The sequence below is a fragment of the Mesorhizobium sp. AR07 genome, from assembly GCF_024746815.1.
Taxonomy (GTDB): domain Bacteria; phylum Pseudomonadota; class Alphaproteobacteria; order Rhizobiales; family Rhizobiaceae; genus Mesorhizobium.
Map to the genome: position 1 here is coordinate 163,898 of NZ_CP080525.1, position 111,862 is coordinate 275,759.

110 protein-coding genes (2 of these 110 cut by a window edge) are annotated in these 111,862 nt (G+C 63.5%); 66 read left to right on the top strand and 44 right to left on the bottom strand.

Going from position 1 to position 111,862, the window contains the following annotated elements; genetic code table 11:
- Positions 1-1,213: the 3' portion of an exopolyphosphatase gene (gene ppx / locus BPNPMPFG_RS00895; RefSeq protein ID WP_258592809.1), read on the top strand. 323 nt of this gene lie to the left of the window's left edge; 1,213 of the gene's 1,536 nt are visible here — the last part of the coding sequence; the start codon falls outside the window, past its left edge; the stop codon is at positions 1,211-1,213.
- A gap of 39 nt (positions 1,214-1,252) precedes the next feature.
- Here the strand turns inward: ppx and BPNPMPFG_RS00900 are convergent, their stop codons facing one another.
- The 5 genes from BPNPMPFG_RS00900 to BPNPMPFG_RS00920 all read right to left on the bottom strand — a co-directional run bounded on the left by BPNPMPFG_RS00900 (position 1,253) and on the right by BPNPMPFG_RS00920 (position 5,619).
- Positions 1,253-1,657, bottom strand: coding sequence for a DoxX family protein (locus BPNPMPFG_RS00900; RefSeq protein WP_258592810.1), 405 nt, complete (start codon positions 1,655-1,657; stop codon positions 1,253-1,255).
- A gap of 192 nt (positions 1,658-1,849) precedes the next feature.
- Positions 1,850-2,272, bottom strand: coding sequence for a DoxX family protein (locus BPNPMPFG_RS00905; protein WP_258592811.1), 423 nt, complete (start codon positions 2,270-2,272; stop codon positions 1,850-1,852).
- Between the two features lie 177 nt (positions 2,273-2,449).
- On the bottom strand, positions 2,450-3,847 hold the full coding sequence (gene fumC / locus BPNPMPFG_RS00910; protein ID WP_258592812.1) for a class II fumarate hydratase: 1,398 nt from the start codon (positions 3,845-3,847) through the stop codon (positions 2,450-2,452).
- A gap of 119 nt (positions 3,848-3,966) precedes the next feature.
- Positions 3,967-4,725, bottom strand: a complete 759-nt coding sequence (locus BPNPMPFG_RS00915; RefSeq protein WP_258592813.1) for an SDR family NAD(P)-dependent oxidoreductase — start codon at positions 4,723-4,725, stop codon at positions 3,967-3,969.
- Between the two features lie 111 nt (positions 4,726-4,836).
- A complete protein-coding gene (locus BPNPMPFG_RS00920; RefSeq protein ID WP_258592814.1) occupies positions 4,837-5,619 on the bottom strand; it encodes an NIPSNAP family protein in 783 nt (260 codons plus the stop codon).
- Between the two features lie 233 nt (positions 5,620-5,852).
- On the opposite strand from BPNPMPFG_RS00920, the gene BPNPMPFG_RS00925 reads away from it, so the two are divergent.
- From BPNPMPFG_RS00925 to BPNPMPFG_RS00980, 12 genes are all read left to right on the top strand, one after another.
- Complete coding sequence (locus tag BPNPMPFG_RS00925) at positions 5,853-6,527, top strand: TetR/AcrR family transcriptional regulator (protein WP_258592815.1); 675 nt, start codon at positions 5,853-5,855, stop codon at positions 6,525-6,527.
- Between the two features lie 51 nt (positions 6,528-6,578).
- The gene (locus BPNPMPFG_RS00930) at positions 6,579-7,712 is read left to right on the top strand and encodes a metallophosphoesterase (protein WP_258592816.1); all 1,134 of its coding nucleotides are present in this window, start codon (positions 6,579-6,581) and stop codon (positions 7,710-7,712) included.
- A gap of 188 nt (positions 7,713-7,900) precedes the next feature.
- Entirely contained in the window at positions 7,901-8,653 is a 753-nt protein-coding gene (locus BPNPMPFG_RS00935; protein WP_258592817.1) for an SDR family NAD(P)-dependent oxidoreductase, read from the top strand.
- Between the two features lie 68 nt (positions 8,654-8,721).
- On the top strand, positions 8,722-9,042 hold the full coding sequence (locus tag BPNPMPFG_RS00940) for an ArsR/SmtB family transcription factor (RefSeq protein ID WP_258592818.1): 321 nt from the start codon (positions 8,722-8,724) through the stop codon (positions 9,040-9,042).
- Positions 9,039-9,821, top strand: a complete 783-nt coding sequence (locus BPNPMPFG_RS00945) for an SRPBCC domain-containing protein (protein ID WP_258592819.1) — start codon at positions 9,039-9,041, stop codon at positions 9,819-9,821. The genes BPNPMPFG_RS00940 and BPNPMPFG_RS00945 overlap by 4 nt, the downstream gene beginning before the upstream one ends.
- Positions 9,822-10,124: 303 nt before the next feature.
- Complete coding sequence (locus BPNPMPFG_RS00950) at positions 10,125-10,334, top strand: cold-shock protein (protein WP_010915421.1); 210 nt, start codon at positions 10,125-10,127, stop codon at positions 10,332-10,334.
- Positions 10,335-10,692: 358 nt separating this feature from the next.
- Positions 10,693-10,920 carry a hypothetical protein gene (locus tag BPNPMPFG_RS00955; protein ID WP_258592820.1) on the top strand — a complete coding sequence of 76 codons (228 nt, stop codon included), beginning with the start codon at positions 10,693-10,695 and terminating at the stop codon, positions 10,918-10,920.
- Positions 10,920-11,327 carry a hypothetical protein gene (locus BPNPMPFG_RS00960; protein ID WP_258592821.1) on the top strand — a complete coding sequence of 136 codons (408 nt, stop codon included), beginning with the start codon at positions 10,920-10,922 and terminating at the stop codon, positions 11,325-11,327. The genes BPNPMPFG_RS00955 and BPNPMPFG_RS00960 overlap by 1 nt, the downstream gene beginning before the upstream one ends.
- Position 11,328: 1 nt before the next feature.
- The gene (locus tag BPNPMPFG_RS00965) at positions 11,329-11,496 is read left to right on the top strand and encodes a hypothetical protein (protein ID WP_258592822.1); all 168 of its coding nucleotides are present in this window, start codon (positions 11,329-11,331) and stop codon (positions 11,494-11,496) included.
- Between the two features lie 4 nt (positions 11,497-11,500).
- Positions 11,501-11,950 (top strand): YkgJ family cysteine cluster protein, encoded by a 450-nt coding sequence (locus tag BPNPMPFG_RS00970; RefSeq protein WP_258592823.1) that lies wholly within the window; start codon positions 11,501-11,503, stop codon positions 11,948-11,950.
- A 230-nt stretch (positions 11,951-12,180) separates the two neighbouring features.
- The gene (locus BPNPMPFG_RS00975) at positions 12,181-13,311 is read left to right on the top strand and encodes an IS481 family transposase (RefSeq protein ID WP_413776790.1); all 1,131 of its coding nucleotides are present in this window, start codon (positions 12,181-12,183) and stop codon (positions 13,309-13,311) included.
- Between the two features lie 226 nt (positions 13,312-13,537).
- Entirely contained in the window at positions 13,538-14,149 is a 612-nt protein-coding gene (locus tag BPNPMPFG_RS00980) for a LysE family translocator (protein WP_258592824.1), read from the top strand.
- A gap of 141 nt (positions 14,150-14,290) precedes the next feature.
- Here the strand turns inward: BPNPMPFG_RS00980 and groL are convergent, their stop codons facing one another.
- The 3 genes from groL to BPNPMPFG_RS00995 form a co-directional block, all read right to left on the bottom strand.
- A complete protein-coding gene (gene groL, locus BPNPMPFG_RS00985; RefSeq protein ID WP_027042159.1) occupies positions 14,291-15,946 on the bottom strand; it encodes a chaperonin GroEL in 1,656 nt (551 codons plus the stop codon).
- Positions 15,947-16,008: 62 nt separating this feature from the next.
- On the bottom strand, positions 16,009-16,305 hold the full coding sequence (gene groES, locus BPNPMPFG_RS00990) for a co-chaperone GroES (RefSeq protein WP_006203049.1): 297 nt from the start codon (positions 16,303-16,305) through the stop codon (positions 16,009-16,011).
- Positions 16,306-16,489: 184 nt separating this feature from the next.
- Positions 16,490-17,116, bottom strand: a complete 627-nt coding sequence (locus BPNPMPFG_RS00995) for a TetR/AcrR family transcriptional regulator (protein WP_258592825.1) — start codon at positions 17,114-17,116, stop codon at positions 16,490-16,492.
- 125 nt (positions 17,117-17,241) lie between these two features.
- Between BPNPMPFG_RS00995 and BPNPMPFG_RS01000 the strand changes: the two genes are divergently transcribed.
- The 4 genes from BPNPMPFG_RS01000 (at position 17,242) to BPNPMPFG_RS01015 (ending at position 21,439) form a co-directional block, all read left to right on the top strand.
- Complete coding sequence (locus tag BPNPMPFG_RS01000) at positions 17,242-18,426, top strand: MFS transporter (protein WP_258592826.1); 1,185 nt, start codon at positions 17,242-17,244, stop codon at positions 18,424-18,426.
- Positions 18,427-18,435: 9 nt separating this feature from the next.
- A complete protein-coding gene (locus tag BPNPMPFG_RS01005) occupies positions 18,436-19,716 on the top strand; it encodes a D-arabinono-1,4-lactone oxidase (protein ID WP_258592827.1) in 1,281 nt (426 codons plus the stop codon).
- The gene (locus BPNPMPFG_RS01010; protein ID WP_258592828.1) at positions 19,713-20,858 is read left to right on the top strand and encodes an alanine racemase; all 1,146 of its coding nucleotides are present in this window, start codon (positions 19,713-19,715) and stop codon (positions 20,856-20,858) included. Before BPNPMPFG_RS01005 ends, BPNPMPFG_RS01010 begins: the two co-directional genes overlap by 4 nt.
- Positions 20,859-21,124: 266 nt before the next feature.
- A complete protein-coding gene (locus BPNPMPFG_RS01015; RefSeq protein ID WP_258592829.1) occupies positions 21,125-21,439 on the top strand; it encodes an antibiotic biosynthesis monooxygenase family protein in 315 nt (104 codons plus the stop codon).
- 60 nt (positions 21,440-21,499) lie between these two features.
- Here the strand turns inward: BPNPMPFG_RS01015 and BPNPMPFG_RS01020 are convergent, their stop codons facing one another.
- Positions 21,500-22,333, bottom strand: coding sequence for an AraC family transcriptional regulator (locus BPNPMPFG_RS01020; protein ID WP_258592830.1), 834 nt, complete (start codon positions 22,331-22,333; stop codon positions 21,500-21,502).
- A 127-nt stretch (positions 22,334-22,460) separates the two neighbouring features.
- Complete coding sequence (locus BPNPMPFG_RS01025; RefSeq protein WP_258592831.1) at positions 22,461-23,540, bottom strand: aminopeptidase; 1,080 nt, start codon at positions 23,538-23,540, stop codon at positions 22,461-22,463.
- Between the two features lie 207 nt (positions 23,541-23,747).
- Here BPNPMPFG_RS01025 and BPNPMPFG_RS01030 point away from each other — a divergent pair, with 207 nt between their 5' ends.
- Positions 23,748-23,978 carry a hypothetical protein gene (locus BPNPMPFG_RS01030; protein ID WP_258592832.1) on the top strand — a complete coding sequence of 77 codons (231 nt, stop codon included), beginning with the start codon at positions 23,748-23,750 and terminating at the stop codon, positions 23,976-23,978.
- Between the two features lie 123 nt (positions 23,979-24,101).
- Here the strand turns inward: BPNPMPFG_RS01030 and BPNPMPFG_RS01035 are convergent, their stop codons facing one another.
- The 6 genes from BPNPMPFG_RS01035 to BPNPMPFG_RS01060 are packed head-to-tail and all read right to left on the bottom strand — an operon-like array spanning position 24,102 to position 29,900.
- A complete protein-coding gene (locus BPNPMPFG_RS01035; protein ID WP_258592833.1) occupies positions 24,102-25,037 on the bottom strand; it encodes a phosphatidate cytidylyltransferase in 936 nt (311 codons plus the stop codon).
- A complete protein-coding gene (locus tag BPNPMPFG_RS01040) occupies positions 25,037-25,699 on the bottom strand; it encodes a lysophospholipid acyltransferase family protein (RefSeq protein ID WP_258592834.1) in 663 nt (220 codons plus the stop codon). Before BPNPMPFG_RS01040 ends, BPNPMPFG_RS01035 begins: the two co-directional genes overlap by 1 nt.
- On the bottom strand, positions 25,696-26,139 hold the full coding sequence (locus tag BPNPMPFG_RS01045) for a hypothetical protein (protein ID WP_258592835.1): 444 nt from the start codon (positions 26,137-26,139) through the stop codon (positions 25,696-25,698). The genes BPNPMPFG_RS01040 and BPNPMPFG_RS01045 overlap by 4 nt, the downstream gene beginning before the upstream one ends.
- Entirely contained in the window at positions 26,136-27,461 is a 1,326-nt protein-coding gene (locus BPNPMPFG_RS01050) for a phosphatase PAP2/dual specificity phosphatase family protein (protein WP_258597029.1), read from the bottom strand. Before BPNPMPFG_RS01050 ends, BPNPMPFG_RS01045 begins: the two co-directional genes overlap by 4 nt.
- Before the next feature lie 5 nt (positions 27,462-27,466).
- Positions 27,467-29,251: a bifunctional alpha/beta hydrolase/class I SAM-dependent methyltransferase gene (locus BPNPMPFG_RS01055; RefSeq protein ID WP_413776894.1), complete on the bottom strand. Its 1,785-nt coding sequence runs from the start codon at positions 29,249-29,251 to the stop codon at positions 27,467-27,469.
- Between the two features lie 40 nt (positions 29,252-29,291).
- The gene (locus BPNPMPFG_RS01060) at positions 29,292-29,900 is read right to left on the bottom strand and encodes a CDP-alcohol phosphatidyltransferase family protein (RefSeq protein WP_258592837.1); all 609 of its coding nucleotides are present in this window, start codon (positions 29,898-29,900) and stop codon (positions 29,292-29,294) included.
- Between the two features lie 221 nt (positions 29,901-30,121).
- Between BPNPMPFG_RS01060 and BPNPMPFG_RS01065 the strand changes: the two genes are divergently transcribed.
- The 4 genes from BPNPMPFG_RS01065 (at position 30,122) to BPNPMPFG_RS01080 (ending at position 36,702) form a co-directional block, all read left to right on the top strand.
- Complete coding sequence (locus BPNPMPFG_RS01065; protein WP_258592838.1) at positions 30,122-30,601, top strand: MarR family winged helix-turn-helix transcriptional regulator; 480 nt, start codon at positions 30,122-30,124, stop codon at positions 30,599-30,601.
- The gene (locus BPNPMPFG_RS01070; RefSeq protein ID WP_258592839.1) at positions 30,598-31,779 is read left to right on the top strand and encodes an HlyD family secretion protein; all 1,182 of its coding nucleotides are present in this window, start codon (positions 30,598-30,600) and stop codon (positions 31,777-31,779) included. The genes BPNPMPFG_RS01065 and BPNPMPFG_RS01070 overlap by 4 nt, the downstream gene beginning before the upstream one ends.
- Before the next feature lie 310 nt (positions 31,780-32,089).
- On the top strand, positions 32,090-33,622 hold the full coding sequence (locus BPNPMPFG_RS01075) for a DHA2 family efflux MFS transporter permease subunit (RefSeq protein ID WP_258592840.1): 1,533 nt from the start codon (positions 32,090-32,092) through the stop codon (positions 33,620-33,622).
- Between the two features lie 173 nt (positions 33,623-33,795).
- Positions 33,796-36,702: an EAL domain-containing protein gene (locus BPNPMPFG_RS01080; protein WP_258592841.1), complete on the top strand. Its 2,907-nt coding sequence runs from the start codon at positions 33,796-33,798 to the stop codon at positions 36,700-36,702.
- A gap of 68 nt (positions 36,703-36,770) precedes the next feature.
- On the opposite strand, the gene BPNPMPFG_RS01085 is transcribed toward BPNPMPFG_RS01080, so the two are convergent.
- A complete protein-coding gene (locus BPNPMPFG_RS01085) occupies positions 36,771-37,286 on the bottom strand; it encodes a CAP domain-containing protein (protein WP_258592842.1) in 516 nt (171 codons plus the stop codon).
- Between the two features lie 153 nt (positions 37,287-37,439).
- Complete coding sequence (locus tag BPNPMPFG_RS01090; RefSeq protein WP_258592843.1) at positions 37,440-37,805, bottom strand: winged helix-turn-helix transcriptional regulator; 366 nt, start codon at positions 37,803-37,805, stop codon at positions 37,440-37,442.
- A 106-nt stretch (positions 37,806-37,911) separates the two neighbouring features.
- Here BPNPMPFG_RS01090 and BPNPMPFG_RS01095 point away from each other — a divergent pair, with 106 nt between their 5' ends.
- Positions 37,912-38,616: a glutathione S-transferase family protein gene (locus BPNPMPFG_RS01095; protein WP_258592844.1), complete on the top strand. Its 705-nt coding sequence runs from the start codon at positions 37,912-37,914 to the stop codon at positions 38,614-38,616.
- A 214-nt stretch (positions 38,617-38,830) separates the two neighbouring features.
- Positions 38,831-39,655: a DUF2189 domain-containing protein gene (locus tag BPNPMPFG_RS01100; protein ID WP_258592845.1), complete on the top strand. Its 825-nt coding sequence runs from the start codon at positions 38,831-38,833 to the stop codon at positions 39,653-39,655.
- A 10-nt stretch (positions 39,656-39,665) separates the two neighbouring features.
- Here the strand turns inward: BPNPMPFG_RS01100 and BPNPMPFG_RS01105 are convergent, their stop codons facing one another.
- Positions 39,666-40,298, bottom strand: coding sequence for a LysE family translocator (locus BPNPMPFG_RS01105; RefSeq protein WP_258592846.1), 633 nt, complete (start codon positions 40,296-40,298; stop codon positions 39,666-39,668).
- A 454-nt stretch (positions 40,299-40,752) separates the two neighbouring features.
- Between BPNPMPFG_RS01105 and BPNPMPFG_RS01110 the strand changes: the two genes are divergently transcribed.
- A complete protein-coding gene (locus BPNPMPFG_RS01110; protein ID WP_258592847.1) occupies positions 40,753-41,325 on the top strand; it encodes a hypothetical protein in 573 nt (190 codons plus the stop codon).
- A 53-nt stretch (positions 41,326-41,378) separates the two neighbouring features.
- Here the strand turns inward: BPNPMPFG_RS01110 and BPNPMPFG_RS01115 are convergent, their stop codons facing one another.
- Complete coding sequence (locus BPNPMPFG_RS01115; protein ID WP_258592848.1) at positions 41,379-43,364, bottom strand: TadE/TadG family type IV pilus assembly protein; 1,986 nt, start codon at positions 43,362-43,364, stop codon at positions 41,379-41,381.
- A gap of 319 nt (positions 43,365-43,683) precedes the next feature.
- Between BPNPMPFG_RS01115 and BPNPMPFG_RS01120 the strand changes: the two genes are divergently transcribed.
- Both BPNPMPFG_RS01120 and BPNPMPFG_RS01125 read left to right on the top strand, forming a co-directional pair.
- Positions 43,684-44,544 carry a TIGR01459 family HAD-type hydrolase gene (locus tag BPNPMPFG_RS01120; RefSeq protein ID WP_258592849.1) on the top strand — a complete coding sequence of 287 codons (861 nt, stop codon included), beginning with the start codon at positions 43,684-43,686 and terminating at the stop codon, positions 44,542-44,544.
- A gap of 6 nt (positions 44,545-44,550) precedes the next feature.
- Positions 44,551-45,531 (top strand): bifunctional riboflavin kinase/FAD synthetase, encoded by a 981-nt coding sequence (locus BPNPMPFG_RS01125; protein WP_258592850.1) that lies wholly within the window; start codon positions 44,551-44,553, stop codon positions 45,529-45,531.
- Positions 45,532-45,557: 26 nt separating this feature from the next.
- On the opposite strand, the gene BPNPMPFG_RS01130 is transcribed toward BPNPMPFG_RS01125, so the two are convergent.
- Positions 45,558-46,112, bottom strand: coding sequence for an HdeD family acid-resistance protein (locus tag BPNPMPFG_RS01130; protein WP_258592851.1), 555 nt, complete (start codon positions 46,110-46,112; stop codon positions 45,558-45,560).
- A 222-nt stretch (positions 46,113-46,334) separates the two neighbouring features.
- On the opposite strand from BPNPMPFG_RS01130, the gene BPNPMPFG_RS01135 reads away from it, so the two are divergent.
- From BPNPMPFG_RS01135 to BPNPMPFG_RS01145, 3 genes are all read left to right on the top strand, one after another.
- Entirely contained in the window at positions 46,335-47,114 is a 780-nt protein-coding gene (locus BPNPMPFG_RS01135; protein WP_258592852.1) for a MipA/OmpV family protein, read from the top strand.
- A 432-nt stretch (positions 47,115-47,546) separates the two neighbouring features.
- On the top strand, positions 47,547-50,519 hold the full coding sequence (ileS, locus tag BPNPMPFG_RS01140) for an isoleucine--tRNA ligase (protein ID WP_258592853.1): 2,973 nt from the start codon (positions 47,547-47,549) through the stop codon (positions 50,517-50,519).
- A 216-nt stretch (positions 50,520-50,735) separates the two neighbouring features.
- Positions 50,736-51,416: a hypothetical protein gene (locus BPNPMPFG_RS01145; RefSeq protein ID WP_258592854.1), complete on the top strand. Its 681-nt coding sequence runs from the start codon at positions 50,736-50,738 to the stop codon at positions 51,414-51,416.
- Positions 51,417-51,426: 10 nt separating this feature from the next.
- Here the strand turns inward: BPNPMPFG_RS01145 and BPNPMPFG_RS01150 are convergent, their stop codons facing one another.
- Positions 51,427-51,876: a nucleoside deaminase gene (locus BPNPMPFG_RS01150; protein WP_258592855.1), complete on the bottom strand. Its 450-nt coding sequence runs from the start codon at positions 51,874-51,876 to the stop codon at positions 51,427-51,429.
- A 279-nt stretch (positions 51,877-52,155) separates the two neighbouring features.
- On the opposite strand from BPNPMPFG_RS01150, the gene BPNPMPFG_RS01155 reads away from it, so the two are divergent.
- From BPNPMPFG_RS01155 to BPNPMPFG_RS01180, 6 genes are all read left to right on the top strand, one after another.
- Positions 52,156-54,342: a pseudouridine synthase gene (locus tag BPNPMPFG_RS01155; RefSeq protein WP_258592856.1), complete on the top strand. Its 2,187-nt coding sequence runs from the start codon at positions 52,156-52,158 to the stop codon at positions 54,340-54,342.
- Positions 54,339-54,893: a 16S rRNA (guanine(966)-N(2))-methyltransferase RsmD gene (rsmD, locus tag BPNPMPFG_RS01160; protein ID WP_258592857.1), complete on the top strand. Its 555-nt coding sequence runs from the start codon at positions 54,339-54,341 to the stop codon at positions 54,891-54,893. Before BPNPMPFG_RS01155 ends, rsmD begins: the two co-directional genes overlap by 4 nt.
- A gap of 120 nt (positions 54,894-55,013) precedes the next feature.
- Positions 55,014-56,402: a M16 family metallopeptidase gene (locus BPNPMPFG_RS01165; protein ID WP_258592858.1), complete on the top strand. Its 1,389-nt coding sequence runs from the start codon at positions 55,014-55,016 to the stop codon at positions 56,400-56,402.
- Between the two features lie 331 nt (positions 56,403-56,733).
- Positions 56,734-58,083, top strand: a complete 1,350-nt coding sequence (locus BPNPMPFG_RS01170; protein WP_258592859.1) for a M16 family metallopeptidase — start codon at positions 56,734-56,736, stop codon at positions 58,081-58,083.
- Between the two features lie 312 nt (positions 58,084-58,395).
- Positions 58,396-59,259 carry a patatin-like phospholipase family protein gene (locus BPNPMPFG_RS01175; protein ID WP_258592860.1) on the top strand — a complete coding sequence of 288 codons (864 nt, stop codon included), beginning with the start codon at positions 58,396-58,398 and terminating at the stop codon, positions 59,257-59,259.
- Positions 59,260-59,397: 138 nt separating this feature from the next.
- Positions 59,398-60,300, top strand: a complete 903-nt coding sequence (locus BPNPMPFG_RS01180; protein ID WP_258592861.1) for an HNH endonuclease — start codon at positions 59,398-59,400, stop codon at positions 60,298-60,300.
- Positions 60,301-60,389: 89 nt separating this feature from the next.
- Here the strand turns inward: BPNPMPFG_RS01180 and efp are convergent, their stop codons facing one another.
- A complete protein-coding gene (efp, locus tag BPNPMPFG_RS01185; protein WP_027038615.1) occupies positions 60,390-60,959 on the bottom strand; it encodes an elongation factor P in 570 nt (189 codons plus the stop codon).
- Positions 60,960-61,115: 156 nt separating this feature from the next.
- On the opposite strand from efp, the gene epmA reads away from it, so the two are divergent.
- Entirely contained in the window at positions 61,116-62,162 is a 1,047-nt protein-coding gene (gene epmA / locus BPNPMPFG_RS01190) for an EF-P lysine aminoacylase EpmA (RefSeq protein WP_258592862.1), read from the top strand.
- Between the two features lie 28 nt (positions 62,163-62,190).
- Here the strand turns inward: epmA and BPNPMPFG_RS01195 are convergent, their stop codons facing one another.
- Entirely contained in the window at positions 62,191-62,607 is a 417-nt protein-coding gene (locus tag BPNPMPFG_RS01195; RefSeq protein ID WP_258592863.1) for a VOC family protein, read from the bottom strand.
- A gap of 166 nt (positions 62,608-62,773) precedes the next feature.
- On the opposite strand from BPNPMPFG_RS01195, the gene BPNPMPFG_RS01200 reads away from it, so the two are divergent.
- The 6 genes from BPNPMPFG_RS01200 (at position 62,774) to lpxK (ending at position 68,378) form a co-directional block, all read left to right on the top strand.
- Positions 62,774-64,117 (top strand): TldD/PmbA family protein, encoded by a 1,344-nt coding sequence (locus BPNPMPFG_RS01200; RefSeq protein WP_258592864.1) that lies wholly within the window; start codon positions 62,774-62,776, stop codon positions 64,115-64,117.
- Entirely contained in the window at positions 64,104-64,919 is an 816-nt protein-coding gene (locus tag BPNPMPFG_RS01205) for a 3'(2'),5'-bisphosphate nucleotidase CysQ (RefSeq protein ID WP_258592865.1), read from the top strand. Before BPNPMPFG_RS01200 ends, BPNPMPFG_RS01205 begins: the two co-directional genes overlap by 14 nt.
- Positions 64,920-64,995: 76 nt before the next feature.
- Positions 64,996-65,241 carry a DUF4170 domain-containing protein gene (locus tag BPNPMPFG_RS01210; RefSeq protein ID WP_258592866.1) on the top strand — a complete coding sequence of 82 codons (246 nt, stop codon included), beginning with the start codon at positions 64,996-64,998 and terminating at the stop codon, positions 65,239-65,241.
- A gap of 5 nt (positions 65,242-65,246) precedes the next feature.
- Positions 65,247-66,038, top strand: coding sequence for a lysophospholipid acyltransferase family protein (locus BPNPMPFG_RS01215; protein ID WP_258592867.1), 792 nt, complete (start codon positions 65,247-65,249; stop codon positions 66,036-66,038).
- A complete protein-coding gene (gene waaA / locus BPNPMPFG_RS01220) occupies positions 66,035-67,351 on the top strand; it encodes a lipid IV(A) 3-deoxy-D-manno-octulosonic acid transferase (protein ID WP_258592868.1) in 1,317 nt (438 codons plus the stop codon). Before BPNPMPFG_RS01215 ends, waaA begins: the two co-directional genes overlap by 4 nt.
- A gap of 1 nt (position 67,352) precedes the next feature.
- Complete coding sequence (gene lpxK / locus BPNPMPFG_RS01225; RefSeq protein ID WP_258592869.1) at positions 67,353-68,378, top strand: tetraacyldisaccharide 4'-kinase; 1,026 nt, start codon at positions 67,353-67,355, stop codon at positions 68,376-68,378.
- Between the two features lie 98 nt (positions 68,379-68,476).
- Here the strand turns inward: lpxK and BPNPMPFG_RS01230 are convergent, their stop codons facing one another.
- Complete coding sequence (locus BPNPMPFG_RS01230) at positions 68,477-68,710, bottom strand: DUF2093 domain-containing protein (protein WP_258592870.1); 234 nt, start codon at positions 68,708-68,710, stop codon at positions 68,477-68,479.
- 124 nt (positions 68,711-68,834) lie between these two features.
- Between BPNPMPFG_RS01230 and BPNPMPFG_RS01235 the strand changes: the two genes are divergently transcribed.
- Positions 68,835-69,443, top strand: coding sequence for a hypothetical protein (locus tag BPNPMPFG_RS01235; protein WP_258592871.1), 609 nt, complete (start codon positions 68,835-68,837; stop codon positions 69,441-69,443).
- Here BPNPMPFG_RS01235 and BPNPMPFG_RS01240 read toward each other — a convergent pair.
- Positions 69,440-70,366 carry a LysR family transcriptional regulator gene (locus tag BPNPMPFG_RS01240; RefSeq protein WP_258592872.1) on the bottom strand — a complete coding sequence of 309 codons (927 nt, stop codon included), beginning with the start codon at positions 70,364-70,366 and terminating at the stop codon, positions 69,440-69,442. The genes BPNPMPFG_RS01235 and BPNPMPFG_RS01240 overlap by 4 nt on opposite strands.
- Positions 70,367-70,457: 91 nt before the next feature.
- On the opposite strand from BPNPMPFG_RS01240, the gene BPNPMPFG_RS01245 reads away from it, so the two are divergent.
- Positions 70,458-71,351: a DMT family transporter gene (locus BPNPMPFG_RS01245; RefSeq protein ID WP_258592873.1), complete on the top strand. Its 894-nt coding sequence runs from the start codon at positions 70,458-70,460 to the stop codon at positions 71,349-71,351.
- A 238-nt stretch (positions 71,352-71,589) separates the two neighbouring features.
- Here BPNPMPFG_RS01245 and mutL read toward each other — a convergent pair whose 3' ends face one another.
- The gene (gene mutL / locus BPNPMPFG_RS01250) at positions 71,590-73,458 is read right to left on the bottom strand and encodes a DNA mismatch repair endonuclease MutL (RefSeq protein ID WP_258592874.1); all 1,869 of its coding nucleotides are present in this window, start codon (positions 73,456-73,458) and stop codon (positions 71,590-71,592) included.
- A 59-nt stretch (positions 73,459-73,517) separates the two neighbouring features.
- The gene (locus tag BPNPMPFG_RS01255) at positions 73,518-74,480 is read right to left on the bottom strand and encodes a GlxA family transcriptional regulator (RefSeq protein ID WP_258592875.1); all 963 of its coding nucleotides are present in this window, start codon (positions 74,478-74,480) and stop codon (positions 73,518-73,520) included.
- Between the two features lie 108 nt (positions 74,481-74,588).
- Between BPNPMPFG_RS01255 and BPNPMPFG_RS01260 the strand changes: the two genes are divergently transcribed.
- Positions 74,589-74,897 carry a putative quinol monooxygenase gene (locus tag BPNPMPFG_RS01260; protein ID WP_258592876.1) on the top strand — a complete coding sequence of 103 codons (309 nt, stop codon included), beginning with the start codon at positions 74,589-74,591 and terminating at the stop codon, positions 74,895-74,897.
- Between the two features lie 45 nt (positions 74,898-74,942).
- On the opposite strand, the gene BPNPMPFG_RS01265 is transcribed toward BPNPMPFG_RS01260, so the two are convergent.
- A complete protein-coding gene (locus tag BPNPMPFG_RS01265; RefSeq protein WP_258592877.1) occupies positions 74,943-75,845 on the bottom strand; it encodes a LysR substrate-binding domain-containing protein in 903 nt (300 codons plus the stop codon).
- A 90-nt stretch (positions 75,846-75,935) separates the two neighbouring features.
- On the opposite strand from BPNPMPFG_RS01265, the gene BPNPMPFG_RS01270 reads away from it, so the two are divergent.
- The 4 genes from BPNPMPFG_RS01270 to BPNPMPFG_RS01285 all read left to right on the top strand — a co-directional run bounded on the left by BPNPMPFG_RS01270 (position 75,936) and on the right by BPNPMPFG_RS01285 (position 80,401).
- Entirely contained in the window at positions 75,936-77,504 is a 1,569-nt protein-coding gene (locus BPNPMPFG_RS01270) for a trimethylamine methyltransferase family protein (protein ID WP_258592878.1), read from the top strand.
- Positions 77,505-77,562: 58 nt separating this feature from the next.
- A complete protein-coding gene (locus BPNPMPFG_RS01275) occupies positions 77,563-79,212 on the top strand; it encodes an ABC transporter substrate-binding protein (protein WP_258592879.1) in 1,650 nt (549 codons plus the stop codon).
- 96 nt (positions 79,213-79,308) lie between these two features.
- Positions 79,309-79,782, top strand: coding sequence for a YbjP/YqhG family protein (locus BPNPMPFG_RS01280; RefSeq protein WP_258592880.1), 474 nt, complete (start codon positions 79,309-79,311; stop codon positions 79,780-79,782).
- 4 nt (positions 79,783-79,786) lie between these two features.
- The gene (locus tag BPNPMPFG_RS01285; protein WP_258592881.1) at positions 79,787-80,401 is read left to right on the top strand and encodes a hypothetical protein; all 615 of its coding nucleotides are present in this window, start codon (positions 79,787-79,789) and stop codon (positions 80,399-80,401) included.
- Between the two features lie 8 nt (positions 80,402-80,409).
- Here the strand turns inward: BPNPMPFG_RS01285 and queF are convergent, their stop codons facing one another.
- Positions 80,410-80,871: a preQ(1) synthase gene (gene queF, locus BPNPMPFG_RS01290; RefSeq protein ID WP_258592882.1), complete on the bottom strand. Its 462-nt coding sequence runs from the start codon at positions 80,869-80,871 to the stop codon at positions 80,410-80,412.
- Between the two features lie 58 nt (positions 80,872-80,929).
- Here queF and BPNPMPFG_RS01295 point away from each other — a divergent pair, with 58 nt between their 5' ends.
- Complete coding sequence (locus tag BPNPMPFG_RS01295; protein ID WP_258592883.1) at positions 80,930-82,975, top strand: NADH:flavin oxidoreductase; 2,046 nt, start codon at positions 80,930-80,932, stop codon at positions 82,973-82,975.
- 135 nt (positions 82,976-83,110) lie between these two features.
- Here BPNPMPFG_RS01295 and BPNPMPFG_RS01300 read toward each other — a convergent pair whose 3' ends face one another.
- Positions 83,111-83,515: a hypothetical protein gene (locus BPNPMPFG_RS01300; RefSeq protein WP_258592884.1), complete on the bottom strand. Its 405-nt coding sequence runs from the start codon at positions 83,513-83,515 to the stop codon at positions 83,111-83,113.
- A 121-nt stretch (positions 83,516-83,636) separates the two neighbouring features.
- Here BPNPMPFG_RS01300 and BPNPMPFG_RS01305 point away from each other — a divergent pair, with 121 nt between their 5' ends.
- Positions 83,637-84,065 (top strand): MarR family winged helix-turn-helix transcriptional regulator, encoded by a 429-nt coding sequence (locus BPNPMPFG_RS01305; protein WP_258592885.1) that lies wholly within the window; start codon positions 83,637-83,639, stop codon positions 84,063-84,065.
- Between the two features lie 19 nt (positions 84,066-84,084).
- Here BPNPMPFG_RS01305 and BPNPMPFG_RS01310 read toward each other — a convergent pair whose 3' ends face one another.
- Entirely contained in the window at positions 84,085-84,825 is a 741-nt protein-coding gene (locus tag BPNPMPFG_RS01310; protein ID WP_258592886.1) for a polysaccharide deacetylase family protein, read from the bottom strand.
- Positions 84,826-84,899: 74 nt separating this feature from the next.
- Complete coding sequence (locus tag BPNPMPFG_RS01315) at positions 84,900-86,969, bottom strand: putative bifunctional diguanylate cyclase/phosphodiesterase (RefSeq protein WP_258592887.1); 2,070 nt, start codon at positions 86,967-86,969, stop codon at positions 84,900-84,902.
- A 308-nt stretch (positions 86,970-87,277) separates the two neighbouring features.
- Here BPNPMPFG_RS01315 and BPNPMPFG_RS01320 point away from each other — a divergent pair, with 308 nt between their 5' ends.
- Both BPNPMPFG_RS01320 and tdh read left to right on the top strand, forming a co-directional pair.
- Positions 87,278-88,465, top strand: a complete 1,188-nt coding sequence (locus tag BPNPMPFG_RS01320; protein ID WP_258592888.1) for a glycine C-acetyltransferase — start codon at positions 87,278-87,280, stop codon at positions 88,463-88,465.
- Between the two features lie 162 nt (positions 88,466-88,627).
- The gene (gene tdh / locus BPNPMPFG_RS01325) at positions 88,628-89,662 is read left to right on the top strand and encodes an L-threonine 3-dehydrogenase (protein WP_258592889.1); all 1,035 of its coding nucleotides are present in this window, start codon (positions 88,628-88,630) and stop codon (positions 89,660-89,662) included.
- A 219-nt stretch (positions 89,663-89,881) separates the two neighbouring features.
- Here the strand turns inward: tdh and BPNPMPFG_RS01330 are convergent, their stop codons facing one another.
- Complete coding sequence (locus tag BPNPMPFG_RS01330) at positions 89,882-90,325, bottom strand: MarR family winged helix-turn-helix transcriptional regulator (protein ID WP_258592890.1); 444 nt, start codon at positions 90,323-90,325, stop codon at positions 89,882-89,884.
- Positions 90,326-90,426: 101 nt separating this feature from the next.
- On the opposite strand from BPNPMPFG_RS01330, the gene hmgA reads away from it, so the two are divergent.
- The 4 genes from hmgA to BPNPMPFG_RS01350 all read left to right on the top strand — a co-directional run bounded on the left by hmgA (position 90,427) and on the right by BPNPMPFG_RS01350 (position 94,024).
- Positions 90,427-91,740, top strand: coding sequence for a homogentisate 1,2-dioxygenase (hmgA, locus tag BPNPMPFG_RS01335; RefSeq protein ID WP_258592891.1), 1,314 nt, complete (start codon positions 90,427-90,429; stop codon positions 91,738-91,740).
- A gap of 11 nt (positions 91,741-91,751) precedes the next feature.
- A complete protein-coding gene (locus BPNPMPFG_RS01340) occupies positions 91,752-92,606 on the top strand; it encodes an MBL fold metallo-hydrolase (protein ID WP_258597030.1) in 855 nt (284 codons plus the stop codon).
- A 112-nt stretch (positions 92,607-92,718) separates the two neighbouring features.
- Complete coding sequence (locus BPNPMPFG_RS01345; protein ID WP_258592892.1) at positions 92,719-93,732, top strand: fumarylacetoacetate hydrolase family protein; 1,014 nt, start codon at positions 92,719-92,721, stop codon at positions 93,730-93,732.
- A 4-nt stretch (positions 93,733-93,736) separates the two neighbouring features.
- Positions 93,737-94,024: a hypothetical protein gene (locus tag BPNPMPFG_RS01350; RefSeq protein ID WP_258592893.1), complete on the top strand. Its 288-nt coding sequence runs from the start codon at positions 93,737-93,739 to the stop codon at positions 94,022-94,024.
- Between the two features lie 87 nt (positions 94,025-94,111).
- Here the strand turns inward: BPNPMPFG_RS01350 and BPNPMPFG_RS01355 are convergent, their stop codons facing one another.
- Together BPNPMPFG_RS01355 and hppD are read right to left on the bottom strand one after the other, a co-directional pair.
- Positions 94,112-94,297, bottom strand: coding sequence for a type II toxin-antitoxin system Phd/YefM family antitoxin (locus BPNPMPFG_RS01355; RefSeq protein WP_258592894.1), 186 nt, complete (start codon positions 94,295-94,297; stop codon positions 94,112-94,114).
- Between the two features lie 64 nt (positions 94,298-94,361).
- On the bottom strand, positions 94,362-95,516 hold the full coding sequence (hppD, locus tag BPNPMPFG_RS01360; RefSeq protein ID WP_258592895.1) for a 4-hydroxyphenylpyruvate dioxygenase: 1,155 nt from the start codon (positions 95,514-95,516) through the stop codon (positions 94,362-94,364).
- Between the two features lie 99 nt (positions 95,517-95,615).
- Here hppD and BPNPMPFG_RS01365 point away from each other — a divergent pair, with 99 nt between their 5' ends.
- Complete coding sequence (locus BPNPMPFG_RS01365) at positions 95,616-96,083, top strand: Lrp/AsnC family transcriptional regulator (RefSeq protein WP_258592896.1); 468 nt, start codon at positions 95,616-95,618, stop codon at positions 96,081-96,083.
- Between the two features lie 227 nt (positions 96,084-96,310).
- Here the strand turns inward: BPNPMPFG_RS01365 and BPNPMPFG_RS01370 are convergent, their stop codons facing one another.
- The 6 genes from BPNPMPFG_RS01370 to aztA all read right to left on the bottom strand — a co-directional run bounded on the left by BPNPMPFG_RS01370 (position 96,311) and on the right by aztA (position 100,384).
- Positions 96,311-96,649, bottom strand: a complete 339-nt coding sequence (locus BPNPMPFG_RS01370; RefSeq protein ID WP_258592897.1) for a protein tyrosine phosphatase family protein — start codon at positions 96,647-96,649, stop codon at positions 96,311-96,313.
- Between the two features lie 70 nt (positions 96,650-96,719).
- Positions 96,720-97,157, bottom strand: a complete 438-nt coding sequence (locus BPNPMPFG_RS01375) for a DUF6691 family protein (RefSeq protein WP_258592898.1) — start codon at positions 97,155-97,157, stop codon at positions 96,720-96,722.
- A gap of 4 nt (positions 97,158-97,161) precedes the next feature.
- Entirely contained in the window at positions 97,162-97,584 is a 423-nt protein-coding gene (locus BPNPMPFG_RS01380; RefSeq protein ID WP_258592899.1) for a YeeE/YedE family protein, read from the bottom strand.
- A gap of 121 nt (positions 97,585-97,705) precedes the next feature.
- Positions 97,706-98,647, bottom strand: a complete 942-nt coding sequence (gene aztC, locus BPNPMPFG_RS01385; RefSeq protein ID WP_258592900.1) for a zinc ABC transporter substrate-binding protein AztC — start codon at positions 98,645-98,647, stop codon at positions 97,706-97,708.
- 28 nt (positions 98,648-98,675) lie between these two features.
- Positions 98,676-99,551 carry a zinc ABC transporter permease AztB gene (aztB, locus tag BPNPMPFG_RS01390; protein ID WP_258592901.1) on the bottom strand — a complete coding sequence of 292 codons (876 nt, stop codon included), beginning with the start codon at positions 99,549-99,551 and terminating at the stop codon, positions 98,676-98,678.
- Positions 99,551-100,384: a zinc ABC transporter ATP-binding protein AztA gene (gene aztA, locus BPNPMPFG_RS01395; RefSeq protein WP_258592902.1), complete on the bottom strand. Its 834-nt coding sequence runs from the start codon at positions 100,382-100,384 to the stop codon at positions 99,551-99,553. Before aztA ends, aztB begins: the two co-directional genes overlap by 1 nt.
- Before the next feature lie 227 nt (positions 100,385-100,611).
- Between aztA and BPNPMPFG_RS01400 the strand changes: the two genes are divergently transcribed.
- Positions 100,612-100,956 (top strand): RidA family protein, encoded by a 345-nt coding sequence (locus tag BPNPMPFG_RS01400; RefSeq protein ID WP_258592903.1) that lies wholly within the window; start codon positions 100,612-100,614, stop codon positions 100,954-100,956.
- Positions 100,957-101,103: 147 nt separating this feature from the next.
- On the opposite strand, the gene hutC is transcribed toward BPNPMPFG_RS01400, so the two are convergent.
- Together hutC and BPNPMPFG_RS01410 are read right to left on the bottom strand one after the other, a co-directional pair.
- Entirely contained in the window at positions 101,104-101,850 is a 747-nt protein-coding gene (hutC, locus tag BPNPMPFG_RS01405; RefSeq protein WP_258592904.1) for a histidine utilization transcriptional repressor HutC, read from the bottom strand.
- Complete coding sequence (locus tag BPNPMPFG_RS01410; RefSeq protein ID WP_258592905.1) at positions 101,847-103,199, bottom strand: formimidoylglutamate deiminase; 1,353 nt, start codon at positions 103,197-103,199, stop codon at positions 101,847-101,849. The genes hutC and BPNPMPFG_RS01410 overlap by 4 nt, the downstream gene beginning before the upstream one ends.
- Before the next feature lie 98 nt (positions 103,200-103,297).
- On the opposite strand from BPNPMPFG_RS01410, the gene hutI reads away from it, so the two are divergent.
- The 6 genes from hutI to BPNPMPFG_RS01440 form a co-directional block, all read left to right on the top strand.
- Positions 103,298-104,527, top strand: coding sequence for an imidazolonepropionase (gene hutI, locus BPNPMPFG_RS01415; protein WP_258592906.1), 1,230 nt, complete (start codon positions 103,298-103,300; stop codon positions 104,525-104,527).
- Complete coding sequence (gene hutH, locus BPNPMPFG_RS01420; protein WP_258592907.1) at positions 104,524-106,059, top strand: histidine ammonia-lyase; 1,536 nt, start codon at positions 104,524-104,526, stop codon at positions 106,057-106,059. The genes hutI and hutH overlap by 4 nt, the downstream gene beginning before the upstream one ends.
- A 220-nt stretch (positions 106,060-106,279) precedes the next feature.
- Positions 106,280-107,098 carry an N-formylglutamate deformylase gene (gene hutG, locus BPNPMPFG_RS01425; RefSeq protein ID WP_258592908.1) on the top strand — a complete coding sequence of 273 codons (819 nt, stop codon included), beginning with the start codon at positions 106,280-106,282 and terminating at the stop codon, positions 107,096-107,098.
- Between the two features lie 27 nt (positions 107,099-107,125).
- Positions 107,126-108,796, top strand: a complete 1,671-nt coding sequence (gene hutU, locus BPNPMPFG_RS01430; RefSeq protein WP_258592909.1) for a urocanate hydratase — start codon at positions 107,126-107,128, stop codon at positions 108,794-108,796.
- Positions 108,797-108,808: 12 nt separating this feature from the next.
- Positions 108,809-109,396 (top strand): HutD/Ves family protein, encoded by a 588-nt coding sequence (locus BPNPMPFG_RS01435; protein ID WP_258592910.1) that lies wholly within the window; start codon positions 108,809-108,811, stop codon positions 109,394-109,396.
- 267 nt (positions 109,397-109,663) lie between these two features.
- On the top strand, positions 109,664-111,862 hold the beginning of the coding sequence (locus BPNPMPFG_RS01440; RefSeq protein WP_258592911.1) for a glycoside hydrolase family 94 protein. Its footprint extends 6,384 nt past the window's final position; only the first 2,199 of its 8,583 coding nucleotides appear in the window; the start codon lies at positions 109,664-109,666; its stop codon lies beyond the right edge, outside the window.

Below are 111,862 nucleotides of genomic sequence, written 5' to 3' on the forward strand. Positions count from 1 at the left end.
GGACGTGCTCAAGACCGAGATCCGTGTGATCAGCGGGCGTCAGGAAGCCCATTATTCGGCGCTCGGCGTCATTTCCGGCTTCCATCCGGCCAATGGCATCGCCGGTGATCTGGGCGGCGGCAGCCTCGAACTGGTCGACGTCAATGGCGAGGCGATCGGCGACGGCATAACGCTGCCGCTGGGCGGCCTGCGCCTGCAGGACATGGCGAAGAACTCGCTGACCCAGGCGGCCAAGATCACGCGCGATGAACTGGCCAGGGCCAAGTTGTTGAAAGGCGGGCAGGACAGGCCCTTCTACGCCGTCGGCGGCACCTGGCGAAATCTTGCCCGGCTGCACATGGAGATGACGAACTATCCGCTTGGCGTGATGCACCATTACGAAATCGGTATCGAAAGCGCCGCCAACTTCCTCCGGCAAGTGGCGAAGGGCGAGATCGAGAAGGTCAAGGGCATCGAAGGCGTCTCGAAGAACCGCCGCTCGCTGCTGCCCTATGGCGCCATCGTGCTGCAGGAGATCATGGCGGCGATGCAGCCGTCGAAGATCATCGTCTCGGCGCTCGGCGTGCGCGAAGGCTTTCTCTATTCGCTGCTCGACGAGGCCGAGCAGAAGGCCGATCCGCTGATTTCGGCTTCGGAGGAGCTCGCGCGGCTGCGCTCCCGCTCCGTCACCCATGCGCATGAGCTGGTCGACTGGACCGCCAGGACCTTTGCCGCCTTCGGCATCGACGAGACCGAGGACGAGGCGCGCTACCGCCACGCCGCCGCATTGCTGGCCGATATCGGCTGGCGCGCGCATCCCGAATATCGCGGCAAGCAATCGCTCAACATCATCGCGCACGCGTCCTTCTTCGGCGTCGACCATCCCGGCCGCGCCTTCCTGGCGCTGGCCAACGCCTACCGTCATGACGGTATCTTCAACGAATCCATCGCACCCGAAATCAAGGCGCTGGCGACGCCGCGTTATCTGGAGCGAGCGCGGGTGCTGGCGGCGATGATGCGTGTCGTCTATCTGCTGACGGCCTCGATGCCCGGCATCATGCCCAGGCTGAAATGGGAACAGCGCGCCAACGGCGTGCTGGCGCTGGTCTTGCCCGCGTCGCTGGCCGATCTCTACGGCGAACGGCCGGCCGGGCGCCTGGCGCAACTGGCAAGGATAACCAACCGCCGGCTGGTGCTGGCCGTCGAAGGCGGCCCAAGCGTTTCGGTGAAATAGGGCGTTTCGGTGAAATAGAGCGTTTCGGTGAAGTAGGCCTTACGCCGAACCGCGCCCGTCGATGGACCAGGCGCCAGCCCCGGCCATCGCCAGTGCCAGGAAACCGCCTGATATGGCGATGTCCTTCATCAGCATCTGCTGGTGCAAGAAGGTGAGCATCGCGTCGCCGCCGCCCTGGCCGTAATGGCCGGTGAAACCGGCGACAATGCAGAAGGCGGCGAGCAGCAGTGCGGAGATCCGGGTCTGGAAACCGACCAGGATCAGCAGCCCGGCGATCAGTTCGAAAAAGCCTGTGCCCCAGGCGGCGAGTGTCGGCAGCGGCAGGCCGAGCCCGGCGAAATAGCCTGACGTGCCGGCAATGTCGGAAAGCGCTTGGAGACCGGAGGGCACGAACAGGACGGCAAGCAGCAGCCGGGAAAGCAGAAGCAGTGCGTTGCGGGGCATGCTTGTCACCTCCGGTGTCGATCGTCGGGCACAGCCGATCAGCCGGCCGCTCCCCCATGTCTCGATCCTACCAGCGATGCGGGCGCAAATCCCGGCCGGCGGATCGAGATGGATGGATCTGTGCACTGACAACGAAAAAGCGGCGCGGAAAATTCCGCGCCGCTTTTGTTTGCATGGCTTGGGAGGGAAGGTTCAGCCGCGCTTGGCGTCGACCGAGTAGGCGCCGGCGCCGAGCACCGCCAGCAGCAGGAAGCCGCCGGTGAGGCCGAGGTTCTTCTGCAGCATCAGCATCTGGATCTGGTCGGAGAAGTTGAGGTGCGCAATCGCGGTGGCGGCGAGCGTGAAGATAGCGAGCACGATCGCTACGATACGGGTCTGGAAACCGACCAGGATGGCGAGGCCGCCGAAGAATTCGAGCAGGCCCGAACCGACCGCAGCGACCGTCGGCAGCGGCAGGCCGATGCTGCCGAACCACTGCGCGGTGCCGGAAATCGCGGTCAGCTTGGCAAGGCCCGACAGGATAAACAGGATCGACAACAGGATGCGGCCGACGAGGATCGTGCCCGAGGCGTTGGACGTGGCGCCGGTGCCGGCGAATGAAGTGTTGGTGGACATGGCTGGTCTCCGAATAGGTTGAGTGACCAGTCAGATAGACGAAGCCGGCTGTTCACCAAAGCCATCGATCCGGCAACACATTGTTCACAGACGGTACATTCCCGTGAACGGGCGAAAGGCGCGAAATTCATGTCGGGGGATGCGGTTGCGGAGGAAATTCTCCCGCCGAACACGATCTTACCCCGGATGCGTCATGTCCTCCGGCCGCACCAGGCGCTCGTAGTCGGCCTCGCTGACCAGCCCGGTCGCCAGCGCTTCCTCGCGCAGCGTGGTGCCGTTCTTGTGCGCGGTCTTGGCGATCTTGGCGGCATTGTCGTAGCCGATGGTCGGCGCCAGCGCCGTCACCAGCATAAGCGAGCGGTCGAGCGCGGCTTTGATGTTGTCCTCCCGCGCCTCGATGCCGACGACACAATTGTCGGTGAAGGAGACTGAGGCATCGGAGAGCAGCTGCACCGACTGCAGGAAATTGTAGGCCATCAGCGGATTGTAGACGTTGAGCTCGAAATGGCCCTGGCTGCCGGCGAAGGTGAGGGCGGCATTGTTGCCGAACACCTGCACGCAGACCTGCGTCATCGCCTCGCATTGGGTCGGGTTGACCTTGCCAGGCATGATCGACGAGCCCGGTTCGTTTTCCGGCAGCGACAGTTCGCCGAGGCCCGAACGCGGGCCGGAACCGAGGAAGCGGATGTCGTTGGCGATCTTGAACAGGGCGGCGGCGCAGGCGTTGATGGCGCCATGCGAAAACACCATGGAATCGTGGGCAGCGAGTGCCTCGAACTTGTTCGGCGCGGTGACGAAGGCGATGCCGGTGATGGCAGCGATGCGGTCCGCTACCCTTTCGGCGAAGCCGACGGGTGCATTGAGGCCGGTACCGACGGCAGTGCCGCCCTGCGCCAGCTCCTGCAGGCCGGGCAGCGTCAACTCGATGCGCTTGATCGACGAGGCGACCTGCGCGGCATAGCCCGAGAATTCCTGGCCAAGCGTCAGCGGCGTCGCGTCCTGCGTGTGGGTACGCCCGATCTTGATGATGTGGGCGAAGGCCCGGCTCTTGGCGTCCAGCGCCTTATGCAGATGCTTCAGCGCCGGCAGCAGGTCGTGCACGATGCGCTCGGCGCAGGCGATGTGCATCGCCGTCGGATAGGTGTCGTTCGACGACTGGCTCATATTGACGTGATCGTTGGGATGCACCGGCTTCTTCGAGCCCATGACACCGCCCAGCATTTCGATCGCCCGGTTGGAGATCACCTCGTTGGCGTTCATGTTGGACTGCGTGCCCGAGCCGGTCTGCCAGACCACCAGCGGGAAATGGTCGTTGAGCTTGCCGTCGATGACCTCTTGCGCCGCCTCGACGATGACCTTGCCGATGGCCGGGTCGAGCCGCTTCAGCTCCATGTTGGCTTCCGCCGCCGCCCGCTTGACGACGCCGAGCGCGCGCACGATCGACACCGGCTGCTTTTCCCAGCCGATCTTGAAATTGCCGAGCGAACGCTGCGCCTGCGCGCCCCAATAGCGGTCGGCGGCGACTTCGATGGGGCCGAACGTGTCGGTCTCGGTTCTGGTCTTTGGCGTGCTCACAGGGTCTCTCCTTGTCGAAGTCGGCAACGGCGTATCGCGTTGCACAAAGGGCTTCAAGCGGAGAATGCGGGCGGGACGGATGCAAATCGGTTGAAACCATTGAGAGGAGAGTTGAACGCTCACCCAGCCGTATAGCCGCCGTCGATCGCAAAAATGCCGCCGCTGGTCCAGACCGCCTCGTCGCTGGCGAGATACACCGCGATGCCGGCCAGATCGTCGGGGCGGCCGATGCGGCCCAGCGGATAGCTGCGCTCTACATAGGCGCTCAGCTCCGCCTTTGCCTCGACCGGAAGGTTGTCGACCGTCCTGCGCCGCATGGCGGTGTCGACAGTGCCAGGCGCGATGGCGTTGACGCGGATGCCGCGCGGACCGAGTTCGAAGGCCAGCGATTTGGTCAGCGAGTTCAACGCGCCCTTCGACAGGGAATAGAGACTCGACGGCCGCTTCGGGATCATCTTGTTGGCGAAATAGGAGGAGATGTTGATCACCGAAGCGCCGGCCGCGAGATGCGGCAGCAGGCCCTGGCTGAGGAAGAACACCGCCGTCACATTCAGCGCCAAGGATTGCTGAAACTGCGCCTCGCTGACGGTCTCGAACGGCACCAGGAAAGCCACCCCGGCATTGTTGACGAGGATGTCGAGCGGCCGGCCGGATTTCTCCACGTGCCCGACCACGGCGGCGATGCAGGCTGATGTAGCAAGGTCGGCCGACAGCGTCTCGACGCTGCCGCCGAGTTGCTTGGCTGCAGCATCGAGCTTTTTGGCGTCGCGGCCGACGATCAGGACGTCCGCACCTTCGCGCGAAAAGGCCTCGGCGATCGCAAGGCCGATGCCGTCCGACCCACCAGTAACCAGCGCGCGCTTGTTGTGAAGTCGCATTCGACGCTCCGAAGGATCCTTTGCCCTCGAGAGCACCGCATATTAGCGGCCGCGGTCAAGCCATCGGCCTATCCCATGGTATGAACTTCGACCTCGGTCTGTTCGCCTTGTTCACCGCCCAAGCCGCGAACGCGATGTCGGCGAGAGACGCAAGGTCTCGGATGGCCTGGTGAGATCCGGCCGCGCCGCCTGCCAAAACATTTGCCATGCCGGCGAGCCGGCGAGTGCGGCCTCATGCCGGGCGTGCGCTTCCGCGCTGTCAAATCCCATGACGCTGATAAAGACGTTTTCTCTGGCCCGCACAGGCAGGCGCGGAAAGCTGTTTTCGGCATGTTCCGTCACGAAAGCAGCGAGAAGGCGTGCGCCGGGTGCCGTCATCAGCGGCGCCATTTCTGTCTCGAAGCGATTTGTGAAATCGGTCTCGGCGCCAGGCCGCAAATGATGAATCTGGATGACTACAATGCTCGTCAGGGGCTTGTTCCGGCTCGGCTTTTGGTCAGTGGTCAAGCCTGCGCGCGGTGAGTCCGAGAGGTCGAAGCCGGCGGCTGGTCTTGCTGGCTTCAGCAGCAAGACATCGTCGGAATCGATCATTGTCGCATTGGCCGCATTGCTGTGCGCCGACCAGACCGGCCCGCCATAAAAGGCGGTCAGCGCATCCTTGCGCGCGTCCATGCCGTCGAAGCCGCGCATCCAGACGAACATGTCAGCACGGTCGAGATCCCGGAACTGGCCGATGATGGTCATTCCTGCCTCCTCCTGGCCCTCGATCAACCTGTTGTCGAAGATGTCGATGAGTGCATCGCGCTTGCCGGGCTTCAGTGTGTACTGCCGCAACTCGACGACAGGCGAGGCGGACACCGCCGGCTCCGTCGCGACATTCAGGGGCAGGTTCATCCGCGTTCTCCAAAACAGGTTGATCGTCCTGTTTATAAACAGACCGGTTGTCCTGTTTTGTCAATATGCTATCTTCCCCTGCCTTCTCCCTTGTGGAGAAGGTGGATTGGCGCGCGGCGCCAAGACGGATGAGGGGGCTGGACGGCGCGCCGTCTGTGCCAAGCTGGAGCACCTGATCCGCCTTCATTTCGTTCAGGCACCTTCTCCCGCAAGGAGAGAAGGGGAGATTCGCGATGGCACGGCTTGCCCGAAAACGCATCAACGACCCCGAAGGCATGCGCAACAAAGTGCTCGATGTCGCCGGAGAATCGTTTCAGGCGCGCGGCTATCACGCCTCCAGCCTCGGCGATCTGATGGCGGCTGCGGGTGTCAGCGGCGGCGCGCTGCATCACCATTTCCCGACCAAGAAGGCGCTGGCGCTGGCGGTGATCGAGGAGCGCGTGGCGGCAGCGGTCGAGGAGACATGGATCGCACCGGTGCTGGCGGCGGCGTCGGCGCGCGACGGCGTGCGAGCGGTGTTCGAGGCCGTCGCGGCCGGGCTGGAGCAGCAGGGTTTCGTGCGTGGCTGCCCGCTCAACAATCTGGCGCATGAACTGTCGCTTGCCGATCCGGATTTCCGGACTGCCCTTGCCGCAATCTTTGCGGCGTGGCGCCAGGCGATTGCCGACAAAGTCGAAGCCGATCAGCAGGCGGGCAGGGAGCAAGGCACCGACCCACGGCGCTTTGCCGCCCTTGCCGTGGCCACTTATTCCGGCGCTATGTCGATGGCCAAGACGGCGCAGGATGCCGGCCCGTTGCGCGATTGCCTGGCGGCGTTGGAGTGGGGCGCCTCCCAGCCTGCATCGCCCCAGGGCGAGCCGGTAGCGAGGCGGCGTCGCAGGGTGCTGCGACGATACGGAGCCCTTTGAGGCAGTCTGGAAACTGGACGGACGGGCGCCGCTTGTGTTGAAATTCACCTCATGATGAATCACCGCTCGCCTGGTTTGTTTTCCCGACGCGGCTTTCTGGCCCAGGCCGCGGGTTTTGCCGTGGCCGGTGCGTTGTCGCGCCCGGCTCTTGGCCAGACCGCGCAGAGCGTTCAGCCCATCGACGCCACCTTCCTGTTCATTGCCGATGTCCATGCCTGTCGCATGGCGAGCGGCTTGAGCCCCAACTGCCAGATGGAGGGCAAGACCGATGCCGCGCTGCTGCGCAACGTTGCCGCGCTGAACGGTCTCGGCGACAAGGAATGGCCGGCCGAGATCAACGGCATCGCCACCGGCCTGCGTTCGGCCGGCAGCCGCATAGGCACGCCGCTCGGCCTTGTCGTCGGCGGTGACATCACCGACGATGGTGGCGGTCAGATCACCCAGCCGAGCGAGGGCACGCAACTGCTCCAGTTCAGCCAGCGCTACCAGCAAGGCGTCGGCACCGATCGCGTGCACGTGCCGGTCTATGTCGGGCTCGGCAACCATGATCTCGACCAGAACGGCCCACCGCACCATGTCGACTGGTACCGGCGCGAAATGCGCGACTATGTCGAGGTCAATCACCGCGCCGGCGTCTTCTTCAAACCGCCGGTGCCGGCCACCGACTACGACGTCGAGACCGATTGCTATTCATGGGACTGGGGCGGCCTGCATCTCGTCCAGACGCACCGCTTCGCCGGCGACACCGGCCATGGCGCCGACAGCAGCCTGCCATGGCTGAAGCAGGATCTGGCAACCTACGCGGCGGACGGCCGCCCGGTCATCCTGTTCCAGCACTATGGCTGGGATACATTTTCGACGGAAAGGTGGGATGCCGCCAAGAAGACCTACGACGATGATGGCACCGGTGCCCCGCATTGGTGGGGCGAAGCCGACCGCCAGGCGTTGCTGGCTGCTCTGAAAGGCTACAATGTCGTCGCCATCTTCCATGGCCACCAGCACGAGACGTCGCTGATCTACCGCCGTGACGGGCTCGACCTCATCAAGCCGAAGGCTGCCTATATGGGTGGTTTCGCGCTCGCCAGGGTGACCAGTGACGGCATCGACGTGGCGCTGGGCGAGGTAACCGGCGACCATGGCGAGGTCGCCTTCACCAACGCTTTCAGCAAGGGCTGGAACATCTGAAGAAGGCGGCCTTGGCGGCCGCCTTCTTCCGATAGCCAAAGCCGTTCCTCGATGCGGGATCAGAACGCCTTCTTGACCTTGTCCTGACGTCGCCATAGGCCTTCTGCACCAAGGCTAGGTCCTCTTCCGCAACGGCTCGCGCGGCCTATCTAAAGACGACGGGTGAGGCTAGGTTTCTGGAGATTTCGATGACCGTTTCTTCCGCACTTTCCGGTAAGGTCGCTCTCATCACCGGCGCTTCGTCGGGTATCGGCGAAGCCACGGCTTCGGCGCTGGCCGCTGCCGGAGCAAAGGTGGCGATCGCTGCCCGCCGCGCCGATCGGCTCGAGACACTGGCCGCGCGCATTCAAAAGGTCGGCGGCACGGCGCTGCGCATCGAGGCCGACGTCACCAGCAATGACGACGTCATCGCCATGGTCGACAAGGTGGTGGCCGAATGGGGCCGGCTCGACATCCTCGTCAACAATGCCGGGGTGATGCTTCTGTCGCCGGCCGCGGAGGCGACACTCGACGATTGGCGCCATATGGTCGAACTCAACCTGCTGGCGCTGATGGGCGTTACCAAGGCGGCGCTGCCGCATCTCAAGGCCGGCAAGGGGCATATCGTCAATGTCGCTTCGGTCGCCGGCCGCGTCGCCAATCCGGGTGCCAGCGGCTACGCGGCGACGAAGTTCGGCGTCGTCGGCTTTTCCGAGTCGCTGCGCCGCGAAGTCTATGCCGACAAGGTCCGTGTCACCGTCATCGAGCCCGGGCTGGTGCGCACCGAACTCGGCGACCACATCACCAATGCCGCCTCGAAGGCCGGCCTCGACCAGCGCCTTGCCACCATGGAAGCGCTGACCGCCGAGGATGTTGCCGCCGCCATCTACTATGCGGTCAGTCAGCCGGCTCGAGTCAACGTCAACGAGATTGTCATCAGGCCGACCGACCAGGAGCGCTAGCACCACCTTGTGCCAGAGTTGACGAAAGCCAAGGATCGGCATAATACGTAACCAAATGGATACGTATTATGCCGCAGGCTGAGTCCGACCATTCTGTTTTCCGTGCCATCGCCGACCCGACGCGCCGCGCCATCCTCGACCGCTTGCGGCGAGGTCCGGCGCCGGTCAACGAACTCGCCTCGGCCTTTTCGCAGAGCCGGCCGGCAATCTCCAAGCATCTCAGGGTTCTGCGCGAGCTGCGCGTCGTCTCTGAACAGAAGCATGGCCGCGAGCGGCTTTACCGGCTGGAGCCGGCGGAATTGAAGGACGTGGCCGACTGGATCTTGCCCTATCGCGACTTCTGGCAGGCGAGTCTCGGCAATCTGAAAACCTATCTGGAGAACGAATGATGGCCAACAACGACAAACCGCGCGCCATCGCCGATGTCTCGACCGGTTCAATTCTCGCCACTGTGACGATCGCGGTGCCACCGGAGCGGGTGTTTCGCGCGTTGACGGCGGATGACCAGATACCGCTCTGGTGGGGGTCGGACGAACTTTACCGGACGACCAGGCATACCGCCGACGTGCGGCCAGGTGGCGCGTGGCGATCGGAGGGCATGGGCGCCGACGGCCGGGAGTTTCATGTCCAGGGCGAATATCTCAAGGTCGAGCCGCCGCATCTTCTGGTGCTGACATGGAAGGCGCCGTGGGACGGCGACAACGTCACCACCGTCACCTATACGCTCGAAGCGGTCGATGCCGGAACGCGGCTGACTCTACGCCACGATGGGTTCGGTGCCCGCCAGGATGCCTGCCGCGATCACGGCTTCGGCTGGGAGAGCGTGCTCGGTTGGCTGGCCACCTTCCTCGGTGATCAGGCGGGCGCCAAGCCAAAGGCGGTGTTCCACTGCCGACTGATCCCGCCTCGGTCCGACTTTGCCTTCACCATGACCGATCCAGAAAGGGCGTTGATGAAGCAGCATTCGGACTATCTGCGCAGCAAACTGGGCGAGGGGGGTGTCATTCTGTTTGGGCCGGTCGCCGATCCCGCCGGTCCCTGGGGGCTCGGCATCGTGCGTGCCGACGATGAGGCTAGCGTCAGGGCGCTGACGGAGGGGGATCCGATGATCCGTTCAGGGTTGGGCTTCCGCTACGAGATCCTGCCGATGATGAGTGCCGTGATGTAAGTTTGGCACCAAAGAAGGACGCCGTGTGCCCTTCCGCGCGCAGCAGGCTTTTTGCCATTGGCTCCCTCTTGATATTGGTCCCCCGGCCCCGGCTTTGCGCCGCTCCATTGGGTGCAAACCACACAAGATTTGACACGCTTGCAAAACAAGCGTAGAAGGAATTCGTCGATATTTGTTTGACCGACTTTTGTTATCCGCGCACGCATGCGCGCCTTTGACGAACTTCCCCATCAAAAATCGAGACAAAAATCGTTGTGCATTCGCACGGCGATTAACGAATATTTGCCATGGAAAGGGTTCGTCATGAGCACCGGCACAGTTAAATGGTTCAACGCCACCAAAGGTTTTGGTTTTATTCAGCCTGACGACGGCTCCGCCGACGTTTTTGTCCACATCTCGGCCGTAGAGCGCGCCGGCATGCGCGACATCGTCGAAGGCCAGAAGCTCGGCTACGAGATGGTCCGCGACAACAAGTCGGGCAAGATGTCCGCCGACCAGTTGAAGGCGGCCTGAAAACAGAATTCAGCTTTCCCGGTGACCACGGATGTACTGGCACCGGTGAATGGCGAATTCGGGCGCATGGCCGCGGAGACCTGAGTTTCCACGGCATGTCATGCGCATGAGAAGGGCGTTCTTTGTGCATCCATCCCTGTGCATCCTTCTGGATGTCGCTGGATGCGCGGCGCTCTCATGGGAGGTCAGGCGGTGCCTGGCCTTTTTCATTTTGCGCGTCTTGCCGCCGAAAGTGCGCTGCGCGTCGGCTTGAACGTGCTAAGGGACGCTCAAGCAATTTGAATCCGCTGCCTTATTGCCTCGTGCCTGGTCGTGACCGAAGCACTATCGGCACCAGGCTCCTGACAGGAGAAAGATTTTGACCGCCAATTCGAAGACAGCTCCTGATCAGCCCGTGTCCCTGTTCAGCAAGACGCAGACCCAGTCGATGTCGCTCAACCGCATCAATTCCGAGCGCGATGCCGTCAGCGAGGCGCGGGAAGCCAAGACCGCGCGCCTGCGCGAACAGCGCCTGGAAAAGGAAGCTGACGAGATGGCGGCGGCTGCCGCGCTCGCCGCTTTGCCGAAACGCGCTGGAAGACGCTGATGGCCACCAAGCGCGTGCCTCCGAAACTGATCCCCGCCGACTCGACGATCGCCGATGTGGTCGAAGGCCTCAACAAGCCGGTCGAATACGTCCGGCGCGTGCTTGAGAAGCTCGAGCGCTGCAAGCGCGCCCATGGCGATGCCCAGGTGCGGCTCGGCGTGCGCGGTCGCGCCGAATGCCCGAACTACCTGATCGAATATGTCCGCGAAGACGCCAAGACCCATGAGCGGGTGACCTATCAGGATGCCGCCTACAGCGGCAGCACGCATCGCGAGCTGGCGCCGCACCACATCGCGGAAGTCAGGAACTGGTCACCGGAAGAAATGAACATCACGGCGGTTTCGGCGCTGATCGGCCGCTTGCGCAATCCGCGCGCACCATCATCGCGTTTCGCCGACGAGGACTGACATGGCCATAAAATTCTCCGCCAAGGACCAGGCTGCTACGCCAGTTGCCGCTGCCAAGCCGGCCAAGCCGGTTGCGGCGCCGAAAGCCGGCGAACCGGCTGAAGCCGCGACCGATCTGTTCAAGTCGCCGGCCGAAGCGCCGTCGCGCAAGGCGGCCAAGAAGAAATAGCGCCTTGCCGCAAGACGCCGACCGCAATCCTGCCGGGCCGGGGCTGTTTGCCCTGGCTGCCACTGCCAGCGTGTCGTCGTCGCAACGCGGCAGCGCTCCTCTGTTCGACTGCCAGAGCTGCGGCGCCTGCTGTTCCTATTCGCCCGAGTGGCCGCGCTTTTCCACCGAGGATGACGCGCAGCTCGATCGCATCCCCGAAAAATATGTGGCGGCCGACCTGTCGGGCATGCGCTGCGAGGGGTCGCGCTGCTCGGCGCTCACCGGCGAGGTGGGCAAGTCGACCGCTTGCGGCATCTATGAAGTCCGCCCGGATGTCTGCCACGCCTGCATGCCTGGCGACGACGAGTGCCTGATGGCGCGCCGGGCGCACGGGTTGCCGGTGGAGCTGCCAATCTCCCCCACGAAGGCAGAGCAATCGCATATGGATTCTTGCGAAGAAGGACCCCCACCCTAACCAACCGGGCGAGCCACGGGTCTCGCCCGTCCTTCGGACCCCCACAAGGGGGAGGGAACGCTGCCGCGCACCTTTACTTCCTCTTTGGCGCCGGAAGGCGGGTAATTTGCCGAGTTCAGCGCCAACGGAAGTCTCCCTCCCCCTTGTGGGTGTTTGGACCGGAGACATCGCGAACAGGTGTGCGAAGACATCGCGAACAGTTTTGCGCGTTTTGCGCGAGGGGGTTCGGGATGCCATTCGGGGACAACAGCGCGATGAAACAGAAATTGGAATTCGTCAGGTTGGCGAGCGCGGCGGGTGCGAATGTGAGCGCGTTGTGTCGGCGCTTCGGAATCGGCCGGACGTTGGCCCACAAGCTGATCGCTCGCTATCGAGCGCAAGGCGATGCGGGGCTTTTGGAGCGTTCGCGGCAGCCCCATTTGAGCCCACGGCGCAGCGCCCCTGAGGTCGAAGCGGCAGCCCTTTGGGTGCGTGCGGCGCATCCGGCCTGGGGTGGGCGCAAGATCGCGCGTGTGCTCGCTCGCGAGGGTATCGGCACCCCTTCGCCCTCGACGGTGACCGGCATCCTGCGCCGCAACGGGATCGAGCTCGGATTGCAGGGCGGCGGGGCGCAGCCTTTCATCCGCTTCGAGCACGAAGCCCCCAACGATCTGTGGCAGATGGACTTCAAGGGCCATGTCGCCCTGCGCACCGGCCGGCTGCATCCGCTCACCGTGCTCGACGACCATTCGCGCTTCTCGATCGTGCTGTCGGCCTGCTCCGATCAGACCACCCAAACCGTGCAAACGCGCCTGATCGAGGCCTTCCGTCGCTATGGCCTGCCGTGGCGCATCGCCACCGACAATGGCCCGCCCTGGGGCGATGGCGGCCGCAACAACTTCACGCTGCTCACGGTCTGGTTGATCGAGGCCAGCGTCGCCGTCAGCCACTCCAGGCCTTGCCACCCGCAGACACTCGGCAAGGACGAGCGCTTCCACCGAACGCTCAAGGCCGAGGCGCTGCAGGGACCACCCTTCGCCGATCTCGCCAAGGCTCAGCACGCCTTCGACCAGTGGCGCCATGTCTACAACGCCCAGCGTCCCCACGACGCGCTGGACGGCGCCGTGCCGCTCGACCGCTACCGGGCCTCGCAGCGCCAGTATCGCGAAATTGTCGAGCCGTTCGAATACGCCAAGGACGATCTCATCCGCCGCGTTCAGCAGCATGGCTTCGTCTCTATTCTCGGCCGCAAAATGCGCCTCTGCAAAGCCTTCGCCGGAAAATCCGTTGCCTTCCGTCCGACCGCAACAGACGGCCTCTTCGACGCCTGGTTCAGGCACCAGAAAATAGAAACCATCGACCTCAATGCCATGGCTCGATAGCATGCAAAACTGTTCGCGATGTCCTCGCACACCTGTTCGCGATGTCTCCGGTCCAAACAGTGGGGAGGGGGCAGGGGTGGGGGTATATCGTAGAGTGGAAGCCTCGGGCTTTCTATCTACGATTGCCCTGCCCACGAGGAGGGAAATTACGCCAATCGCCCCAGCTTGTGCGCCGGCCCACAGCTCGTTACCTTCCTCGCAGGGCAGGGCGCCGGAGGAAACCATCGTGAGCATCGAATTTCTGTTGACGTCGCTGATCGTCGTGGCTTCGCCCGGCACCGGCGTTCTCTATACGCTGAGCGCCGGCCTTTCGCGCGGCGCGCGCGCTAGCATCATTGCCGCCTTCGGCTGCACGCTCGGCATCATCCCGCATATGGCGGCCGCCATCACCGGCCTCGCGGCGCTGCTGCACACCAGCGCGCTTGCCTTCGAGACGCTGAAATATCTGGGCGTCGCCTATCTGCTCTACATGGCCTGGAACACGCTGAAGGAGAAGGGTGGCCTGAGCGTCGAGCAGGATGTGACGCCGCGCTCGGCCGGCAAGGTGATTGCCACCGGCATCCTCGTCAACGTGCTCAATCCGAAACTGTCGATCTTCTTCTTCGCCTTCCTGCCGCAATTCGTCAGCACCACCGAACCCAATGCACTGTCGAAGATGCTGGAGCTGAGCTCCGTCTTCATGCTTTTGACCTTCGTGGTTTTCGTCGGCTACGGCGTCTTCGCCGCCTCGATCCGCAACCATGTCGTGTCGCGACCAAAAGTGCTGACCTGGATGCGCCGCACCTTCGCCGGCGCCTTTGTCATGCTCGGCGCAAAACTGGCGTTGGCGGACCGGTAGTTTTCCAACGAAAAAGGGCGGCATCTCTGCCGCCCTTTCCCTAAGCTTAGCCAGATTGGCTGGATTAGAAGTCCATGCCGCCTCTCAAGCCCGCTTGCGGGCTTGAGCAATGTCAGTTCATGGGCGTGCTTTATGGACTTCTTAGAAGTCCATGCCGCCCATGCCGCCCATGCCGCCGCCGCCCATGCCGCCAGGCATGCCGCCGCCAGCCGACTCCTTCTTCGGAGCCTCCGCGATCATGGCTTCGGTGGTGACGAGCAGGCCGGCGACCGAAGCCGCGTCCTGGAGAGCCGTACGAACGACCTTGACCGGATCGACGATACCCATGGCGATCATGTCGCCATATTCGCCGGTCTGGGCGTTGTAGCCGAAGGTCGCGCCCTTGTTCTCAAGGATCTTGCCGGCAACGATCGATGCTTCCGCACCGGCGTTGGCCGCGATCTGGCGGGCCGGAGCCTGCAGCGCACGACGAACGATGTTGATGCCAGCAGCCTGGTCGGCATTGGCGCCGGTGGCCTTGATGTTGGCCGAAGCGCGCAACAGGGCGACGCCGCCGCCTGCAACGATGCCTTCTTCGACGGCCGCGCGGGTCGCGTTGAGGGCGTCATCGACGCGGTCCTTCTTTTCCTTGACTTCGACTTCCGTCGCACCGCCGACGCGGATCACCGCAACGCCGCCGGCAAGCTTGGCCAGACGTTCCTGCAGCTTCTCCTTGTCGTAGTCCGAGGTGGTCTCCTCGATCTGCTGCTTGATCTGGGCGACGCGGCCCTGGATCTCGGCCTTCTTGCCGGCGCCGTCGACGATGGTGGTGTTCTCCTTGGAGATCGACACCTTCTTGGCGCGGCCGAGCATGTTGAGGCCGACGTTCTCGAGCTTGATGCCGAGGTCTTCCGAGATGACCTGGCCACCGGTGAGGATGGCGATGTCTTCCAGCATGGCCTTGCGGCGATCACCGAAGCCCGGCGCCTTGACAGCGGCGATCTTCAGGCCGCCACGCAGCTTGTTGACGACGAGCGTGGCCAGGGCCTCGCCTTCGACGTCTTCCGAGATGATCAGCAACGGCTTCGAGGTCTGCACGACGGCTTCGAGAACCGGCAGCATGGCCTGGAGGTTGGAGAGCTTCTTCTCGTGCAGGAGGATGTAGACGTCCTCGAGCTCGGCAACCATCTTGTCGGCGTTGGTGACGAAGTAGGGCGAGAGGTAGCCGCGGTCGAACTGCATGCCTTCGACGACTTCGAGTTCGGTCTCGGCGGTCTTGGCTTCCTCAACCGTGATGACGCCTTCGTTGCCGACCTTCTGCATCGCTTCCGCGATCATCTTGCCGACCGACTCGTCGCCATTGGCCGAGATCGTGCCGACCTGGGCAACTTCCTCGGAGGTCTTGATCTTCTTGGCAGCCTTGCCGAGCGCCGCGACGACTTCGGTCACGGCCAGATCGATGCCGCGCTTCAGGTCCATCGGGTTCATGCCGGCGGCAACCGCCTTGTGGCCTTCCTGGACGATCGACTGCGCCAGAACGGTCGCGGTCGTGGTGCCGTCGCCGGCGATGTCGTTGGTCTTCGAAGCAACTTCGCGGACCATCTGCGCGCCCATGTTCTCGAACTTGTCTTCAAGCTCGATTTCCTTGGCGACGGTGACGCCGTCCTTGGTGATGCGCGGGGCGCCGAACGACTTGTCGATGACGACGTTGCGGCCCTTGGGGCCGAGCGTGACCTTCACCGCGTCGGCGAGGATGTTGACGCCGCGCAGCATACGCTCGCGGGCATCACGGGAGAATTTTACGTCTTTGGCAGCCATTTTTAGCTCCTGGCAAGGGCTTCGATTGAGCCCGGGAATTCAGTTGACGGAAAGGCCTGATATCAGCCGATGATGCCCATGATGTCGGATTCCTTCATGATCAGAAGGTCTTCGCCATTGAGCTTGACTTCGGTGCCCGACCACTTGCCGAACAGGATACGGTCGCCAGCCTTGACGTCCAGCGGGACGAGCTTGCCGGCTTCGTCACGAGCGCCGGAGCCGACAGCGATGATCTCGCCTTCCTGCGGCTTTTCCTTTGCCGTATCCGGGATGATGATCCCGCCGGCGGTCTTGGATTCGGATTCGACCCGGCGAACGACCACGCGGTCATGAAGCGGGCGGAACTTCGACTTTGCCATTTTTTCTTCCTCGATGAGAACGGTGAGAACAGTTCCTCCGTCCGGCGGCGCCGGACATATGGTTAGCACTCACCGTTGGCGAGTGCTAACGTGGCGCTGAAATAGGCCGCCGACCGGCGAGAGTCAAGGCGCGACACGCCGCCGAAGCGCGCGAAATTCGCATTCGGCGATGTCGCCGCGACGGCTAGAGAAAGAGCCGCAGCTGGGTGTGGATGATCGACCGGTAATCCTCGATGGTCTGGCGACTTTCCGTTTTGCCCTCGGCAAGCGCCAGGCGCACCACACCACCGGCCAGCTGGAAGATCAGGACAACCATGCGTTCGAACTGCTCGCGCTTCTCGGGTTCGAGCAGGGGGCTGACATGGTCGCAGAACATCTTGGCCTGATGCCGGGTTTCGGCGATGTCGAGATTCTTGAGCGCCTTGTCGGCCTGGATGGCGTTCTGCAGATCCTGGATGGCCGGATCGCTGGCGACACGACTGTGATAGTCGTCAAGCAGCCGGTCGGCAGCCGTGATCACATCCTTGGCCTCGCTTATGTCGGTGATGATCGCTGTCAATCGTGCACGACTGACCTCGGAAAACCGCTCGTAGAGCATCGCCAGGATCGCCGATTTGTTGGGGAAGTAATGATAGACGGTGGCGATCGGCCCGCCCGCCAGCATGCCGACTTCCTTCATGGTGACGGCGTCGATGCCCTTTTCGCCGATCAGCCGCATGGTTGTCGACAGGATCGCGTCAATGCGCTCGCGGCTGCGCTCCTGCTTGGGCTTGCGCCTTAGCCTTGTCACCGTTCGTCTTGCTTCCGTCATGCACCGATCTTCCGCGACACCTCGGGCTCCATGGTTGACAAAGCAATATGATCAAGTATCAGTTTTGTAAATGCTGACAGGTTGTCAGCTTTTTTCGGTGTGGCAAGGGACGTTGGGAGGCAGCTTTGGCATCTGGTGACGTGCATACCGGAAGCGGCGACTGGCTGGTCGGCAATCCGACCGGCGGACAGCTTGCCTCGGCCCTGTGGGTCGGTTCGGTTGGTCTGCTCATCCTCGGCCTGCAGCCTGTGCTGCTCGGCGCCCTGTACACCGAGGGCCATGTCAGCGGCGATGAACTGGCGCTGGTCGCCACCGCCGAGATGATCGCCATTGCGATCGGTTCGGCTGTCGTGGCGATGCTGCTTTCGGCCCACAACATGCGCTGGAAAAGTGCTGTCCTCCTGCTCCTGCTGGCGCTGGCGAATGTGTGGACGGCCCATGCTTTGACCGCAAACACGCTGATCGCCGCCCGCGCCCTGGCCGGGCTCGCCGAGGGCGGCCTAGTGGCGGTCGCCACCGAACTCATCGCTCGCTCCCGACGCGCCGAGCGCATCGGCGGCTATTTCGTCACCATGCAGACGCTGGCGCAATGCGCGCTTGCCCTGCTGCTGGCGCTCTATGTCATCCCGGCCGCAGGGTCGGCAGGCGGCTTCATCGTTCTCGCCGTCGTCTGCTTTGTCTCGCTGGCGGTGGCCTTCATTGTCCCCGCTGACTACGCCGATCTGCCGAAGGAAGAGAATCTGGCCAATGTGCTGACGGTGCCGTCGATCACCGCGCTGCTGTCGGTCTTCTGCTACTTCATGTTCTTCGGCGCGGTCTGGGCCTTTCTGGAGCCGCTTGGCGCGCAATACGGCATCGATGGCCGCACCGTCGGCCTGATCGTCTCGGCCAGCCTCGCGGTTCAGGTCCTTGGCGCGATGACGGCGACAGTGTTCGAGGCGCGCATCGACTACCGCCTTGCCATCGCCGCGATCGGTGTGGTCGCGCTTGTCAGCTCCCTGGTCCTCGCCAGCGGACCGGGTCTCGCGACATTCTGGGCCGCCGCTCTGGTCATGGGCTTCATCCTGTTGTTCATCGTGCCCTACCAGATCCGCCTGGCGATCACCGCCGACGAGACGCGCACCGCCGTGCTGCTGGTGCCGGCGGCGCAGCTTTTTGGTCTGGCGATCGGGCCGATCGCGGCGTCGCTGCTCATCGACGGCAAGGATTTTCGTCCGGTGCCGGAATTCGCCGCCGCCAGCGCTGTTGCCAGCGTCGCGCTGCTCGGCCTGTTTGTCCTCGTGGCGCGGCGTCGCCGCGCCGTTGCCTGAGGAGGCAACATGTCGAACAGCTGGAGCAACTGGTCGGGCTTTGTCACGGCCGAACCGCGGCTGATTGCCAGTCCCACTGACGTCGGCGAACTCAGTGATCTCGTTCGTGGCGCACCCGGCCCGGTTCGCGTCGTCGGCGCCGGCCACTCCTTCACGCCGCTGGCGAAGTCCGAGGGTACGATCCTGTCCCTGGAGAGACTGGAAGGGCTGGTCTCGCACGACGCCGAAAGACATCAGGCACGTGTGCGGGCAGGGACCCGGCTCGGCTCTCTTATGCACATCCTGCAAGGCATCGGCCAGGGCCTGCCCAACATGGGCGACATCGACCGCCAGGCGATCGGCGGCGCGCTCGGCACCGCCACGCATGGCTCGGGACCGGCGCTGGGCGCCTACCACACGCAACTGGAAACGGTGCGGATTGTCGACGGGCTCGGCGAGATCCGCGACTTCACCAGGGCAGGGGACCAGGAGGCGATCCACGCCATCGGCGTCGCGCTCGGCGCCTTCGGCGTGATGACGGAGGTGACGCTGAACAACATTGCGACCTATCGGCTGCGCCGCCGCAAATGGGTGCTGCCGATCGCCGACATGCTGCGCGATTTCGAAACGATGATGGCCGCGCACCGCTCGGCCGAATTCTACTACATTCCGTTTTCCGGCTACGCGCAGTTCATCGCCAGCGACTTGAGCGACGCAGCGCCCACCGCACGACCGCCGGAGGAAGACGAGGCGGGGCTGAGAACGTTGCGCTGGTTGCGCACCGGGCTCGCCTGGCTGCCGTCGCTCCGCCGCCGGCTGATCCGCGACGCCGTCGCGAAAGTGCCGTCCGAGGACTATGTGCAGGATTGGCTCAACGTCTATGCCAGCGACCGGCAGACCAAGTTCAACGAGATGGAATATCATCTGCCGTTCGAGGAAGGGCCGAAGGCATTGGCCGAAATCATCGAACTGACCGAGAAGCGCTTTCCCGACGTCTATTTCCCGATGGAAGTGCGCTCGGTCGCAGCGGACCAGTTCTGGCTTTCGCCATTTTACAACAGGCCGACCTGCTCGATCGCCATCCACCACGATGCGGCGAGCGATCCGTTGCCGTTCATGCAAGCGGCCGAGCCGATCTTCCGTAGATATGGCGGCCGGCCGCATTGGGGCAAGATGCACAGCCTGAAGGCGGCGGAGCTGAAAAAGCTCTACCCGCGCTGGGACGACGCGATGGCGGTGCGCCGCGACATCGATCCGCAGAACCGCTTCATCTCGCCCTACATGGCCGGCCTGTTCGGCGTCGAACGATGAGCGCCTATTTCGGCACGCTTTCTGATGCGCTGAAGGACGCCGGCATCTTCCAGCCCTGCCTGCTGCTCGATCTTGACCGGCTGGACCGCAACATCGCGCTGGTGAAAGAGAGGCTTGATCCCGGCCTTGCCGTGCGGCTGGTCGATAAGTCGCTCGCCTGCCTGCCGCTGCTGTCGCACATCGGCAAAGCGCTGGGCACGATCAGCTTCATGACTTTTCATCCGCCGATCAGCGAGGCGGTGCTGAAAGCGTTTCCAGATGCCGATCTGCTGTACGGCAAGCCGATGCCTGTCGGTGCGGCAAGAGCTGCGCTTTCCGAACGCGAAGCGGCTTGGTCTCGCGTCTGCTGGCTGATCGATACCCAAGAGAGGCTGGCGGATTATGGCGCGCTCGCTGACGAACTCGGCATCGAGCTGCGCATCGCCTTTGAGATCGATGTCGGGCTGCATCGCGGCGGCTTTGCCAGCCCGGAGGCCTTGTCGAAAGCACTAAGTATTTTGCCGGCTCATAAACGGTTGCATTGCGAAGGCGTCATGGCCTACGAGGCGCATGCGCCGCACATTCCCAGCCTGTTCGGCGGGCCGGCCAAGGCACTAGTGAAAGCCTCGCAACAGGCCACCGCCTTCGTTGCCTGCCTCGGCCCCGACCAGCGCCGTATCCTCAATATCGGCGGCAGCAAGACAGCACTCCTTCATCATGGCAGCGCCGCCAACGAGGTGTCGATGAGCTCGGCCTTCGTGCTGCCCAGCGATTTCGATACGCCCGGCCTCGAAGGTTTCCAGCCGGCGGCCTTCATCGCGACGCCGATCCTGAAGGTGGTCGAGCCGATGCTGCCCGGCCCGCTGGCCGTCACCCGCCTGCTGCGGGCGCTCGGCCGGTTTCCGCGCAAGGGCTGCTATCTCTATGGCGGCAAATGGATGGCCGAGCCGGTCTTTCCCCAAGGCATGAAGACGAACGGCCTGCTCGGCCTGTCCTCGAACCAGCAATTCATGGGCCTGCCGGCCGATGCGACCGCAAAGCCCGGCGACTACGCCTTCCTGCGCCCGACACAGAGCGAGGCCGTGCTGCAGCAGTTCGGGTCGATCGCGGTGTTTTCCGGCGGAAAGATCGCCGATCGCTGGCCGGTGCTGCCGATGGCGTGACCGACGGTTCAGCCGCCGTTGGGCATCGGTGCGTGATGAACGGCGATTGTTGGCGATCCCGAGCAATGCTATGGAACGAAGGTCGAAAAGGACCTTGGAGCGGCAAACGGTAAGCCCGCTTCCTTCCACCGAGTGGAAGCTCCGTTCTCATCCAACATGGGAACCCACGGCAAGCCCGGGGCGTGCTTTACGCCCGGCTTGGCGTTCGGGGTTTTCGCTGATCGGCGTTCCTTCGTGCGCCAGGCGCTCACCGAAGGAGAAGAAAAATGCCCATCATTCGTGCTAACACCGGCGTCATCACCCAGATCAACGTCTTCACGGTGCCCGAGGGCGGCCAGCAGGCGTTGATCGACCTGCTACGGGAGGCGGCGATGAGTTGCCGTGGCATTCCCGGCTGGATGTCCGCCAGCCTGCACCGAAGTCTCGATGGCACGCGTGTCGCCAACTACGCGCAGGCGCAGGATCAGGCCGCCATGCGGCGTGTCTTTGAGCATCTGCAAGCGCACGACTTTCTTGAGCGGAACAAGACGCTAGGGCTGGCTCATCCCGGCCTCTATGAGGTCGCTCTCACCGTGGAGTAAGCCCCTGCGGTCGCACTCGGCGGGCTGGGCTCCCTTAGGGAGCTCAGCCCGTTTCCCAGCCTAGGCCTTCACCGGTATCCAGATCTCCAGCCCGCCATTGCCGCTGCGCGGATCGAACTCTGGGCCATAGCGCTCGAATTCGGGAGCATCCGCGATCTCGTGGCCGGAGGCCGGCAGCCATTTGTTCCAGATGGTGTTGACCGTGCGCCGGATGGTCGAGATGTGTTCGCGGTGGGCAAAGACCGCATATTTCTGCGCCGGCACGCGCACCCGGCTGAGCTCCTTTGGCAGGTCCGAAAAATCCGACACTTCGACGCCGGCGATGTAGTCGAAATTGCCGGAATCGTCACCGTTGACGCAGACGCCATAGGCGACGTCGCCCGTCTCGCCAGGGATGTTGCCGATATAGGGGCCAAAGCGTTGCCACTGCATCGGAATGGCGGCGCTGGTTTCGCAGCTGTAGCGTTCGCCGAGGCCGGCGATCAGGAATGGCCGGCTGGTCTCGAAGCGCGGCGGTTCGAGGCTGGCAAGAAGTGACTGGTCCATCAGGATCGGCTCCACGAGGTCGAGGTTTTTGAGCGTGCCTTGCGCGCGTACCAGCTCCGGTGTGGTGCCGAACTGGTCGCGGAAGGCACGGGTGAAAGCCTCATGCGAATTGTAGCCGGCGTCGAGCGCGAGCGAGAGGATGTCGGGTGCCCCCCCAGCCAGCTTGCGCGCCGCCTCGGTCAGCCGGCGTGAGCGCATGTAGCCCATCACCGAGCGGCCGGTGGCGGCGCCGAAGGCCCGTGTCACATGAAAGCGCGACACGCCACTGCTTTGGGCGACATCGTCGAGCGAGACCGCCTCCGGCAGATGGCTCTCGACGAACCACAGCGCTTTTTCGGTCGGGTTCATGGGGCTCCTTCCCGCATTGGCCGGCGCATCTTGCCGTTTCTGCACGCGGCGAGTTTGATCGAAATTGCGCCGAGCGCAAAATCGGAATGAAGGTTATTGGCGCGACCGGCTGTCCTGCTTGTCGAAGTCAATGACACGTAGCCGCGGTCTTCAGCGCCTGGGCACGGGAAGTCGCGGGCAAATCCCCGATCCGGCGAACGGAAGCATAGAACCTGGGATAATCGCCGGAACACAAATCGAACAAGCGAAGAAACGCCGGAACCTGTTCGCCGTAGACGGCAGTCGCGGCGAGCTTTGCGTTGTTGATCTGGCTACCGAACCAGGCGTCGTATCCGCGGTATCCGACCCATCGCTTGTCGCGCATTTGCCTGTAGCGCGTCCGCAGCCTGTCGATTGCGGCTGCCTTGGCGGCGGCCATCTGCTCCGCATTGCCCGAACTTTCATAGACCTGCCTCAACTCGTCCCGGGTTTTCGACACCAGTCCGAGAAAATCCGCCTTGCGCCTGCGATCGAGTTCGTAGCGGCGCAATCCGGCGCGATTGCCGGTGGCACGGAGCCATTTCCTCACGCCGCTGGTCTCGACCGCAACCGCGAAAGCCTCGTTGAATGCGGAGTCGCCATTCACGTAGATTTTCTGATGCGCCAGTTCGTGGAAAATAAGGCTGGCGAGATACGTGTCGTCCTGACGAAGCATGGTGCTCAGCAGCGGGTCGCTGAACCAGCCCAATGTGGAATATGCGGTGATGCCGGTGACATAAACATCCAGCCCCTGTCCATGAAGCTCGGCGGCAGTTTCAGTTGCGGATTTCCGGGAAAAGTAACCCCGGTAAGGAACGCAGCCGAAGACTGGAAAACACCATGTTCGTGGCGTCAGCGAGAATTGCGGCGCGGCAAACACAGCCCAGGTCACGTCGTCCCGACGGATGTCGACATAGCTTCGATAGCTGCTGTTATCGGGCAGTGCCAGTTCATCTGTCGCAAACCGGCGTATAGCGTTCGCCGACGTCAACCTGGCGCGCAATGCCTCGGGCGTCGAAGGATCGTGAATGAGTTTTCCAACATTTTCGCGCGCGGCCATGATCTGCACATGACCCTCCATCGATTGCGCGTAGTAAGAAATGCTCGTGCAGCCGGTCGCCAAGGCCGCCATGATCACCGCGGCAAACATGCGAAGAACGCGTTTCACGGTTTGCCCCCCCTTGCTCATTTGCTCATGCGGCAAATGTCCCGATCCCCGCTCTCAAACAGGCGCACCAATTTTCGTCAAGGTCTGCAGGGCAGCGGGCCGGACTTTCGACTTCGGCAGGGTCTGCAATGCGGCCATTCGCCTGCGACGGACGGAAATCCACCGCGCTATCGGCGGAGCCGCGAATCTGTGTTAAGCCGCCGGTCAACCAAGCAAAGGACGACACCTGTGAGCGAACCGACCGTGGCCGAGGCGACCGAAAGCATCTATGCCTCGCTGCGGGCGGACAATGCCGACATCGACGCGCATATCGCGACGCTCAAGGCGGCGCTGACACGAGAAGGGATGAAACAGGCGGTGTTCGATCCGACCAAGTTGGCGCAGAACAACCGCTCGGGCCGCAAGCTGATGCAGGCTTATTTTCGGCAGCGCGGCGTGAGCGTGAGGTTTTCGGACTAGTTGAGGCTGCAGAAGCTCCCACGGGCCGGATAGGACGTCGGCGTCGACGCTTCGGTCCGTGAGCATCGGAAGCGCAGAAAACGCCGCTAGATGGCCGCCGGAGTAGAGTTTCCAAACAGGCTCTCAGACCGTCCAGAAATAGCGCACGATGTGAAAGAACACCGGGGCGGCGAAGACCAGGCTGTCGGTGCGGTCCATCATGCCGCCATGGCCTTCGATCAGATGGCCCCAGTCCTTGACGCCCTGGTCGCGCTTGATGGCCGAGGCGACCAGCCCACCCAGAAAACCCATCGAGCAGGCGACGAAGGCCACGGCCGCCGCCTGCAGCGGCGAGAAGGGCGTCACGAACGACAGCAGCGCGCCGAGCAGGCTCGCCGACACCAGTCCGCCGATCAAGCCTTCCCAGGTTTTCGACGGCGAGACGTTCGGCGAAAAACGGTGTTTTCCAAACAGCTTGCCGAAGATGTATTGCAGCACGTCGCTGCCTTGCACGACGATGATCAGGAAGGCGATCAGCAACAGGGTGCGGCCCTCGAAGCCTGGCACGTTGAGTGTCAGCAGCGCCGGAACGTGACTGACGCAATAGACCGAGATCATCACCGCCCATTGCTGCGCGGCGATCCGCTCGAGAAAGCGCTCGGTGTCGCCATGCAGCGCGGTGATCGCCGGCATCAGCAGGAAGCAGTAGACCGGAATGAAGATGACGAAGAGCCCATACCAGGCGGTCCACACCAGCCAGTATTGAAACGGTATGATGATGCCGAACATGCCGAGCAGCACCCAATGGTCGCTGCGGCTTGTGTGCGTCAGGGTCACGAATTCGCGCAGCGCCGCGAAGGAAATCAGTGCGAACAGGATGGTCATGCCGTAGCGGCCGAAGAAGAAGGCGACCGTCATCAGCGCCACCATCACCCACCAGGCATTGATGCGCTGGGTGAGATTGACCAGCGTTGAGCTGAGCGGCTTCGGTGCCCGCGCGGAAAGGATGGCGGCGACGATGCTGGCGGTGGTCAGCACCGCCAGCAGGCCGATGATCAGAATGGAGATGTCGTGACGCATCAATCGTCTCGCTCGGGGCGCGGGTTGAGCGCCAGAAGCGTGGCGTGGGCGCGTTGGAGAAAGACGCGGCGATCTTCGCCAGGGGCCACCGCCACCGGCGCGCCAAAGACAACACGGCACAGCAGCGGCACCGGCAGGAATTGGCCCTTGGGCAACACGCGCGACATGTTCTCGATCCAGCACGGGATCAGCTCGACCTCCGGCCGCGCCATCGACAGATTGTAGAGCCCTGAGCGGAAGGCCAGCAGCGGCTCCTCGGTCATGTTGCGCGTGCCCTCGGGAAACAGGATCAGCGAATGGCCCTGGTCGAGAACCGACAGCATGATCTCGATCGGGTTTTCTTCAGGTTTCGTCCAGTGCCGGTTGATGAGCACCGACGACAGCATGTCCTCGGCGATGAAGCGGCGCAGCCGCGACTTTCCCCAATATTCGCCGGCCGCGACCGCGTGGGTGATCGCCCGCTCACTCTCGCTCAGGCAGGCCGACAGCAGGATGAAGTCGCCATGGCTGGTGTGATTGGCGAAATAGATGCGCTGCCGGTCGGACGGCAGGCTGCCATTCCAGATCGGACGCACCCCGGTCACCGCCCAGGCCAGCGCCGAGAGGCTGACGGAGGTTGCCGTTTGCAGCAAGGTGAAGGTCGTGAGCGAAAGTTTGTTCATCGCGGCGCCCAAAATCCAGCCGCCAGAAGTGCCGCGGCAAAGAGGGCCAGGGCGGCGCGCTGCTTGAAGAGTAAGCGATGGGTGCCGGCCATGCGGTCATCGAGCGGGCGTGTCGTTGGCTGGAGAGGCTTCAGGCTCATGCGCGCCAGTACCTCATCCACCGCGGCACCACCGGCAGCCTCGTCATCGTGGCTGGCCATCAGCCGGAACAACAGCGCGTCGAACACCAGAAGCGCCGACAGCGCCAGCACGGCAACCGCGCTCGCGGCGGCGACCGACAGGGCGACGGCCGCAGGCGAGGTCTCGAAGGCGCCGCGCGCTGAGGCAGCCAAGGGCGCTAGAATAGTGGCGGCCACCACAAAAGCGGCCGGCCATGTGGCCTGCCGCATCAGCATACGGGCGAAGCCCTCGGCGCGTTCCTGATAGGCATTGTCCGTCATGACGTCGCCCGCTCCGGGACCTCGTCAAGATGGATAGGCCGGCCGGTGGCCATCAGCATCTCGCGCGCAAGGGCCAGCGTCCTGGCTCTGCCAGTCGCCACCAGCCATTCGGCGACAACGCCAGCGCTGCGCTGGAAACCGAGCGCACAGCAGACCAGCACCGTGCCGTCGCGGCGCGCGCTCTCCAGCGCGCTCGCTGCCTGCTCAAGTAGCGTCACTGGCGGCGGCAACAGATCGATCATCGGAAAGCTGATCCAGCGGCAATCCGCTCCCGCCGGTCGTTCAAGTTCGGCGGCGAGGTCGATGACCGTGCCGACGCCGTTGGCCTCGCTTGCCGAGGGAAAGCGGCCGAGAAAAACGCCGTCACCGACGGCTACGAACGGCGGCAGCTTGTGCGTCCATATCGCGGCATTGACCCGGGCGCCCAGCCGGTAGGGACAAAGCAGGACGCGGCTTGCCAGCGACACATGGCCTTCCGCGCTCTTCTGGAACAGCTTTGCACCGGCCCCGGCATAGGCGAGGGCAACGATGGCCAGCGCCAGCGCCGGCCAGAGCAGGATAAGTGCTGTGGCGGACAACAAGGCGCCGGGCGCGGCACCGGCCAGCGCAAGGATGGCGCCCAGCGCATAGAACAGCGCCAGCCGGCGCGCTTTCGCATCGCTGGTCAGGCAGGCGCCTGAAAACGGCAACGCGCCAGTGCGCGGAAACAGCCACAGGGCGAAAAACCCGAGCAGCACGCCGGTCGGGATGTCGATGAAATGATGCTGCCAGGTCGTCAGCACCGAGGCGCCGATCAGGAAGCACCAGCCATGCCAGAGCGGCAGGAGAAGCCCACCAAGCCGGTGGCGCCAGTGGTCCCAGATGATCACCAAAAGGGCGATGTGCAGCGAGGGCGCCTGGTTGAACGGCTTGTCGAAACCGCCAAGCACGGCAAACAGGAAGCCCGGCAGGCCGGTCGTTGCAGGCCGCACGAATGTCGCGGTTAGCGGGAACAGGATGAAGCAGGCGACAGCGACGATCTGCGCGGTGAGATAACGCCCGGCCAGGCGGTCGACGCCTTGCATGCTGTCGTTGAGCAGCAGCGACAGTCCGTAGAACAGATTGATCGACCAGTAGGGCACGATGGTCCAGGCGAGGAAGGGGATGCTGTGTTCCCAGGAGAACACGATGCTGCCGACATCGCCATGACGCGAGGCCAGCCAGTTGGCGAAGCCGTAGCTGAGGTAGAAGAACGGCGCCAGGAAGGCCAGCCAAAGGGCTGCCCTGACGACCACCCGGCCATAGGGTTCCGCGCGCAGCGTGGATGCAGGCGATGACACCATCCTGGTCAGCAGCGCCTTGCGACCGAGACGGTGAAGATGCCCCATTGGTCGATGCGCTGATCCAGCTTCTCGAAACCGGCGGCTTCGACGAGCTGGTCCATCTCGCCTTGCGTGCGCCGGCGCATCACCCAGGCCTGGCCGCCGCGATGCGAGGTCAGGCTGCGGGCGATCATCTCGAGCTGCGGATGCCAGGGCTGGTTGGTGTAGAGCAACAGGCTGCCCGGCTGCATGGCGCGGGCCAATCCGCCGAGCGAGCGGGTGATCATCGCATTGTCGGAGAACAGTTCGTAGAGGCCGGAAACGATGGCGAGGTCGGGCGCCGGATCGGCGGCGGCGAGCATGTCGGCATCGAAAGCGTCCGCACGCTGGAACGAGACGCTCGCCGGCAGTTGCCGCTCGGCGATCAGCTTGCGGCCAAGCTGGAGGTTGAGGTCGGAATAATCCTGCAGGCGCACGCTCGCCGGCTGCTCGGGGCTTTTCACGATGGCATCGAGAACATAGCGGCCGTGGCCGGCGGCGATGTCGAGAATGTGCGCCGGCCGCCCAGTGGCGTTGAGCGTCGCCACGCAAGAGCCGATCAGCTCTTCGAGATGCAGCTTGCGCTGGCGGATGCCGCGCCACCCGATGGCTTCCAGGAAGAAGCGGTCGACGACGCGGCCAACAGGTGTAAGACCCCGCGCGTCGTTCTCGTAGACGTAATCCAGCGTCGAGCCTGAATCGAAGCCGGTGGTGATGCCGGCCTTCATGCCCGACGAGACCCAGGCGCCCATGCGGATGGAGGCACGGCTGAATGCCCAGTAAAGGCCCTTGGGCGACAGCAAATCGAGCGGCGAGGCAAGCCTGTCGGCCTCGTCGCGCGTGTAGCCGGCAATGTCCGCCTGCTTCAGGTCGACCGGCGCGTCCGGCGAGGCGAACTGCTTTGCCAGGAACGGCCGGATCAGGTCGAGGGCAATTGCCCGGTCGCGCTCGCCCAGCGTGTCATGGAAGAAACCCGGCAACACATGGCGTTCCTTGGCGCGGCTGCCGAGATTGACGAAGAATTCGTGCTGCGGGCCATGGCGCACCACCCAGTCGCTCCCCGAAAGCAGAAGCTGCGTCGGCACGGTGATGGCGCGGGCATCCGCAACGATGCGTGCCGCGTGCTGGTAGAGTTCGACCAGGATGTTGGAGGCGATTGGCCGCGTGATCAGCGGATCGCTCTCGAAGGAGGCGATGCGCACGGGATCATGGGTCAGGAATTTCGCCTTGACGTAGGAATTGACGAAGAAGCGCCCCTTGATCTTCTGCCAGAGCGCGATGCCTTCCTTCGCGAAGGGCACGTAGAGCTTGACCGAAAAGGCCGGTGAGGCCAGCACCATGGCACGCAGCTTCGGCGCATAGTCGTGCACCCAGGCGGCGGCGAGCACGGCGCCGAAGGATTGCGCGATCAGCGCGATATCCTGCGTGGCGAAGCCATCCCTGGCGGCGATCTCGCGCATGAAGCAGTCGATGTCGCGCACCAGGGCCGCGAAGGAAGGGGCATAGCCGCGCTCGCCGGACGAGCGGCCATTGCCGCGAGCGTCCCAGGCGTAGAAAGCGTGGTCCGGCATCTGCAGTTCGTCGACGAGATGGGCCATGCGGCCGCCATGTTCGTGGCCGCGGTGGAAGAGCACCACCGCACCCTTGGCAGCGGCGGAAGCCGCCGGCCAGAATCGGTAGAAGATCTCCGTCCCGTCATGGCTGCGGAAGACACGCTCTTGCGCTTGCCGCTCAAGGCTTTGCGCAGCCGCGGCGGCGATCGGTTCGTGCATCATGGTCTTTCCCTCTGGCGGCATTGGCGAGCCTCGATGCTTAGCTGGCGCTGCCAATAAGGCCGGCGCGTATCCGGTTTATGGCGGTCAACAGCGAAAGCGTTGCCATGGCCGGAAACACAAGCGGCGCGATGGATGTCGGCCACAGCCCGGTGGCGCACAGCACGGCGACCACGCCCAGCGCTAGCGCCCTGTCGCTCTTGCCGAACGGCCCGGCATAGTTTCGCCCGATCCTGGCGGCGATGCCGAGCACGCCGGCGAACTCGGTCAGCACGGCTGAGATGGCGAAGGCGACGACGCCCCATGGGCTGAATTCCGGAAAGGCGGCGAACGGCAGGATCAGCGCGAGGTCGGAAACGACGTCGCACAATTCGTTCAGATACATGCCGAGCGTCGAGGCCTGCCCGTGTTCCCGCGCCAGCATGCCGTCCACGGCATTCAGCGCCATGCGCACGAACATCACGACGGGAACGAGCAGCAGAAGCGAGCGCCATTCATGCGGGATGGCGATGGCCGCCCCGGCCGCGATCGACATCACGGCCGCCAGGATGGTTATGCTGTTTGCGGTAACGCCCATTGCCGCCAGCCGATTGACCAGCGGCCGCAGCCGTCCCTGGAAAGCCGGCTTGAGAGCGTAGAGCGTCGGCATTTCATCGATCCCCCGATCTTGATCAGCGGCTGTACATCAATATGTCACACACGACCAGCGTACAGACGCGGCGCACTCTCGGTGCGCGCATCGGACTGGCATAGCCAGTCGTTCACCAATCGCTAACCATGATTGCGCTGCATGGCTGTCATCCACATTTGCCGGCTTCTGCTGCAACGCGACATCTTGAATAGTAAGCACGCTTATTATATATATCGCTCATGGTTTCAGATGGTTTGGACAGATTGGGATTTTTGATCCACGATGTGCAGCGGCTGATGCGCAAGCGGTTCGAAACGCGTGCCAGCGGGCTGGGCCTCTCCTCGGCGCAATGGCGCCTGATGGTGCGTGTCGCCAAGGAGGAGGGCATCACTCAGGCACGGCTGGCCGAACTGCTCGAAATTGAGCCGATCAGCGTCTCGCGCCTTGTTGACCGGATGGAAGAGGGCGGCTGGATCGAACGCCGGTTTGATGCCACCGACCGTCGCGTGCGCATGATTTTTCCGACGGCCAAGGCAAGCGAAGCCTACGCCGAAGTCAAGAGCCTGGCTGGCGAAGTCTATGAGGAATCGCTGGTCGGCGTTTCGCCGGAGGACCGTCGCATCTTGATCAGGGCACTTGATGCGATGGCACAAAATCTCGCGGACGGCGACCCGTCGTCTGACGAAAAGATCAAGAATACAGAGGGTGCAGCAGCATGAACGCGGTAGCCAAGATAGACGAGAAGGTAACCGAGCTGGAAATGGAAGCGCCGGCGCAGCCGGCCGCAGCCCCGGTGGCGGTTGCTCCTCCTGTACAGCCGGCCCCGGCGCCGGTAAAGAAGAAGCGCCGGCTGGGTCGCTCTCTGCTGATGATTGCATTGCCTGCGGCCCTGGCTGTCGGCGGCGGTTACGTATGGGTCACCGGCGGCCGCTACCAGGAGACGGAAAACGCCAACCTGCAGCAGGCCAAGGTGTCGATCGCTTCCGACACGGCCGGCCGCATCGTCCAGGTCGACATTGCCGACAACCAGCTGGTCAAGCGGGGCGACGTGCTGTTTGCCATCGACCCCGAGCCCTACAGGATCGCATTGGCCCAGGCCGACGCGGCGGTTGCGGTTGCACGGGTCGGAATTGAGCAGCTGCGCGCAGCCTACAGCCAGGCGATGGCTCAACAGAAGTCCGACGCCAGCGAGGTCGCCTTCGCCCAGTCGCAATTCGACCGCGCCGCCGACCTCGCCCAGAAGGGCATCAACGCCAAGTCGTCGCTGGATCAGGCCAAGAACGATCTCGACAAGGCCAAGCAGCAGTTGGCCGTTGCCGAGCAAGGCATCATCAGCGCCAGGGCTGCACTTGCCGGCAACCCCGACATCGAGACCGACAAGCACCCGACCGTGATGGCCGCGCTCGCCGCGCGCGACAAGGCGGCCTACAATCTGGCGCAGACCACGGTCAAGGCGCCGGCCGACGGCGTCGTCAGCCAGGCCTCTTCGTTCAAGGTCGGTCAGTATGTCGGTTCCGGCACGCCGCTGTTTTCGCTGGTCGAGACCGGCGACACCTGGATCGAGGCCAATTTCAAGGAAACCCAGCTGACCCATATGACGCCGGGCCAGAAGGCCGAGATCGTGGTCGACACCTATCCGGGGCGCACCTTCGAGGCGACGGTCAAGGCGATCGGTGCCGGCACGGGTGCGGAGTTCTCCTTGCTGCCGGCGCAGAACGCCACCGGCAACTGGGTCAAGGTCACGCAGCGTATTCCGGTGCGCCTGGAGCTGATTGACGCCGACGCCAAGATGGCGCTGCGCACCGGCATGAGCGCGGCCGTCACCGTCGACACCGGCGTTGCCCGCGGGTTTCCCGCGATATTCGGTCACGCCACGGCTGGCGAGGCGGCGAAGTAATCGGCGGAAGCCCGCGGGGAACCAAGCGGGTGGAAGCAAGTAGCAGGGATTGGTCTGATGGGAGGAGTGAGAAGGATCAGCATCTAGGCCGAGCTACATCGCGGCTTGACCGAAATCTGAAATCTTCGACACGGAACCGTCGGTCCTCATGTTTCCGGGCGGCAGGCATCCGCTCATCAGAGACTTTCGGTCGATGTAACCCCCACATCGATAAATCGCGTCCCACCGCGATGAAGGTCTCTCAACGGAAGGCGTTGCCGCCCGGAAACCCGTTGTACACGTTTTCGTTACCTGCTGGAAGTTCTTTGCCATGAGCGCGCCTGAACCCTTCAAAGAAGTGCCGCATCGCGGCCTGATCACGGTCGCGCTCATGCTGGCGACGATCATGCAGGCGCTGGACACGACGATCGCCAACGTCGCGCTGCCGACCATGACCGGCGATCTCGGCGCCTCCCCTGACAACATCAACTGGGTGTTGACCTCCTACATCGTTGCCGCCGCCATCATGACGCCGGTCACCGGCTGGCTCGCCGACCGCTTCGGCCGCAAGGAACTGTTCCTGACGGCGGTGGTCGGCTTCACCGTGTTCTCGATGCTGTGCGGCATCGCCTGGAGCCTGGAGACCATGGTCTTCTTCCGGCTGATGCAAGGCGTGTTCGGCGCCGCGATCGTGCCGCTGTCGCAGACCTTCCTGCTCGACATCAACCCCAGGGAGCGCCACGGCCAGGCGATGGCCATCTGGGGCGCCGGCATCATGCTGGGTCCAATTCTAGGCCCGACCCTCGGCGGCTGGCTGACCGAGAACTTCAACTGGCGCTGGGTGTTCTTCATCAACCTGCCGGTCGGCATCATCGCCTTCCTCGGCATGGCCGCCTATTTGCCGGCCGTTGCCCGGCGCGTGCGCGGTTTCGATTTCTTCGGCTTCGCCATGATATCGCTCGGCGTCGGCGCGCTTCAGCTGCTGCTCGATCGCGGCGGCGAGGTCGACTGGTTTTCCTCGGTCGAGATCTGGGTCGAGCTTGGTCTTTCGCTAACCGGCTTCTGGGTGTTCATCATTCACACGATGACGGCGGAACATCCCTTCATCGACCCCAAGATCTTCCTCGACCGCAATTTCGTGACCGGGCTGGCGTTCATCTTCGTCATGGGTGTGCTCATCCTGGCAAGCATGTCGCTGCTGCCGCCAATGCTGTCGACCATCTTCGGCTATCCGACCGTCACCATCGGCATCGTCATGGGGCCACGCGGCGTCGGCACCATGATTTCGATGCTCGTCGTCGGGCGGCTCATGAGCAAGATCGACGCCAGGATCCTCGTCGTCATCGGCTTTCTCCTGACCGCGCAATCGCTCTACACCATGTCCAGCTTCACGCCGCAGATGGACAACTGGCTGATCATCAGCTCCGGCGTCATCCAGGGGCTGGGAATGGGAATGGTGTTCGTGCCGCTGTCGACCGTGGCCTTCGCCACGCTTGACGTGCGGTTCCGCACCGATGCCACGGCCTTGTTCAGCCTGGTGCGCAATCTTGGCTCGTCCATCGGTGTATCGGTCGTGACGGTTCTGCTGGTGCGCAACACGCAGGTCAATCACACCGAGCTTTCCGCCTTCATCAACCCGTTCAACCCCAATCTGTGGGCGGTCTCTCCGGCCGCCGCGAGCGGCGATCCAATGGCGCTTTCGCAGGTGGACCGCATGGTCAATCTCCAGGCGATGATGATCTCTTACGTCAATGACTTCAAAATTCTGATGGTTATGACGCTGCTTGCCATCCCGTTTGTTTTCCTGCTGCGCAAGCCAAAGCAGGCGCCGGTCGGCGGCGCACCAGCCGCGCATATGGACTAATACTTGTCGCCCTTGAGGTTGTAAGTCTCCATGGCAACCAGCCTGGAGATCATGATCATGCAGCCTGCATTCCCGGTGTTCGATCTCGGCGGTTCGAAACTCCGGCACCGAGGAGAAAAAGGCGCTCGGCGCCGAAGTTCAAGGCGACGACCAATTAGGGCTAGGCGCGGGTCATGTTGCGGCGGTTGTCGGCCGAATTCATCCTGGTATTGAAGAATACTGAGTCCGGAAGATCAAAAGAGGTTCGAGAACAGCCCTTGGCTTCAGGTATCCAGGCTCCATGGCGCCGATTTCGATCCGATTCATCTGTCATTAGTATCTCGGTAACACTATGGGCGGACTTTCCGTCTGCAAGCGATTGGTATTTTTTCCTAGACACCAAATCGGAGGAACTCTGTTTGGTCACGAAATCATCCAGGCTAGCTGCCGAGGAGCCCGAGTCGACCAGTCTGGCCGTACTGGCAAAACTGGCGACGGCTTCCTACGAAACCCTTGAGCACGAGCTTCGGGCTACGATCGTCGAACTCGAAGGGCAGGCGCTCCGATTCAAGACGTTGATAGACAATATCTCGCAAGGCATCTGCTTTTTCGACGCCGATGAACGGCTGATCCTGTCCAACCGCCGCTATGCGGAGATCTACCGCATCGCGCCCGAGCAATTGCAGCCGGGCCTGACACTGGGTGAAATCGTCGAACGCCGCGTCGCTGCCGGGACATCCGCCATGGCTGCCGACGCCTATCTCGCATTGGCCCGGTCGGTCAATTCGAGTACCACTTCAAGGGTCTGGACCGCCAACCTCGCCGACGGCCGGACAATTCAGGTCTGCCATCAACCTATGCCCGACGGCGGCTGGGTTTCCGCCCATGAGGACATTACAGAACTCACTGCGAATCGTCTGATTGCGGACGAGCGCATCTCGCTGCAAACGCTGATCGACTGGGTACCCGGCTATCTGTGGGTCAAGGACACCGAAAGCCGCTTCGTCGTGGTCAACAAGGCCCTTGCGTCCGACAGTGGCCGGGAGAAGACAAGCGACATGATCGGCTTGACCGATTTCGATCTCCATGCCCCCGAACTTGCGCAGAAATTTCGCCTCATCGAGCAAAATGTCCTCAACAGCGGACAACCGATGATCGACGAGGAAGAATTTGTTGTCGATGCTTCGGGCGTCGGCAAGTGGCTCTCGTCGACGAAGGTTCCGCTGCGCAATGTTCAAAATGAGATCTTCGGTCTGGTTGGCATCGCCCACGACATCACTGCCCGCAAGCAAGCCGACGTCCTCCGTAACGGGCAAGCGCAAATCTTGGAAATGATCGCTATGAGCGCTCCGCTCGAGGACGTGCTCGACCGCCTCATGCGCCTCGTGGAATCCCAGCTGACGGGCATATTCGGTTCCGTCTTGCTGCTCGACAAGGACGGCAGTCACTTGCGGCACGGCGCGGCGCCAAGCTTGGTGAAAGACTATACGAACGCCATCGACGGGATCGCCATCGGTCCCAAGGTGGGATCCTGCGGGACCGCCGTCTACAGGCGGGAGCCTGTCATTGTCGCCGACATCATGCGCGATCCGCTGTGGGAGGATTACCGCGAACTGGTGGCGGCCTATGGCTATCGCTCGTGCTGGTCGACCCCGATTCTGTCGCATCAGGGCGCGGTGATGGGTGTCTTTGCGATGTATTCGATGACGGTGCGCGAACCGGCCGAGGCCGAGACCCGGCTGATTGATTTCACGACCCGCATCGCCGGAATCGCAATTGAGCGCAAACTGGCTGAAGATCAGATCCACTTCATGGCCAACCATGATGTGCTTACCGGGCTTCCCAATCGCGCCTTGCTGGAGGACCGGCTTTCTCAAGCGATCTTGTACGCGCAGCGATACGATCGCTGGGTGACGGTGGTGTTCATCGATCTGGACAACTTCAAGCTCGTCAATGACACGCTCGGCCACAATGCCGGAGACGAACTCCTGAAGATTGTCGCCAGCCGTATGGTCGAATGCGTAAGGGCGACCGACACCGTCGTGCGACTTGGTGGCGATGAATTTGTCATCGTGCTGTTCGACCAGCCCACGAATGTCGATCTCATCTCAGAGACTTTGCAAAAGGTCCGCACAGCGATTGCCGAGCCGGTTCATCTTGGAGAGCATCGGCTGAGGGCGACAGCCAGCATCGGAATCGCAAACTATCCCAAGGATGGGGCGCGCCCGGATACGCTCCTGGCCAACGCCGATGCAGCCATGTATCGGGCGAAGGAATTCGGCCGCGACAATTTCCAGTTTTACGCTCCCGAATTCAACTCGAGGGCTCATGAGAAATTCGTGCTTCAGGAGGAATTGCGAAACGCCTTAGCCCGTTCGGAATTCACCCTTCTCTATCAACCGCAAGTCGATCTTCGGTCTGGGCAGGTCTTTGCGGTCGAAGCGTTGATACGCTGGAACCATCCGATACAGGGCGTGGTGGCGCCGATCACGTTCATTCCGACGGCCGAGGAGACAGGTCTGATCGTGCCGATCGGCGACTGGGTTCTGCATGAAGCCTGCCGACAGAACAAGGCCTGGCAGGATGCGGGTCTGCCGCCGATGACGGTCTGTGTGAATGTGTCGGCGCGGCAATTCAGGGAAAGGAACCTAGTCGGCCGTGTCGTCAACGCGCTTAGGGACAGCGGTCTGGAGGCCAGATATCTCGAACTGGAGGTGACCGAAAGCCTTATCATGCAGGATATCGAATTGGCGGTCGCAACGATGAACGAGTTGCAGGGCCTGGGCGTTCAGATCGCGATCGACGATTTCGGAACGGGCTATTCCAGCCTCAGTGCACTCAAGACCTTTCCAGTTGCGCGGCTAAAGATCGATAAGTCTTTCATCAACGACGTCGCCGACGACGAAAACGATCAGGCTGTTGCCAGCGCCGTGATTTCGTTGGGTCAAAAGCTGAATATGAGGGTTATTGCCGAGGGCGTCGAAACCGACGATCAGGTGGCCTTCCTGCTCAAAAACAATTGCGATGAAATGCAGGGCTATCATTTCAGCAAACCGGTCTCCGCGCGGGACATCGAGAATTTGCTCAACCACAAGGATTGACGGATCAGCCATCGGACTCCCGCGCAGCTTGACGAAGAAGACAGCGGCCGACGGCGACACGCCTGCTCTTATTTCCCGAGCACAAGGCTCCAATAGCGCAGAGCGCTGTCGCGGCCGTCGCGCACATAGGCAAGGCCAAAGCGGGTGAAGCGCGGGTCGAGCATGTTGCGGCGATGGCCGGGCGAATTGACCCATATGTCGAACAGTTTCTGCTGGTCGAAGCGGCCCTCGGCGATGTTCTCGGCGGCCGCACCGGCGATGCGATTGTCCTTGGCGCGCGAAGCAAAGTCCTTGCCCCAGCCGGTGGTGTGGCTCATGCGACGGCGCTGCGCCATGTAGCCGGCCTGCTGCAGGGCGGCCTGCTCGAGCTGCGGGTCGGGAGCCAGCGGTGGGAGCCCCGCCGAAGCGCGGATGCTGGCCAGCGTGCCGGTGGCAGATGAGGAGACGCCGGCGCCTTCGCCGGTCGGCAGCGAAACGGTGCCGCAGGCGGCGAGCCCGGCGAGGGCCGCGAGGCCGATCAGCAGCATACGCCTGTTCGGTGCCTGGCGCGGTTCGACGGAATGGGAATGGGTGGCAGGGGTCATTCCTGTCTGAATAGTCGCGATCATGGCTTTTGACGGGCAAGCGGTGAAAATTACGCGAGAGCCCAATTACGTTGGTTTTCGCGAAATGCATCGCGCAGTGTTGAAGCGCCTTGGGCGGAGCCGCACGGTTCGGGCTGCCTGCGCATTGCCTGGCTAAGCTGCGGTGCCGAGATTCGTTTCCAACGCAGATGGAACTCGGCCCGCCCGGTCGCCTTCGGTCCGTTCCCACCAGGAGCCCAGCGCGTCGATGAGCGGCACAAGCTTGCGGCCCGGCGCAGTCAGCTCATAGTCGACGTGCAAGGGATAGCCCGAGCGTGCCGTTCGCCGCACGATTCCGGCGTCCTCCAGCTTGCGCAATTCCAGCGCCAGAATGCGGTGCGACACGGTTGGGTTGTCGCGCCTCAGGTCGCTGAACCGCTTGGTGCCGTCCTTGAGGTAGTAGAGCAGCAAGGTGGGCCAGCGACCGCTGAGCACACGCATTGTCTCTTCGATCGGGCAGCGTGAGACGACGTCTTTCATCGGTGAATCCTGGTTACAGAATTGTGCGTAATTTACTTGGGGCGACAAGCGGTTAGGGTCAAGTTTCGCTGCGCGGCGTGATCCCTTAAATCATGGAAGAAAACAAATGGAACCTATCCTCCTTTATGGCTTCCCGGCGGGAAGCTCGATGGGGCTCGTCGCCGCCTTTGAACGCGTCGGGCAACCCTACCGCCTGTGTCGTGTCGACATGCTCGCCGACATGAAGAACGACGCTTATGCCAGCATCAATGGCCGTCAGGAAACACCGGTTTTGATCACTGACGAAGGCACAGTGCTCACCGAAACCATGGCCATCGCGGCATGGCTCGAAGCCCGCGACACGCAACGTCGGATCAGCTACGACCCCCGCTCGCCGCAAGCCGACCGCATGCATCAGTTGATGGCCTTCGTGAACACCGGTTTCACCGCCGCCTTCAGCCCGCTGTGGGTGGCATTTGAGATGGCTGAGGCTGAACCGGCGCTGAAGGCGACGTTGCGCGACTTTGGCCGCAAGGCCGTTACCGAACGCCACGGCCGCCTTGAAGCGATGATCGGCGATACGGACTTTCTGGTCGGCGATAGGCTGACGCTGGCGGATGCCACGCTGATTGGTGTGGCGCGCTGGGCGGAATTCCACCAGGCGATCGATGGAGCTGCCTATCCCAAGCTGTCCGGGTTGCGCCGCCGCATAGAAGCCGATCCGGCCGTGCGATACGCGCTGGCTGTCGAGGACGGCGAAAAGCCGGCGGGTTCGGGCGCGTGCCTTGGTCATGTCCCGCTGGCCGAGGTGATCGATCGCTTCGCTGCTTAGCTTCTGTCAAGTGATCAGCCGCGCGGCGCCAATGTACAGGTGCCGCCCGGCGCCAAAGTCTGTTTCCATCCGGTGTAAAATTCGTCCAGAGATCACCCGGTCCATGGACTTGGCGACAACCGGCCCTAAATCGACTAGGATAACGCCTGTACGAGAAGTGGCAGCTAGGGCGGCCATCCAGGCGGTGACCGCCCCGACACACGGGAGGAAGGTTATGGCCGGCTTTCATGTCATGGCGGACGCACGCGGGATGCATGTGCAGCCCACGGTGCGTAGCATCACCACGGCGGATCTCGGGGATGCGCTGCGCCTCGGTTTCGAGGATTTCTGGGCAAAACCGTCGCATTACGTGTTCCTGTGCCTGATTTACCCCGTTGTCGGCCTGATCCTGACGCGATGGACCTCTGGCGCCAACGCCATCCAGCTCATCTATCCCCTGATGTCGGGGTTCGCTCTGGTCGGCCCGTTTGCCGCCATCGGCCTTTACGAGATCAGCCGCCGGCGGGAGCTCGGCATGAACACCTCCTGGCGGCATGCCCTCGACGTGCGCCGCTCGCCGGCGATCCCGTCGATCGTGGTGATCGGCATCATGCTGGTGGCGCTGTTCCTGTTGTGGCTCTACACCGCGCAGTCGATCTACACGGGCCTGTTCGGCGACCAGCCGCCGGCATCGATCGGCAGCTTTGTCCGCGAGGTGCTGACGACCGGCAAGGGCTGGACGCTGATCCTCGCCGGCAATGCCGCCGGTCTCGTCTTCGCCGTGGTTGTGCTCGCCACCACCGTGGTTGCCTTCCCGCTGCTGCTCGACCGCGATGTCGGCGTCGTTTCGGCCATCGAGACCTCGACGCGCGCCGTGATGACAAACCCGCTGCAGATGGCACTGTGGGGTTTGCTGGTCGCCGTGCTGCTGGTGATCGGCTCGATCCCGCTGTTTGCTGGGCTCGCCGTGGTCATGCCGGTGCTCGGCCATGCCACCTGGCACCTCTACCGCAAGGTGGTCGAGCCGGAGCGGGCGCAGCAAATCCGGCGACCGATGTAAGGAACCACTCTCAGCGTTGCGCTTCGGTCGCCATCTTCAGCGCCAATGCCGTCAGCACGGTGCCCATCATCAAGCGCTGGATGACCAGCCATAGCGGCCGGCCGGCGAGGAAGGCGGCTATCGAGCCCGCCGTCACCGCGATGATGGCATTGACGCTGAGGCTGATCGATATCTGCGTCGCCCCGAGCACCAGAAGCTGCGACAGGACATGGCCTTTGCCCGGGCTGATGAATTGCGGCAGCAGCGACAGATAGAGCACGGCCACCTTCGGATTGAGCAGATTGGTCATCAAGCCCATGGCGAACAGCTTGCGCGGCCGGTCCTTGGGGAGCTCGCGCACCTGGAACGGCGAGTGTCCGCCCGGCTTCACCGCCTGCCACGCCAGCCACAAGAGATAGAGCACACCGGCAAAGCGCAGCGCGTCATAGGCGAAGGGTACGGCAAGCAGCAGCGCGGTGATGCCGAATGCCGCCGCCAGCACATAGAAGACAAAGCCGAGCGCGACGCCACCAAGCGAGATCAGCCCGGCTTTCGGCCCTTGCGACAGGGAACGCGAGATCAGATAGATCATGTTCGGGCCTGGCGTCAGCACCATGCCGAGGCAGACCAGCGCGAAAGCGAGATGATTGGCGGTTTCGGGCATCTGTTCGTTTCCCAGCGCGCCGCGGTGGATGTGCGGAACCGAGTCGCCAACATCTGCCCGCACCGGCAGGCGCGCGCAAGAGCATGGTGGCGCCAGCCGTTGCGCCAGAAAAGCTGTCTTGGCTAAGGCATATCGCCCAAAAGCGACCTTGGTTTTGAGAACAGAGAAGCGATTAGACCATACTTAACAGACGCTGCTAGCCGTGCAAATATCCTCCTACAAAAAGGCAGGTCTTTAGACCTCCCTCCTCTATTTTTCCGCTCGCGAATGACGTTACAGGTAGAAATACGATGGCTGATAGCCAAGCCAATAACAGTATCAAGAAAACCAGGACCGTAAGAGTTTCTATGTGGAACGTTTCCTTATCGGACGCTGAATTTTGGTTCTCAATTTCGAGCTGGGTGCTCGTGATCTCCGCAATTGGTGTGGGGTTGGCCACATACGGCGTCACGTGATGGGCACTGCCAAAGAATATTTCGCTAACGAACGCATTGCGGAAAACGAGGCTGTCGCAGCACGGGCAAATGAGGCGGCAGCAAACGCAAATGCGAGAGCACTTGAGGCACAACTAGCTCTTGAGAGGTTCAAAGCGCCGCGCGCTCTTTCTAGTGAGCAGCAGCGCGATATCGCAAATAGGATGTCGAAATGGGCGGTGCTCGAAAAGTCAGGAGAGAAGCAATCCATCGCCGTTTTTTCGGTGAGCGATAGTATGGAATCGAAATGGTTAGCGAACCAGCTGGCTGAAATTTTGGGCCCCGACGGTGCTAAGTGTTCGATAAATCGGAATTCCGTGATGTATGGCGCATCGTATAATGTTCGCGGTGTCGGATTATTGATTAGTTCAAGCCCGCGGGGCGCAGCAGTAGCGACAGATTTGCTTAATTCTCTCACCGAAAATGGTATTTCTGCGTTCATAGTCCCGCAAAGACGTAGCGGCTGCGCTGAGATGAAAGGGGAGGAGGACAAAGACGATACCAATCCGTGGTGCTCGTCCATTTCGTTGATGGTCGGTGAAAAACCCTCATAATCGCGAACAAAGATCTGAGGTGCGTCGCCTGAATCCGTTTCGGCGCCCCTGGATCAGCTGACGATGCGCAGGTTCGACAATTCGTTGCCGATTTCCTTGAAATCATTCGACAAGGTAGCGCCGGTCGCATTCCAGAACAGTTTGGCAGGCTTGCTCGCGTCCGTCGGGTCCTTGCGGAAGCGCGAGTCCGACGAGCAGGATTTCAGCGCATCGATCGCCTGCTTGTCGCTGGCATTGGTGGTGGACAGGTCGAGCGCCACCGTCATCACCAGGATGTTGGCTGCCTTGGCGTTGTTGCAAAGCGTTGCCATCTGCTCATTGAGCGCGTTGGTGTAGTTGCCGTTCGAATAGTTGAACTGACCAATGGCGCTCGACGTGCCCATAAACAGGCGGCCGACCGAAGTGCTGTTGTAGCCGGGGTTGAGATAGCCGTAGGACGCATAGGTCGACTTCGAATCGGCGGGGTCGGAAAAGCCCAGCGACGACGGTGTGTAGTAGGTGTTGGCGCCGTCGGTCAGCACGATCACGACCTTGTCGTTGCCTCTGTCTGTTTCCGCGCGTCCTTGCGTGAACGGCTCGCCGCTCGACACAACCCGCCAGCCCCAGGCCATGCCCTCGGGAACATTGGTGCCGCCATTCGGCTGCATCAGGTCGATTGCGGCCTTGATCGCGGTGAGGCCATCGGCGACGCTGACATCGGTCAGCGGCGTAATCGCGGTGGTGGTGCAGCTGTAGTTCGGGCCATTTCCGGCCGGAAGCGCCGGCGCATCGATCGGCCGCGGCTGGAAGTATTTGGTCATGTTGCGCAACTGGGATTGGCCGGTCGAGCTCGAAGGGTCGTCGTTCCACCAGCTGTTCACGGCACCGTAGGTCTTCGGCGCGGCTTCGTTGGGATCCTGTGTGATCTTCCAATGGTTGCCGGGTTCGTCCGGGGCAAACATCGGCACGAACATCGTCGCCGGATCGCCGACACCTATGCCGGTGTTCGCCGAGCCGCCGGACGGCGCAGCGTCGTTGATATTGTAGGGATAGGGCCGGGCCTCGACGCAGCCTTGCCAACTGGCGAACGGACCATAGGAATCGATATAGTCATATTCATCGTGGCTGCTCTTGCAGGTGCTGTTCGAGTTGTATTGGTCGCACACCACACGCTTGCTGCTGGTGACGCGCTCATGGTTGGTGACGACCTTCATGTCGCGGTAGAGCGAAAACCGGGTCAGCATCTGGCCTTCGTCGGCACCCCATCCGGAGCCGCGCTTGTACCAGATGCCATTGGTCTGCTGGGCGTACTTACCGGCCGTGTTCAGCGTCGACCAGTCGAAGTTCTCGTTCGATACCGGCGACAGGCCTTCGGTGTCCATCCACGACGCGTTGCCGTTGCCTGGGCCGACATTGACCGAGGCGGCGAATGGCACGAGACCGAATTGCACCGGCTTGTCGACCTGCTTGATCATTGCCGCCTGCTGGGCCAGCGTGTCGACCAGCTGTTTGGCCGCATTCTTGAGGAGATCGATGCGCTTTTGCCCGGAGCCCGTTCCCGGCGTGGTCATCGATCCGGAATTGTCGAGCACCAGGGCGACTTCCAGAGTGTTCTTCAGCCGCACTTCCGAGGTGACGTCGAAGCTGATCTTCTGGTTCGCGGCGGCTTCGGATTTACCGATGAGCTGGCCGAAGACAGGATAGAAATAGGGCTTGTAGTCCAGCCGCGCGCTCATCTTGAGCAAGCCGCCGCCGCTGGTGTTGCTTGGCAAGGTGACGCTAAGCGTCGCGTTGGCGGGATTGACGTCGTTGAGGTTGGCGTTGAAGAAGTTGAGCGCGTAGGCTCTCAGCTGGTCGTCGGTCGCGCCTTCCGTCAGTCGGCGCGCCGTGGCGAAGTTGGCGGCGTCGAGCGCATTCGCCACCGCTTGCTTTTCACGGTTCATCTCGGTGAAGTCGACCGCCATCGCCAGGCCGCCGATCAGCGGCACCATCGCAACGATTGTCATAAGAGCATAGTTGCCGCGCCTGTCGCGGCAGAACCGACGCCAAAGTTCATGCATGTCTTGCAGCGGCCCCCGCCGACGGATTCTCGATCGACGCCAGCTTTTCACAAAACGCTGAAGGAGGGGTTTGGGAAACCGCTCGATTGCCTGGTCATCGCTTCACCAACCGCTAACCAATCCGGCGACCTCATTCGTCAACCGGCGTAGCCCCCTCGGGCTGGTGCGCATCTCGTATTGGCAAAATGCCGATCGGCTGACGATACGCAGCCGCCCGGGCGAAAGCTGGTGACAGGCCGGAGCGGTTCGGTTAATCCCAACCGGCTGCGGCGAACCGTCGGTCGTGGCACTTGCAATGAACATGACTGAAGGAAACGGCATGGCGGATTCGCCTGAAATCATCGGCTCGCTGGAAGACGTGTCGAAGGCCTATTCGGCAATCCTGTGCGACGTCTGGGGCGTTGTGCACAATGGCGAACGGCATTTTCCTGTCGCGGCTTCGGCGCTGGCGAGGGCTCGAGCGGCAGAAATCCCCGTCGTCCTGATCACCAATTCGCCGCGCAGAAGTGCCGATGTCGTGGCGCAGATGAACGCGATCGGCGTTCCACCATCAGCCTACGACCGTGTCGTCACGTCGGGCGACGTGACCCGCGACCTGATCGCCGAGGGTCCTCGAAAAATCTTCCATATCGGCGCCGACCGCGATTTCACGCTCTATGACGGTCTCGACGTCGAGCTTGTCGAGGAATTCGAGGCGTCGGGCGTCGTCTGTACCGGTCTGTTCGATGATGAGGTCGAGAAGCCTGAGGATTACACAGAGCTTCTGCGGCGACTGCGGGCCAGGAACCTGCCCTTCATCTGTGCAAATCCCGATATCGTGGTCGAGCGCGGCGAACGCATCATCTGGTGTGCCGGCGCGCTGGCACGCGATTATGCCCAGCTCGGCGGTCGTACGCTGATCGCCGGAAAACCTTACGCGCCGATCTATAAGCTGGCGATGAAGGAGGTTGCGGAGATTCTTGGCCGGCCTGTCGAGCGCGGCGAAGTGCTGGCCATCGGCGACGGCATGATGACCGATGTGAAGGGCGCCGCCGACAATGGTTTCGACGTTCTCTATGTCTCCGGCGGTATTCATGCCCGCGACTATGGCGACGCATCGCAGCCGGATCCGGCAAGGCTGGCGACGTTCCTGGAGAAGCACGGCTATCGTCCGGTGGCCGTCATTCCGAAACTGCGGTAGGTGACGATGCCAGCCTTCCAGCACATTTTGGCAACCGCGCCACTGCCCGCGCAATTGCGTGGCGGCGTGGTGGCGATCGGCAATTTCGATGGTGTCCATCGCGGCCATCAGGCGGTGCTCGAGCGCGCATTGGCGGAAGCCCAGCGGCGCGGTGCGCCAGCCCTGGTGCTGACATTCGAACCGCACCCGCGAAAAATCTTCAGGCCTGACATGCCGTTGTTCGTGCTGACGCCGCCGCCCATGAAGGCGCGGCTCCTGTCGCGGCTGGGTTTTGCCGCGCTCGTCGAGCAGCCGTTCACCCGCGATTTCGCCTCGCTGTCGGCAGAAGCATTCGTGACCGACGTGCTGGAGAAAAACCTTGGCATTACCTATGCCGTGACCGGGTTCGATTTTCATTTCGGCAAGGATCGTCAGGGTGGCCCTGCCTATCTGATGGCGGCCGGCGAGCGTCATGGTTTCGGCGTCACGCTTGTCGATGCCTTTCGTGACGAGGGCGCCGAGGTGGTGTCGTCGAGCCGCATCCGCGGCTTGCTCGGCGATGGCGCGGTGGCGGAGGCCGCCGGACTGCTTGGCTATCGTTTCACCGTCGAAAGCGAGGTGGTGGGCGGCCAGCAGCTCGGCCGCACGCTTGGCTTTCCAACCGCGAATATGCGGCTTTCCGCTGAAGCCGCGCTGAAGGAGGGCATCTATGCCGTCCGCTTTCGTCGCGCCGACGGCACGCTTCATGACGGTGTCGCCAGCTTCGGCCGTCGCCCGACCGTCGACGACGATGGCGCGCCGCTTCTGGAAACCTTCGTCTTCGATTTCTCCGGCGATCTCTACGGCGAGGTCTGCCAGGTTTCTTTCTTCGGTTTCCTGCGCCCGGAGGTGAAGTTCGAAGGGCTCGATGCGCTGGTGGCGCAGATGAAGCGTGACGAAGCCGAAGCACGCGCGCTGCTTGCCGGCGTCAAGCCGCTCTCCGACCTCGACGCAGCCATGACCTTTTAAAGTCTGTTGGTTTCCTGCGCGCTGCTCTACTTTTTCAGCGCCAGGCCGACGGCGATGAAGGTCCAGCCCTGGAAGATCAGGTCGATCGCGAGAAACAATCCGAGCACCCACAGGCTGTTGACCGGCCAGCCCATGGCGATGATCAGGCCGGCAAGCGCGCTGATGACACCGGCCGCGACGATCCAGCCCCAGCCGCGTTCCGGCCGGTGGCTGTAGCCGACCCAGGCCCTGAGCGCACCGGAAGCGACGAGCGCGATGGCCAGCAGGAACGTCAATACCGCCGAGGCAAGCAGCGGATTGTAGAAGGCGAAAAAACCGGCGACGGCATAGAGAAGTCCGCTGAGCAGCCAGTAGAAGAAGCGGCCCCAGGCCTTGACGCCGAACGCATGCACGATCTCGATGACGCCGGCCATCAGCATCAGCCACCCCACGACATAGACCGAAGCCACCGTGGCGACGAACAGATTGCCGAAGGCTATGCCGCCGAAGATGAGCAGCAGCACGCCGAGCGCGACAAACCATCCCCATTTTGTCCGTGTCTGTTCGATCGCGGTTTTCAAGGCGTTGCCATGCAGGGTCATTGTCGCGGTCTCCATCAAAGGCTGCGGGGTACTGCCAGATGGAGGTTAGTCCCGGTGCCGGCCAACGTCCAGCCGATGACCGACGGCGCGATCACGGCAATCCGCGATCGGATGTCTCGGGTTTAAATCAAATTTTACCAAACGGCCGTCAAAGCTGTCATCGGTAATAGTGTGCGTTGTGTTAGTGGAGTGGCCATGAGTCCGGTCGGGAAAATCTCTGTGATGTTGGCCGCTGCGGTGCTGGGTAGCGCGGGCGCCGCCAATGCGGGCGAGGGCAGCTGGCTGTCCGGCGACTGGTATCTGACCGTCGGCGCCACGGGCATGGTCGCGCCGAACTTCGATGGCGGCAAGAAGTACCTGCTCAGTGCCTCGCCGATCGTCTCTCTGGGCAAGGCCGGACCGGCGGCCCGCTTCACCTCGCGCAACGACAACATCTCATTGGCGCTGGTCGACGATGGCAGCGTTCGTGCCGGCCTGACCGGCAAGTTCCTGTTTTCCCGTGACGATGGCAACGCCGATGAATTGAAGGGCCTCGATCCGGTTCGCTGGGGCGGCGAGGTCGGCGGCTTCTTCGAATTCTATCCGACCGATTGGCTGCGCGCCCGCGCCGAACTGCGCCACGGCATTCGCGCGCACAACGGCTTTGTCGCCGATATCGCCGCCGACGCCTTTTATGACGTCACGCCAACTGTCCGGATTTCGGGCGGGCCGCGTGTTTCATTTGCCTCGGCCAACTATTTCGACGCCTATTACGGCGTCGACGCGCAGGAGGCCGTCGCCTCGGGGCTCAGCGAATATCATCCCGGTGGCGGCCTGAAATCGACCGGCCTCGGCGGCGCCATAACCTGGAAGGTGACGGAGCCGATGACCGCCAGCCTGTTTGGCGAATATTCGCGCCTGATGGGGCCTGCGGCCGATTCCAGCCTGGTCAGGGAGCGCGGCGACCGCAACCAGTTCATGATCGGCGTCTCGACCACCTATCGCTTCAACTTCACGATGTAAGAGACTGTTTGGTAATTCTACTCCGGCGGCCATCTAGCGGCGTTTTCTGCGCTTCCGGTGCTCATGGACCCAATGTCCACTGCGCTAAGGTTCTCAAAACCACCACCATATGACTCGCCGGAGCGAATTTCGAACAGTCTCTAAGTGAATCGAACGAGGCGCTTTATTCCTGCGCCTATCTCGGCTAAAAGCCCACCGATGACGAGCTTTTCGCGCCTTCACGCGCTGGCGATACGAATTACCGGCCCGGTGTTCCGGGCGGCCTGAGCGCCGCCGGAGCCGCCTGGAATCTTGCGCGCGGCCTCTCGCGCTTTTTCCAGATCATCAACGCATATCGCCCAAAAGTGGCTTCGGTTTTGGGAAAGCGATAGGCGTCAAGGCAAAGACTTCAACGCCGCAGGCCGTCTGGCCGGGCACGCACATGGCAGACCAATGACCGACGAAACGCCCAACAGTTTAACGATCGACTATTCCAAGACGCTTTATCTGCCGCAGACGGATTTTCCGATGCGCGCCGGCTTGCCCGAAAAGGAGCCGCTGCTGGTCCAGCGCTGGCAGGATATGGACCTCTACCGCAAGCTGCGCGAAAGCGCTGCCGGCCGCACGAAATACGTGCTGCATGACGGCCCGCCCTACGCCAACGGCAACATCCATATCGGCCATGCCCTAAACAAGATCCTCAAGGACGTCATCACCCGCTCGTTCCAGATGCGCGGCTACGACTCGAACTACGTGCCTGGCTGGGACTGCCATGGCCTGCCGATCGAATGGAAGATCGAGGAGCAGTACCGCGCCAAGGGCAAGAACAAGGACGAGGTTCCGGTCAACGAGTTCCGCCAGGAATGCCGCGAGTTCGCCGCGCACTGGATCACCGTGCAGGGCGGCGAGTTCCAGCGGCTCGGCGTCGTCGGAGACTTCAAGAACCCCTACACGACGATGGCTTTCCATGCCGAGGCACGCATTGCTGGCGAACTGCTGAAGTTCGCCATGTCGGGCCAGCTCTATCGCGGCTCCAAGCCGGTGATGTGGAGCGTCGTCGAGCGTACCGCACTGGCCGAGGCCGAGGTCGAGTACCAGGACTATGAGTCCGACACGATTTGGGTGAAGTTTCCGGTCGTCAGCCTGGTCCGGCCCGTCGATGATGGCGAGACCAAACTGACGGAGGGAGCGCTCGATCTGCTGCAGGCGCACGTCGTCATCTGGACGACGACGCCCTGGACGATCCCTGGCAATCGCGCCGTCAACTACTCGCCACGCATCGGCTATGGCCTCTACGAGGTGACAGTGGCCGAGAACGCGTTCGGCCCGCAGCCGGGCGAAAAGCTGATCTTCGCCGACGCGCTGGCCGAGGAATCCTCTGTCAAGGCCAAGGTCACCTTGAACCGGCTTCGCGATGTTTCGGCGCAAGAGCTTGGAAGTCTTACGCTTTCGCATCCGTTCAAGGGCTTTGGCGGCGGCTACGAATTTCCCGTGCCAATGCTTGCCGGCGACCATGTCACCGACGATGCCGGCACCGGCTTCGTCCACACCGCGCCCGGCCACGGCCGCGAGGACTTTGACGCCTGGATGGACGCAGCAGTGGATCTGCGCGCCCGCGGCATCGACAGCGCCATCCCGTTCACCGTCGACGATGGCGGCTTCTTCACCAAGGACGCGCCGGGCTTCGGCCCGGACCGCGAGGGCGGGGCCGCACGCGTCATCGACGACAATGGCAAGAAGGGCAATGCCAACCAGGCGGTCATCGACGAACTGATCAAGCGCAATGCGCTGTTCGCGCGCGGCCGGCTGAAGCACAGCTACCCGCATTCCTGGCGGTCGAAGAAGCCAATCATCTTCCGCAACACGCCGCAGTGGTTCGTCTATATGGACAAGGACCTCGGCGACGGCTCGACGCTGCGCAGCCGCGCGCTGAAAGCGATCGACGATACCCGTTTCGTGCCCGCCGCCGGCCAGAACCGCATCCGCGCCATGATCGAGGAGCGCCCCGACTGGGTGCTGTCGCGCCAGCGCGCCTGGGGTGTGCCGATCGCCGTATTCGCCGACGCCGACGGCAATGTGCTGAAGGACGAGGCGGTCAACCAGCGCATCATGGACGCCTTCGAGAAGGAGGGTGCCGACGCCTGGTTCGCCGCCGGCGCCAAGGAGCGTTTCCTCGGCAATCACGATGCTTCGAAATGGAAGCAGGTGATGGACATCCTCGACGTCTGGTTCGATTCGGGCTCGACGCACGCCTTCACGCTGGAGGATCGCCCGGATCTGAAATGGCCGGCCGACGTCTATCTGGAAGGCTCCGACCAGCATCGCGGCTGGTTCCATTCCTCGCTGCTGGAAAGCTGTGGCACCAGGGGCAGGGCGCCTTACGACACTGTCGTCACCCATGGCTTCACCATGGACGAGGATGGGCGCAAGATGTCGAAGTCGCTCGGCAACACGGTCGTGCCGCAGGATGTCATCAAGCAGTCGGGCGCCGATATCCTGCGTCTGTGGGTGGTGACCACCGACTACTGGGAAGACCAGCGGCTCGGCAAGAACGTGCTGCAGACCAACATCGACGCCTACCGCAAGCTGCGCAACACCATCCGCTGGATGCTGGGCACGCTTGCCCACGACGATGGCGAAGAGGTGCCGCTGGACAAAATGCCGGAGCTGGAGCGGCTGATGCTGCACCGGCTGGCCGAGCTGGATGAAGTCGTGCGCTCGGGCTACGACGCCTTCGAGTTCAAGCGCATCACCCGCACGCTGCTCGACTTCATGGTTGTCGAACTGTCGGCCTTCTACTTCGACATCCGCAAGGACGCGCTCTACTGCGACGCACCGTCGAGCGTGAAACGCAAGGCCTCGGTACAGGTGGTGCGCCATCTCTTCGACTGTCTGGTGAAATGGCTGGCGCCGATGCTGCCCTTCACCATGGAAGAGGCCTGGCTCGACCGCCATCCGGACGCCGTCTCGGTGCATCTCGACCAGTTCCCGCAGATACCGGTGGACTGGAAGAACGAGGCGCTGGCGGAAAAGTGGCGCAAGGTGCGGCAGGTGCGCCGTGTCGTCACCGGCGCGCTGGAGATCGCGCGCGCCCAGAGGGTGATCGGTTCGTCGCTGGAAGCCGTGCCGGTCGTCACCATCGACGATGCGGCGCTCGAGGCGGCGATATCGGATGTCGACATGGCCGAGATGGCGATCACCAGCGAACTGGTAATCGTGCATGGGCAGGCGCCGGCAGGCGCCTTCACGCTCGACGACGTCAGGGGCGTCGCCGTGGTGGTCGAGAAGGCGCAGGACCGCGGCCTGGTGAAATGCGCACGGTCCTGGCGCTACACCGCCGATGTCGGGCAGGACGCTGCGTTTCCTGATGTTTCGGCGCGCGATGCGGCGGTGCTGCACGAGTTGAAGGCGCTTGGCCGGCTTTGATTGGCCGGCCGATCGGAAAGGCTCTATCGGTGCACAAATGCCACGCTGGGCGGGTGAAAACCGCCCACGCGTTGCCCTTAACGAGTGGTTGAGGTAAACACGCGAAACTCCGGAAGACAAATTGTCGCCGGATTTCCGTCGCAAGTGCTTGGACGATGGGGACCGGACATCAGGCCGGTGGCAATCGAGAGGCTGTCTAGAGTGGGACTTTTTGGCATGACCGAGAGATATAACGCGCGCCTTGCGCTGCTGGCGCCGCTTGTCGCATCGGGCCTGGCTCTGTCCGGCTGCATGGGCTCTCCGACCTACGGCACCGACAAGACCGCCGGCGCACAGCTGGCCGGCGATATTTCCAGCGCCTTTTCGTTTGCGCCGAAGCACAAGGACCAGATCGACTACAAGCCGCGTCCGACGCTGGTGAAGCCGGCGCCAGGCCAGAAGGACGCGCTGCCGGCGCCGCAGGACAGCATCGAGACGGCGAGCGCCGAATGGCCCGAATCGCCAGAGCAGCGCCGCGCCCGCCTGCGCGCCGACGCCACCGCCCATCAGAACGATCCGGCTTATCAGTCGGAGATCGTCAACGACGTCCAGACCGACCCCGAAGCGGTAAAAAAGATGCTGGCGGAGTCGGGTTCGGGCCATCCGCCGCGCTGGACTCCAGCCGATTCCGACAAGGGCCGCGCCGCCGAGATCCAGCGCCGCCTTGCCGAAAGCAAGCAGGGCGACCCGAACACCCGCAAATATCTGAGCGAACCGCCAGTGCAGTATCGTGTCGCGGCAAGCACCGCGCCGCAAGATCAGCTTGGCGAGGACGAGTACAAGAAGGAACGCCGCCTGAAGAAAGAGGCGGAAGGCAAGAAGGGCAGCGGCTGGTTCGACTGGCTGCCGTCGCTGTAAAACGCGCGGTTCAGCCGCGCCGCTCGCGGAAAAATTCCTTCAGCAGCAGGGCCGCTTCGGTCTCGCCCATGCCCGGGTAGATATCCGGCGTGTGGTGGCAGGTTGGCGAGGCGAAGAAGCGCACGCCGTTGACCACCGCGCCGCCCTTGTCGTCGGTCGCGCCGAAATAGAGCCGGCGCAGCCGGGCGAAGGAAATGGCGCCCGCGCACATGGCGCAAGGCTCCAGCGTTACATAGAGATCATGGCCGGTGAGCCGCTCGCTCGAGAGTTTGCGGCAGGCTTCGCGGATGACCAGCATCTCGGCATGCGCCGTCGGGTCGGCAAGCTCGCGTGTGCGGTTGCCGGCGCTGGCGACAATGCCATCGCCGCTGGCGATGACGGCGCCGACCGGCACTTCGCCGCGCTGCGCCGCAGCTTCCGCCTCTTTCAGCGCCAGCGCCATGAAATCCGGCTGCTTCACGCGATTTCCATTCCGATTGTCTCCTCGCCACTCTGGAGCAAGTCCGTTTCAGGATGAACCGCACTTGCTCCAGGCTTTTGGTTTTCGTTTGTCCTTTGGGAAAAACCGGTCTCCACTTTTCCCTGACAAACTCTGGTGATCCTGTTATTGAGCGCATGACCTCGAAAATCGGACTCGGCTTTCGAGAATGATCATGCGCCAAATCAAAAGTGCTACAGCGTTCGTTGCGCGCCCAAAAGGATGCGCCACGCTGTAGCAGCGCAAACGGGCAAAGGCCACATGGACGACAACGACAAGAAATTCCGACCCAAGAAGGGTCCGGTCAAAAGCGGCTCGAACGCCGCGGGACCGCGCAGCCGTGACGGCGCCGCCGGCAAAGGCGGCAAGCCGTCCTTTGGCGCCAAGAAACCCTACGCACCACGCGGCGACGGGCCGATGGCCGCCGAAGGCGAGCGGCCGAAGCGCGACTTCAAGGGCGGCGACAAGCCATTCAGCAAGGGGCCGCGTCCCGAAGGCAAGCCATTTGAAAAGCGCGAAGGGCCGCGTAAACCCTATGCGCCGCGCGGTGACCGCCCAATGGCGGCCGAAGGCGAGCGCAAGCCGTATGAAAAGCGCGAAGGACCGCGCAAACCCTATGCGCCGCGCGGTGACCGCCCAATGACGGCCGAAGGCGAGCGCAAGCCGTATGAAAAGCGTGAAGGACCGCGCAAGCCCTACGCGCCGCGTGGCGACCGTCCGGTGGCCGCCGAAGGCGAGCGCAAGCCGTATGAAAAGCGCGAAGGACCGCGCAAGCCTTATGCGCCGCGTGGGGATCGCCCGGTAGCGGCCGAAGGCGAGCGCAAGCCGTATGAAAAGCGCGAAGGACCGCGCAAGCCCTACGCACCGCGCGGCGACCGTCCGGTGGCGGCGGCAGCGGAGGGCGAAAAGCGTTTCGACCGTCCCAAGCGTGATTTTGGCGATCGTGCGCCGCGAGACGCCGGCGATCGTCCGAAGCGTGACTTCGCTGACCGCCCGAAGCGTGACTTCGGCGGCGACCGTCCCAAGCGCGACTTTGGCGATCGGCCGCAAGGGGCATCGGGCGCTGGTTTCAAGCCGCGTCCGCGTTCCCCGGACGTGCCGGAAGAGGCAGGCGAACGCATCGCCAAGCGGCTGGCGCGTGCCGGCCTCGCCTCACGCCGCGATGCCGAGGAGCTGATCGCTGCCGGCCGCGTCAAGGTCAATGGCCGCGCGCTGACCTCGCCGGCCTTCAATGTGATGCCCGACGACATCATCCATCTCGACGGCATGGAAATCCCGCCGATCGAACGCACGCGCCTGTTCCTGTTCCACAAGCCGGCCGGCGTCGTCACCACCAACCGCGATCCCGAGGGCCGCAAGACCGTCTTCGACGTGCTGCCGGCTGAATTGCCGCGGCTGATGACCATCGGCCGGCTCGACATCAACACCGAAGGCCTGCTGCTGCTCACCAATGATGGCGGCCTGTCGCGCGTGCTCGAACTGCCGGCCACCGGCTGGCTGCGCCGCTACCGGGTGCGCGTGCATGGCAAGGTCGAGGAAAGCGCGCTCGCCGGCCTGCGTGAAGGCATTGCCGTCGACGGCGTCTTCTACGGCGCCATCGAAGCGACGCTCGACCGCGAGCAGGGCACCAATGCCTGGCTGACGATCGGCCTGCGCGAGGGCAAGAACCGCGAAGTCAGGAACATCCTCGGTTCGCTCGGTCTCGATGTGACGCGGCTGATCCGCATCTCCTACGGGCCGTTCCAGCTCGACGACCTCGCCGAGGGCCATGTGCTGGAGATCAAGGGCAGGGTGCTGCGCGACCAGCTTGGCGAGCGCCTGGTCGAGGAATCCGGCGCCAATTTCGATGCCGAGATATCAAAGCCGTTTTCCAACAAGCCGGTGCGGCGCACCGAAATCCGCGAGCCGGAGCCGGAACGGCCGAAGTTCACCCGTGACGGCGAGCGCCGGCCGATCGGCGAGGGCGGACTGATCAAGAACCGCAAGCGCCGCGAAGGCAGCCGCGACGAAGCACTGGGCAAGCTGTCGACCAGTCCCGACAGGGGCTCCGCGCCGGAAAAGAGCTTTGGCGAGCGCGGCCCGCGGCCCGAACGCAGCTTCGGCGACAAGCCCCGTGGCGGCTTCGGCGACAAGCCGCGTGGCGGTTTTGGCGACAAGCCTCGTGGCGGTGGCAAGAAGTCCGAGCGCGAGCAGCGGCCGATCGAGCCGCCCGGCCAGCGCAAAGCCAATGTCTGGATGGCGCCCGGCGCGCGGCCGATCGGCAAGGGCAGGGCAGAAGCGGACGCCGCCAAGGCGGCCGAGGCCAAGGCGCGCAAGGCGTCGTTCAAGCCGTCTTATGGCAAACCGGCCGGCGCAAAGCCGTTCGGCAAGCCGCGTGGCGAGCGTCCGGGCGGCGCCGGTGGCGGTGAGCGGCCGCGCGGCGGCCCCAAAGGCCCCAGAACGAGATGAGAATTGTCGGTGGTGAGTTTCGCGGGCGTCCGCTGGCGACGCCCCGCACCAGCGCCATTCGTCCGACGACCGATCGCACACGCGAGGCCGTCTTCAACGTGCTGGCGCATCGCTTCGCGGAGCAACTGGACGGCGCGCGCGTGCTCGACCTGTTCGCCGGCACTGGTGCGCTCGGCCTCGAAGCCCTGTCGCGCGGTGCGTCTTACAGCGTCTTCATCGAGGAATCGGCGGAGGGCCGGGGCCTGATCCGCGACAACGTCGAGGCGTTCGGTCTGACCGGCCGCACCAAGATTTTTCGTCGCGATGCGACCGGCCTTGGCGAGGCCGGCACGCTGGCGCCGTTCGGCCTCGTCTTCGCCGACCCACCCTACGGCAAGGGCCTTGGCGAGCGCGCTCTGCAGTCCGCCAAGGCCGGCGGCTGGCTTCGCCCCGGCGCGCTGTGCGTGGTCGAGGAGGCGGCAGTGGCTCCCTTCGAGCCAGGCCCCGGCTTTTCCGTGCTTGACGAGCGCAACTATGGCGAGACGGTGATCCGCTTCATCGAGGCCGCCTGATACGCCTTGCACCCATGGCCGGCCTCTTTGCCGCCGCCTTTGCCGGCAACATGACCAACAATTCACTTTGCTTGTCGCCAGCACCATGCCTATCGTCCTGCCAGGAAATCGGAGCCATTGATGACAACTAAGGCTGAATGGCTGCGCGGACCGCTGCTGGCGACATCGCTGGCTTTCGCTATGACCGGCCCGGTGCTGGCCGACAGCCCCGTGTCGCCCAACACGAAGCCGGCCGCGTTCAAGGTGACGGATTTCCTGCTCGACAACGGCATGGAGGTCGTCGTCATCCCCGACCACCGCGCGCCGATCGTCACCCATATGGTGTGGTACAAGATCGGCAGCGCCGACGAGCCGCCGGGCAAGTCCGGCATCGCCCATTTCTTCGAACATCTGATGTTCAAGGCGACGACCCATCATGCGGCCGGCGAGTTCGACCGCGCCGTCTCCGACATAGGCGGCTCCAACAACGCCTTCACCTCCTACGACTACACCGCCTTCCACGAGACCGTGGCGCCATCGGCGCTCGAGCTGATGATGAGCTTCGAGGCCGACCGCATGCGCAACCTCATCCTCACCGACGATGTCATCAAGACCGAGCGCGACGTCATCCTCGAGGAGCGCCGCTCGCGCATCGACAACAATCCGCAAGCCGTGCTGGACGAGGAAGTCGACGCCACGCTGTGGCAGAATCAGCCCTACCGCATCCCAGTCATCGGCTGGATGCAGGAGATGCAGCAGCTGAACCGCACCGACGCCACCGCCTTCTATGACAAATACTATCGGCCCAACAACGCCGTGCTGATCGTCGCCGGCGATGTCGAGCCGGACAGGGTGAGGGCGCTGGCCGAAAAGACCTTCGGCAAGGTGCCGCGCGGTCCTGATCTGCCGCCGCGCATCCGCCCGGTCGAGCCGGAGCAGAACACCAAGCGCACGGTCACGCTCGCCGATGCCCGCGTCAGCGTGCCGAGCTTTTCCACGCAATGGGTGGTGCCGTCCTATCATTCCGGCAAGCCGGGCGAGGCCGAAGCGCTCGACCTGCTGGCGGAGATCCTTGGCGGCGGCAACCGCAGCCGGCTCTACCAGGCGCTCGTCGTCCAGCAAGGCATCGCGTCCAGCGCCGGCGCCTACTTCCAGGGCGCCATGCTCGACGACACCAATTTCACCGTCTATGGCTCCCCGCGCGGCGATGCCAAGCTCGCCGACGTCGAAGCGGCGGTCGATGCCGAGGTGGCGCGTATCGCCAAGGACGGCGTCACATCGGCGGAGCTGGAAAAGGCCAAGGACCGCTATGTGCGCTCGATGATCTTTGCCCGCGACAAGCAGGATTCCATGGCCAACATCTACGGCTCCACGCTTGCCACCGGCGGCAATGTGCAGGACGTCCAGCAATGGCCGGACCGCATCCGCAAGGTCACGACAGACGAGGTCAAGGCCGTCGCCGCGCGCTACCTGGTGCTCGCCCGGTCGACGACCGGCTATTTGCTGCCGCAGCAACAGGCGGGGAATTGATTTGACCGAGCATCTCACCCTCACGCGCGCAGGGCAGCCGGTTCGGCTGCCGGCTGCGTACCAGGCCCGTTCCGGGCACCATCCTTCGCTCATTACAGATGCCGGCTCCGCCCCTCACCTGCCTGCCGGCATCCTCTCCCCGTATAGCGGCGGGGAGAGGGGCGCCATCATCAATGGTTTCGCCAATCACCAAGGTTGGAAGAATGGGGCCGAGACCGCGGCCAGCCCCCTTCTCCCCGTCACTACACGGGGAGAAGGTGCCGGCAGGCGGATGAGGGGCGGCGGCGACTTCGACAATTGTTCGTCTCGAGTACAAGTTGGAAGCCATCATTTGCCTGAAGCTATTGCCCCAAAGCGTGCGGTTGCGCCGCTGATAACCTTACTCCTCTCCATCCTCTTCCTGATCCTGCCGGCGCTCACCGCACGCGCGATGGACATCCAGTCCGTCACCTCGCCAAAAGGCATCACCGCCTGGCTGGTGGAGGATTATTCGGTGCCGATCGTCGCCATCCGCTTCGTCTTCGACGGCGGCTCGACGCAGGATCCGGTCGGCAAGGAGGGCTTGGCCAATCTGATGACCGGCCTGTTCGACGAAGGCGCTGGCCCGCTCGACAGCGAAGCCTTCCAGATCAAGCTCGACGACGCCGGCGCCGAGATGAGCTTCGACGACAGCCGCGACGGCGTCTACGGCTCGATGCGCATGCTGGCCGAGCAGCGCGACGAGGCGTTCGACCTGTTGCGGCTGGCGGTCAACGAGCCGCGCTTCGACCAGGCGCCGATCGACCGCATCCGCGCCCAGATCCTGTCCGGCATCATCGCCGGCGAGAACGACCCCGATACGGTGGCGCAGAAGAAATGGGCGCGCGCACTCTATGGCGACCACCCCTATTCCCGCTCCGACCAGGGCACAAGGCAGAGCATCGCCACCATCACGCCGGATGATTTGAAAGCCTTTCACAAGGCGGTTTTCGCGCGCGGCGGCCTGCATGTCGCCGTGGTCGGCGCCATCGACCCCGAGACTTTGAAGAAGAAGCTCGACATGGTGTTCGGCGACCTGCCGCAAAACCAGGCGCTCGCCCCCGTGGCCGATATCGACCCGAAACTGGCGCAGCATGTCGAGGTCGACTACGACCTGCCGCAGACCTCGCTGCAGCTCGCCTATCCCGGCGTGAAGCGCAAGGCGCCGGATTTCTTTGCCGCCGTGGTGATGAACGAGATTCTGGGCGGCGGCACCTTCACCTCGCGCCTGTTCCAGGAGGTGCGTGAAAAACGCGGGCTGGCCTACAGCGTCAACTCCTCGCTGTTCAACCAGGACCACGCCAGCGCGCTGATCGTCAGCACCGGAACCCGCTCGGACCGGGCGGCCGAGACGCTGGGAATTGTTCGCAATGTTATCAAGCAATTGGCGCAGGACGGCCCGACCGAGGCAGAGCTGGCGGCGACCAAGAAATACATGATCGGCGCCTACGCCATCAACAATCTGGACTCTTCGAGTTCCATCGCCTCGACGCTGGTCGAGCTGCAGCTTGACGATCTCGGCATCGACTACATGCAGCGCCGCGCTGCCTACATCAACGCGGTGACGCTCGACCAGGTCAAGGCGGCAGCGAAAGAACTGCTGTCGGCCGAGCCGACCATCATGGTCATCGGCCCGAAACTGGCCGAGGCCGGCAAGGGATGAGAGCCGGTTTCTCTTTTCCGGGCGCCGGCGCTGCCCCTCATCGCCCTGCCGGCGTTCGTCATTCGAAAAGCCAAGCAATTGGCTTTTCGTCCGCTAGTGGACCATTCCTCAACTCCCCGTATAGGGACGGGGATGGCCGCAACCTCGGCGCCTGTCTTGCAACGCTGGTGATTGGCGAAATCGGCGATGCCAGCACCCCTCTCCCCGTCACTATACGGGGAGAGGATGCCGGCAGGCAGGTGAGGGGCGGCGCCGATTTCGGCAATTGGCGGTCCCCGCCTGGAAACCGACATTGGGCAGGAGCCACCCAAAATGGCGCCTAGCTTCGGCATCGCCTTTGGTGGCGGCGGCGCGCGCGGGTTGGCGCATATCCACGTCATCGAGGCGCTGGACGAGTTGGGCATCAAGCCGGTGGCGATTGCCGGCTCTTCGATCGGTGCCATCATGGGCGCCGGCATGGCCGCCGGCATGACCGGCAAGGACATCCACGACTATGCCCGCTCGATCCTCGGCCGCCGCGCCGAAGTGGCGAGCCGCATGTGGCGAGCCCGGCCGGGCACCATCGCCGAGGCCATGCAGAACGGCATCCGTGTCAGCCAGTTCAATGTCGAGCGCATCCTGAAAGCCTTTCTGCCAGAGGCCATTCCCGAAACCTTCGCCGAGCTGAAAATCCCTCTGAAGGTGACGGCGACGGATTATTTCGCCCACAAGCTGGCCGTGTTCGACGACGGTGACCTGCACTCGGCGCTGGCGGCCTCGGCGGCGATACCCGCCGTGTTCCGTCCGGTGATGCGCGACGGACGGCTGCTGATCGACGGCGGTATCTACAACCCCGTGCCGTTCGACTTGATCGAAAACGACGCCGACATCATCATCGGTGTCGACGTGGTCGGCGCACCGGAAGAGGCCGATCGCAAGCAGCCGACCTCCGTCGACCTGATGTTCGGCGCCACGCAGCTGATGATGCAGTCGATCATCGCCAACAAGCTGAACCAATGCCGCCCCGACATCCTGGTCCGCCCGGCAGTGTCGAGATACCGTGTGCTCGACTTCCTGAAGATCGACGCCCTGATGAACGAGACGGCCGATATCAAGGATGAGCTGAAGCGCGAGGTGGAGAGGGTGCTGGAGGCGCGAGGCGGGAAGAGCAAGCGCGGCAAGCGGGTGGCTGGGTGACATTCCCGATTAAACAGGTCTATTTCAATCGCCGATATGCGGGGAAGAGGTTCTTCGAACTGGACTAAGCTCTCAATGTCGGATTTCGGTATCGGACCAGAGGTACTTATCTCCAAACAAGCGTAACGTAGAAATATCATGGGATTTGGGGTCTTCATCCACCGCTCAGATTCGATCTACGATGACAGCCCAGCTGAGCAGTATCAGTTTCCGCGCCTATATCTGCGTCGTGTGGAAGCGTGTGTTGGCGATTGGATCATCTACTACGAACCTAGCAAGGTAGATGACACCCGTGGCTATTTCGCCCTAGCCAAAATCCAGCAGGTTATTCCTGACCCTGTGGCGCCTGGTATGTACCTCGCTTTGATTGAGCCCGGATCCTACCTCGATTTCGCCAATCATGTTCCGTTTAACGGGGCGGATGGCCTCGTTGAGCGGGGTCTGCTTAACGACCAAGGACGGATTTCTGGTCGTGCTCAATCGGCGGTCCGTCCACTCAGCCGAAGCGACTTCAACCGCATTGTCGATTTGGGCCTAGGCACGAGCGAGTCGTTGCTCCCGCGCGTCGATGAGATCGGTACATCGGTCGGCAGCTTCCAGGATGAGCAGGCTCCATTTCAGTTCGAGCAGAACCGCGATCGTGTGAGTTACATCGGATCGCGAATCGTGCGGGACCGCATTTTCCGTCGCATCATCTTACGCGCCTATGATGAGCGTTGCGCGATCACAGGATTAAAGTTGATAAATGGCGGCGGCCGGGCAGAGGTTTCTGCCGCGCACATTCGACCGGTCGAAATGAACGGACCTGATGTCGTCAATAATGGGATCGCATTGTCCGGTACGGCGCATTGGATGTTCGATCGCGGATTAATCAGCTTGTCCGATGATTTGGAAATCCTGATCTCACGACAGGTCAACGACCCCGACAGCGTGCATGGGTTCATAAACAAGTCTCGCCGCGCGCTTCCGCCTCGCCGACACTTCGAACGCCCGCATCCTCATTTCTTGCAATGGCACCGCGAGCACTGCTTCAAGCAATGATACGGTATCTGCGTTTTTCTGGAGCGCTGAGCGTCGGTACTTGAACCCAATCATCGACGACAGTTCAAAGGGGCTTAAGGCGCGTCCCCTCAGTCCTTCGCCCGCTCCACATACGCCCCGTCGGCCGTCATCACCACCACGCGGGTGCCCGGCGCGATGTGCGGCGGCACCAGTGTGCGCACGCCGTTGGAGAGCACGGCCGGCTTGTAGGACGACGAGGCCGTCTGTCCCTTGGTTGTCGGCTCGGTTTCCACCACTTCGAAGGTGGCGCGCTGCGGCAGCACCAGGGAAATGGCAATGCCATTGAACTGTGACACCTGCACGGCCATGCCTTCCAGAAGGTAAGGCGCCATGTCGCCGACCACGGCTTCCGACACCGCCACCTGGTCGTAGCTTTCCGGGTTCATGAAATGAAAACCTTCGCCGTCGCGATAGAGGAAGGTGTGCTCGCGCTCTTCCACATAGGCGCGCTCCACCTGTTCGGTGGTGCGGTAGCGCTCCGAAACCTTCACCCCGTCGCCGATGCGGCGCATGTCGAGCTGCGTCACCGGCGTGCCCTTGCCTGGGTGGATGTTTTCGGCAAAGAGGATCACATAAAGCTTGCCGTCCTTGTCGACGACATTGCCTTTGCGGAGCGAACTGGCGATGACTTTCACCACGGTTTTAAATCCTGCAAGAGTTGTTGACTGGCATTTGCCGGCTTGTGCGGCGCTGGATGGGGGCCTAGCGCATCTTGGCTTGAACCGCCAGCCCCCAATGCGAACGGACGCGGGGCGAACTGACGTGGGGCGAACTGACTCGCCTGCAATCCGGCCATGACCGCGGCCTCGCCCTGGTGGACGCCGCATGTCCACGCCGACCGCCGCCCGCGGCTGATGCTGCGCAACGCCATCGCCGCCAGCCTGCGCGACTGGTTCGCCCGGCGCGACTTCGTCGAGGTGGAGACCGCGGCCCTGCAGGTTTCGCCCGGCAACGAGGCGCATCTGGCGGCTTTCGCCGCGGAAGTGGTCGGGCCGGATGGTGCGCGGTCGCCGCTCTATCTCCACACATCGCCGGAATTCGCCTGCAAGAAGCTGCTTGCCGCCGGCGAGCAGCGCATTTTCAGCTTCGGTCCGGTCTACCGCAACCGCGAGCGCGGCCCCTTGCACCATCCCGAGTTCACCATGCTCGAATGGTACCGGGTGGGCGAGGCCTATGAGAGCCTGATGCAGGATTGCGCGGCCCTTCTGGCGCTGGCCGCGACAAGGACAGGGGTCACGCGCTTTTCCTTCCGTGGCCGCGACTGCGATCCGCTCGCCTCACCGGAACGGCTGACGGTGGCGGACGCCTTCAGCCACTATTCCGGCATCGATCTGCTGGCCACGGTCGCCGCCGATGGCGGCACCGACCGCGACGCGCTCTATGCTGCCCTGGTCCGGGCCGGCCTGCGCACCGCGCCCGATGACAGCTGGGCCGATTTGTTCAGCCGGGTGATGGTGGAAAAGGTCGAGCCGTTTCTCGGGCAGGGCCGGGCGACCATCCTGTGCGAATATCCGGTGGCCGAGGCGGCTTTGGCCCGGCCGAGCCCAAGGGATCCGCGTGTCGCCGAGCGCTTCGAGCTCTATTGCTGCGGCGTCGAGCTCGCCAACGGCTTTGGCGAACTGACCGATGCCGGCGAGCAGCGCCGGCGCTTCGTGATCGAGATGGACGAGAAACAGCGCATCTATGGCGAGCGCTATCCGCTGGATGAGGATTTTCTCGCCGCCCTTGCCATCATGCCGCAGGCCAGCGGCATCGCGCTCGGCTTCGACCGGCTGGTCATGCTGGCGACCGGCGCGCAGAAAATCGAGGATGTGATCTGGACGCCGGTGGCGACGTCTTGATTCACCGGCTCGTTGCCGGCCCGTCTGCTCAATGCGCGAAAACCTGCTCCAGTGAGCGAAAACCCTTGAATTCCAGCGCATTGCCCGAGGGGTCGCGGATGAACAAAGTCGCCTGTTCGCCGGGCCCGCCCTTGAAGCGGACCATCGGCCGTTCCAGCCAGTCGATGTCGTCGCGCGCCTCCAGCCGCGTCGCCAGACGCTGCCAGTCGTCCATCAGCAGCACGGCGCCGAAATGCGGGATCGGCACGACGATGCCGTCGACCTTGCCGTCACTGGCGGCTTGCGTGGCCTGCGGCCGCAGATGCGCCGACATCTGGTGTCCGAACAGATCGAAATCGACCCAGGTCGCCGATGAGCGGCCGATCGCGCAGCCCAGCACGTCGCCATAGAAAGTTCGGGTTTCATCGAGATCACGGACCGGGAAGGCGAGATGGAAGGGCGTCATCAAAATGCTCCGAACAGACAATAGGGGCGGGTTGCGATGCCTCGGTTCGCGATTGGAACCGAGGACCGGCGCATTTTGATTGAAGTCCATGCCATTGCACAAGCCGGACCGGAACAATAGATGGGTGGCAGCGGCCGAAGCTCGCCGCCCCAGCAGGATTTTACACATGACCGATACATCAGACGCAGCAAAATTGACCGACCGCGTCGCGGCTCTGGTCGAGGCTGCCAAAAAGGCCGGCGCCGATGCCGCCGACGCGGTGGCCGTGCGCGGCCGCTCGACGGGTGTGTCGGTGCGGCTCGGTAAGGTCGAAGGCACCGAATCGTCAGAGAGCGAGGACGTCGCGCTGCGCGTCTTCGTCGGCAAGCGGGTCGCAAGCGTTTCGGCGACGGCGGCCTCGGACCCGAAGGTGCTGGCCGAGCGCGCCGTTGCCATGGCGAGAGTTTCGCCCGAAGACCCCTATCAGGGCCTGGCCGACCCAGCGCTGCTTGCCAGACAGACGCGCGATCTCGACCTGTTCGATGCCACGGAAGTCTCCGCCGACCAGTTGAAGGAAGCAGCACTCGCGGCGGAAGCAGCGGCACTTGCCGTCAAGGGCGTGACCAATTCGGCGGGCGCCAGCGCCGGCGCTGGCCTGGGCGGCCTGGTGCTGGCCACGTCGCACGGTTTCCTCGGCCACTATGTCGGCTCGCGGTTCTCGCGTTCGGCCAGCGTCATTGCCGGCGAGGGCACCGGCATGGAACGCGACTATGAATTCTCCTCGCGCCAGCATTTTGCCGACCTCGATGCGCCCGAGGACATCGGCCGCAAGGCCGGCGAACGCGCCGTACGCCGCATCGGCGCGCGCAAGGCGGCAACCGGGCCGATCGACGTGGTGTTCGACCCGCGCGTCGCACGCGGCATCGCTGGCCATCTTGCCGGCGCCATCAATGGCGCCTCCGTCGCGCGCAAGACGTCGTTCCTGCGCGACATGATGGGCAAGCAGGTGGCCGCATCCGCGATCACCGTCACCGACGAGCCGCTCAGGCTGCGTGGCCAGGCTTCGCGTCCGTTCGACGGCGAGGGCATCGAGGGCGAAAGGCTGTTGATGGTCGAAAAGGGCGTGCTCAACCACTGGTTCCTGTCGACATCGGCCGCGCGGGAACTTGGGCTCGTCACCAATGGGCGTGGCGCGCGCGGCGGTTCTTCGGTTTCGCCGTCATCGACCAATCTCGCCATCGAGCCGGGCGAGCGCTCGCCGCAGGACCTGATCGCGTCGCTCAAGACCGGCTTCTACGTCACCGAAGTGTTCGGCCAGGGCGTCGACATGGTCACCGGCGAGTACAGCCGCGGCGCCTCCGGCTTCTGGATCGAGAATGGGGCGCTTGCCTATCCCGTCGCCGAGGTCACCATCGCCTCGAACCTGAAGACCATGTTCCTCAACATGGTGCCGGCTGATGACCTCGACCGCAATTTCGGCACCGCCGCCCCCACGCTCCTGATCGAAGGCATGACCCTTGCAGGAGCATGACCTGACCACTGCCGGTGCCGCTTCCGACGCCACTGGCGATCTGCCGCTGCTGCGCGATGCCGCCCGCGAGGCTGGGGCCATCGCCATGCGCTACTTCGGCAACAGCCCGCAAGTCTGGATGAAGGGCGGCACATCGCCGGTCAGCGAAGCCGATCACGCCGCCGACGCCTATCTGCGCGAGACGTTGCTGGCGGCACGACCGGATTATGGCTGGCTCTCGGAAGAAACAGTCGACGATCCGGTGCGGCTTTCGGCGCGCCGCACCTTTGTCGTCGATCCGATCGACGGCACGCGCGGCTTCCTGGAAGGCCAGCGCACTTGGTGCGTCAGCGTTGCCGTCGTCGAGCATGGCCGCACGCTTGCCGGCGTGCTGGAATGTCCGGCGATGAACGAGACCTATTGGGCGCTGCCCGGGCAGGGTGCCTTCCGCAACGGCAAGCGCATTGCGGTGCGCAAGCTGGCGGATACGGCCGAGATTTCCGGGCTGAAGCAGCTGACCGACCTGATGCCGGCCGACTGGCAGGCGCGGCTGAAGCGGGCGCCCTACAGCCCTTCGCTCGCCTATCGGCTGGCCATGATCGCCAGCGGTTCGCTCGACGCCACTTTCGTCAAGCCGAACGCGCATGACTGGGACATCGCCGCCGCCGATCTCATCTTGCGCGAGGCCGGCGGCCAGTTGCTCGACCAGCACGGCCGCGCGCCGCTCTATGCCGGCGAGGTGACCCGCCACGGCGCGCTCGCCGCCGGAAGCGGCGAACTGCTGGCCGTGCTCGCCGCCGTCATCGCCGGGTTGGATGCGTGAAAGCGTTTTCGAAGGTTCCAAAGTCGGCGGCTTTGGTCTAGACCTGTCACAAACTCACGATATGTGAAGGACCGACATGGCCGCGGAAGACGGAAAGAAACAGCTTTTGCATCTGGTGTTCGGCGGCGAACTGAAGACGCTTGGCGGCACCGAATTCCGCGATCTCGATGCGCTCGACATTGTCGGCATCTATCCGGACTATCAATCCGCGCACACAGCGTGGAAAGCCAAGGCGCAAGCCAGCGTGGACAATGCCCACATGCGGTATTTCGTCGTTCATCTGCACCGTCTGCTGGACCCCGACAGCAAGGCTGCCGGTTGACTTCGATGGAGCATGATCTGGCGAAAGAGCCAGCCGCCGAGGCCGCGCCCAAGAGCAGGGGCCGCAGCCGCACGACCAAAGCCTTCTGGCGCAAGATTCGCGAACCGCTGGCGCAGTCGCGATTCGTCAAGAACGCCATCGCCTACCTGTTCGCCCAGTTCGTGCGGTTCGTGCGCCTGACCAATCGCGTCGTCGAGGGGTCGGCGCGGTTTTCGGGCGGCGCCTATACCGAGTTCGAGCCCGGCATCATCGCCCTGTGGCACGGCCAGCATTTGTTGACGCCAGCCTACTATCCCAAGCGCAAGCCGCTGGTCGCCATGGTCTCGCGCAGCGCCGATGCCGAGCTCAACGCGCTGATGCTGGAGAAATTCGGCATCGAGGCGGTGCGTGGTTCGGGCGGGCGCGAAAATGCCAGGCATCTCGACAAGGGCGGCGCAAAAGCCCTTATCGCCCTTAAAAAGTCGCTCGCCGCCGGCAAGAACGTCGCCATGATCGCAGACATTCCCCACGGCACGCCGCGTGACGCGGGGCTTGGTATCGTTCTCCTGGCGCGCCTCTCCGGTCGGCCGCTGCTGCCTGTCGCCATCACCACCAGCCGCCGCAAGGTGCTGGAGAAGAGCTGGGACAAGACCACGATCAACCTGCCGTTCGGCCGCTCGTCGATCGTCATCGGCGCGCCGATCTTCGTGCCGCCCGGCGCCGATGAAGCCGAGATGGAGCGCAAGCGCCAGGAAGTCACGATCGCACTCAATGCCGCGACCGCCGAGGCCTACCGTCTCGTGGATGGTCCGCGATGAGCGGTCGCTGGGCGCGAGCCATGCTGTCGGCATACCGTTTCGCCGGTGCCGCTGCCTATCCGCTGGTCGGACCCTATGTCGCCTGGCGCACGTCACGCGGCAAGGAGGATCGCAGCCGCCGCCGCGAGCGCTATGGCGTCGCCGGCCGGCCGCGCCCCGAGGGGCCGATGATCTGGATCCATGCCGCGAGCGTCGGTGAGACCATAGCGGTCGTGCCGCTGGTCGAAAGCATTCTCGACTACGGCGTCAACATCGTGCTGACGACCGGCACGGTGACCTCGGCGCAGGTCGCCGACGAGCGGCTCGGCGATCGCATCATCCACCAATATGTGCCGCTCGACCTCAAGCCGGCGGTCAGCCGGTTCCTCGATCACTGGCAGCCGGATCTGGCGATCATCGCCGAATCCGAGATCTGGCCGATGACCATCCTCGAGCTTGGCGCGCGCCGCGTGCCGCAGGTGCTGGTCAATGGCAGGCTGTCCGACCGCTCGTTCACCTCCTGGAAGAAACGGGCCAACATCGCCGAGGCGCTGTTCGAGAATCTCGCCCATGTCGTTGCCCAATCGGATGTCGATGGCGAGCGCTTCCGCTCGCTCGGCGCCCGCCCGGTGACCGTGTCGGGCAACCTCAAGTCCGATACCTCACCGCCGCCTGTCGATGAGCGGGTGCTGGCGACGCTGCGGCGGCAGATCGGCGCGCGCCCGACCTGGGCGGCGATCTCGACCCACGACGGCGAGGAGGTGGTCGCCGCGGAAGTCCACGCGACGCTGCACAAACGCCACCATGGTCTTCTGACGATCGTCGTTCCGCGCCATCCCGATCGCGCCGGGGCGCTCGAGGCACAGATTTCCGGCATGGGCCTGAAGGTCGCGCGGCGCAGCAAGGGCGACAGGATCGCCGCCGATACCGACATCTTGCTTGGCGATACGATCGGCGAGATGGGGCTCTATCTCAGGCTGACCGAGATCGCCTTCGTCGGCCGCTCGCTGACCTCGGAGGGTGGCCAGAATCCGCTGGAGCCGGCGATGCTCGACACGGCGGTTCTCGCCGGCCGCAATGTGCAGAATTTTCGCGAGGCTTACCAGCGCTTGCTCGACAGCGGCGGCGCCAAGCTGGTGCGCGATCGCGACATGCTGGCCGGCGCCGTCAATTTCCTGCTGACCAACGAAGTGGCGCGTCACGAGATGATGGCGGCGGGCGTGGCGACCGTCGACGAGATGCGCGGTGCGCTGGCGCGCACGCTGAAATCGCTTGAGCCCTACATCCAGCCACTGGTCGTCAAGTCGCGCCTGAAGGGCGCGAACGGGCGCTGACGTGGCTTCCGAGGCACCACCATTCTGGTGGGAAGAGCCGGACTGGCGGGTCCTGGCGCTGTCGCCGCTGTCTGCCATCTATGCGCTCGCCGCCGGCCGCGGCATGCGGCGGGCCCGGCGCGAGAAGATCGAGGCGCCGGTCCTGTGCGTCGGCAATTTCACCGTTGGCGGCACCGGCAAGACGCCCGTGGCGATCGCCTTGGCCGAACAGGCCAAGCGCATGCATCTGAAACCCGGTTTCCTGTCGCGCGGCCATGGCGGCTCCTTCGCCGAGCCGCATGTCGTCGATATCGATCACGACAGCGCCAGGCATGTCGGCGACGAGCCGTTGCTGCTGGGCGAACATGCGCCGGTGGCGGTGACACCGAATCGCGCCGCCGGCGCCCGGCTGCTGCTGGAAAGACATGGTTGCGATTTCCTGATCATGGACGATGGCTTCCAGAGCGCGCGCATCCACATCGACTATGCGCTGGTCGTCGTCGATGCGCGCTACGGCATCGGCAATGGCCGCGTCATTCCGGGTGGCCCGCTCCGGGCCAGGATCGTCGACCAGCTGGTCTTCACCAGCGGGCTGTTGAAGATGGGCGAGGGCACCGCCGCCGATGCCGTGGTCCGCCAGGCCGCGCGCGCCGCCAGGCCGATCTTCGAGGCCCATACCGAACCGAGCATCAAGCAGGGGCTGGCCGGAAAGCGGTTCCTTGCTTTCGCCGGCATCGGCCATCCCGAGAAATTTTTCGACACGGTGCGCGAAGCCGGCGGCGAGCTGGTGTTGACGCGGCCGTTTCCGGACCATCATTTCTATGGTGAGGACGAGCTCGCCGAACTGGCGGCGACGGCGCGCACCGAAGGGCTCGGCCTCATCACCACGGCCAAGGACGCAGCCCGGCTGCGCCATGGCGCCCCGCAGGACTTTCTCGACCGGCTCGAGGTGCTCGAAATCGACACGGTTTTCGAACTCGACCACGTTCCCGAGCGCATCATCGACGAAACGCTCGATGCCTGGCGCCAGCGCAAGCTGAAGGGCTAAAGCGGTTCACCGTTTCACCGAAACGGCGAACCGCTCTATCTCTTTGTTTTGACGCAATTCCGGACGGAAAACCGTTTCACACTTTTCCTGGAATTGCTCTAGCTTCGCTTACGCATCTCGGGATGCACCTCGATCTCGCGGCGCAGCGATGCGGTGGCGCTGACGTAGGGCTCTTGCCTGGCGACGCTCCAGTATTTCAGCTCATCGAGCGGAATGCTTTCGCCGGTCACCGCGCAGCGCACGAATGCGCCGGGGCTGGTAACCTGGAAGTCGCCATCGAGATAGCGGATACGGGCTTCCTTGCCGCCAGGGCCTTCGAAACGGTTCATCATGCAATGGCGCCGAGGTTCATGAGGATTTCATCGCCATAAATTGCCGGCAAGGTCAAGCATGTGACAAGCCCGAGACAATGCTGAACCCCTATTGTCAGGCGGAAAACGCTGTTGATAGGGCACAATGGACATTCCTTCCGCCCGCCTTGCCGCCTTGCTCAGGGAAGCGATGACGCCGCAAGCCGTGCCGTCGGCAAAGGCCGATCCGGTCAAAACGGCACTGGTGAAGGCGCTGGTGGCGCCGCCGGCGCCGTCCGACGCGCTTGTCCGCCCGGCAGCGACACCGGCTTTGCCGATGCTGTTGCCGGCAACAGCCGCAAGAGCGCAGCAGACGGCCTCGACCGAAATAATGCAGGCCTATCTGGCGCTTGCGGAACCGGACAGCGAATCAGCCGGAGATCCAGCGTCGGCAGCGACGGCGGCGACTGCAACGAGGAGACCGGCGGAGGGTGACACTGCCCAACGTGGCTTGGCGCCGCCGCTGGCAAAGGTCGAGGAGGGTGCCGTCGTGAGGCCGGCAACCCTGCCATGGCTGACGCTTCTTTCGCCCGCGGTTTCGCCGCCGCGCCGCGCTTCCATCGCCAGTGCGACGACGGCGCGAGGGCAGGTTGCCGCCCGGCCGGGTGATCCGGCGCTACTCGAACACAGGCAGATGAGCGTTGGTCTGGTGTCTCTGGCCGCCGGATTCCTGGCCGCCGCGATCCTTGGTTTTGTGCTGCTGGTGCTCCGCTAACTCTCGGCTTCGATGAACGTCTCGATTCTTTCCGGCGCAAGCCCTGCCTGCACCGCGATGCGGCGTGCCAGTTCTGCCGCGGCGGCACGCGGCCGCCCCGTCGGCCGGTCGAGCCAGTACGAGACCGGGTTGAGCGCGGTGCGCTCATCGACGGCCGTAATGCGGCGCGACTTCAGCTGGTGCCCGGTCAGCGGCGGCCGCGCCAGCGCGATGCCGAGCCCATAGGCGGCGGCGTCGAGCACCAGATTGTAGTCCTCGAAACGGCGGTCCTGCGGGCGCGGGCGGTAGTCCATGCCTTGCGCCGCAAACCAGGCGCGCCAGGCCGAGGCGTCGGAATCATTGATCAGCGGAAATTTCAGCAACCGGGCCGGGTCGCCACGGCCGATCTCGCGGGCAAGCTCGGGCGACGCAACGGGAAAGACATATTCCTCGAAGAGCTGCACCGAGACACGGCCCGGAATGCCGCCGCGGCCGCATCGGATCGACAGGTCGATGCCCTCGTCGGCAAGGTCGGCCTGGCGGATGTCGACATCGAGCACAATGCGCAGCTTCGAGGGATTGTTCTCCAGCGCCGCCATGCGCGGCATCAGCCACAGCCCGCTGACCGAGGGGATGGAGGTCAGCCGCACCACGGCGGTGCCGCGCGGCTCGACCCAGCGGTCGGAATGGCTCGATATCAGCGCGAAGGCTTCCGCCGTGCGCAGATGCAGCCTGTTGCCTTCGATCGTCAGCGAGACACCGCGCGCGCCGCGATCGAACACTTTCAATCCGAGCCAGTCCTCGAGCTTGGCGATCTGCCGGCTGACGGCGCCGTGGGTGATGTTGAGCTTTTCCGCGGCCGCCGAAAAGCTGCCGGTCCGTGCCGCCGCGTCGAAGGCGCGCAGCGTTTCGAGCGGCACCATTGTGTCTGAGCTGTGATCCATAGTCACAGCTGATCCTCGATTTGGTCGTTTGTCAATCAGCTCGAGAAAGCGTTTTCTGCGTGTCAGGGCATGAGCACACGAGGATAGTGAGATGAGCGCGATGACCAGCACGTTGAATCCGACACAACGGATGGACAGCACCGCAGCCATCGCGGTGGCACTGACGGTGGTCGGTTGGGCGTCCGCCTTTCCGGCGATCCGCGCCGGTCTCGCCGCCTTCGGACCGCTGGAACTCGGCGCGCTGCGCTTTGCCATCGCCGCGGTACCGGCGGCGATCTTCCTCGCCGTCAAGCGACCGGCGCTGCCAAGGCTCGACGAGTTGTGGCGCCTGGCCTTTGGCGGTGCCATTTTCGTGGCGCTCTACACGGTCATGCTCAATTTCGGCGAACTGACCGTTTCGGCCGGCGCCGCCGGCTTCATCATCAATGTCAGCCCTATCTTCACCGCCATCATGGCCATGGCGCTGCTCGGCGAACGCTTCTCGGGCATGGCCTGGGTTGGCACCGCCATTTCCTTCGCCGGCATCGGCGTCATCGCGGTGGCCGACGGGCATGGCCTGCATTTCAACGCCGGCGCACTGCTGGTGCTGGGTTCGGCGCTCTGCTCGGCCGTCAACACCATCGTCCAGAAGCCACTCTTCGCCCGCCATCATCCGCTGACCATTTCGGCTTCGAACATGGTGCTCGGCGCGCTCTGCCTGTCGCCCTTCCTGCCGAGCGGCTTTGCCCAGGCGGCGGTCGCCAACACGGCCGGCCTCGGCGCCGTCATCTTTCTCGGCATCGTGCCCAGCCTCATCGCCTATGCCGCCTGGGCAACCGCGCTGTCGCGCCTGCCGGCCGCACGTGCCTCGAACTTCCTCTATCTGGTTTCGCCGATGTCCGCCCTCATCGGCTTCTTCTGGCTGGGCGAAGTGCCGACACTGCTCGGGATGCTTGGCGGGGCACTGGCGCTCGGCGGTGTGATCGTGGTGAATTTGAAGAGGTAAGTCAGAGGGTTATAAGGATTGCTTGAATCGAAAAGGGCCGCTGAAGAGCGGCCCTTTTCGGACCCCCACCCCGCTGCTACGCAGCGACTTGCCGGGGCGAGCCACGGGTCTCGCCCGTCCTTCGGACCCCCACAAGGGGGAGGGTAAGGCTCTGCGCGCTACCTCCCCCTTGTGGGGAGGTCGGACCGAAGGTCCGGGTGGGGGTGCTTGGCGCCAACCTTATTGAAACCGAAGGTCTTCACCGCCGCCCAAACAACCTCTCGATGTCCGCCAGCTTAAGCTCGATATAAGTCGGCCGCCCGTGATTGCAGGTGCCGGAACCTGGCGTCGCCTCCATCTGCCGCAGCAGCGCATTCATCTCCTCGGCCTTGAGCAGCCGGCCGGAGCGCACCGAGCCGTGACAGGCCATGGTTGCCGCGATCTTGTCCAGCCGCTCCTTCAGCGTGTCGACCGTGTCGTTGTCGGCGATCTCGTCGGCGAGGTCGCGCACCAGTTGCTGGACATTGGTCTCGCCCAGCATCGACGGCGTCTCGCGCACCGCGACCGCGCCTGGGCCGAAACGCTCGATGCCAAGGCCGAAGCGGGCCAGTGTCTCCGAATGCATCGCCAGCCGTTCGGCATCTTCTTCCGGCAGATCGACGATCTCCGGCAGCAACAGCATCTGTGACGGCACGGCGCGCGAATGCAGCGCGTTCTTCAGCGCCTCATAGACCAGCCGCTCATGCGCCGCATGCTGGTCGACGATGATGAGCGAATCCTTGGTTTGCGCGACGATGTAGTTTTCGTGCACCTGCGCGCGCGCCGCGCCCAGCACAGCGCCAAGCAGCGTCTCGGCCGCCTCGCTCTGCCCGGCGCGCGCATCGGCGCTGGCAAGCGGGCCGGTATCGAACGCCGCCTGCTCGTTTTCACGCAGGCCGCGTTGATCGAAGCTCTCAAAACCCATGTCGAGCGGCCGATGCGGCGAGCGCGCCGGGTCGAAGCCGGCTGGGCCGGAGGCATGATATGATGCCTCGTAGCTGCGGTGGCCATTGGCAGGCCCGCCGTGACCGTAGGACGCGGCACCAGGCCGGAACGCCGCCATCATGCCGGCGGCCCCCGTGGTGGCGGCACGGATGCCGGCATCGGCAAGTGCCTGTCGGATCGACCCGACGATCAGCCCGCGCACCAGTCCGGGATCGCGGAACCGCACATCGGCCTTGGCCGGATGGACATTGACGTCGACGATACCAGGATCGAGCGTCAGGAACAGCACCGTCACCGCATGGCGGTCGCGCGGCAGGACGTCGGCGAAGGCGCCGCGAATGGCGCCGGCAATCAACTTGTCGCGCACCGGGCGGCCGTTGACATAGGCATATTGCTGCAGCGCGTTGGCGCGGGTGAAGGACGGGATCGACACGTGACCGGTCAGATGCACGCCTTCGCGCATCGCCTCGATGGCAATCGAATTGTCCGGAAAGTCGGCGCCCATCACCTGGGCGACGCGACGCAGGCTGCCTTGCGTGCTGTCGTCCGTCGCCGGCAATTCCAGCGTCGAGCGGTCGGAGCCGGCCAGCGTGAAGCGCACGGCGGGGAAGGCGATGGCGATGCGCTTGACCACGTCGCTGGTCGCAGAGCTTTCGGCGCGCTCGCCCTTCATGAATTTGAGCCTGGCCGGCGTGGCGAAAAACAGGTCGCGCACCTCCACCGTGGTGCCGCGATTGGCCGCCGCCGGCTTGACGGGCAGGACGCGGCCGCCCTCGATGCCGATCTCGGCGGCACTGTCACTTGTTGCCGGGCGCGAGCGGATCGACAGCCGCGACACCGAGCCGATCGACGGCAGCGCTTCGCCACGGAAGCCGAGCGAGCGGATGTCGTTGATATCCTCGGTGAGCTTGGAGGTGCAGTGACGCGCGATCGCCAGCGCCAGCTCCGGCTCGGAAATGCCGGAGCCGTCATCGGTGACGCGGATCAGGTTCAGCCCGCCGCCGGCAGTGACGACCTCGACCCGCGAGGCGCCGGCATCGAGCGCATTCTCGACCAGTTCCTTGACCACGCTTGCCGGACGCTCGATGACTTCGCCGGCGGCGATCTGGTTGATCATCGTTTCGGAAAGCTGGCGAATGGGCATCGGAGCACTATAGGCGGATTCGGGGGGCGCGGGAGAGGCATTATCACGAGAGCGGTGGATCAGTTCGCGGCACGGATTTCACGCACGCCCTTGCGCAGCCGCCGGCGCAACAGATTGCGCAGCGTCACCCCGTCGCCATAGCCGACCTTCCCGGCGATCTCGTCGACGCTGTCGGATGTGGTCTTCAACAAATGCACAGCCTGTTCAACGCGCAGATCCTGAAAATAGGACAGCGGCGTCTTGCCAAGCACGTCGTTGACCCGCCGCGACAGCGTCCGCTTGCTGGCACCCAGGGCGGCGGCCGCCTCGTCGAGGTTGAAGCCGGCGGCGAGACGGCCGCGCGCCCAGCGCTCGAAACGCTCGACCAGCGGGTTCGAATGGGCGAGGTGGTCCGAGATCGCATAGGCCGATTGCAGTGGCCGGCTGTCGACGATCAGATATTTCGCGGTCAGCGCCGCAAGCTCCGGACTTGTCTGGCGGATAACCATCAGAGCGAGATCGATATGGCCGAGTGCCGCTCCGGCGGTTGCGAACTGCCCGTCGTTGATCAGCATGCGCGAGGCGTCGAGCCGCACTTGCGGGTAGAGTTGCCGGAACATCGGTGCCAGCCACCAGGTCGTGGTTGACGGCCGCCGGTCGAGCAGGCCGGTTTCCGCCAGGATGAAAGTGCCGATACAGGCGGCCCCGATGCGCACGCCGGTATCGGCGGCGGCGCGCAGCGCCCTGGTCGCTCTGGCAACGTCGCTTCGCTTCAGCGCATCGCCAAGCGGGCCTGGCATCTTTTGGCCGATCGCGGGGATCACCAACCAATCAGGAGCCGGCTCGCTGCCCATCGAGACGATCGGCACCTGCAGGCCTTGCGCGGTGTGGATCGTCTCGCTCACCCCGACAATGTTGGTCGCGAAACGGCCGGGTGGGGATGCCAGCATCCCAGCCAGTTCGTTGGCGGTGCCGAACACGTCGAGCATCGTGGCCAGTCCGGTGTCGAAGACGCCATCAAGCGCAAGGACGGAAATGTTCATGGCAATAATGATATCAAAGATGTCATTTTTGCCAATACGTTTTCCAGATCGATTCTGCGACTGTTGTTTGGACGGCCGCCTTGGCCGCACAACGACGAGGAGAAGACGATGATCAAACTTGCATTGTTCGCACGCTTCGAAGCCAAGCCCGGCAAGGAGAAGGACGTCGCCGCGTTCCTCAAGACCGGGCTACAACTGGCCAATCAGGAAGCCGGGACGCCGATCTGGTTCGCCTTGCAGCTTTCGCCAAGCGTCTTCGGCGTGTTCGATGCCTTTCACGACGAGGCAGGTCGGCAGGCGCATCTCACCGGCGAGATTGCCAAGGCGCTGATGGCCAATGCCGAGACGCTGTTCGCTGGCCCGCCGACCATCGACAAGATCGATGTGCTCGGCCTCAAGAATGACGGTTCGGTCTGATCCAGCATACGCAATCCGGTCACGCGCCGGATTGCGCTGGCGGGCCTACGCCTGCGCGGCCAGCCAGTCGCGCACCTTGCGGGCGTTGTCGCTGAGCTCGCGGTTCTTCGGCCAGACGACATAGAACGCCTTGCCGGTCTTCAGCACATGATCCGTCACCGGCACCAGCAGGCCGGATGCAATCAGGCGCTCGGCGAGGTGTCGCCAGCCGAGCGCGATGCCTTGCCCTTCCATGACGCCCTGGATCACCAGGCCGTAGTCGTTGATGCGCAGGCCGCGCGCGGTATCGTCGAGGCTGCCGCCGGCCGACTGGAACCATTCATCCCAACTTGCCGCCTCGCGGTAGGGTTCCTCCAGATGGATGAGGCGGTGAGTGGCCAGTTCATCGACGGTTCTGGGCATGCCGAATTTCGCCAGATAGCTGGTGCCGGCGACCGGGAAGATTTCCTCGTCGGCAAGCGCCAGCGAATGATAGTCCGGCCAGTCGCGTGGCTCGCCACCGCGCACGCCCAGCGGGATGCCCTCGGCGATGATGTCGAGGTCGCGATCGGCGGTCTGGATGCGCAGGTCGATGCCCGGCAGTTCGTCGCGGAACTGCTGCAGGCGCGGCATCATCCAGAAGGAACCGAAGGCCGTCGACGCCGCCAGCGTCACATGGCCGCCGGTCGCCTGCAGGCGCAGATCCTCCGCCGATTTGCGGATATGCGAAAGGCCGAGCGAAACGTCGGCGTGGAAGCGCTCGCCGGCCTCGGTCAGGACGACCTGGCGGTGGCGGCGCTGGAACAGCTGGGCTCCCAGCTGTTCTTCCAGCCCGCGCACCGCATAGGAGACGGCAGCCTGCGTCATGCCGAGTTCGCGCCCGGCGGCGGTGAAACTCGACAGCCGCCCGGCCGCCTCGAAGACGATCAGGCTGCCGGCGGAGGGCAGGAGGTGGCGCAGGCTTCGCATAAGCTGAGCTTATACAAGAGATCAGGATTTTCCAGCGTCACATCGGCATTTTGTCTGCGTAGATTGACTGCGGGAACAGATGGAGGCTCCATGAACGCACCGGCCGCCGAGACGATAGTCGAACCCGCCAAACGCCGTGAGCGCGGCGGTGGCCGCATCGCCCGGCGCGAATTGCGCTCGCATGGCTCGGAAGGGCTCAGCCGGCCTTACATCGTCCGCAACATCCCGACCTACGACATCCTGTCGGAAGAGAATTTGCTGCGCATCGAGGCGACCGCCGACCGCATCCTGGCCGAGATCGGCATAGAGTTCCGCGACGACCCGGTTGCTCTGGCGCATTGGAAGCGGGCGGGGGCTGATATCGATGGCGTGCTGGTCAAGTTCGAACCGGGCATGCTGCGCGAAATCCTCAAGACCGCGCCGGCAAGCTTCACCCAACACGCCCGCAATCCCGCCAACTCGGTCGAGATCGGCGGCAAAAGCGTCGTCTTTTCGCCAGCCTACGGTTCGCCCTTCGTCATGGATATCGACAAGGGCCGCCGCTACGGCACGATCGAGGATTTCCGTAACTTCGTGAAACTGGCGCAGTCGTCGCCATGGCTGCATCATTCCGGCGGCACCATCTGCGAGCCGGTCGACGTGCCGGTCAACAAGCGCCATCTCGACATGGTCTACAGCCATATCAAATATTCCGACCGCGGCTTCATGGGCTCGGTGACGGCAGAAAGCCGCGCCGAGGATTCGATCGACATGGCGCGCATCGTCTTCGGCCGTGATTTCGTCGACCAAAACTGCGTCATCCTCGGCAATGTCAACGTCAACTCGCCGCTGGTCTGGGACGCGACGATGACCACGGCGCTGCGCGCCTATGCCCGCGCCAACCAAGCGGCGGTCATCGTACCGTTCATCCTCGGTGGCGCCATGGGCCCGGTGACCAATGCCGGCGCCATCGCCCAGTCATTGGCCGAAACCATGGCCGGCTGCGCGCTGACACAACTCGAGCGGCCGGGCGCGCCGGTCATTTTCGGCAACTTTCTGTCGTCGATGTCGCTGCGCTCGGGTTCGCCCACCTTCGGCACGCCCGAGCCGGCGATCGGCTCGATGGTCATCGGCCAACTGGCGCGGCGGTTGAACCTGCCGCTGCGATGTTCCGGCAACTTCACCACGTCGAAACTGCCCGACGCGCATGCGATGAACGAAGGCACCATGTCGATGCTGGCGGCGGTGCATTGCGGCGCCAATTTCATCCTGCATTCGGCCGGGTTCCTCGACGGGCTATTGTCGATGTCCTACGAAAAATTCGTCATGGACGCCGATTTCTGCGGCGCGCTGCACACCTATCTCGATGGCGTCAAGATCGACGATAACCAGCTGGCGCTCGACGCCTTCAGGGAAGTCGGGCCGGGCAGCCATTTCTTCGGTTCGGCCCACACGCTGGCCAATTATGAGACGGCATTCTGGGATTCCGAGATCGCCGACAACGAGCCTTACGAGAAGTGGGAAGCGGCCGGATCGGAAGATGCCGCCATCCGCGCCAACCGGCGCTGGAAGAAGGCGCTGGCCGAATACCAGGCGCCGCCGCTCGATCCTGAAATAGACGAGGCACTGCAGGATTTCATGAGCCGTAAAAAGCTCGAAATGGCGGATGCCTGGTACTGAGCACGAGAGAAGGGCGATCAACGCCACGCGTCGGACAATGCTGAAAGGGAGGGAAAAAATGACACTGTTCAGAAGCAACGGCGATCGTGTCCCGGACGCGATCCTGGCGATGGCCAGGGAGGCACGCGAAGGCGGGATGGACCGTCGCGAGTTTCTGGCGCTGGCAAGCGCGTTCGGCGCCTCGACGGCCATGGCCTACGCCATGATCGGCCTCGCCGCGCCAGACCGGGCCCTGGCCGAGGAGCCGAAGAAAGGCGGAACGCTGCACATATCGATGTCGGTAAAGGCGCAGAAGGATCCGCGCACTTACGACTGGGTGGAACTGGCCAACATTTCGCGCTGCTGGCTGGAGCCGCTGGTCCGTTATACCAGACAGTTCACATTCGAGCCGGTCCTGCTCGAAAGCTGGGACATCAACGACGACGCCACCGAATATGTGCTGCATGTGCGCAAGGGCATCACCTGGAACAATGGCGATGCTTTCGGCGCCGATGACGTCGTCCACAATCTGGCACGCTGGTGCGAGAAGAATGTCGCCGGCAATTCCATGGCCGCACGCGTCGGTGCGCTGATCGACGAAAAGGCCGGCAAGGCCAGGGATGGCGCGATCACCAAGGTCGACGACAACACGGTCAAGCTGAAGCTGAACGAGCCCGACATCTCGCTCATTCCAAACTTCACCGATTATCCGGCCCTGGTGGTTCACCGCACATTCGACGCCGGCGGCGCCGACCCGGTCGCCAAGCCGATCGGCACCGGCCCTTTCGAACTGGTTTCCTATGCGGTCGGCCAGAAAGCGGTCGTCAAGCGCCGTGAAAACGGCAAGTGGTGGGGCGGTGAAGCGCCTCTCGAGAGTGTCGAGTTCATCGACTACGGAACCGACTTCAACGCCTCGGTGAATGCATTCGAGTCCGGCGAGATCGACCTCAATTTCGAGACCCCTGCCGACTTCATCGAGATACTCGACAAGATGGGCCTGGAAAAGTCCGAGGTGGCGACGGCGACCACGCTCGTTGCCCGCACCAACATCACCCACAAGCCCTATGACGACAAGCGGGTGCGCAATGCCCTGCAAATGGCCGTCGACAACAGCGCGGTTCTCGAGCTTGGCTATGCCGGCCGAGGCACCGTCGGTGAAAACCACCACGTCAGCCCGATCCATCCGGAATACTACCCGCTGCCCAAGAAGACGCGCGATGCAGCCGGCGCCAAGAAGCTGATGGCGGAAGCCGGACAGGCCGACTTCGAGCATGAACTGATCACCATCGAGGACGACTGGCAGAAGAACACCGGCGACGCGATTGCCGGCCAGCTGCGCGATGCCGGGATCAAGGTGAAGCGCACGGTACTGCCGGGTTCGACCTTCTGGAACGACTGGACGAAATATCCCTATTCCATGACGATCTGGTACATGCGCCCGCTCGGCGTTCAGGTTTTGGCGCTCGGCTATCGCAGCGGCGAGGCCTGGAATGAATCGGCGTATTCGAATCCCGATTTCGACGCCAAGCTCAAGCAGGCCCTCTCGCTCATCGACGCCGCCAAGCGGCGCGAGGTCATGAAGGATGTCGAACAGATCCTGCAGGATTCGGGCGTCATCATTCAACCTTACTGGCAGAAGCTCTACAGCCACATGAACAAGAAGGTGAAGAACTACGGCGTCCACCAGACCTTCGAGATGGATCTCCAGAATGTCTGGCTCAACGGCTGAAACAAGGCGCCGCGGGACTTCATGAGTCGCAAAAAAGCCGATATGCAGGATACGTGGTGTTGATCGCTTCAAGCCATCAAAAGCCGGAGATTCTGCATGAGACTGACAGTGCTCGTTGTCGCCCTTGCGGTAGCCGTGCCCACGGCCGCCTTCGCCGGACCGGCGTCCGACGAGGTGAAGTTCTTCTATGTGCCGGCGGTCAAGTTCGAGGCCGACGAACAATACCGGGATCGCTTCACCGAGCCGGTGACGAAACTGTTCGATCTGAACGACCAGGCGATCAAGAAAAACCCAGGCGAAGTCGCCTGCATCGACTTCGACCCTGGTCTCGACGCCCAGGATTTCGATCAGAAGACCGTCTCGAAAACGCTGAAACTGGTTGAGAAGTTGGATGGCGACAACGCCGAGGTTACAGCATCCTTCAGCCTTCTTTCCGAAGGCGATGATTCCAAACGTGACATGGTCTGGTCGCTCAAGAAGATCGACGGCAAGTGGAAGATATCGGACATCGCCTCGAAGACCAGCGACTGGAAGCTCAGCACGCTGGAATGCATGGCCGGCCAGGATTGATGCGATGGCCCGTCGCCCGTCCCTGGCACTGTCGACCGTGTGCCTGCTGGCGGTGGGGCTGAGCGCCGCGGCCGCGCAAGGACTGTTTGGCGCGCCGCCGGCAAATGCGCCGGCTGACACCGCGCCAGCCGACGGCGGGGCACCGCCGGCAAACGCACCCGGCGGAGCCGTGGAACCGGCAACGCCGCCGGTTGGATGGTCTCCGGCCGAAGCCGCGCCCGCCGCACCGATCCAACCGGGTTCGCCGACAGCCGTGGTGCGACCGTTTTACGATCAGGTCGGGCTGGAGATCGATCCGGCGCAGCGCAGCCATTTCATCGATCCGGCGAAAACCGTGCTCGACAAGAGCGATGCGCTGCGCAAATCGGGACAGGGCGAGTGTCTCGATCCCAACATGGCGCTGGACAATGCCGACTATGACAAGGCCGGGATCGACAAGAGCCTGAAGACGCTTGAAGCCATCAATGGCGACCAGGCCAAGGTCATCGTCGCTTTCGTCGTCGCGGGCAATCCGCACCGGCTGGAATGGAAGTTCAAGAAGGTCGACGCCGACTGGAAGATCACGGACCTGCTGTCGGTGACCGGCGAATGGGCGCTCAGCCAGTACCAGTGCGAATGAACGGGAAACTAGCCGCGCCCGCGATAGGGCGCGACCCCGGTGTCGGGCAGCCAGGCGCCTTCCGGCGGCGCGCCGGTCTGCCAGAACACGTCGATCGGAATGCCGCCGCGCGGAAACCAGTAGCCGCCGATGCGCAGCCACAGCGGCTTGGTCGCCGCCACGATGCGGCGGCCGATCATGACGGTGCATTCTTCATGGAAGGCGCCGTGGTTGCGAAACGAGGTCATGAACAATTTCAGCGACTTCGATTCCACCAGCAGCCCGTCGGGGGCGTAGTCGATGACGATATGGGCGAAATCCGGCTGGCCGGTGACCGGGCACAGCGAGGTGAATTCCGGGCAGGTGAAGCGCACGATCGCCGGCGGTCCGTCGCCGCGCGCGAACGGCACGGTTTCCAGGACCGCCTGATCGGGGCTTTCTGGCGTCTCGACCCTGGTGCCGAGCTGGGTAAGGTTCTTGGTTACGGTCATGGGCAGCATTTCCTTCGATTTGCCGCTCATTAGCACAATTTGAAACAGCAGGAAGACGATGACCAGCAACGATCCGCTTCTCCAGCCCTATCAGCTCAAGCACCTGACGCTGAAGAACCGGGTCATGTCGACCAGCCATGAGCCGGCCTATTCGGAAGACGGCATGCCGAAGGAGCGTTATCGCCTCTACCATGCCGAAAAGGCCAAGGGCGGCATGGCGCTGACCATGACCGCCGGCTCCGCCATCGTCTCGCGCGACAGCCCGGCTGCATTCGGCAATCTACATGTCTATGACGACAGGATCGTGCCGTGGCTGGCTGAGCTTGCGGACGCCTGCCACGAACACGACTGCAAGGTGATGATCCAGATCACCCATCTCGGTCGCCGCACCGGCTGGAACAAGGCCGATTGGCTGCCGGTGCTCTCGGCCTCGCCGGTGCGCGAGCCGGCGCATCGCGCTTTCCCCAAGACCATCGAGGACTGGGACATGGAGCGCATCGTCGCCGACTATGCCTCGGCCGCCCAGCGCTGCCACGCCGCCGGCCTCGACGGCATCGAATTCGAAGCCTACGGTCATCTGCTCGACGGCTTCTGGTCGCCGGCCACCAACCAGCGCGACGACGAGTTCGGCGGCTCGCTCGACAACCGCTTGCGCTTCACCGACATGGTGCTCGATGCCGTGCGCGCTGCGGTCGGCGAGAAATTCGTTGTCGGCATTCGCATGGTCGCTGACGAGGACTTCGACAAGGGCCTGTCGAAACAGGAGGGCGTCGAGATCGCCAGGCGGCTGGCCGGTTCCGGCAAGGTCGATTTCCTCAACATCATCCGCGGCTCGATCGAAAGTGACGCTGCGCTAACCAAGGTCATCCCTGTGACCGGCATGCGTTCCTCGCCGCATCTCGATTTCGCCGGCGAGGTGAGGGCGGCGACAAAGTTCCCGACCTTCCATGCGGCGCGGATTTCCGACGTTGCCACCGCGCGCCATGCCATCGCCACCGGCAAGCTCGACATGGTCGGCATGACCCGCGCCCACATCGCCGATCCGCACATCATCCGCAAGGTGATGGAAGGCCGTGAGCACGAGATCCGTCCTTGCGTGGGCGCCACCTATTGTCTCGACCGCATCTACGAAGGCGGCGAGGCGTTGTGCGTCCACAATGCCGCGACCGGCCGCGAGGCCGATATTCCGCACATCATCGCCAGGACCGAGGGGCCAAAGCAGAAAATCGTCGTCATCGGTGCCGGCGCCGGTGGGCTGGAGATTGCACGGGTCGCGGCCGAGAGAGGCCACAAGGTGACGGTGCTTGAAGCGTCGAGCCAGGCCGGCGGGCAAGTTCGGCTGGCGACGCAGAATCCGCGCCGCAAGGAATTGATCGGCATCATCGACTGGCGGCTGGCCGAGCTCGACCGGCTCGGCGTCGAGATCCGCTATGACACCTGGGCGGAAAAGGACGACGTTCTGGCGCTGTCGCCCGACGTGGTGGTGGTCGCCACCGGCGGCCTGCCACAGAACCCGCCGCTGACGGCGGGCGACAATCTCGTCACCTCGAGCTGGGACATCATGGCCGGCAGCGTCAAGCCGGCCGAAAACGTGCTGCTTTTCGACGACAATGGCGGCCATCAGGGCATGGGCGCGGCCGAACTGATCGCCAATGCCGGCTCGAAACTCGAACTTGTCTCGCCGGAGCGCTTCTTTGCCCCGGAAATGGGCGGCATGAACCACGTGCCCTACATGCGCGCCTTCCAGGAAAAAGGCGTCACCATCACCATCAACACGCGGCTGCGCTCGGTGCGGCGTGAGGGCAATCAACTGGTAGCCGAACTGGCTTCGGATTTCGCCGAGGGCTGGCGCGGCGAGCGCTGGGTCGACCAAATTGTGGTCGAGCACGGCACGCTGCCGCTCGACGATCTTTATTTGTCCCTGAAGCCGCTGTCGAAGAATGGCGGCGCGGTGGATTATGAGCGGCTGGTCAGCGGCGGCGACATCTTTCCCAAGCGCAACCCGCAAGGTGGCTTCGTGATGTTCCGCATCGGCGACGCCGTCGCCTCGCGCAACATCCATGCCGCCATCTATGACGGCATCAGGTTCGGTTTGCGGATCTGAAAGTCATCATCGCGGAATTGGTGGCGCGCGGCCGGACCTGCATACGAGAGCCCGTGTACGTCGATCGGACCGCGCGCCCGCACGTCATTGGCTCATCGCCAGACAACGTACGATTCTGTGAATTTGTGCCGCGTCTCAGACCATCCTCGCGATGGCCATGCACAGTACGGTGACGACCAGCAGCCATGCGGCGATGCGTTCGCCCGCCGCCATTCTGGCGCGCAGTTGCGTTTCGGTTTCCGCATTCGCGCCGGCAAGCCGTCTGCTGGGCGCTCCGACCATAGCGCCGAGAACGCCGGCGGCAGCGAAGGCGGTCAGGATGCCTAGCGCCAGCACCATTTCCATCGAGCCGAAAGAGGCGCCGTGGAAGAAGTACCAGAGCAGCGCCCCGGTCAGGAAAACCAAGCCGGCCGCGCCCATCTGCGGCTGGATGAAGCGCTCGGCCCGGATGTCGGGATCGCGCGCCAGGGTGATCGTGGTGCCGGCCGGCCCAGAAAACACCGGCCATGACGTGAAGACCGATAACGACGATGTAGACATATTGCATGATCGAGGCTCCTCTCGTCCGCCATCGCCATGTAGTTAGATATCTAACGATTAGATGTCAATGTATAAACTGCCACCAGTTCCATCGGCCTGTCCCTTGTTCTAGTGTCTTGTCATGACACCCTTCGAACGCCCGCCAGTCGGCATGAATCTCGGCCGCACCGCCAAGCTCGTCGCCCAGGCCTTCGACGCCGCTTTGGTCGAGGCGGGCGGCACTTTGCCGGTCTGGCTTACCTTGCTGTCGGTCAAGTCGAGCAAGCTTGCCAACCAGCGCGAACTTGCCGGCATGATCGGCATCCAGGGTGCGACATTGACCCACCATCTCAACGCGATGGAGGCGCAGGGCCTGCTGACGCGGCGCCGCGATCCCGTCAACCGCCGGGTTCATCTGGTCGAATTGACCGCGGCCGGAGAAGCGATGTTCGAGACATTGCGCAAGGCAGCCCTTGGCTTCGACAAGCGGCTGCGGGTGGGGTTGTCCGACGAGCGCCTGGCGGAGTTCGCGCAGGTGCTGGCGGCGTTGCGGGCCAATGTGGAAAGCTAGGGCAGGGCTGATGATTGCCTCAGTCGTCGTAGCCCTGGATTGTTCCAAAAGCGTAGTGGCGCAATTTTAGCGCGGTGATCAGGTTGGTCAGCTTCGTCTTGCCATCAAACCGGTCCTGAAACATCTCGTCATGCATCAGCAGGATCAGTTTGCGCGGCTTGACGAAGCGGCCATAGCCGAACAGGTGATCGATCTCGCTGACCAGATGGTCGACGCTTTGCACCGGCTCGCCGCTGTCCTTGTGCACCCATTCGTGGTCCCAGCCGTAGAGATAGAAGCCCGAGGCCGCGACAAACTCGTAATCGGGCTCCTCGCGGCCCTCCTGGGCCAGGCCAAGGGAGGTGTCGTTTTTCGACATTGAGGGCAGCCGGAACACGTCGCGCCCCGGCAGCCGGGCGTGCACCATTGGCTTCAGGCCGAGCACCGCGTTGGCCCGCATCATGTCGGCGACGACGCCTTCGGTGTCGGCGTAGTAATGCTGGTAGCGGTTGTTGGCATGGCTGTAGCTATGGTTGCCGAGCGTCACCTGCGGAAGTCGCTTGGCGCGCTGGACGAGCGCCTTGTTGGCAGCACTTGCCTGCGCATGCATGCCGACCATGAACATCGTCGCCAGAACCTGCTCGGCTTCCAGCACGTCGAGGATGTTGCTGGTGCCGTTCAGCGGACCATCGTCGAAGGTGAGATAGATGGTGCGATCCGCCGCATGGGCGGGGGATGCGAAAACCAGCAGTGCCGCCAGGACAAACCGAAACGGTGTCATTATCAGCACTATCCGGTTGCGATCACGACAGGCGGCCATGTCCATGACGGCTTGTCAAGGTATCTCGGCAAGGCCTAGGCCAGGCTTCCCTGCAGCACCGTCAGCCTGGCTTTCTTCGGCATGCGGGCCGTCAGCCATTCCAGGGCCTTGTCCCGCGGCATCGGGAAGGCGATGGAATAGCCCTGCACCTGGTCGCAGCCGATCGCCATCAGCGAATCGAGTTCGGCTTCGGTTTCCGCACCCTCGGCAACGATCGAGATGCCGAGGCCACGCGCCAGCTCGGTGATGGCGCGCACGATCTTCGAGTTGTCGCCATTCTCATGGATGTTCTGGACGAAGCGGCGATCGATCTTCAGCCGGTCGATCTCGTTTGGATTGACATGGCTGAGCGAGGCATAGCCGGTGCCGAAATCATCGAGTTCGAGATGCACGCCGGCTGCCCTGATGTGGCGCAGCTTGGCGGCGATGCCGGTCTTCTCGTCGTCGAGAATGACGGATTCGACGATTTCCAGTGACAGTTTCTGCGGCGGCAGCCCGGCCTTCTCCAGCGTCTCGAACAGAAACGCATCGAAATCATGCTCGCGCAATTCGGTCCCGGAAACATTGACGGCAAGCCGCCCGAAGGCAATGCCGTTGCGGTTCCATTCGGCCGCTTCGTTGATCGCCTTGCTGATGACGATGCGGCCGATCTCGGGCATGAAGCCGCATTTCTCGGCGACCGGAATGAATTCGCCAGGTGGGATCATGCCGCGCTCGGCATGGTTCCAGCGCACCAGCGCTTCAATGCCGCTGATCGTGCCGTCGGTCAGCGAAACTTGCGGCTGGAAATAGACCTGGAACGCCCGCTCCGAAATGGCGACCTTCATGTCGTGCTCGAGCTGCTTGCGGTAGTCGAGTTCGCGGCGCAACTCCTCGGAGAAGAACGAGAAGTTGCCGCCCCCCAGTTTCTTGGCGGAATAGAGCGCCAGATCGGCGTGGACCAGCAGATCCTGCGCATTGTCGGCGTCGATCGGATAGACGGCGATGCCGGCGCTGGCGCCAGGAAGAATGGTCGTACCCTGGAACACGATCGGCTCGTTGATGTGCGCCAGGATGCGCCGCGCCAGCATGTTGATGTCTTCGGTGCCGCCGGCGCCGGCAAGGATCATGACGAACTCGTCGCCGCCCAGGCGCACGCACAGATCCGACGCCCGACAGGAATCGCGCATGCGCTGCGCCGTGACAACAAGCACATAGTCGCCGGCGGCGTGGCCGAGCGTATCGTTGATCTGCTTGAACCGGTCGAGGTCGAGCTGGACGACGGCGAGGCGCTCGCGACGCCGATGCGTGCCCTTGATCAGCGTATCGAAATGATCGGTCAGGAACGTCCGGTTGTGTAGGCCGGTGAGGCCGTCATGCACCGCGATGAAGGCCATCGAATTGCGCGCATCGATCAGCTCATGCGTCTTGCGCAGGATGGCGTTCGACATCGGCCTGAAGATGAACAGAGCCACCAGCAGAATGACGGCGAGGGTGGCATAGAACAGCGTGCGATGGAGAGCGAGCAGCTTGTCGGAGCGCTCGTCGGCATCGGCACTGATGCGCTGGCCAAGTGCGGCGTAGCCCGACAGGGTCGCGTTGGCCACCGAGGCGTCGAGATTGACGCGCTCGCCCCCACCCTTGTAGCCGTCACTGGCGCCCGTCAGCTGGGATTCAAAGGATGAGATCAGCCGCTCGCCATTGGCGACAAGGCCCACCGAGAAATAGTCGAGATGGAACGGCTTGGCGAACAGCACGCTCTCGATCGATTTCGGGTCCAGACGGGCCGGCGACATCGGATCGGCGTTCGTCTGGTCGAGCAGGAGATCGTAATTCGTCTCGAACTCCGCCGTCGCCTGCTTGAGTGCGCTGACCAGCGCCGGCTGCTTGTCGCGCGAAGCGGCACCCGTCGCGCTGGCAAGGAAGACGATGCGCTGCGACAGCGCCTTTTGCGTTCCGACGATATCGAGCAAGGTGTGATTGTGCTGTTGGGTGGCCATCGTCTGCTGCAGCAGGATGAACGAGGCCACCACCATCGCGGCAATGATCAGCAGGGCCAGCCAGTAGCCAGCCTTGATCAGCAGTATGAGCTTGCCTGAAACGGTTTGCACCGGCTGCTGCGACATTTTCGGGGGCGGCCCTCTCGCCAACGGATTCTTGCTGCGAGGACCATTGGCCTGCAAATGTTAACAGGTTTGGAAATCGACAGCCGACCGGCAAGGGCAAGACTCGGAAAGATCGCCAAATGGTTATCGGCTCGTTTAGCGTCGAGTCCGCATTTGAGCGGTCGTCGGTCGGCACCTTTGTCGTCGCGTCGCTTTGGCGGCTGCATGACGATCCACATCGGGACGCTTGCCACCGATCCGGTCGTTTTTGCGATGGATTTTTCGCGCGGACGAGACGACAGTCGGCCCACATCAAACGAGGCCCGATCATGACCGCAGCATTTCTCACACACATCGACAGCGAGCTCGCGGGGCTGAAATCGGCCGGCCTCTACAAATCCGAGCGGGTGATCTCGTCGACCCAGTCGGCTCAGATCGAGGTCGGCGGGCAGAAGGTGCTCAACTTCTGCGCCAACAACTATCTCGGCCTTGCCGACAGCGCCGATTTGCGCGCGGCGGCCAGCCAGGCGCTTGACCGCTACGGCTACGGCATGGCCTCGGTGCGCTTCATCTGCGGCACGCAGGAGGAGCACAAGCAGCTCGAGGCGACGATTTCATCCTTCCTCGGGCTGGAGGACACCATCCTCTATGGCTCCTGCTTCGACGCCAATGGCGGCCTGTTCGAGACACTGCTCGGCGAGGACGATGCGATCATTTCCGATGCGCTCAATCACGCCTCGATCATTGACGGTGTGCGGCTGTCGAAGGCCAAACGCTTCCGCTATGCCAACAACGACATGGCCGATCTCGAAGCGCGCCTGAAGGAAGCCAGGGATTGCCGCTTCCGGCTGATCGCCACCGACGGCGTGTTTTCGATGGACGGCATCATCGCCAATCTCAGGGGCGTCTGCGACCTCGCCGACAAGTACGATGCCATGGTGATGGTCGACGACAGCCATGCGGTCGGCTTCGTTGGCCGGAACGGCCGCGGCTCGGCCGAACATTGCGGCGTCGAGGGCAGGGTGGACATCATCACCGGTACGCTCGGCAAGGCACTCGGCGGCGCATCCGGCGGTTACACATCGGGCAAGAAGCAAGTGGTCGATTGGCTGCGCCAGCGCTCGCGGCCATACCTGTTCTCCAACACGCTGATGCCGGCGATCGCCGGGGCTTCGATCAAGGTGTTCGACCTGATCCGCAATGGCGACGCCTTGCGCGAGCGCCTATATGCCAATGCGGCGCGGTTCCGGTCGCAAATGGGCAAGCTCGGCTTCACCTTGGCCGGAGCCGACCATCCGATCATTCCGGTGATGCTGGGCGACGCGACATTGGCACAGGAGATGGCGGCGCGCATGTTGAAGCGCGGCATCTATGTCATCGGTTTTTCCTTCCCGGTGGTGCCGAAGGGGCAGGCACGCATCCGCACGCAGATGTCGGCGGCGCATTCCAGCGCCGATATCGACCGCGCGATGGAAGCGTTTGCCGCCGTCGGGCGCGAACTCGGGATCATTGGATGAGGCTTTACCCTCCCCCTTGTGGGGAGGGTCGACGAGCGACCGCTTGCGAAGCAAGTGGTCGGGAGACGGGGTGGGGGTACGCACAGATCTCCACCAACAACTTTGGACCCACCCGGCCCTTCGGGCCACCCTCCCCACCAGGGGGAGGGCAAGGAGCTAGATATGTCGAACATGATGAAGGCGCTGGTGAAGGCCAAGGCCGAACCGGGCATCTGGATGGAAGAAGTGCCGGTGCCGGACATCGGCCCCAACGATGTGCTGATCAAGATCAAGAAAACCGCGATCTGCGGCACCGATGTGCATATCTACAATTGGGATCAGTGGGCGCAGAAGACGGTGCCGGTGCCGATGGTGACCGGCCACGAATTCGTCGGCACCGTCGCCGATTTCGGCGCCGCGGTCACCGAATACAAGGTTGGCCAGCGCGTGTCGGGGGAAGGTCACATCGTCTGCGGTCATTGCCGCAACTGCCGCGCGGGCAGAGGGCATCTGTGCCGCAACACGCTCGGCGTCGGCGTCAACCGGCCCGGCGCCTTCGGCGAGTATCTGGCGATCCCGCAGCACAACGTCGTGCCGATCCCCGATGACGTACCGGACGAGATCGCCGCGATCTTCGATCCCTTAGGCAATGCGGTTCACACCGCATTGTCCTTCGATCTGGTCGGCGAGGACGTGCTGGTCACCGGCGCCGGGCCGATCGGCATCATGGGCGCGCTCGTCGCCCAGTGCGTCGGCGCGCGAAAAGTGGTCATCACCGACATCAACCCGGTGCGGCTGGCGCTGGCGAAAAAGCTCGGCGTGCAGCATGTCGTCGACGCCTCCCGGGAGAAGCTGCGCGACGTCATGCCGGCGCTCGGCATGACGGAAGGCTTCGACGTCGGCCTCGAAATGTCGGGCGCCGCCCCCGCCTTCCGCGACATGATCGACACCATGAACAATGGCGGCAAGATCGCCATCCTTGGCATTGCGCCCACCGGCTTCGAGATCGACTGGAACAAGGTCATCTTCAAGATGCTGCATCTCAAGGGCATCTATGGCCGCGAGATGTTCGAGACCTGGTACAAGATGATCGCGCTGGTGCAAGGCCCGCTCGATGTTTCCGGGCTGATCACGCACCGCATCGGCATCGACGATTTCCAGACCGGTTTCGATGCGATGCGCAGCGGCAGTTCGGGCAAGGTGGTGATGGACTGGTAGGCGACTAATGAAGGGCGTTGCGATCCTTCGCGCCCCCCTCTGTCCTGCCGGACATCTCCCCCACTTGGGGGGAGATTGGCTGTCATCACGGACTTCGCCAATCTCCAACGTTGCAGGATTGAGCTCAGCGCCGAAACTGCCAATCTCCCTCCTTGTGGGGGAGATGTCCGGCAGGACAGAGGGGGCGCTGTCCCGCCAACGTATCAGTGTGTTCTCGACTTAGCCCTTACCCAAAGCCGCCTCCAGCGCAGCCAATCCTTCCGCAATCGCCGTGCGCTCGCTGGCGCTCAGCTTCGCCAGCAACCCCCGCTCGAACGCCTTCGCCAGCGGCACCATCTCGCGATACGCGGCAAGCCCGGCCCTGGTCAGCGTCAGATGCTCGACGCGGCGGTCGTTTTCGTCAGGCGTGCGGGTCAGCCAGCGTCGCCGTTCGAGCTCGGCGACGGCGCGCGACACCTTGGTCTTGTGCATGGCCGATTGCTCGCCGAGTGCTGTCGCCGTCATCGTGCCGTGCTGGCCGAGCCCGGAAAGGGTGCGCCATTCCGGGCGGGTCAGGCCATGGCTGTCCTTGTAAATCCCTGCGAATTCGCGGCTGACGGCATCGGCCAGCCGATAGAGCCGGTAGGGCAGGAAGGATTCCAGGTCGAGGATTTCCGGTTCCATGGTTGCATATCCCGGCGGAAGCATTGGCATTGATAGTTACATTTTCGATGGTTACAAATGAAACCAGTTTGGTCAATTGGGATCTATTCCGGGAGGAAGCGATGGCCTTTTCCTACATGCCGGGCTTCGGCAACGACTTCGAAACCGAAACCTTGCCCGGCTCGCTGCCGCAGGGACGAAACTCGCCGCAGCGGCCGGCCTATGGCCTCTATGCCGAGCAGCTTTCCGGCTCGCCCTTTACCGCCCCTCGCGGCACCAACGAGCGCTCCTGGCTCTATCGCATAAGGCCGAGCGTCAAGCACACCGGCCGCTTCAAGCCGGCGAATTATCCGCTGTGGAAGAGCGCGCCCAATGTCGGCGACCACGAGCTGGCGCTTGGCCAGTATCGCTGGAACCCGGTGCCGATGCCGAAAGAACCGACCGATTTCATCGCCGGCATGCGCAGCATCACCACATCAGGCGATGTGCTCGGACAGACAGGCATGGCGGCCCACGTGTATGTCGCCAACCGCTCGATGGTCGACGATCATTTCTTCAATGCCGACGGCGAGTTGCTCATCGTGCCGCAGGTCGGCGCCCTTCGCTTCGTCACCGAGATGGGCGTCATCGAGCTTCGACCCGGCGAGATCGCGGTGCTGCCGCGCGGCCTTGTCTTCAAGGTCGAACTGGTCGATGCCGAAGTGCGCGGCTATGTCTGCGAGAATTACGGCGCCAAGCTGACGCTGCCCGATCGCGGCCCGATCGGCGCCAATTGCCTCGCCAACCCGCGCGATTTCAAGACGCCTTGCGCCTGGTTCGAGGAGAAGGAGACGCCGTGCCGGCTGACGGTGAAATGGTGCGGAAATTTCCATGTCACCGAGATCGGCCATTCCCCGCTCGACGTCGTCGCCTGGCACGGCAACTACGCGCCCTACAAATATGATCTGGCAAATTTTTCACCGGTCGGCGCGCTGCTGTTCGATCATCCCGATCCGTCGATCTTCACCGTGCTGACGGCGCCGAGCGGCGAGGAAGGCACCGCCAACATCGACTTCGTCATCTTCCCGCCGCGCTGGCTGGTGGCGGAGGATACGTTCCGGCCGCCCTGGTATCATCGCAACATCATGAGCGAGTTCATGGGCCTGATCCACGGCCAGTACGACGCCAAGGAGGAAGGTTTCGTGCCCGGCGGCATCAGCCTGCACAATCTGATGCTGGCCCATGGGCCGGATGCGCCTGGTTTCGAAAAAGCCTCGCGCGCGGACCTGAAACCGGTCAAGCTCGACAACACCATGGCCTTCATGTTCGAGACCCGTTTTCCGCAGATGCTGACCCGCTACGGCGCCGAACTGGAAACCCGGCAGGACAATTACATCGACTGCTGGGCAGACCTGAAGAAGCGTTTTAACGGCACGCCCGAGGGCGACTGGTCTTGAGCGGCGAGCCAATGCCGGACCGGCTGGTGCTTTTGGGCTCGAAGGGCGGCCCGGCGCTGCGGCCGGGCGGACCGTGGCCGAGTTCGTCGCTGCTGCGGATTGGCGGCCGGCTCATCGTCGTCGACTGCGGGCTTGGCGTGACGCGCGCTCTGGTCGACGCCGGCATCGGCCTGAAGGCGCTCGACCTGATCTTCATCACGCATCTGCATTCCGACCATGTGCTGGAACTCGGGCCGCTGATCCACACCGCCTGGACGGCGGGTCTGGCGACGCCGGTTGGCGTGTTTGGCCCGCCCGGCACCGGCCATTACTGGCGGCGCTTTTGTCAGGCGATGGAATTCGACATCGAGATCCGCATCGTCGATGAGGGCAGGCCGGATATTCGCGAGCTGGTGTCGATCAACGAATTCGGCGAAGGCCAGGTGCTTCAGCAACGCGGCCTGAAGGTTTCGGCCCTGCGCGTCGACCATCCGCCTGTGATCGACTGCTTTGCCCTGCGCTTCGAACATGGCGGGAGAAGCGTGGTGTTCTCCGCCGATACGGCCTTCTTTCCGCCGCTCGCCGATTTCGCCCGAAGCGCTGACATTCTCGTCCACGAAGCCATGCTGGAAGAGGGCATCGAGCGGCTGGTGGCCAAGACCGGCAATGGTGCGCGGCTGAAGGACCATCTGCTCGCCAGCCACAGCTTTGCCGAGGAGGCCGGGCGCATTGCCAGCGATGCCGGCGTGAAGAGCTTGGTGCTCAATCATCTCATTCCGGCCGACGACGCCGGGATCGTCGAGGCCGATTGGATCGCCGTTGTCAGGAAAACATGGGCCGGCGACTTGACGATCGCCCGCGACGGCCTTGTTGTGGAGCTAGCATGATCGCGAACCGAAGGACCGCATTAGCGAAAAGTGGGAACCGGTTTTCGGAAAAGATCATGCGTAGAAGAAAAGTCCAAAGCGGCGCCGAAGCCGCGTCAGGAGAGGAAACCGCATGAAGCTTGCCACATTGAAGGACGGGACGCGCGACGGAAAACTCGTCGTCGTCTCGCGCGACCTGACACGCTTCACCGACGCCTCGTTCCTGGCGCGCACGTTGCAGGCAGCGCTCGACGACTGGCGGCGCATCGCCCCGCATCTCGCGACAATAGCGGAATCGCTGGAGAACAATGCGATGCCGTCGGAGCGCTTTCACGAACATGACGCCCATTCGCCGCTGCCGCGCGCCTATCAATGGGCCGATGGCTCGGCCTATGTGAACCATGTCGAGCTGGTGCGGAAAGCGCGCGGCGCCGAGATGCCGGCGAGCTTCCGGACCGACCCGCTGATCTACCAGGGCGGTTCGGACTCGTTCCTTCCGCCGCGCGATCCGATCCGCATGGCTGACGAGGCCTTCGGCATCGACATGGAGGGGGAAGTCACGGTTGTCGTCGACAACGTGCCGATGGGCGCCAGCCTCGATGAGGCCCGTGCCGCGATCCGGCTACTGATGCTGGTCAACGACGTGACGCTGCGTGCGCTCACCGGGCCGGAACTAGCCAAGGGTTTCGGCTTCTTCCAATCGAAACCGTCCTCGGCCTTTTCGCCTGTCGCGGTGACGCCGGACGAATTGGGGGACGCCTGGGATGGCGGCAAGGTCAGCCTGCCGCTGCTCGCCGATCTCAACGGCAAGCCGTTCGGCCGCGCCAATGCCGGCATCGACATGACCTTCGATTTTCCGGCGCTGATCGTCCATGCCGCCAGGACAAGGCCACTGGCCGCTGGCACGATCATCGGTTCCGGCACCGTATCCAACAAGCTCGACGGCGGGCCGGGCAAGCCTGTCTCAGCCGGCGGCGCAGGCTATTCCTGCATCGCCGAACTGCGCATGATCGAGACCATTGTATCAGGCGCGCCCAAAACGCCATTCCTGCGCTTCGGCGACACGGTGCGCATCGAGATGAAGGACACGACCGGACGTTCGATCTTCGGCGCCATCGAGCAGAAGGTCGAGAAATACGAGAGGTGAGGGGATGACGGGGTTCTATCTTCTGGCGGGTGCCTGGGCGCTTGCCATGCTGGCGGTCTTCATCCTGGCGATCCGGCTGAGCTATCGCATCGAGGCGCGCTCGCCGGACCTGACCAACCGCAGCGGCTTTGCGCGCAAGGTGATGATGTTCCACACAGTTACCAATAGGGAGGTCGCGCGGGACGCGGAAACGCAGGGCATGCGGCGGCGCATGAACCGGCTGCTGCTGATCGTTCTCGCCGGGTTTGTGGTTCTGTGGGCGGGTCTGTCTCTGGTCCGGTCAGTGGAATGACGTGATGAAGAGTTCCTGCTCGACTATGACATCAAGCTGAGGAAGGCGGAGGTCGAGAGGCTGGGGCTTTAGTTGCCAATTCCCATCTTAAACAATCGGCCTATCAACCGCTGAAGTGGTGCCGATGCGAGGCAGAAGGTCGACCTTCACCGGAGGCGGGAGGAGGCGCGCTACCGGTTTGCCGCGTCGGGTGATCACGATCTCTTCACCTGCCTTCGCGCGCCTTACGAGTTCCGACAGTCTAGCTCTGGCTTCGGTTATGGAGACGTTCACGGCTCGACCTCTTGTGATCGGAATTTAAACCAAAGCCGATCGAGCCGCAAACGAGCTTGAAGTTTCAGGCCGCCTTACCATCAACCTTGATCACGCCGCGCTTGATCTGGTCCTGCTCGATGGATTCGAACAGGGCGCGGAAATTGCCTTCGCCAAAGCCCTCGTCGCCCTTGCGCTGGATGAACTCGAAGAAGATCGGCCCGATCACGGTTTTGGAAAAGATCTGCAGCAGGATCTTGGTCATGCCGCCGTCGACCACGCCTTCGCCGTCGATGAGGATGCCGTGCTTCTTCATCCGCTCGATCGGCTCGTTATGGCCGTTCACCCTGGCATAGGACATGTCGTAATAGGTTTCCGGCGGCCCGGGCATGAACTTCAGCCCGTTTTCGGCCAGTCGGTCGGTGGCGGCGTAGATCTCGTCGGTGCCCACCGCGATGTGCTGGATGCCTTCGCCATTGTACTTCTTCAGATATTCGGCGATCTGACTGGTCTCGTCCTTGGATTCGTTGAGCGGGATGCGGATCTTGCCGCAGGGCGAGGTGATGGCGCGGCTGACCAGCCCGGTGATCTTGCCGTCGATGTCGAAGAAATGGATCTGCTTGAAGCCGAACAGATTGCGGTAGAAATCCCACCATTTGTCCATCTGGCCGCGATAGACATTGTGGGTGAGGTGGTCGAGGAAATAGAAGCCGACGCCTTGCGGCCGCGGGTCGCGCGCACCGAGCCACTCGAATTCGGCGTCGTATGCCGAGCCCTTCTTGCCATAGGTCTCGATGAAATAGAGCAGCGAACCGCCGATGCCGACGATTGCCGGCACGTCGAGCGCCTTGTCGTTGCCTTCGTAGGGCGTGGCGCCCTTGGCAACGGCGTGGTCGAAAGCATGCTTGGCATCGACCACCCGCCAGGCCATCGAGGCCGCGCAAGGGCCGTGCTTGTCGGCGAACCTCATCGCGTGCGAGCCCGGCTCGGCATTGACGACATAGTTGATGTCGCCCTGGCGCCAGACGGTGATGTCCTTGGTGCGATGCCTGGCCACCGCGACATAGCCCATGCGGGTGAACAGTTCGGCAAGCTTTTCGGGCTCGGCATGCGCGAACTCGACGAACTCGAACCCATCGGTGCCGGCGGGGTTGTCCTTGCTGATCGTGGCGGGCGGGGCGTCGTGCGTGGAAGGGACCCATGATATTCCTCCGGATTTGGCTTGGCCTGAAAAGGCCATCTGATGCCATCATAGCGCGGAGCCGGTGCATGGTGCTTGCATTCAAACGCTTGAAATGATCATCTCATGCGTGAAACGTGCATGATGATGGACAGAACCATGGATGAGACGCGCATTGATCAGTTTGACCGCAAGATAATGGCGCTCTTGCAGGGCGATGCGGGCCTGACCAACAACGATCTCTCGGAGCGGGTGAACCTATCGGCATCGCAATGCTCGCGCCGCCGCCAGCGGCTCGAGGAGGACGGCTATATCAAGGGCTACCACGCCCTGCTCGACCGCGACAAACTCGGCTTCTCGCTGGTCAACGTCATTTCGGTGACATTGGCCACCCACAACCGCGACAACGCACGCCGCTTCGGCGAACTGGTGGCGCGACTACCTGAAGTACAGGAGGCCCACGCGCTGACCGGCGAGATGGACTATATCCTGAAAGTCGTGACGCCCGACTTGAAGTCACTGTCCGAGTTCGTCAACGGCGTGCTCCTGCCGCATGAATCCGTGCAGCATGTGAAGACCGCGATCGTGCTCGAGACGCTGAAGGAGACAGGGGCACTGCCGATTTAGTCTGAGCGGATTCCACTGATACGTTGGCGGGACAGCGCCCCCCTCTGTCCTGCCGGACATCTCCCCCTCAAGGGGGGAGATCGGATGTCGCATTGGCTTTCGCCGACTTTCAACGCTGCAGAATGGTGGCGAGGTCAAAGCTGCCAATCTCCCCACTTGAGGGGGAGATGTCCGGCAGGACAGAGGGGGGCGTGAAGGATCGCCACAGTGCGGAATAGGGAGGCTGTTTATCCCTTCGACTGCTGGATCAGCCCATACAGATTGGTGCAGCGCGCACCGGAGCGGCAATAGGCGAAGACCGGGCCGTCGAGTTCGTCGAGCGCTTCGGCCTGGTCCTCGACATTCTCGGCCGTGATCTGGCCGCTGATGACGGGGATGTAGCGGAAGGCGAGGCCCGCGGCTTCGACCGCTGCCTTGACGTTGTCGGCCGAGGGCTGGCCGGGCTGCTCGTCATCGGGCCGATTGCAGATGACGCTCTTGAAGCCGGCGTCCTTGATGGCGGCAACGTCTTCGGGCTGGATCTGGCCCGAGACCGAATAGTCCTCGCTGATCTCACGGTATTCCATGGCGCTATCCTCGCAATCTGGTTTGGTGGGAGTCTTGCCACTCCCTGATGGGATCGGCAACCGTGATTTGCTAAGCTGATGCCGGGCGAAGAAGCCGCGCTCTGGCGAAACGCGCCACGACAATGCCGGCGATCACCGCCGCGACGAAGATCGGCGTCGCCGAATAGCCAAGGCCGAGGGCCGGAATGGCGCCGCCCGGGCAAAAGCCGGCAATGCCCCAGCCGATGCCGAAGATGGCGGCGCCGCCGACCAGTTGTCCGTCGATGGTGCGCCTGGTGGGCGGCGCGAAGGCGGTCTCGAACACCGGCGCCTTGCGCCAGCCGAACACCAGGCGGTAGCCGGAGAAGGCGACAGCCAGGCCGCCGCCCATGACGAAGATCAGGCTCGGATCCCAGCTGCCGGCGATATCGAAGAAGTTCAGCACTTTGGCCGGATTGATCATGCCGGAAACAGCGATGCCGAGGCCGAAAACCCCGCCGATCAGGAAGGCCGAGACGAGCTTGTTCATGGCATCAGCCTCCGATCACATGACGAATGATGAAGACGGTGATGAAGGCAGTGACCATGAAGGTCGCGACGGCAACGATCGAGCGCTGCGACAGGCGTGCAATGCCGCAGATGCCGTGGCCGCTGGGGCAGCCGGCGCCGAAATGCACGCCGAGGCCAACCAGGAAGCCACCGGCGACGAGGGCCAGCGTCGGCACCGGCACGCTGAAAGCGATCTGGCCATCGACGGCCATGAACAGCAGCGGCGCCACGATCGCGCCGGCGAGGAAAGCGGACCGCCATTGCCAGTCAGGCGAAAGCGGTGGGATCACGCCGGTCAAGATGCCGGTCATCCCGGCAATGCGGCCATGAAAAGCCATCAGCAGCACCGCCGACAGGCCGATGAGAGCGCCGCCGAGCAGCGACTGGAAAGGCGTGAAATCTGTCATGACGATGCCGGTTTTCGAGCTGTGGTCGATCTGCGTTGACCTGGTTTAGTGCAGATAGACATTTCCGGCGCAAAATCCAGCCGGGCTATCTCAGCCCGGCCAGATGAATGGTGTCGATCAATCAGCTGCCGAGAATGGCGCCTTTGATCTGGCGGATGTTGTTGTGCATCATGTCGATATAGGTCGAGGCCGGGCCGTCGGGCTGCGACAGCGCATCCGAGTATAGCGTGCCGCCCACCTTGATGCCGGTTTCGCTGGCGATCTGCTCGATCAGGCGCGGGTTGGTGATGTTCTCGACGAAGATCGCGGCCGCCTTGTCCTGCTTCACCTGGTCGACCAGCTTGGCGACATCGGCGGCGGACGGTTCGGAGTCGGTCGAGATGCCTTGCGGGGCAAGGAAGGTCAGGCCGTATGCGTGCTCGAAATAGCCGAAGGCATCATGCGAGGTGATGACGACGCGCTTGTTTTCCGGGATCGAGGCGATCGCCGCTTTCACTTCACCTTCGACCGCGTCGAGCTTCTTGGTGTAGGCGGTGGCATTGGTCTGGTAGCTGACACAGCCATCGGAGTCGGCGGCGCAGAAGGCGTCGGCGATGTTCTTCACGTAGATCCTGGCATTGGCGATCGACTGGAAGGCGTGTGGATCGGTGACTGTCTTGCCGCCGCCGGTGCCGGCACCTTCGGCCGCGTCGGCGTCGGCGAATTCAGGCTTGAAATCGATCGGCGTCACGCCCTTGGTCAAGGTGACGATCGAGGCCTTGGTGGCGCTGGCATCGACCAGCCGTTGCAGAAAACCTTCGAAATGCAGGCCGTTGACCAGCACGATGTCGGCCTTGGCCATGGCCACCGCATCGGCCGGGCTCGGCTCGTAGACATGCGCGTCGCCATCGGGCCCGACAATGGTGGTGATATCGATGCGGTCGCCGCCGACATTTTTCGCGAAATCGGCAATGACGGTGAAGCTGGCAACCACTTTCAGCGGTGCGGCGAAGGCCGACGATGCGCCAAAGGCGGTTAATGTTATAACGCTCATCGCCAGGGCGGCGCGGATCGATTTCAGCATGGACGGGTCTCCTTCTAGGGGCGGGGGATCAGGCCGTTCTGTGACGGTGGTGGATGATGCGCGCGCGAAGAATGCCGCGCGTGCCAAACAGGATCGAGGCGAAGTAGACGATGCCGGCGGACAGGATGATGGCCGGGCCGGACGGCAGCGACGCGTGATAGGACAGGAGCAGCCCGGCGATGCAGGAGGCAAAGCCGATCAGCACCGCAAGCACGCACATCGGCTCAACGCGCACCGTCCAGAACCGGGCGGCCGCGGCCGGCAGCATCATCAGCCCGACCGATAGAAGCGTGCCGAGCGCCTGGAAGCCGCCGACGAGGTTGAGCACGACAAGCCCGAGAAAGATGAAATGCACGGGGCTGCCGAGCCGGCTGACCGAGCGCAGGAACAGCGGATCAAGGCATTCGGCGACCAGCGCCCGCCAGAAGATGGCGAGGCTGACCAAAGTCACCGCGACAATGCCGCCGATCAGCGTCAGCGCTTCGTTGTTGAGCGCCAGCACGGTGCCGAACAGCACATGCATGAGGTCGACGCTGGAACCGCGGATCGACACCATCAGCACGCCGATCGCGAGCGATATCAGATAGAAGGCCGCCATCGAGGCGTCCTCGCGCTGGATGGTGAAGCGCGACACGGCGCCGGCGCCGAGCGCCACGATGATGCCGGCGATCAGGCCGCCGATCGTCATTGGCAGAATCTCCAACCCATAGAACAGGAAACCGGCGGCCGCACCCGGCAGGATGGCATGCGCCATGGCGTCGCCGGACAGGCTCATGCGCCGCAGCATCAGGAACACGCCGATGGGGCAGGCGCCGAGCGACAGCATCAGCGAACCGATCAGCGCTCGCTGCATGAAGCCGAAATCGGCGAAGGGCGCGATGAAAAGACTATAAAGTGTGTCCATCACGCAGCCCTCGGTCCGGCGCCGTGATGATGGTCATGCCCGTGCGCATGGTCGTGCCCAGGGGCATGGTCGTGTCCTTGGACATGACCATGGGCGTGCTCGTCTGGCTCGCACCACGGCGCATTCTCTTCCCAAGCCTCGTGGAAACGGCGGGCGCGCAACAGGTTTTCCGGCTTCAGCGTTTCCCTGGTCTCGCCCCAGGCAATCGGCTGGCGGGCCAGCAGCAGCGTTTCGGGGAAATTCTGTCGCACCAGATCCAGATCATGGACCACCACGAGGATGGTGCGCTCCTCGCCATGCCAGCGCTTGATCAAGGCGATCAGGTCGCCGACCGTCTTGGCGTCGACGGCGTTAAATGGTTCGTCGAGCAGGATGAGGTCGGCGTCCTGCAAGAGCACACGGGCAAACAGCGTGCGCTGCAGCTGGCCGCCCGACAGCGTGTCGATCGGGCGCTTCTCGAAGCCGCCGAGGCCGACCGCCATCAGCGCCTGGCTGACGGAATCGCGATCTTCCTTGGTATGGCGGCCAAGCAGCCCGCGTCGTGGCCACAGGCCGAGCGATACCAGGTCGACCACCCGCGCCGGAAAGGAGCGGTCGAGCTCCGATTGTTGCGGCAGATAGGCGGCGCGCACGCCAGGCGCGCGGATGACTTCGCCGGCCATCGGCTTCAAGACGCCGACAATGCCTTTCATCAGCGTCGATTTGCCGGAACCGTTGGCGCCGACCACGGCCGTCAGAGACCCCTTGCGGATCGTGCCGTCAAGATGATGGATGGCCGGATGGCTGCCGTAGCCAAGCGTCAGGTCGCGGAATGTCAGGCAGGTCTTTGTCATTCTGCGATCCATGGGGCGTCGAAATGCGGCTGCTGGCAGCGGCCGATTGGATATGTGATGTTATTACATTAGTCAACAAGTCAGTCGCGCGCAATTGCGCTTGCAGGGTCAACTTGCCGTGTGCGGATGCCACGCGCCATTGGCCCAAGGGGATTCGACCGGGCGACCTTGCCCGAAGCCGGCGGCAACTCTAAAGAGGCGCAACCGACACAGGAAGGAACCAAGCAATGAGCATTCGTCGCATCGATGTTGGCCCGCGTATGAGCCAGATCGTCATTCACGGCAACACCGTCTATCTGGCCGGCCAGGTTGGCCAGCCGGGCGGCAACGTTGCGTCGCAGACCCGGGACATCCTGGCGGCCGTCGATGAACTGCTCGCCAAGGCCGGCACCGACAAGACCAAGATCCTGCAGGCGATCATCTGGCTCGCCGACATGAGCACCTTCTCCGAGATGAATTCCGAGTGGGACAAGTGGGTGCCGCAAGGCAACACACCGGCCCGCGCCACCGGCGAAGCAAAGCTCGCCGGACCGGAATATCTGGTCGAGATTATTATTACGTCGGCGGTTTAAGTCTTTACCCTCCCCCTTGTGGGGAGGGTCGCTGCGAAGCAGCGGGGTGGGGGCCGGCGCCGACCCGCACCCCCACCCCGTCAAGCCATCATTGCTTCGCAATGCCGGCTCGCCGACCCTCCCCACAAGGGGCAGGGTTAAGAGAGCCTACCCCTGCGACGGCCTGAACCTTGCCACCAGCGTGTGGCTCTCCGCCGCATAGGTGAAGCGGACATGAGTGACGGGGTGCTCGGCGCTCCAGGTCCGCCGCCCGACCACCAGGCAAGGCGCTCCAGGCTCGATGTCGAGTGCCGCCGCGATCTGCGTGTCGGCGCCAACCGCACGAATACGGTGTTCGGCTTCGCTCCACGGCACGCGGCCGATCAGCCATGGCCCCGGTGCCGAGCTGAGAAATTCCTCGTCGGCCGCTTCGGGCACGGCGGTCAGGTTGATCAGCCGCTGCTCATGCGCGAACGGCCGCTTGCCGGCGAAATGCCGGCATTCCAGTGCCAGCACCGGTCCGGCCCCACCGAGCTCCAGCAAGGCGCGATCCTCTGCGCTGCTGCGCCTTTTGTGTCGCGCTACCCGCTCGTAGCGATAAGACAGGCCGAGCGCCTCGACCTCGATGCGGATATCGTGGATTTCCAGCACCGCCGCTTGTGACTGCGGCCGGCGCACAAAGCTGCCGGAGCGGCGGCGGCGCTCGATCAACCCCGCCTTGGCAAGCTGCGACAGCGCCTTGTTCACCGTCATGCGCGAGCAATTGTATTGAGCGCTTAGTTCGTGCTCGAACGGGATGCGATGGCCGGGCGCCCAGGCCCCGGACAGGATCTTTTCGCTGATGTCGGACAGGATGCGCTGGTGCAGCGAGATGGTCTCGGTACCTTCCGCATCCGATGTCTCGATCATGCTCATGCCGAAAGCGCCGTCATCACGCCGCGAAAACGCTCGGTGATGGCCTCGCGCCTGGCATGCCTGCCGCCTCTGACCTGCTTCTGGCCATGCACCCAGACGCAGTCGACCTTGCTGCCATTGGCGAAGATCCAGGCATCGAGGATCGCGTCGCCGGTCTTGCCGGCCAGCGAGGGATTGCTGGCGTCGAGCGAGACCAGATCGGCGGCTGCGCCGGCGGCGATTTGCGAGGCCCCGGCACCAAGGGCGACGCTGCCGCCGTCGAGCGCGGCATCGAACAGCGCGCGCCCGGTCGAACCGCCGGCGACCGCCAGCACATTGCGGGCGCGATGCGCGAGGCGCTGCGAATATTCGAGCTGGCGCAACTCGTCGGGCAGACCGATCAGCACGTTGGAATCGGAGCCGACGCCAAAGCGGCCGCCATGTTCCGCGAACAGCGGCGCTGCAAAAGTGCCGTCGCCGAGATTGGCCTCGGTGATCGGGCAGAGGCCGGCGATCGCGCCGCTCTTGGCCATGCCGACCGTTTCGGCATCGGTCATGTGCGTGGCGTGGATGAGACACCAGCGTTGGTCGACTTTTGCATGACCAAGCAGAAATTCGACCGGCCGTGCGCCGGACCAGGCCAGGCAATCCTCGACCTCTTTCACCTGCTCGGCGATGTGGATGTGGATCGGCCCATCCGGCGCCATGGTGGCGACTTGAGCCAGTTCCTCAGGGGTTGCGGCGCGCAAACTGTGCGGAGCGACGCCGACGACCGCCTGATTCAACGCGCGAACCGATTCGCGGCATTTCTCAACAAGCCTGGAGAACCTGCCCACATCGTTGACGAATCGCCGCTGGCCCTCGTTTGGCGCCGCGCCGCCGAAAGACGAGTGCGCATAAAACACCGGCAGCAGCGTCAGGCCGATGCCCGTTTCGCTGGCCGCCGCCGCGATGCGCTCGGCCATCTCGGCAAGGTTGGCATAGGGGTTTCCATCGCGGTCGTGGTGCAGATAGTGAAATTCGCCGACGCGTGAAAAGCCAGCCTCCAGCATCTCGACATAGAGCTGGGCTGCAACCGCCTCGACCTGATCCGGCGTCATCGACAGTGCGAAGCGGTACATCACCTCGCGCCAGCTCCAGAAACTGTCGGCGGAAGGGCCGCGAAGCTCGGCCAATCCGGCCATCCCGCGCTGGAAGGCATGGCTGTGCAGATTGGGCATGCCGGGCAGCAGAATCGCGTGGCGTTCGTCGCCGGCCAATGCGGCGCTTCCAGGTTCGACGGCCCTGATGCGCCCGTTGGTGAAAGTGATCCGCACATTGTTGTGCCAGCCATTGGGAAGGAGCGCCTGTTCCGCGAAGATATCAGTCACTTTTCTCTCCGGTTCTCTGTCTCTCATGCGATGATGGCACTTGCAGTGCGTTTCAATATGTATATACATAATCGCCACCGATTGAAACGGAAAAGATCATGGCTGCAGAGAGCAAAAGCCGGGCACTTCGTCTGTGGCGCAATGCGCGCCTGGCGACCATGGCCGAAAATTCTGCCGGACTTGGCGTCGTCGAACATGGCGCGGTCGCAGCGCGTGACGGCCGCATTGTTTATGCCGGCCCCGAATCGGGGATGCCCGCAACGCTTGCCCAAGGCGCCGAGACGATCGATTGCGAGGGACGCTGGATCACGCCCGGCCTGATCGATTGCCATACTCATCTTATTCATGCCGGCAATCGCGCCAACGAGTTCGAGATGCGGCTGGCCGGTGCCACCTATGAAGAAGTCGCCAGGGCCGGCGGCGGCATTGTCTCTTCGGTCAAATCCTTGCGTGCCGCCAGCGAAGACGATCTGGTCGCGCAATCGCTGCCGCGCCTCGATGCGCTGATCGCCGAGGGTGCCACCACCGTGGAAGTAAAGTCGGGCTACGGGCTCGACCTCGAAAACGAGAAAAAATCGCTGCGTGCCGCCCGCCAGCTGGGCGAACAGCGGCCGGTGACGATCCGCACCACTTTTCTCGGCGCCCACGCGCTGCCGCCGGAAGCCAAGGGTGACAAGGACGCCTTTATCGATCTGGTCGCAAAGGAAATTCTCCCGGCGGTTGCCGCCGAGGGGCTGGCCGATGCCGTCGACGGTTTTTGCGAAGGCATCGCCTTTTCGCCGGAGCAGATGGCGCGCGTCTTCGACGCGGCCAAGGCGGCGGGCCTGCCGGTCAAGCTCCATGCCGACCAGCTGTCCAACCTGCATGGCGCCGAACTCGCCGCCCGTTATGGTGCGCTGTCAGCCGATCATCTCGAATACACCGATGAGGCGGGCGCCATGGCGATGGCGAAGGCGGGGACCGTGGCGACGATCCTGCCCGGCGCCTACTATTTCATCCGCGAAACCAAGAAGCCGCCGATCGGCCTGTTTCGCCAGCACGGCGTCAAGATGGCTGTCGCCACCGACAACAATCCCGGCACCTCGCCGCTGACCTCGCTGCTTCTGACCATGAACATGGCGGCGACCTTGTTCGGCCTGACTGTCGATGAATGCCTGGCCGGCGTCACCCGCGAGGCCGCCCGCGCGCTTGGCCTGCTGGGGCAAACGGGCACGCTCGAAGCCGGCAAATCCGCCGACCTGGCGATCTGGGACATCGAGCGCCCCGCCGAACTCGTCTACCGCATGGGCTTCAACCCGCTGCATGCCCGCATCTGGAGAGGACAATGACCGAACTGACCCTGAAGCCCGGCAATGCGACACTGGCCGAGTGGCGCGCCATTTACCGTGGCGCCGTGCCCAAGCTTGACGATGCCTGCCGGCCAAAAATCAAGGCGAGCGCCGAGGCCGTCGCAAGGATCGTTGCCAAGGGCGAGCCGGTCTATGGCATCAACACCGGCTTCGGCAAACTGGCCAGCGTCCGCATCCCCGCCGGGGACCTCGAGACCTTGCAGCGCAACATCGTGCTGTCGCACGCCGCCGGCGTCGGCGAGCCGATGCCTGTCGCCGTTTGCCGGCTGATGATGGCGCTGAAGCTTGCCAGCCTGGCGCAGGGCGCCTCCGGCGTGCAGCCGCGGACCATCGAGTTGCTCGAAGCAATGCTGGCCAACGACGTCATCCCGGTGGTGCCGGCGCAAGGCTCGGTCGGCGCCTCAGGCGACCTCGCGCCGCTGTCGCACATGACGGCGGTGATGATCGGCGTCGGCGAATGTTTTACCCCGCACGGACGCGTGCCGGCCAAGGTCGCCTTTGTCTCGCATGGGTTGGAACCGGTGACGCTCGGCGCCAAGGAAGGCCTGGCACTGCTCAATGGCACGCAGTTTTCGACGGCCTATGCGTTGGCTGCTCTGTTCGAAGCCGAAGTGCTTTATCAGTCGGCGCTGGTCGCCGGCGCCTTGTCGACCGACGCGGCAAAGGGCTCGGACGCGCCCTTCGATCCGCGCATTCATGCCTTGAGAAAGCATCGCGGCCAGATCGAGACGGCGGACGCGCTGCGCAATCTGATGGCCGGCAGCGCCATCCGTGAATCGCACCGGGTTGGCGACGAGCGCGTGCAGGACCCCTATTGCTTGCGCTGCCAGCCGCAGGTCATGGGCGCGGCACTCACTGTGCTGCGCCAGGCGGCGGATACGCTCGGCACCGAGGCCAATGGCGTCACCGACAATCCGCTGATCTTCGCCGAGGATGACACGGCACTTTCGGGCGGCAATTTTCATGCCGAGCCGGTGGCCTTCGCCGCCGACATGATCGCGCTCGCCGTCTGCGAGATCGGTTCGCTGTCGGAGCGCCGCATTGCCATGCTGGTCGATCCCGCGCTGTCCGGCATGCCGGCCTTCCTGACGCCGAAGCCCGGCCTGAACTCCGGCTTCATGATCCCGCAGGTGACGGCGGCGGCTCTTGTCTCGGAAAACAAGCAGAAAGCCTATCCTGCCAGCGTCGATTCCATCCCGACCTCGGCCAACCAGGAAGACCATGTTTCGATGGCGGCGCATGGCGCGCGCCGGCTGATCGGCATGGTCGAGAACGCGACGGCCGTTATCGGCATCGAATTGCTGGCAGCCGCGCAAGGCTGCGATTTCCATGCGCCGCTGGCATCGAGCGGTGCCCTGGAGGCGGTGCGCAAGCTGGTCCGCGCCGAGGTGCCGCATCTCGACAATGACCGGCATTTCCACCCAGACATCGAAAAGGCGATCGCCATGGTGCGCGGCGGGGCGGCTGTGAAGGCTGCCGGCGCGGTGGCGCTGCCCGGGATAACTTCATGAGGCAAATGTCTTTAGCAGTCGGTGTTCCTTCGCGCCCCCCTCTGTCCTGCCGGACATCTCCCCCACAGGTGGGGAGATTGGCAGCTTCGGCGCTTAGACTAGTCCTGCAACGTTGGAGATTGGCGAAAGCCTCAATGACGTCCAATCTCCCCACTTGTGGGGGAGATGTCCGGCAGGACAGAGGGGGGCGACGTAGAACTCCAAAGTGTGGAGGTCTCTCATGACGTCAGCTTCCTGGCTCACCGTCACGCCCGGCACGGCCCCGTTGCTGGTGTCCATTCCGCACACGGGTATCGATCTCGCCGGCCTCGAAAACCGGCTGGTGTCGCCCTGGCTCGGTCGCCGCGATTGCGACTGGTGGATCGACAAGCTCTATGATTTCGCCGGCGGTCTGGGTGCGACGGTCGTGCATACGTCGATCTCGCGCACCGTCATCGACGTCAACCGTGATCCGTCCGGCGCATCGCTCTATCCCGGCCAGGCAACCACTGGTCTGTGCCCGACCGAAACTTTCGATGGCGATCCGCTCTATCGCGAAGGCGAAGAACCGGGACCGTCGGAGATCGACAAACGCCGCGAGACGTACTTCGTGCCCTACCATGCTGCCTTGCAGGCCGAGATCGATCGGTTGCGTGGCCTGCACGAACAGATCGTCATCTATGATTGCCACTCGATCCGATCCGTGCTGCCGCGCCTGTTCGAAGGCACGCTGCCGGTGTTCAATCTCGGCACCAATGACGGCAAGAGCGCCGATCCGACCTTGCAGGCGATGGTCGGCCAGATCCTGGCAGAGACCGGCGAGACCTTTGTCCTCAACGGCCGCTTCAAGGGCGGCTGGATCACACGCCATTTCGGCCAGCCTCAAGATGGCGTCCATGCGCTGCAGATGGAGCTGTCCAATCGCGGCTACATGCCTGAGCCGGAGGGCAGGGGCACACCAGACAATTGGCCGGTTCCCTACGATGCCGAGTTCGCGGCACCGATCCGCGCCACGCTGAAGAAAATCCTCGAGACCGCGACGTCCTGGGCACGCGGCTGAAATTCGATCCTTTTATGGAGTGACGCCATGAACAATCCTCGCCACAACATCCGTGAAGTCCGCAGCCCGCGTGGCACGGAAATCAGCGCCCGCTCCTGGCTGACGGAAGCGCCGTTGCGCATGCTGATGAACAATCTCGATCCCGACGTCGCTGAAAACCCCAACGAACTAGTCGTTTATGGCGGCATCGGCCGGGCGGCGCGGACCTGGAACGACTTTGACCGCATCGTCGCCTCCTTGCGGACGCTGGCCGATGACGAGACCTTGCTGGTGCAGTCCGGCAAGCCCGTCGGCGTCTTCCGCACCCATCCGGATGCGCCGCGCGTGCTGATCGCCAATTCCAACCTGGTGCCGCACTGGGCGACATGGGAAAAGTTCAACGAGCTCGATAAGAAGGGCCTGATGATGTACGGCCAGATGACGGCCGGCTCGTGGATCTACATCGGCACGCAAGGTATCGTGCAGGGAACCTACGAGACTTTCGTCGAGGCCGGCCGCCAGCACTATGGCGGCAATCTCCGGGGCAAGTGGATTCTGACCGGCGGTCTCGGCGGCATGGGCGGCGCTCAGCCGCTCGCCGCTGTCATGGCCGGCGCATGCTGCCTGGCCATCGAATGCGATCCCGACCGCATCGATTTCAGGCTGCGCACCCGCTATGTCGACGAGCGCGCCGACACGCTGGACGAGGCGCTGGAGAAGATCGAGCGCTGGACCAAGGAGGGCGAAGCAAAATCGGTCGGCTTGGTCGGCAACACCGCCGACATCGTGCCGGAACTGGTGCGGCGCGGCGTCCGACCCGACATGGTCACCGACCAGACCTCGGCGCATGATCCGCTGAACGGCTACCTGCCCAAGGGCTGGACCCTGGCTGAGTGGCGCGAGAAGCGGACATCCGACCCGAAAGCGGTCGAGAAAGCCGCCCGCGCCTCGATGCGCGAACATGTCGAGGCGATGGTGGCGTTCTGGAACGCCGGCGTGCCGACGCTCGACTACGGCAACAACATCCGTCAGGTGGCCAAGGAGGAGGGGTTCGAGAACGCCTTTGCCTTCCCCGGCTTCGTGCCGGCCTATATCCGTCCACTGTTTTGCCGCGGCATCGGCCCGTTCCGCTGGGCAGCCCTGTCCGGCGACCCGGAGGATATCTACAAGACCGATGCCAAGGTGCGCGAACTGACGCCCGGCAACACCCATCTGCACAACTGGCTCGACATGGCGCGCGAGCGTATCGCCTTCCAAGGCCTGCCGGCGCGCATCTGCTGGGTCGGCCTTGGCGACCGGCACAGGCTCGGCCTCGCCTTCAACGAGATGGTCGCCAAGGGCGAGTTGAAGGCGCCCGTCGTCATCGGCCGCGATCACCTCGATTCCGGCTCGGTCGCCTCACCGAACCGCGAGACGGAATCGATGAAGGACGGCTCGGACGCGGTGTCCGACTGGCCGCTGCTCAACGCGCTGCTCAACACGGCGTCGGGCGCCACCTGGGTGTCGTTGCACCATGGCGGCGGTGTCGGCATGGGCTTCTCGCAGCACGCCGGCATGGTCATCGTCGCCGATGGTACGCGCGAAGCGGCCAGGCGCCTGGAACGGGTGTTGTGGAACGACCCGGCGACCGGTGTCATGCGCCACGCCGATGCCGGCTACGACATCGCCATCGAGTGCGCCAAGGAGCACCAGCTCAATTTGCCCGGCATTCTCGGCTGATTGGCTGAACCGATGCGCATCCTGCGGGCAGCCGAATACCGGTCGATGCCGTGGAAGAACGGCGGCGGGGTGACGACGGAAATCGCCGTCTCGCCACATAATGCCGGGCTCGACGATTTCGACTGGCGCATCTCGATGGCGCGCGTCGAAGGCAGCGGTCCGTTCTCGCAATTTGCCGGGATCGATCGCACGCTTGCCGTGCTCGAAGGCGAGGGCATCGTCCTCGATATCGCTGGCCGCCCGCCGATATCAGTCACCAAGGCAACCGCCCCGCTTTCCTTCCCGGCCGACGTGCCGACAGCGGCCGCGCTGATTGGCGGGCCGATCACCGATCTCAACGTCATGACCCGCCGCGGCCGGACGACGCATTCGGTCGAACGCCTCGTCGTTTCGACCCCTGTGGACATCAGGCCGGAGGCCGGGACGACTCTCATCCTGTGCCTGGATGGGGAAGTCCTTGTGTCCGGCGCCGAGCCAGTTCGCCTCGGACCGCTCGACACGCTTCTGCTCGGCGCGGACACTGCCAGTCTGCCCATTCAGTCTGTCCGCGAAACGACGCTGTTCGTGATCCGGATCGGCGGCATCTCCGGCAACGATTAACGCTTGTTTCCAAACATGATCGCGACGCCGGCGAAATATAGCGTAAGCTGCTGGCGGCATCACGAAAAAGCCCGAATTCTCTCCGTCGATCAAGCGTGACGGGAAGAGGGGCGCTCGTCATTGATTTTTTGCTGAGAGATGACGCCCTGTCGTGGTGCGGAAACAAACTTTCGGCAAGTGAGATTATGCAACCAATTGCATTTGAATCGGTTTTAAGGCCATTGCCGTGGCGGTGACGCCGCCTAGTGTCCGCATACGGAATTTTCAATGAATATTCAGACGAACCCTGCCCAAATCGAGAAGACAAGCGCTAGCTTCCCGGCCATCACGGAAGAGCCGATCCGATCCAATTTCCTGCCCGAAGAGCGTCTTCGCCTGCTTGGCGAAAGCCTGGCAAAAGGCGACCTCACCGATCTGTTCGGCCTGACGCCCTTCGACTTTCAGGCCCGTATCCGCGACAGCGCCAAGAAGATTCTGGAAGTCTACCGCTCGACCAATGCCGCGCAGGCGCGGGGCGAGACGATCACGCCGGCGGCGCAGTGGCTGCTCGACAACAACTATCTGGTCGAAGAAACCATCTTCCAGGTCAAGCGCGATCTGCCGCGCCGCTTCTATCGCCAGCTGCCCAACCTGAAACTGCCCGATGGCGGCAGCGTGCCGCGCGCGCTGGCGCTGGCCTGGACCTATGTGGCGCATTCCGACAGTTCCGTCTCGGCGACGATGTTCAAGTCCATCGTCCAGGGCTTTCAGTCGGTCGAGCCGCTGAAGATCGGCGAACTCTGGGCGCTGCCGTCGCTTCTGCGCTTCGTCCTGATCGAAAATCTCCGCCGGCTGGCGGTCAGGGTCAACCGCACCCGGCAGATGCGCCAGATCGCCAACGATGTCGCCGACAAGGTTCTGGCGACCGACGGCAGTGCCGACCGGCAGTCGATCCTGTCCAAGTTCAGCGCCCATGCGCAGGACACAACCTTCGCCACCCAGCTGCTCTACCGCTTGCGCGATGGATCGCAGAATGCCGGCAAGGCCCTGGAATGGCTGGAAGGCGAGCTTGAAAAGACCGGCTCCGACGCCGAGGAAATCATCATTTCCGAACATCACACGCTGTCCAGCGGCAATGTGACGACCGGAAACATCATCCGCGGCCTGCGCCTCATCAACGACGTCGACTGGACGGTGTGGTTCGAGGGTGTCAGCCGCATCGACACCGTGCTGCGCGAGCGCACCGATTTCGCCGCGCTCGACTTCTTCTCGCGTGACCAGTACCGGACCGCGATCGAGGAGCTGGCGCGCCGCTCCGACCTTTCGGAATATCGCGTCGCCGAAAAGGCCATCGAACTGGCCGGCCACGCCGCCGGCGAAGGCGAAGCCGCTCCTGCTGCATCGGCCCACACCGATGTCGGTTTCTTTCTCGTCGGCCCACGCCGGCTGGAACTGGAGAAGGCGATCGGCTACCGGCCAACGATCAGCCAGACGATCAAGCGTGCCTTCCGCAAGACCGGATGGCTTGGCATCGTCGTACCGGTGTTTGCGCTGACGGCCCTGCTTCTCGTCCTCTCCGGCAACGCGCTCGCCAATCTCGGCCTGTCGGTGCCGTCGATCGTCTTGATGCTGGCGCTGTTTGCCGTGCCGGCGAGCGAAGGCGCGCTCGCCTTTTTCAACACCGTCGTGTCGCTGTTCCTGAAACCGACGCGCCTCGTCGGCTACGATTACAGGCACGGCGTGCCGCCTGAGGCGCGCACGCTGGTGGTGGTGCCGTCGCTGATCGGCTCACGCGACGACGTCGAGGAAAACATCCGCAATATCGAGGTGCATCACCTCGCCAACACGGCGGATGAAATCCATTTCGCGTTGCTGTCGGACTGGCCCGACAGCAAGGCCGAGATCGATGCGGCGGATACCGAAATCCTCGAATTCGCCCGCGCCGAGATCGCTCGCCTCAACGCCCGCTATCCCTCTGAAGGCGCACCGCGCTTCTACATCCTGCACCGGCGCCGGCTCTTCAATGCGGCGCAAGGGTCCTGGATGGGCTGGGAGCGCAAGCGCGGCAAGCTGCACGAGCTCGACCTTCTGCTGCGCGGCGACAGCGACACCACATTCCTGCCGCTCGACATGCCGCTGCCGGAAAACGTCGTCCATGTGATGACTCTCGATGCCGACACGCGCACCACGCGCGATGCTGTCGCGACCCTGGTCGGCAAGCTCTGCCATCCGCTCAACCGACCGCATTTCGATGCCGCCAGGCGCGTCGTCACGGCCGGCTACGCAATCCTGCAGCCGCGCATCACCGCGTCGCTGACCAGCGGCGATGACGCGTCGTTCTTCCAGCGCGTCTTCTCGGCCAATCGCGGCCTCGACCCCTATGTCTTTGCCGTGTCCGATCTCTATCAGGACGTTTTCGGCGACGGGTCCTTCACCGGCAAGGGCCTTTATCATGTCGACGCCTTCGAGGCGGCGCTGCAAGGCCGC

Bases quoted from the DNA above. Each gene is read 5' to 3' on its own strand.
- BPNPMPFG_RS00900 (WP_258592810.1), bottom strand. From the start codon at position 1,657: ATGCCCCGCAACGCACTGCTTCTGCTTTCCCGGCTGCTGCTTGCCGTC.
- BPNPMPFG_RS00905 (WP_258592811.1), bottom strand. From the start codon at position 2,272: ATGTCCACCAACACTTCATTCGCCGGCACCGGCGCCACGTCCAACGCC.
- BPNPMPFG_RS00915 (WP_258592813.1), bottom strand. From the start codon at position 4,725: ATGCGACTTCACAACAAGCGCGCGCTGGTTACTGGTGGGTCGGACGGC.
- BPNPMPFG_RS00920 (WP_258592814.1), bottom strand. From the start codon at position 5,619: ATGAACCTGCCCCTGAATGTCGCGACGGAGCCGGCGGTGTCCGCCTCG.
- BPNPMPFG_RS00925 (WP_258592815.1), top strand. From the start codon at position 5,853: ATGGCACGGCTTGCCCGAAAACGCATCAACGACCCCGAAGGCATGCGC.
- BPNPMPFG_RS00930 (WP_258592816.1), top strand. From the start codon at position 6,579: ATGATGAATCACCGCTCGCCTGGTTTGTTTTCCCGACGCGGCTTTCTG.
- BPNPMPFG_RS00935 (WP_258592817.1), top strand. From the start codon at position 7,901: ATGACCGTTTCTTCCGCACTTTCCGGTAAGGTCGCTCTCATCACCGGC.
- BPNPMPFG_RS00940 (WP_258592818.1), top strand. From the start codon at position 8,722: ATGCCGCAGGCTGAGTCCGACCATTCTGTTTTCCGTGCCATCGCCGAC.
- BPNPMPFG_RS00945 (WP_258592819.1), top strand. From the start codon at position 9,039: ATGATGGCCAACAACGACAAACCGCGCGCCATCGCCGATGTCTCGACC.
- BPNPMPFG_RS00950 (WP_010915421.1), top strand. From the start codon at position 10,125: ATGAGCACCGGCACAGTTAAATGGTTCAACGCCACCAAAGGTTTTGGT.
- BPNPMPFG_RS00960 (WP_258592821.1), top strand. From the start codon at position 10,920: ATGGCCACCAAGCGCGTGCCTCCGAAACTGATCCCCGCCGACTCGACG.
- BPNPMPFG_RS00965 (WP_258592822.1), top strand. From the start codon at position 11,329: ATGGCCATAAAATTCTCCGCCAAGGACCAGGCTGCTACGCCAGTTGCC.
- BPNPMPFG_RS00975 (WP_413776790.1), top strand. From the start codon at position 12,181: ATGCCATTCGGGGACAACAGCGCGATGAAACAGAAATTGGAATTCGTC.
- groL (WP_027042159.1), bottom strand. From the start codon at position 15,946: ATGGCTGCCAAAGACGTAAAATTCTCCCGTGATGCCCGCGAGCGTATG.
- groES (WP_006203049.1), bottom strand. From the start codon at position 16,305: ATGGCAAAGTCGAAGTTCCGCCCGCTTCATGACCGCGTGGTCGTTCGC.
- BPNPMPFG_RS00995 (WP_258592825.1), bottom strand. From the start codon at position 17,116: ATGACGGAAGCAAGACGAACGGTGACAAGGCTAAGGCGCAAGCCCAAG.
- BPNPMPFG_RS01005 (WP_258592827.1), top strand. From the start codon at position 18,436: ATGTCGAACAGCTGGAGCAACTGGTCGGGCTTTGTCACGGCCGAACCG.
- BPNPMPFG_RS01010 (WP_258592828.1), top strand. From the start codon at position 19,713: ATGAGCGCCTATTTCGGCACGCTTTCTGATGCGCTGAAGGACGCCGGC.
- BPNPMPFG_RS01015 (WP_258592829.1), top strand. From the start codon at position 21,125: ATGCCCATCATTCGTGCTAACACCGGCGTCATCACCCAGATCAACGTC.
- BPNPMPFG_RS01020 (WP_258592830.1), bottom strand. From the start codon at position 22,333: ATGAACCCGACCGAAAAAGCGCTGTGGTTCGTCGAGAGCCATCTGCCG.
- BPNPMPFG_RS01025 (WP_258592831.1), bottom strand. From the start codon at position 23,540: ATGAGCAAGGGGGGGCAAACCGTGAAACGCGTTCTTCGCATGTTTGCC.
- BPNPMPFG_RS01035 (WP_258592833.1), bottom strand. From the start codon at position 25,037: ATGCGTCACGACATCTCCATTCTGATCATCGGCCTGCTGGCGGTGCTG.
- BPNPMPFG_RS01040 (WP_258592834.1), bottom strand. From the start codon at position 25,699: ATGAACAAACTTTCGCTCACGACCTTCACCTTGCTGCAAACGGCAACC.
- BPNPMPFG_RS01045 (WP_258592835.1), bottom strand. From the start codon at position 26,139: ATGACGGACAATGCCTATCAGGAACGCGCCGAGGGCTTCGCCCGTATG.
- BPNPMPFG_RS01050 (WP_258597029.1), bottom strand. From the start codon at position 27,461: ATGGTGTCATCGCCTGCATCCACGCTGCGCGCGGAACCCTATGGCCGG.
- BPNPMPFG_RS01055 (WP_413776894.1), bottom strand. From the start codon at position 29,251: ATGCACGAACCGATCGCCGCCGCGGCTGCGCAAAGCCTTGAGCGGCAA.
- BPNPMPFG_RS01060 (WP_258592837.1), bottom strand. From the start codon at position 29,900: ATGCCGACGCTCTACGCTCTCAAGCCGGCTTTCCAGGGACGGCTGCGG.
- BPNPMPFG_RS01065 (WP_258592838.1), top strand. From the start codon at position 30,122: ATGGTTTCAGATGGTTTGGACAGATTGGGATTTTTGATCCACGATGTG.
- BPNPMPFG_RS01070 (WP_258592839.1), top strand. From the start codon at position 30,598: ATGAACGCGGTAGCCAAGATAGACGAGAAGGTAACCGAGCTGGAAATG.
- BPNPMPFG_RS01075 (WP_258592840.1), top strand. From the start codon at position 32,090: ATGAGCGCGCCTGAACCCTTCAAAGAAGTGCCGCATCGCGGCCTGATC.
- BPNPMPFG_RS01080 (WP_258592841.1), top strand. From the start codon at position 33,796: ATGTTGCGGCGGTTGTCGGCCGAATTCATCCTGGTATTGAAGAATACT.
- BPNPMPFG_RS01085 (WP_258592842.1), bottom strand. From the start codon at position 37,286: ATGACCCCTGCCACCCATTCCCATTCCGTCGAACCGCGCCAGGCACCG.
- BPNPMPFG_RS01090 (WP_258592843.1), bottom strand. From the start codon at position 37,805: ATGAAAGACGTCGTCTCACGCTGCCCGATCGAAGAGACAATGCGTGTG.
- BPNPMPFG_RS01095 (WP_258592844.1), top strand. From the start codon at position 37,912: ATGGAACCTATCCTCCTTTATGGCTTCCCGGCGGGAAGCTCGATGGGG.
- BPNPMPFG_RS01100 (WP_258592845.1), top strand. From the start codon at position 38,831: ATGGCCGGCTTTCATGTCATGGCGGACGCACGCGGGATGCATGTGCAG.
- BPNPMPFG_RS01105 (WP_258592846.1), bottom strand. From the start codon at position 40,298: ATGCCCGAAACCGCCAATCATCTCGCTTTCGCGCTGGTCTGCCTCGGC.
- BPNPMPFG_RS01110 (WP_258592847.1), top strand. From the start codon at position 40,753: ATGGGCACTGCCAAAGAATATTTCGCTAACGAACGCATTGCGGAAAAC.
- BPNPMPFG_RS01115 (WP_258592848.1), bottom strand. From the start codon at position 43,364: ATGCATGAACTTTGGCGTCGGTTCTGCCGCGACAGGCGCGGCAACTAT.
- BPNPMPFG_RS01120 (WP_258592849.1), top strand. From the start codon at position 43,684: ATGGCGGATTCGCCTGAAATCATCGGCTCGCTGGAAGACGTGTCGAAG.
- BPNPMPFG_RS01125 (WP_258592850.1), top strand. From the start codon at position 44,551: ATGCCAGCCTTCCAGCACATTTTGGCAACCGCGCCACTGCCCGCGCAA.
- BPNPMPFG_RS01130 (WP_258592851.1), bottom strand. From the start codon at position 46,112: ATGACCCTGCATGGCAACGCCTTGAAAACCGCGATCGAACAGACACGG.
- BPNPMPFG_RS01135 (WP_258592852.1), top strand. From the start codon at position 46,335: ATGTTGGCCGCTGCGGTGCTGGGTAGCGCGGGCGCCGCCAATGCGGGC.
- ileS (WP_258592853.1), top strand. From the start codon at position 47,547: ATGACCGACGAAACGCCCAACAGTTTAACGATCGACTATTCCAAGACG.
- BPNPMPFG_RS01145 (WP_258592854.1), top strand. From the start codon at position 50,736: ATGACCGAGAGATATAACGCGCGCCTTGCGCTGCTGGCGCCGCTTGTC.
- BPNPMPFG_RS01155 (WP_258592856.1), top strand. From the start codon at position 52,156: ATGGACGACAACGACAAGAAATTCCGACCCAAGAAGGGTCCGGTCAAA.
- rsmD (WP_258592857.1), top strand. From the start codon at position 54,339: ATGAGAATTGTCGGTGGTGAGTTTCGCGGGCGTCCGCTGGCGACGCCC.
- BPNPMPFG_RS01165 (WP_258592858.1), top strand. From the start codon at position 55,014: ATGACAACTAAGGCTGAATGGCTGCGCGGACCGCTGCTGGCGACATCG.
- BPNPMPFG_RS01175 (WP_258592860.1), top strand. From the start codon at position 58,396: ATGGCGCCTAGCTTCGGCATCGCCTTTGGTGGCGGCGGCGCGCGCGGG.
- BPNPMPFG_RS01180 (WP_258592861.1), top strand. From the start codon at position 59,398: ATGGGATTTGGGGTCTTCATCCACCGCTCAGATTCGATCTACGATGAC.
- epmA (WP_258592862.1), top strand. From the start codon at position 61,116: ATGACCGCGGCCTCGCCCTGGTGGACGCCGCATGTCCACGCCGACCGC.
- BPNPMPFG_RS01195 (WP_258592863.1), bottom strand. From the start codon at position 62,607: ATGACGCCCTTCCATCTCGCCTTCCCGGTCCGTGATCTCGATGAAACC.
- BPNPMPFG_RS01200 (WP_258592864.1), top strand. From the start codon at position 62,774: ATGACCGATACATCAGACGCAGCAAAATTGACCGACCGCGTCGCGGCT.
- BPNPMPFG_RS01210 (WP_258592866.1), top strand. From the start codon at position 64,996: ATGGCCGCGGAAGACGGAAAGAAACAGCTTTTGCATCTGGTGTTCGGC.
- BPNPMPFG_RS01215 (WP_258592867.1), top strand. From the start codon at position 65,247: ATGGAGCATGATCTGGCGAAAGAGCCAGCCGCCGAGGCCGCGCCCAAG.
- waaA (WP_258592868.1), top strand. From the start codon at position 66,035: ATGAGCGGTCGCTGGGCGCGAGCCATGCTGTCGGCATACCGTTTCGCC.
- BPNPMPFG_RS01230 (WP_258592870.1), bottom strand. From the start codon at position 68,710: ATGATGAACCGTTTCGAAGGCCCTGGCGGCAAGGAAGCCCGTATCCGC.
- BPNPMPFG_RS01235 (WP_258592871.1), top strand. From the start codon at position 68,835: ATGGACATTCCTTCCGCCCGCCTTGCCGCCTTGCTCAGGGAAGCGATG.
- BPNPMPFG_RS01240 (WP_258592872.1), bottom strand. From the start codon at position 70,366: ATGGATCACAGCTCAGACACAATGGTGCCGCTCGAAACGCTGCGCGCC.
- BPNPMPFG_RS01245 (WP_258592873.1), top strand. From the start codon at position 70,458: ATGAGCGCGATGACCAGCACGTTGAATCCGACACAACGGATGGACAGC.
- mutL (WP_258592874.1), bottom strand. From the start codon at position 73,458: ATGCCCATTCGCCAGCTTTCCGAAACGATGATCAACCAGATCGCCGCC.
- BPNPMPFG_RS01255 (WP_258592875.1), bottom strand. From the start codon at position 74,480: ATGAACATTTCCGTCCTTGCGCTTGATGGCGTCTTCGACACCGGACTG.
- BPNPMPFG_RS01260 (WP_258592876.1), top strand. From the start codon at position 74,589: ATGATCAAACTTGCATTGTTCGCACGCTTCGAAGCCAAGCCCGGCAAG.
- BPNPMPFG_RS01265 (WP_258592877.1), bottom strand. From the start codon at position 75,845: ATGCGAAGCCTGCGCCACCTCCTGCCCTCCGCCGGCAGCCTGATCGTC.
- BPNPMPFG_RS01270 (WP_258592878.1), top strand. From the start codon at position 75,936: ATGAACGCACCGGCCGCCGAGACGATAGTCGAACCCGCCAAACGCCGT.
- BPNPMPFG_RS01275 (WP_258592879.1), top strand. From the start codon at position 77,563: ATGACACTGTTCAGAAGCAACGGCGATCGTGTCCCGGACGCGATCCTG.
- BPNPMPFG_RS01280 (WP_258592880.1), top strand. From the start codon at position 79,309: ATGAGACTGACAGTGCTCGTTGTCGCCCTTGCGGTAGCCGTGCCCACG.
- BPNPMPFG_RS01285 (WP_258592881.1), top strand. From the start codon at position 79,787: ATGGCCCGTCGCCCGTCCCTGGCACTGTCGACCGTGTGCCTGCTGGCG.
- queF (WP_258592882.1), bottom strand. From the start codon at position 80,871: ATGACCGTAACCAAGAACCTTACCCAGCTCGGCACCAGGGTCGAGACG.
- BPNPMPFG_RS01295 (WP_258592883.1), top strand. From the start codon at position 80,930: ATGACCAGCAACGATCCGCTTCTCCAGCCCTATCAGCTCAAGCACCTG.
- BPNPMPFG_RS01300 (WP_258592884.1), bottom strand. From the start codon at position 83,515: ATGTCTACATCGTCGTTATCGGTCTTCACGTCATGGCCGGTGTTTTCT.
- BPNPMPFG_RS01305 (WP_258592885.1), top strand. From the start codon at position 83,637: ATGACACCCTTCGAACGCCCGCCAGTCGGCATGAATCTCGGCCGCACC.
- BPNPMPFG_RS01310 (WP_258592886.1), bottom strand. From the start codon at position 84,825: ATGACACCGTTTCGGTTTGTCCTGGCGGCACTGCTGGTTTTCGCATCC.
- BPNPMPFG_RS01315 (WP_258592887.1), bottom strand. From the start codon at position 86,969: ATGTCGCAGCAGCCGGTGCAAACCGTTTCAGGCAAGCTCATACTGCTG.
- BPNPMPFG_RS01320 (WP_258592888.1), top strand. From the start codon at position 87,278: ATGACCGCAGCATTTCTCACACACATCGACAGCGAGCTCGCGGGGCTG.
- tdh (WP_258592889.1), top strand. From the start codon at position 88,628: ATGTCGAACATGATGAAGGCGCTGGTGAAGGCCAAGGCCGAACCGGGC.
- BPNPMPFG_RS01330 (WP_258592890.1), bottom strand. From the start codon at position 90,325: ATGGAACCGGAAATCCTCGACCTGGAATCCTTCCTGCCCTACCGGCTC.
- hmgA (WP_258592891.1), top strand. From the start codon at position 90,427: ATGGCCTTTTCCTACATGCCGGGCTTCGGCAACGACTTCGAAACCGAA.
- BPNPMPFG_RS01340 (WP_258597030.1), top strand. From the start codon at position 91,752: ATGCCGGACCGGCTGGTGCTTTTGGGCTCGAAGGGCGGCCCGGCGCTG.
- BPNPMPFG_RS01345 (WP_258592892.1), top strand. From the start codon at position 92,719: ATGAAGCTTGCCACATTGAAGGACGGGACGCGCGACGGAAAACTCGTC.
- BPNPMPFG_RS01350 (WP_258592893.1), top strand. From the start codon at position 93,737: ATGACGGGGTTCTATCTTCTGGCGGGTGCCTGGGCGCTTGCCATGCTG.
- hppD (WP_258592895.1), bottom strand. From the start codon at position 95,516: ATGGCCTTTTCAGGCCAAGCCAAATCCGGAGGAATATCATGGGTCCCT.
- BPNPMPFG_RS01365 (WP_258592896.1), top strand. From the start codon at position 95,616: ATGGATGAGACGCGCATTGATCAGTTTGACCGCAAGATAATGGCGCTC.
- BPNPMPFG_RS01370 (WP_258592897.1), bottom strand. From the start codon at position 96,649: ATGGAATACCGTGAGATCAGCGAGGACTATTCGGTCTCGGGCCAGATC.
- BPNPMPFG_RS01375 (WP_258592898.1), bottom strand. From the start codon at position 97,157: ATGAACAAGCTCGTCTCGGCCTTCCTGATCGGCGGGGTTTTCGGCCTC.
- BPNPMPFG_RS01380 (WP_258592899.1), bottom strand. From the start codon at position 97,584: ATGACAGATTTCACGCCTTTCCAGTCGCTGCTCGGCGGCGCTCTCATC.
- aztC (WP_258592900.1), bottom strand. From the start codon at position 98,647: ATGCTGAAATCGATCCGCGCCGCCCTGGCGATGAGCGTTATAACATTA.
- aztB (WP_258592901.1), bottom strand. From the start codon at position 99,551: ATGGACACACTTTATAGTCTTTTCATCGCGCCCTTCGCCGATTTCGGC.
- aztA (WP_258592902.1), bottom strand. From the start codon at position 100,384: ATGACAAAGACCTGCCTGACATTCCGCGACCTGACGCTTGGCTACGGC.
- BPNPMPFG_RS01400 (WP_258592903.1), top strand. From the start codon at position 100,612: ATGAGCATTCGTCGCATCGATGTTGGCCCGCGTATGAGCCAGATCGTC.
- hutC (WP_258592904.1), bottom strand. From the start codon at position 101,850: ATGAGCATGATCGAGACATCGGATGCGGAAGGTACCGAGACCATCTCG.
- hutI (WP_258592906.1), top strand. From the start codon at position 103,298: ATGGCTGCAGAGAGCAAAAGCCGGGCACTTCGTCTGTGGCGCAATGCG.
- hutH (WP_258592907.1), top strand. From the start codon at position 104,524: ATGACCGAACTGACCCTGAAGCCCGGCAATGCGACACTGGCCGAGTGG.
- hutG (WP_258592908.1), top strand. From the start codon at position 106,280: ATGACGTCAGCTTCCTGGCTCACCGTCACGCCCGGCACGGCCCCGTTG.
- hutU (WP_258592909.1), top strand. From the start codon at position 107,126: ATGAACAATCCTCGCCACAACATCCGTGAAGTCCGCAGCCCGCGTGGC.
- BPNPMPFG_RS01435 (WP_258592910.1), top strand. From the start codon at position 108,809: ATGCGCATCCTGCGGGCAGCCGAATACCGGTCGATGCCGTGGAAGAAC.